General features: G+C 43.2%; 110 protein-coding genes, 5 tRNA genes, 1 rRNA gene, 7 pseudogenes and 1 other annotated feature (1 of these 124 running past the window's edge). Of the genes and pseudogenes, 33 read left to right on the top strand and 90 right to left on the bottom strand.

Features of this window, described 5'->3' with window-relative positions:
• The 7 genes from niaP to AAGG74_RS19905 form a co-directional block, all read right to left on the bottom strand.
• Positions 1-255: the 5' end (the start) of a niacin permease NiaP gene (niaP, locus tag AAGG74_RS19935; RefSeq protein ID WP_429676926.1), read on the bottom strand. It extends 948 nt beyond the left edge of the window; the window shows 255 of its 1,203 coding nt (coding positions 1-255); it begins with the start codon at positions 253-255; the stop codon falls past the left edge of the window.
• A 114-nt stretch (positions 256-369) separates the two neighbouring features.
• Positions 370-1,461: a toxic anion resistance protein gene (locus tag AAGG74_RS19930; protein ID WP_162103063.1), complete on the bottom strand. Its 1,092-nt coding sequence runs from the start codon at positions 1,459-1,461 to the stop codon at positions 370-372.
• Positions 1,462-1,475: 14 nt separating this feature from the next.
• Positions 1,476-3,089 (bottom strand): YceG family protein, encoded by a 1,614-nt coding sequence (locus tag AAGG74_RS19925; RefSeq protein ID WP_429676925.1) that lies wholly within the window; start codon positions 3,087-3,089, stop codon positions 1,476-1,478.
• Between the two features lie 81 nt (positions 3,090-3,170).
• A complete protein-coding gene (locus tag AAGG74_RS19920; RefSeq protein ID WP_162103065.1) occupies positions 3,171-3,944 on the bottom strand; it encodes a TerC family protein in 774 nt (257 codons plus the stop codon).
• A 51-nt stretch (positions 3,945-3,995) separates the two neighbouring features.
• Positions 3,996-4,574, bottom strand: a complete 579-nt coding sequence (locus AAGG74_RS19915; RefSeq protein WP_162103066.1) for a TerD family protein — start codon at positions 4,572-4,574, stop codon at positions 3,996-3,998.
• A 33-nt stretch (positions 4,575-4,607) separates the two neighbouring features.
• Complete coding sequence (locus AAGG74_RS19910; protein ID WP_162103067.1) at positions 4,608-5,189, bottom strand: TerD family protein; 582 nt, start codon at positions 5,187-5,189, stop codon at positions 4,608-4,610.
• Positions 5,190-5,210: 21 nt separating this feature from the next.
• The gene (locus AAGG74_RS19905; protein ID WP_162103068.1) at positions 5,211-5,810 is read right to left on the bottom strand and encodes a TerD family protein; all 600 of its coding nucleotides are present in this window, start codon (positions 5,808-5,810) and stop codon (positions 5,211-5,213) included.
• 282 nt (positions 5,811-6,092) lie between these two features.
• Here AAGG74_RS19905 and AAGG74_RS19900 point away from each other — a divergent pair, with 282 nt between their 5' ends.
• Positions 6,093-7,088: an LLM class flavin-dependent oxidoreductase gene (locus tag AAGG74_RS19900; protein WP_162103069.1), complete on the top strand. Its 996-nt coding sequence runs from the start codon at positions 6,093-6,095 to the stop codon at positions 7,086-7,088.
• A gap of 37 nt (positions 7,089-7,125) precedes the next feature.
• Here the strand turns inward: AAGG74_RS19900 and znuB are convergent, their stop codons facing one another.
• The 6 genes from znuB to AAGG74_RS19870 form a co-directional block, all read right to left on the bottom strand.
• Positions 7,126-7,968, bottom strand: a complete 843-nt coding sequence (gene znuB / locus AAGG74_RS19895) for a zinc ABC transporter permease ZnuB (RefSeq protein WP_162103070.1) — start codon at positions 7,966-7,968, stop codon at positions 7,126-7,128.
• Positions 7,926-8,621 (bottom strand): zinc ABC transporter ATP-binding protein ZnuC, encoded by a 696-nt coding sequence (gene znuC / locus AAGG74_RS19890; protein WP_162103071.1) that lies wholly within the window; start codon positions 8,619-8,621, stop codon positions 7,926-7,928. Before znuC ends, znuB begins: the two co-directional genes overlap by 43 nt.
• Positions 8,622-8,675: 54 nt before the next feature.
• The gene (locus AAGG74_RS19885) at positions 8,676-9,638 is read right to left on the bottom strand and encodes a metal ABC transporter substrate-binding protein (RefSeq protein WP_225493920.1); all 963 of its coding nucleotides are present in this window, start codon (positions 9,636-9,638) and stop codon (positions 8,676-8,678) included.
• Between the two features lie 181 nt (positions 9,639-9,819).
• Positions 9,820-11,511: a glycoside hydrolase family 13 protein gene (locus AAGG74_RS19880; RefSeq protein WP_162103073.1), complete on the bottom strand. Its 1,692-nt coding sequence runs from the start codon at positions 11,509-11,511 to the stop codon at positions 9,820-9,822.
• A gap of 24 nt (positions 11,512-11,535) precedes the next feature.
• Positions 11,536-12,312, bottom strand: a complete 777-nt coding sequence (locus AAGG74_RS19875; RefSeq protein WP_162103074.1) for an SDR family oxidoreductase — start codon at positions 12,310-12,312, stop codon at positions 11,536-11,538.
• 199 nt (positions 12,313-12,511) lie between these two features.
• A complete protein-coding gene (locus AAGG74_RS19870; RefSeq protein ID WP_162103075.1) occupies positions 12,512-13,633 on the bottom strand; it encodes a Rap family tetratricopeptide repeat protein in 1,122 nt (373 codons plus the stop codon).
• 121 nt (positions 13,634-13,754) lie between these two features.
• On the opposite strand from AAGG74_RS19870, the gene cwlK reads away from it, so the two are divergent.
• The gene (gene cwlK / locus AAGG74_RS19865; protein WP_162103076.1) at positions 13,755-14,258 is read left to right on the top strand and encodes a peptidoglycan L-alanyl-D-glutamate endopeptidase CwlK; all 504 of its coding nucleotides are present in this window, start codon (positions 13,755-13,757) and stop codon (positions 14,256-14,258) included.
• A gap of 6 nt (positions 14,259-14,264) precedes the next feature.
• On the opposite strand, the gene AAGG74_RS19860 is transcribed toward cwlK, so the two are convergent.
• Both AAGG74_RS19860 and AAGG74_RS19855 read right to left on the bottom strand, forming a co-directional pair.
• Positions 14,265-15,626, bottom strand: a complete 1,362-nt coding sequence (locus AAGG74_RS19860) for a YcdB/YcdC domain-containing protein (protein ID WP_429676924.1) — start codon at positions 15,624-15,626, stop codon at positions 14,265-14,267.
• 181 nt (positions 15,627-15,807) lie between these two features.
• Positions 15,808-17,223 (bottom strand): YcdB/YcdC domain-containing protein, encoded by a 1,416-nt coding sequence (locus AAGG74_RS19855; protein ID WP_429677137.1) that lies wholly within the window; start codon positions 17,221-17,223, stop codon positions 15,808-15,810.
• A gap of 205 nt (positions 17,224-17,428) precedes the next feature.
• Here AAGG74_RS19855 and AAGG74_RS19850 point away from each other — a divergent pair.
• Both AAGG74_RS19850 and AAGG74_RS19845 read left to right on the top strand, forming a co-directional pair.
• Positions 17,429-17,506, top strand: a pseudogene (locus tag AAGG74_RS19850) (hypothetical protein); the annotation flags it as partial.
• A 35-nt stretch (positions 17,507-17,541) separates the two neighbouring features.
• Positions 17,542-18,606 (top strand): DUF5105 domain-containing protein, encoded by a 1,065-nt coding sequence (locus tag AAGG74_RS19845; RefSeq protein WP_162103078.1) that lies wholly within the window; start codon positions 17,542-17,544, stop codon positions 18,604-18,606.
• A 39-nt stretch (positions 18,607-18,645) separates the two neighbouring features.
• On the opposite strand, the gene AAGG74_RS19840 is transcribed toward AAGG74_RS19845, so the two are convergent.
• The 4 genes from AAGG74_RS19840 to AAGG74_RS19825 all read right to left on the bottom strand — a co-directional run bounded on the left by AAGG74_RS19840 (position 18,646) and on the right by AAGG74_RS19825 (position 22,092).
• Positions 18,646-18,807, bottom strand: coding sequence for a hypothetical protein (locus AAGG74_RS19840; protein ID WP_429676923.1), 162 nt, complete (start codon positions 18,805-18,807; stop codon positions 18,646-18,648).
• A gap of 44 nt (positions 18,808-18,851) precedes the next feature.
• Positions 18,852-19,928 (bottom strand): helix-turn-helix domain-containing protein, encoded by a 1,077-nt coding sequence (locus AAGG74_RS19835; RefSeq protein ID WP_429676922.1) that lies wholly within the window; start codon positions 19,926-19,928, stop codon positions 18,852-18,854.
• 247 nt (positions 19,929-20,175) lie between these two features.
• Positions 20,176-20,814 carry a lipase EstA gene (estA, locus tag AAGG74_RS19830; RefSeq protein ID WP_429676921.1) on the bottom strand — a complete coding sequence of 213 codons (639 nt, stop codon included), beginning with the start codon at positions 20,812-20,814 and terminating at the stop codon, positions 20,176-20,178.
• Positions 20,815-20,958: 144 nt separating this feature from the next.
• Positions 20,959-22,092, bottom strand: a complete 1,134-nt coding sequence (locus tag AAGG74_RS19825; protein WP_429676920.1) for a type II asparaginase — start codon at positions 22,090-22,092, stop codon at positions 20,959-20,961.
• A 212-nt stretch (positions 22,093-22,304) separates the two neighbouring features.
• On the opposite strand from AAGG74_RS19825, the gene lmrA reads away from it, so the two are divergent.
• Positions 22,305-22,871, top strand: a complete 567-nt coding sequence (lmrA, locus tag AAGG74_RS19820; protein WP_162103082.1) for a transcriptional regulator LmrA — start codon at positions 22,305-22,307, stop codon at positions 22,869-22,871.
• A 49-nt stretch (positions 22,872-22,920) separates the two neighbouring features.
• Positions 22,921-24,357 carry a lincomycin efflux MFS transporter Lmr(B) gene (gene lmr(B) / locus AAGG74_RS19815; protein ID WP_162103083.1) on the top strand — a complete coding sequence of 479 codons (1,437 nt, stop codon included), beginning with the start codon at positions 22,921-22,923 and terminating at the stop codon, positions 24,355-24,357.
• A 43-nt stretch (positions 24,358-24,400) separates the two neighbouring features.
• Here the strand turns inward: lmr(B) and AAGG74_RS19810 are convergent, their stop codons facing one another.
• The gene (locus AAGG74_RS19810) at positions 24,401-25,510 is read right to left on the bottom strand and encodes an aminotransferase class V-fold PLP-dependent enzyme (protein ID WP_429676919.1); all 1,110 of its coding nucleotides are present in this window, start codon (positions 25,508-25,510) and stop codon (positions 24,401-24,403) included.
• Positions 25,511-25,588: 78 nt separating this feature from the next.
• On the opposite strand from AAGG74_RS19810, the gene pcp reads away from it, so the two are divergent.
• Complete coding sequence (gene pcp, locus AAGG74_RS19805; RefSeq protein WP_429676918.1) at positions 25,589-26,236, top strand: pyroglutamyl-peptidase I; 648 nt, start codon at positions 25,589-25,591, stop codon at positions 26,234-26,236.
• Here pcp and tatC read toward each other — a convergent pair.
• The 6 genes from tatC to cwlJ all read right to left on the bottom strand — a co-directional run bounded on the left by tatC (position 26,233) and on the right by cwlJ (position 30,535).
• Complete coding sequence (gene tatC, locus AAGG74_RS19800) at positions 26,233-26,958, bottom strand: twin-arginine translocase subunit TatC (protein WP_429676917.1); 726 nt, start codon at positions 26,956-26,958, stop codon at positions 26,233-26,235. The two genes, pcp and tatC, sit on opposite strands and share 4 nt — an antisense overlap.
• A 58-nt stretch (positions 26,959-27,016) precedes the next feature.
• On the bottom strand, positions 27,017-27,229 hold the full coding sequence (gene tatAD / locus AAGG74_RS19795) for a sec-independent protein translocase protein TatAD (RefSeq protein WP_003223835.1): 213 nt from the start codon (positions 27,227-27,229) through the stop codon (positions 27,017-27,019).
• Between the two features lie 12 nt (positions 27,230-27,241).
• Positions 27,242-28,993 (bottom strand): alkaline phosphatase PhoD, encoded by a 1,752-nt coding sequence (gene phoD, locus AAGG74_RS19790; RefSeq protein ID WP_162103087.1) that lies wholly within the window; start codon positions 28,991-28,993, stop codon positions 27,242-27,244.
• Positions 28,994-29,011: 18 nt separating this feature from the next.
• Complete coding sequence (locus AAGG74_RS19785) at positions 29,012-29,179, bottom strand: hypothetical protein (RefSeq protein ID WP_162103088.1); 168 nt, start codon at positions 29,177-29,179, stop codon at positions 29,012-29,014.
• An 88-nt stretch (positions 29,180-29,267) separates the two neighbouring features.
• The gene (locus tag AAGG74_RS19780) at positions 29,268-29,999 is read right to left on the bottom strand and encodes a vWA domain-containing protein (RefSeq protein ID WP_429676916.1); all 732 of its coding nucleotides are present in this window, start codon (positions 29,997-29,999) and stop codon (positions 29,268-29,270) included.
• Between the two features lie 107 nt (positions 30,000-30,106).
• Positions 30,107-30,535 (bottom strand): cell wall hydrolase CwlJ, encoded by a 429-nt coding sequence (cwlJ, locus tag AAGG74_RS19775; RefSeq protein WP_162103090.1) that lies wholly within the window; start codon positions 30,533-30,535, stop codon positions 30,107-30,109.
• 434 nt (positions 30,536-30,969) lie between these two features.
• On the opposite strand from cwlJ, the gene AAGG74_RS19770 reads away from it, so the two are divergent.
• Together AAGG74_RS19770 and AAGG74_RS19765 are read left to right on the top strand one after the other, a co-directional pair.
• A complete protein-coding gene (locus AAGG74_RS19770; RefSeq protein WP_162103091.1) occupies positions 30,970-31,356 on the top strand; it encodes a YndM family protein in 387 nt (128 codons plus the stop codon).
• Positions 31,316-31,437: pseudogene (locus AAGG74_RS19765) on the top strand (hypothetical protein); the annotation flags it as partial. The gene AAGG74_RS19770 and the pseudogene AAGG74_RS19765, both read left to right, overlap by 41 nt.
• On the opposite strand, the gene AAGG74_RS19760 reads toward AAGG74_RS19765, so the two are convergent.
• The 9 genes from AAGG74_RS19760 to glnK all read right to left on the bottom strand — a co-directional run bounded on the left by AAGG74_RS19760 (position 31,401) and on the right by glnK (position 39,806).
• Complete coding sequence (locus tag AAGG74_RS19760; protein ID WP_429677136.1) at positions 31,401-32,087, bottom strand: ABC transporter permease; 687 nt, start codon at positions 32,085-32,087, stop codon at positions 31,401-31,403. The pseudogene AAGG74_RS19765 and the gene AAGG74_RS19760 overlap by 37 nt on opposite strands.
• Before the next feature lie 18 nt (positions 32,088-32,105).
• Entirely contained in the window at positions 32,106-33,026 is a 921-nt protein-coding gene (locus AAGG74_RS19755) for an ABC transporter ATP-binding protein (RefSeq protein WP_429676915.1), read from the bottom strand.
• A 94-nt stretch (positions 33,027-33,120) separates the two neighbouring features.
• Complete coding sequence (locus AAGG74_RS19750) at positions 33,121-34,056, bottom strand: HAMP domain-containing histidine kinase (protein ID WP_429676914.1); 936 nt, start codon at positions 34,054-34,056, stop codon at positions 33,121-33,123.
• 1 nt (position 34,057) lies between these two features.
• A complete protein-coding gene (locus AAGG74_RS19745) occupies positions 34,058-34,738 on the bottom strand; it encodes a response regulator transcription factor (protein ID WP_429677135.1) in 681 nt (226 codons plus the stop codon).
• Between the two features lie 94 nt (positions 34,739-34,832).
• Complete coding sequence (locus tag AAGG74_RS19740) at positions 34,833-35,771, bottom strand: DMT family transporter (RefSeq protein WP_429676913.1); 939 nt, start codon at positions 35,769-35,771, stop codon at positions 34,833-34,835.
• 19 nt (positions 35,772-35,790) lie between these two features.
• A complete protein-coding gene (locus AAGG74_RS19735; RefSeq protein ID WP_162103095.1) occupies positions 35,791-35,952 on the bottom strand; it encodes a tryptophan RNA-binding attenuation protein in 162 nt (53 codons plus the stop codon).
• A gap of 93 nt (positions 35,953-36,045) precedes the next feature.
• Positions 36,046-36,294 (bottom strand) — a binding site (T-box leader).
• 56 nt (positions 36,295-36,350) lie between these two features.
• Positions 36,351-37,265 carry a macrolide 2'-phosphotransferase MphK gene (gene mphK, locus AAGG74_RS19730; protein WP_429676912.1) on the bottom strand — a complete coding sequence of 305 codons (915 nt, stop codon included), beginning with the start codon at positions 37,263-37,265 and terminating at the stop codon, positions 36,351-36,353.
• Between the two features lie 353 nt (positions 37,266-37,618).
• Positions 37,619-38,563, bottom strand: coding sequence for a glutamine utilization two-component system response regulator GlnL (gene glnL, locus AAGG74_RS19725; protein ID WP_429676911.1), 945 nt, complete (start codon positions 38,561-38,563; stop codon positions 37,619-37,621).
• Positions 38,564-38,573: 10 nt separating this feature from the next.
• On the bottom strand, positions 38,574-39,806 hold the full coding sequence (gene glnK, locus AAGG74_RS19720) for a two-component system sensor histidine kinase GlnK (RefSeq protein ID WP_429677134.1): 1,233 nt from the start codon (positions 39,804-39,806) through the stop codon (positions 38,574-38,576).
• 300 nt (positions 39,807-40,106) lie between these two features.
• Here glnK and AAGG74_RS19715 point away from each other — a divergent pair, with 300 nt between their 5' ends.
• The 4 genes from AAGG74_RS19715 to AAGG74_RS19700 all read left to right on the top strand — a co-directional run bounded on the left by AAGG74_RS19715 (position 40,107) and on the right by AAGG74_RS19700 (position 45,157).
• Positions 40,107-41,090: a glutaminase gene (locus AAGG74_RS19715; RefSeq protein WP_429676910.1), complete on the top strand. Its 984-nt coding sequence runs from the start codon at positions 40,107-40,109 to the stop codon at positions 41,088-41,090.
• Positions 41,091-41,112: 22 nt separating this feature from the next.
• A complete protein-coding gene (locus AAGG74_RS19710; RefSeq protein ID WP_429676909.1) occupies positions 41,113-42,549 on the top strand; it encodes an alanine/glycine:cation symporter family protein in 1,437 nt (478 codons plus the stop codon).
• Between the two features lie 127 nt (positions 42,550-42,676).
• Entirely contained in the window at positions 42,677-43,624 is a 948-nt protein-coding gene (gene mmuM / locus AAGG74_RS19705; protein WP_429676908.1) for a homocysteine S-methyltransferase, read from the top strand.
• 120 nt (positions 43,625-43,744) lie between these two features.
• Complete coding sequence (locus AAGG74_RS19700) at positions 43,745-45,157, top strand: amino acid permease (protein WP_429676907.1); 1,413 nt, start codon at positions 43,745-43,747, stop codon at positions 45,155-45,157.
• Positions 45,158-45,192: 35 nt separating this feature from the next.
• Here the strand turns inward: AAGG74_RS19700 and AAGG74_RS19695 are convergent, their stop codons facing one another.
• Both AAGG74_RS19695 and AAGG74_RS19690 read right to left on the bottom strand, forming a co-directional pair.
• Entirely contained in the window at positions 45,193-46,263 is a 1,071-nt protein-coding gene (locus AAGG74_RS19695; protein ID WP_429676906.1) for a branched-chain amino acid aminotransferase, read from the bottom strand.
• A gap of 211 nt (positions 46,264-46,474) precedes the next feature.
• Positions 46,475-46,750: a DUF1648 domain-containing protein gene (locus tag AAGG74_RS19690; protein ID WP_162103099.1), complete on the bottom strand. Its 276-nt coding sequence runs from the start codon at positions 46,748-46,750 to the stop codon at positions 46,475-46,477.
• A 141-nt stretch (positions 46,751-46,891) separates the two neighbouring features.
• On the opposite strand from AAGG74_RS19690, the gene gltP reads away from it, so the two are divergent.
• A complete protein-coding gene (gltP, locus tag AAGG74_RS19685) occupies positions 46,892-48,136 on the top strand; it encodes a glutamate-aspartate/proton symporter GltP (RefSeq protein WP_225493935.1) in 1,245 nt (414 codons plus the stop codon).
• A gap of 35 nt (positions 48,137-48,171) precedes the next feature.
• Here gltP and trhO read toward each other — a convergent pair whose 3' ends face one another.
• The 9 genes and pseudogenes from trhO to purT form a co-directional block, all read right to left on the bottom strand.
• Positions 48,172-49,140, bottom strand: coding sequence for an oxygen-dependent tRNA uridine(34) hydroxylase TrhO (gene trhO, locus AAGG74_RS19680; RefSeq protein WP_162103101.1), 969 nt, complete (start codon positions 49,138-49,140; stop codon positions 48,172-48,174).
• A gap of 351 nt (positions 49,141-49,491) precedes the next feature.
• The gene (locus AAGG74_RS19675) at positions 49,492-49,767 is read right to left on the bottom strand and encodes a hypothetical protein (protein WP_429676905.1); all 276 of its coding nucleotides are present in this window, start codon (positions 49,765-49,767) and stop codon (positions 49,492-49,494) included.
• A gap of 36 nt (positions 49,768-49,803) precedes the next feature.
• Positions 49,804-50,610, bottom strand: a complete 807-nt coding sequence (locus tag AAGG74_RS19670) for a phosphatidylserine decarboxylase (RefSeq protein WP_429676904.1) — start codon at positions 50,608-50,610, stop codon at positions 49,804-49,806.
• Positions 50,603-51,091 (bottom strand): DedA family protein, encoded by a 489-nt coding sequence (locus tag AAGG74_RS19665; protein ID WP_162103104.1) that lies wholly within the window; start codon positions 51,089-51,091, stop codon positions 50,603-50,605. Before AAGG74_RS19665 ends, AAGG74_RS19670 begins: the two co-directional genes overlap by 8 nt.
• Positions 51,082-51,615 carry a CDP-diacylglycerol--serine O-phosphatidyltransferase gene (gene pssA / locus AAGG74_RS19660; protein ID WP_162103105.1) on the bottom strand — a complete coding sequence of 178 codons (534 nt, stop codon included), beginning with the start codon at positions 51,613-51,615 and terminating at the stop codon, positions 51,082-51,084. Before pssA ends, AAGG74_RS19665 begins: the two co-directional genes overlap by 10 nt.
• A 199-nt stretch (positions 51,616-51,814) precedes the next feature.
• Positions 51,815-52,699 (bottom strand): enantioselective carboxylesterase CesB, encoded by an 885-nt coding sequence (gene cesB / locus AAGG74_RS19655; protein WP_162103106.1) that lies wholly within the window; start codon positions 52,697-52,699, stop codon positions 51,815-51,817.
• 173 nt (positions 52,700-52,872) lie between these two features.
• Positions 52,873-53,271, bottom strand: a complete 399-nt coding sequence (locus AAGG74_RS19650) for a DUF2606 family protein (RefSeq protein WP_162103107.1) — start codon at positions 53,269-53,271, stop codon at positions 52,873-52,875.
• Positions 53,234-53,447 (bottom strand): annotated as a pseudogene (locus AAGG74_RS19645) (serine protease); the annotation flags it as partial. The gene AAGG74_RS19650 and the pseudogene AAGG74_RS19645, both read right to left, overlap by 38 nt.
• A gap of 113 nt (positions 53,448-53,560) precedes the next feature.
• The gene (purT, locus tag AAGG74_RS19640) at positions 53,561-54,715 is read right to left on the bottom strand and encodes a phosphoribosylglycinamide formyltransferase 2 (protein ID WP_429676903.1); all 1,155 of its coding nucleotides are present in this window, start codon (positions 54,713-54,715) and stop codon (positions 53,561-53,563) included.
• A 243-nt stretch (positions 54,716-54,958) separates the two neighbouring features.
• On the opposite strand from purT, the gene AAGG74_RS19635 reads away from it, so the two are divergent.
• The 3 genes from AAGG74_RS19635 (at position 54,959) to AAGG74_RS19625 (ending at position 59,029) form a co-directional block, all read left to right on the top strand.
• Positions 54,959-55,984 carry an ADP-ribosylglycohydrolase family protein gene (locus tag AAGG74_RS19635; protein ID WP_429676902.1) on the top strand — a complete coding sequence of 342 codons (1,026 nt, stop codon included), beginning with the start codon at positions 54,959-54,961 and terminating at the stop codon, positions 55,982-55,984.
• Between the two features lie 374 nt (positions 55,985-56,358).
• Positions 56,359-58,539: a glycoside hydrolase domain-containing protein gene (locus AAGG74_RS19630; protein WP_429676901.1), complete on the top strand. Its 2,181-nt coding sequence runs from the start codon at positions 56,359-56,361 to the stop codon at positions 58,537-58,539.
• Positions 58,540-58,600: 61 nt separating this feature from the next.
• Positions 58,601-59,029 (top strand): hypothetical protein, encoded by a 429-nt coding sequence (locus AAGG74_RS19625; RefSeq protein ID WP_429676900.1) that lies wholly within the window; start codon positions 58,601-58,603, stop codon positions 59,027-59,029.
• Between the two features lie 28 nt (positions 59,030-59,057).
• On the opposite strand, the gene AAGG74_RS19620 is transcribed toward AAGG74_RS19625, so the two are convergent.
• The 3 genes from AAGG74_RS19620 to AAGG74_RS19610 form a co-directional block, all read right to left on the bottom strand.
• Positions 59,058-60,311 (bottom strand): MFS transporter, encoded by a 1,254-nt coding sequence (locus AAGG74_RS19620; protein ID WP_429677133.1) that lies wholly within the window; start codon positions 60,309-60,311, stop codon positions 59,058-59,060.
• Complete coding sequence (locus tag AAGG74_RS19615; RefSeq protein WP_429676899.1) at positions 60,308-61,225, bottom strand: bifunctional helix-turn-helix transcriptional regulator/GNAT family N-acetyltransferase; 918 nt, start codon at positions 61,223-61,225, stop codon at positions 60,308-60,310. Before AAGG74_RS19615 ends, AAGG74_RS19620 begins: the two co-directional genes overlap by 4 nt.
• 92 nt (positions 61,226-61,317) lie before the next feature.
• Positions 61,318-61,566 (bottom strand): YbeF family protein, encoded by a 249-nt coding sequence (locus tag AAGG74_RS19610; RefSeq protein WP_429676898.1) that lies wholly within the window; start codon positions 61,564-61,566, stop codon positions 61,318-61,320.
• 272 nt (positions 61,567-61,838) lie between these two features.
• On the opposite strand from AAGG74_RS19610, the pseudogene AAGG74_RS19605 reads away from it, so the two are divergent.
• Positions 61,839-61,961 (top strand): annotated as a pseudogene (locus AAGG74_RS19605) (hypothetical protein); the annotation flags it as partial.
• Positions 61,962-61,974: 13 nt separating this feature from the next.
• Here the strand turns inward: AAGG74_RS19605 and AAGG74_RS19600 are convergent.
• On the bottom strand, positions 61,975-63,603 hold the full coding sequence (locus AAGG74_RS19600) for a Na/Pi cotransporter family protein (RefSeq protein WP_429676897.1): 1,629 nt from the start codon (positions 63,601-63,603) through the stop codon (positions 61,975-61,977).
• A 357-nt stretch (positions 63,604-63,960) separates the two neighbouring features.
• On the opposite strand from AAGG74_RS19600, the gene AAGG74_RS19595 reads away from it, so the two are divergent.
• A complete protein-coding gene (locus AAGG74_RS19595) occupies positions 63,961-64,221 on the top strand; it encodes a hypothetical protein (RefSeq protein ID WP_162103115.1) in 261 nt (86 codons plus the stop codon).
• Between the two features lie 41 nt (positions 64,222-64,262).
• Here AAGG74_RS19595 and cypC read toward each other — a convergent pair whose 3' ends face one another.
• The 17 genes from cypC to thrC all read right to left on the bottom strand — a co-directional run bounded on the left by cypC (position 64,263) and on the right by thrC (position 79,842).
• Positions 64,263-65,516, bottom strand: a complete 1,254-nt coding sequence (cypC, locus tag AAGG74_RS19590) for a CYP152 family fatty-acid peroxygenase CypC (protein WP_429676896.1) — start codon at positions 65,514-65,516, stop codon at positions 64,263-64,265.
• A 229-nt stretch (positions 65,517-65,745) separates the two neighbouring features.
• Positions 65,746-65,937 (bottom strand): DUF5370 family protein, encoded by a 192-nt coding sequence (locus tag AAGG74_RS19585; protein WP_162103117.1) that lies wholly within the window; start codon positions 65,935-65,937, stop codon positions 65,746-65,748.
• Positions 65,938-65,954: 17 nt separating this feature from the next.
• Positions 65,955-66,203: a sigma-G-dependent sporulation-specific acid-soluble spore protein CsgA gene (gene csgA / locus AAGG74_RS19580; protein ID WP_003241413.1), complete on the bottom strand. Its 249-nt coding sequence runs from the start codon at positions 66,201-66,203 to the stop codon at positions 65,955-65,957.
• 109 nt (positions 66,204-66,312) lie between these two features.
• The gene (locus AAGG74_RS19575; RefSeq protein ID WP_429676895.1) at positions 66,313-67,701 is read right to left on the bottom strand and encodes an amino acid permease; all 1,389 of its coding nucleotides are present in this window, start codon (positions 67,699-67,701) and stop codon (positions 66,313-66,315) included.
• A gap of 461 nt (positions 67,702-68,162) precedes the next feature.
• A complete protein-coding gene (locus AAGG74_RS19570; RefSeq protein WP_429676894.1) occupies positions 68,163-69,224 on the bottom strand; it encodes an ATP-grasp domain-containing protein in 1,062 nt (353 codons plus the stop codon).
• Positions 69,225-69,423: 199 nt separating this feature from the next.
• Positions 69,424-70,071, bottom strand: a complete 648-nt coding sequence (locus tag AAGG74_RS19565) for a metallophosphoesterase family protein (RefSeq protein ID WP_225493943.1) — start codon at positions 70,069-70,071, stop codon at positions 69,424-69,426.
• A gap of 15 nt (positions 70,072-70,086) precedes the next feature.
• Positions 70,087-70,344 (bottom strand): glutaredoxin domain-containing protein, encoded by a 258-nt coding sequence (locus AAGG74_RS19560; protein ID WP_202646896.1) that lies wholly within the window; start codon positions 70,342-70,344, stop codon positions 70,087-70,089.
• Complete coding sequence (locus tag AAGG74_RS19555; protein WP_225493944.1) at positions 70,337-71,491, bottom strand: pyridoxal-phosphate-dependent aminotransferase family protein; 1,155 nt, start codon at positions 71,489-71,491, stop codon at positions 70,337-70,339. The genes AAGG74_RS19560 and AAGG74_RS19555 overlap by 8 nt, the downstream gene beginning before the upstream one ends.
• Positions 71,492-71,517: 26 nt before the next feature.
• Positions 71,518-71,916 carry a YjbQ family protein gene (locus tag AAGG74_RS19550; RefSeq protein ID WP_162103123.1) on the bottom strand — a complete coding sequence of 133 codons (399 nt, stop codon included), beginning with the start codon at positions 71,914-71,916 and terminating at the stop codon, positions 71,518-71,520.
• Between the two features lie 35 nt (positions 71,917-71,951).
• Complete coding sequence (locus tag AAGG74_RS19545) at positions 71,952-73,040, bottom strand: phosphoenolpyruvate carboxykinase (ATP) (RefSeq protein WP_162103124.1); 1,089 nt, start codon at positions 73,038-73,040, stop codon at positions 71,952-71,954.
• A 1-nt stretch (position 73,041) separates the two neighbouring features.
• Positions 73,042-73,953, bottom strand: coding sequence for a phosphoenolpyruvate mutase (aepX, locus tag AAGG74_RS19540; protein WP_429676893.1), 912 nt, complete (start codon positions 73,951-73,953; stop codon positions 73,042-73,044).
• Positions 73,950-74,960 (bottom strand): beta/alpha barrel domain-containing protein, encoded by a 1,011-nt coding sequence (locus AAGG74_RS19535; protein WP_429676892.1) that lies wholly within the window; start codon positions 74,958-74,960, stop codon positions 73,950-73,952. Before AAGG74_RS19535 ends, aepX begins: the two co-directional genes overlap by 4 nt.
• The gene (locus AAGG74_RS19530; RefSeq protein ID WP_202646891.1) at positions 74,957-75,517 is read right to left on the bottom strand and encodes a thiamine pyrophosphate-dependent enzyme; all 561 of its coding nucleotides are present in this window, start codon (positions 75,515-75,517) and stop codon (positions 74,957-74,959) included. Before AAGG74_RS19530 ends, AAGG74_RS19535 begins: the two co-directional genes overlap by 4 nt.
• 11 nt (positions 75,518-75,528) lie before the next feature.
• On the bottom strand, positions 75,529-76,032 hold the full coding sequence (locus tag AAGG74_RS19525) for a thiamine pyrophosphate-binding protein (protein ID WP_162103128.1): 504 nt from the start codon (positions 76,030-76,032) through the stop codon (positions 75,529-75,531).
• A gap of 38 nt (positions 76,033-76,070) precedes the next feature.
• Positions 76,071-77,294, bottom strand: coding sequence for an MDR family MFS transporter (locus AAGG74_RS19520; protein ID WP_429676891.1), 1,224 nt, complete (start codon positions 77,292-77,294; stop codon positions 76,071-76,073).
• Positions 77,279-78,541: an ATP-grasp domain-containing protein gene (locus AAGG74_RS19515; RefSeq protein WP_429676890.1), complete on the bottom strand. Its 1,263-nt coding sequence runs from the start codon at positions 78,539-78,541 to the stop codon at positions 77,279-77,281. The genes AAGG74_RS19520 and AAGG74_RS19515 overlap by 16 nt, the downstream gene beginning before the upstream one ends.
• On the bottom strand, positions 78,541-79,842 hold the full coding sequence (thrC, locus tag AAGG74_RS19510; RefSeq protein WP_429676889.1) for a threonine synthase: 1,302 nt from the start codon (positions 79,840-79,842) through the stop codon (positions 78,541-78,543). The genes AAGG74_RS19515 and thrC overlap by 1 nt, the downstream gene beginning before the upstream one ends.
• A gap of 140 nt (positions 79,843-79,982) precedes the next feature.
• Here thrC and AAGG74_RS19505 point away from each other — a divergent pair, with 140 nt between their 5' ends.
• Positions 79,983-80,873: a LysR family transcriptional regulator gene (locus tag AAGG74_RS19505; RefSeq protein WP_225493949.1), complete on the top strand. Its 891-nt coding sequence runs from the start codon at positions 79,983-79,985 to the stop codon at positions 80,871-80,873.
• 178 nt (positions 80,874-81,051) lie between these two features.
• Here AAGG74_RS19505 and AAGG74_RS19500 read toward each other — a convergent pair whose 3' ends face one another.
• The 20 genes and pseudogenes from AAGG74_RS19500 to AAGG74_RS19405 form a co-directional block, all read right to left on the bottom strand.
• Positions 81,052-81,393, bottom strand: coding sequence for a hypothetical protein (locus AAGG74_RS19500; protein ID WP_225493950.1), 342 nt, complete (start codon positions 81,391-81,393; stop codon positions 81,052-81,054).
• A gap of 245 nt (positions 81,394-81,638) precedes the next feature.
• Positions 81,639-81,798, bottom strand: a pseudogene (locus AAGG74_RS19495) (hypothetical protein); the annotation flags it as partial.
• 76 nt (positions 81,799-81,874) lie between these two features.
• The gene (locus AAGG74_RS19490; protein ID WP_429676888.1) at positions 81,875-83,044 is read right to left on the bottom strand and encodes an MFS transporter; all 1,170 of its coding nucleotides are present in this window, start codon (positions 83,042-83,044) and stop codon (positions 81,875-81,877) included.
• A gap of 131 nt (positions 83,045-83,175) precedes the next feature.
• The gene (locus AAGG74_RS19485) at positions 83,176-83,478 is read right to left on the bottom strand and encodes an ArsR/SmtB family transcription factor (protein ID WP_162103135.1); all 303 of its coding nucleotides are present in this window, start codon (positions 83,476-83,478) and stop codon (positions 83,176-83,178) included.
• Between the two features lie 269 nt (positions 83,479-83,747).
• On the bottom strand, positions 83,748-84,110 hold the full coding sequence (locus AAGG74_RS19480) for a Na-translocating system protein MpsC family protein (RefSeq protein WP_225493952.1): 363 nt from the start codon (positions 84,108-84,110) through the stop codon (positions 83,748-83,750).
• 45 nt (positions 84,111-84,155) lie between these two features.
• Entirely contained in the window at positions 84,156-84,446 is a 291-nt protein-coding gene (locus AAGG74_RS19475) for a DUF6407 family protein (RefSeq protein WP_429676887.1), read from the bottom strand.
• Positions 84,431-84,980 (bottom strand): annotated as a pseudogene (locus tag AAGG74_RS19470) (carbonic anhydrase). Before AAGG74_RS19470 ends, AAGG74_RS19475 begins: the two are co-directional and overlap by 16 nt.
• 76 nt (positions 84,981-85,056) lie before the next feature.
• Positions 85,057-87,672 (bottom strand): DUF2309 domain-containing protein, encoded by a 2,616-nt coding sequence (locus AAGG74_RS19465; protein WP_429676886.1) that lies wholly within the window; start codon positions 87,670-87,672, stop codon positions 85,057-85,059.
• Positions 87,673-87,686: 14 nt separating this feature from the next.
• Positions 87,687-89,195: an NADH dehydrogenase subunit 5 gene (locus AAGG74_RS19460; RefSeq protein WP_429676885.1), complete on the bottom strand. Its 1,509-nt coding sequence runs from the start codon at positions 89,193-89,195 to the stop codon at positions 87,687-87,689.
• Positions 89,196-89,729: 534 nt separating this feature from the next.
• Positions 89,730-91,532, bottom strand: coding sequence for a glutamine--fructose-6-phosphate transaminase (isomerizing) (gene glmS / locus AAGG74_RS19455; RefSeq protein ID WP_162103140.1), 1,803 nt, complete (start codon positions 91,530-91,532; stop codon positions 89,730-89,732).
• Between the two features lie 418 nt (positions 91,533-91,950).
• Complete coding sequence (gene glmM / locus AAGG74_RS19450; protein WP_429676884.1) at positions 91,951-93,297, bottom strand: phosphoglucosamine mutase; 1,347 nt, start codon at positions 93,295-93,297, stop codon at positions 91,951-91,953.
• An 18-nt stretch (positions 93,298-93,315) separates the two neighbouring features.
• Complete coding sequence (gene cdaR, locus AAGG74_RS19445) at positions 93,316-94,749, bottom strand: CdaA regulatory protein CdaR (RefSeq protein WP_225493958.1); 1,434 nt, start codon at positions 94,747-94,749, stop codon at positions 93,316-93,318.
• Positions 94,742-95,563, bottom strand: coding sequence for a diadenylate cyclase CdaA (cdaA, locus tag AAGG74_RS19440; RefSeq protein ID WP_162103143.1), 822 nt, complete (start codon positions 95,561-95,563; stop codon positions 94,742-94,744). Before cdaA ends, cdaR begins: the two co-directional genes overlap by 8 nt.
• 161 nt (positions 95,564-95,724) lie before the next feature.
• Positions 95,725-96,351 carry an anti-sigma-W factor RsiW gene (rsiW, locus tag AAGG74_RS19435; protein ID WP_162103144.1) on the bottom strand — a complete coding sequence of 209 codons (627 nt, stop codon included), beginning with the start codon at positions 96,349-96,351 and terminating at the stop codon, positions 95,725-95,727.
• Positions 96,352-96,364: 13 nt separating this feature from the next.
• Positions 96,365-96,928, bottom strand: coding sequence for an RNA polymerase sigma factor SigW (gene sigW, locus AAGG74_RS19430; protein WP_162103145.1), 564 nt, complete (start codon positions 96,926-96,928; stop codon positions 96,365-96,367).
• A 227-nt stretch (positions 96,929-97,155) separates the two neighbouring features.
• Positions 97,156-97,227: transfer RNA gene (locus tag AAGG74_RS19425), tRNA-Gln, on the bottom strand.
• 4 nt (positions 97,228-97,231) lie between these two features.
• Positions 97,232-97,316, bottom strand: a tRNA-Tyr gene (locus AAGG74_RS19420).
• Positions 97,317-97,336: 20 nt separating this feature from the next.
• Positions 97,337-97,409: transfer RNA gene (locus AAGG74_RS19415), tRNA-Thr, on the bottom strand.
• A gap of 4 nt (positions 97,410-97,413) precedes the next feature.
• A tRNA-Val gene (locus AAGG74_RS19410) sits at positions 97,414-97,489 on the bottom strand.
• Between the two features lie 3 nt (positions 97,490-97,492).
• A tRNA-Glu gene (locus AAGG74_RS19405) sits at positions 97,493-97,567 on the bottom strand.
• A 180-nt stretch (positions 97,568-97,747) separates the two neighbouring features.
• Between AAGG74_RS19405 and AAGG74_RS19400 the strand changes: the two are divergent.
• The 13 genes and pseudogenes from AAGG74_RS19400 to AAGG74_RS19340 all read left to right on the top strand — a co-directional run bounded on the left by AAGG74_RS19400 (position 97,748) and on the right by AAGG74_RS19340 (position 112,160).
• Positions 97,748-98,202, top strand: a pseudogene (locus tag AAGG74_RS19400) (2-thiouracil desulfurase family protein).
• Between the two features lie 12 nt (positions 98,203-98,214).
• Positions 98,215-98,697, top strand: coding sequence for a GNAT family N-acetyltransferase (locus AAGG74_RS19395; protein ID WP_162103147.1), 483 nt, complete (start codon positions 98,215-98,217; stop codon positions 98,695-98,697).
• Between the two features lie 104 nt (positions 98,698-98,801).
• Positions 98,802-99,716, top strand: coding sequence for an N-acetylmuramic acid 6-phosphate etherase (gene murQ / locus AAGG74_RS19390; protein WP_162103148.1), 915 nt, complete (start codon positions 98,802-98,804; stop codon positions 99,714-99,716).
• Between the two features lie 16 nt (positions 99,717-99,732).
• Positions 99,733-100,584, top strand: coding sequence for a MurR/RpiR family transcriptional regulator (locus tag AAGG74_RS19385; RefSeq protein WP_162103149.1), 852 nt, complete (start codon positions 99,733-99,735; stop codon positions 100,582-100,584).
• Positions 100,585-100,609: 25 nt separating this feature from the next.
• A complete protein-coding gene (locus AAGG74_RS19380; RefSeq protein ID WP_429676883.1) occupies positions 100,610-101,974 on the top strand; it encodes a PTS transporter subunit EIIC in 1,365 nt (454 codons plus the stop codon).
• Positions 101,975-102,030: 56 nt separating this feature from the next.
• Positions 102,031-103,359, top strand: a complete 1,329-nt coding sequence (gene pbp4b, locus AAGG74_RS19375; protein WP_429676882.1) for a penicillin binding protein PBP4B — start codon at positions 102,031-102,033, stop codon at positions 103,357-103,359.
• Positions 103,360-103,386: 27 nt separating this feature from the next.
• Positions 103,387-105,315, top strand: coding sequence for a glycoside hydrolase family 3 protein (locus AAGG74_RS19370; protein WP_429676881.1), 1,929 nt, complete (start codon positions 103,387-103,389; stop codon positions 105,313-105,315).
• A 13-nt stretch (positions 105,316-105,328) separates the two neighbouring features.
• A complete protein-coding gene (locus AAGG74_RS19365; RefSeq protein ID WP_429676880.1) occupies positions 105,329-106,573 on the top strand; it encodes an exo-beta-N-acetylmuramidase NamZ family protein in 1,245 nt (414 codons plus the stop codon).
• Positions 106,574-106,751: 178 nt separating this feature from the next.
• Entirely contained in the window at positions 106,752-108,341 is a 1,590-nt protein-coding gene (gene btr / locus AAGG74_RS19360) for a bacillibactin transport transcriptional regulator Btr (RefSeq protein WP_429676879.1), read from the top strand.
• A gap of 90 nt (positions 108,342-108,431) precedes the next feature.
• Entirely contained in the window at positions 108,432-109,385 is a 954-nt protein-coding gene (gene feuA / locus AAGG74_RS19355) for an iron ABC transporter substrate-binding protein FeuA (RefSeq protein WP_429676878.1), read from the top strand.
• 18 nt (positions 109,386-109,403) lie between these two features.
• Positions 109,404-110,408: a FecCD family ABC transporter permease gene (locus tag AAGG74_RS19350; protein WP_429676877.1), complete on the top strand. Its 1,005-nt coding sequence runs from the start codon at positions 109,404-109,406 to the stop codon at positions 110,406-110,408.
• Positions 110,401-111,411, top strand: a complete 1,011-nt coding sequence (feuC, locus tag AAGG74_RS19345; protein WP_429676876.1) for an iron ABC transporter permease FeuC — start codon at positions 110,401-110,403, stop codon at positions 111,409-111,411. The genes AAGG74_RS19350 and feuC overlap by 8 nt, the downstream gene beginning before the upstream one ends.
• Positions 111,408-112,160 (top strand): alpha/beta hydrolase, encoded by a 753-nt coding sequence (locus AAGG74_RS19340; protein ID WP_429676875.1) that lies wholly within the window; start codon positions 111,408-111,410, stop codon positions 112,158-112,160. The genes feuC and AAGG74_RS19340 overlap by 4 nt, the downstream gene beginning before the upstream one ends.
• A 9-nt stretch (positions 112,161-112,169) precedes the next feature.
• Here AAGG74_RS19340 and AAGG74_RS19335 read toward each other — a convergent pair whose 3' ends face one another.
• From AAGG74_RS19335 to rrf, 3 genes are all read right to left on the bottom strand, one after another.
• Positions 112,170-113,090, bottom strand: a complete 921-nt coding sequence (locus AAGG74_RS19335; protein WP_429677132.1) for a bile acid:sodium symporter family protein — start codon at positions 113,088-113,090, stop codon at positions 112,170-112,172.
• A gap of 145 nt (positions 113,091-113,235) precedes the next feature.
• On the bottom strand, positions 113,236-114,672 hold the full coding sequence (locus tag AAGG74_RS19330; RefSeq protein ID WP_429676874.1) for a SulP family inorganic anion transporter: 1,437 nt from the start codon (positions 114,670-114,672) through the stop codon (positions 113,236-113,238).
• A gap of 485 nt (positions 114,673-115,157) precedes the next feature.
• Positions 115,158-115,273 (bottom strand): 5S ribosomal RNA (gene rrf / locus AAGG74_RS19325).
• Positions 115,274-115,343: the final 70 nt, after the last annotated feature.

Here is a 115,343-nt window from a genome sequence, read left to right as displayed (position 1 = left end):
GCATAAAAGGGTAATGATAAACACCTTTTTGCGGCCAATTCGATCAGCCATGAGACCAAACAAAAACGCACCGACAGCCATGCCGACGGAATTGACGCTCCCGATCCATTTCATTTCTTCGGGCGACAGGTTCCATTCGACATGCAGGGCGGCGATAATAAACGATAATATTCCGACATCCATTGCATCAAACAGCCATCCCAAGCCGGCGATGCCCAGCAGTTTACGCTGAGAAATAGGCTGTTGTTTTCCCATTGCCAACACCTCTGATATACAAAATGATTACCGTTTAAGTTTACATCTGTCTTTACACGATGTCATTAACAAAAACAAAAAATCCCCGCTTATGTTTCACAAGCGGGGGATTTTTTATTGCTCCAATGCTGCTTTTTTAATATTATCCTGCAGCTGAGCAATACGTCTCGCGCCGTCTTCACGGAGGCGTTTGTTTTCTTCTTCGATTTGTTTTGTTTCCTGCATGCCGCTGACGATCGTGTTCCAAGACGATTCGATCGTTTCTATATCGATGCTTGGTCTGCCAGCCATTCTGGCAATTTCAACGCTTTGGCTGGAGATGTTTTCAGCATTTCGTTTCAGCATTTCGTTTGTCCGGCGGTCAAGCTCGCTCATAGAGTCAGCCACAAGCTTTTGCCGTTTTACCGTAACAGCCTGAATAATGCCGTTTTTGAAAATCGGAATGGTGATAATGAATGCGGAATTGATTTTCCCGATCAGCTTTGTATTTCCGCGCTGAAGGAGACGGATCTGAGGTGCCGTTTGAAGAGCCACCATCCGCGCCATATCCAAATCATATACCCGTTCCTCAAGCGCCTGAATGCCGTTGCGCAGCGTATCAAGCTGCATTTGCGCCAGCTGATTGCCGCTTGCCGCTTTTTCTTCATATGAAGGAAGGATTGATTGCATCTCTTCCAGCTTCATTTGTCCGGCAACGACATACTTTTCAAGCTCCATATAGTAGTTGACATTGTTTTCGTACATTTCATCGAGCGTGTAATTCGTCTTTGTCATCTCATCTTTGTATTTCGAAATCTCAACGTTGATTTTTTCAATCTCTCCGCCTAGCGTCTGATACTTTTTAAAGATTTTTTCGATCATGCTTTCGCCGCGTTTGAAAATTTTCGCCATCAATCCCTTCGGCTCATCAAAATCATTTTTATCGAAGCGATCCATGATTTTTCCAAGCTGAGTCAGCATTGTGCCGGAGTCTGTCACACTTGTTGTTTTCATCATCCCCAAGATGCGGTCAGAGAACTTGGAAATTTCAACAGCCGGCTCCTTCCCGTATTCAAGCAGCTCCATTTGGTTTTTAACGTCAATTTGCTGCGCAAGCCGCTTTACATGCGGATCTTGGCGAAGCTGGAGACGGATATCATCAGCTTTTTGCTGGGTAATTTCTTCACTTTTATCGAGAACAATCGGATTTTGATTTTCTGTTGTCATGCTTTTTTCTCTCCTTACTTTTGGGTAATCGTTCTGAACAGCCTGCTCACAAGCGAAGGCTCTTTATAGTCCTGCTGAAACACCATGTCATCCAGCCAGTGGATATCATACTGATCCTCTTCAATAAGCTGCTCAATATCTTGATGGCCGGGAGGGTTATAAATGACGATATCAATCCCGATTTCATTCAGGAACAGCAAAGCAGCAGCATCTGAACGCGTGAGTCCGCCGTTCATTTCTGTGTGATATAAAAGAAGCTTTGGAACGGCTTGCGCATAGTCGAACATGTGAATTAATTTCAGCAGATGAGCAGGCAGGTTTGTTGTTTGTTTAAACAAGTAGATTTGAACATCCTTGACTTGTTCCTGATGCAAAGCCTTAAGCTTTGGTTGTCTGCACATTCTCGAAATTGTTTTGGCAATGGCAGTCTGAACGCCGGCCGGAAGCTGCTTGTACTGCCACACATTGCTGGCCATCAGCTTATCCGGATCAATATTCCCTTCGTGGTCAAGCGCATGGCTGTAATGAAATTGATAGTTCGATTTTATTTCTTTTGTAAACGGAAAGCTTCTGACCATTTCTGTTTCCTGATACTCAGCTAATGTATGAAGCCTGCTCCAATATTCTTTATTGTCCTTTGATACACCCATAATTTTGGCAAACACATTTGGAATCTCGATAGAATGTTGATCAGCTTTGAAATTAGGTCGAATAAAGGCACGTTCTTTCGTAATTAAGAACAGTTCATCATAGGTTGTTTTCAGCGTAACAGACATCGGTGTGTGTTCTCTGAACTGCCATGGCTTGTACAGCATAGATTCCTCGTGGTTCAGCACATGTTCAAATTCCTTTGTTGAACGGTAGGCCACTGTTGATTTCCGGTCTGGTTTTTCTTTCGGAAACGGCTGAAGCTCCGACACATCGGGAAGCTTTTCGGTAAAACTGAGCTCCTGCTTCGGATCGACAAGCGCCAGCTGATCGGTTCCTGCCGGATGGAACAGCAGAACATCGCAGCCGACGATCATTAGATAATATAAGAAATAGAGCTGGCTTTTTGTCGCATCACCATACCAAACAACCTTTGGCATCTCTCGCTCTATATCGGTATTTTCCAGCCAAGGATTCAGGTGATTCAAGGAAAACTTCGAAACATCAAGCAGCACTCTGCGAAAATCAGGATGATTCAGCCCTTGATCATGCCTGTCTGCAAATGTGTGTAAAAGCGTCATCAGCGCCGTTCTTAAATGGCGGTGCATCAAGGGATTTGAATGATTTGCAATCAGCTTTTGCCCGTCTAGAAAGGCAACAAAACGGCTGACTGACAGTCCTTTTTCCTTCTGGCTGATCAAATGAATATGCTGGAGCTTTTGAAATGTGTCCGGCTCGATCGTTTTATCAAGCGTTTCACTTAGAATGGTAATGCGTTCGTTTATAGACAGCTCATACAGCTCGTTATAGTAGTCTGTCTCATCAATAGGCGTGCCTAAAATCTGTCCCGCAAGACGAGAAAATGAGAGGCCTTGTTTTGTTTCAAAGTGGTCCCGCTCATCCAATGGCTGAAGCAGCAGGCTTTTCCAATCCCCGTCAGCCGGAGCCGCTTTATGAATGATTAGTTCTTCTTGTCTCATCATATCCTCCTTTCCGGTTTGTCTTGAACGATATTTCTGTAACAAAAAAGGAAGGACATAAACCTCCCTCCTTGTTTTGTTTTATTCTTCTTTTGACGCGGCTGTCTGTTCGCGCACTTGCTTTTGTTTGTTGATGTAGTGAATGATAAATGTAATCACAAAAGCAGCAATAATGATAATGAAGAACACAGAGTGCGGCATTTCGTAATGGAAAGCGCTCGCCGCCATTTTCAGCGCGATAATGCCGATTAATACGAATGCTGTGTTTTCCAGCTCAGGAATTTTATCAATCAGGACAAGGAATACTTTTGCCACTGTACGCATCATCAAGATACCAAGCATACCGCCAATCATAAGCACCCATACTTTTTCAGACACTGCAAATGCAGCCAAGATGCTGTCCACAGAGAAGGCGAGGTCCATCAATTCAACTGAAATGACAGTCGCCCAGAAGATCCCGAACGTGCGGGCCATCCACGAATTTTTCTTAATGCCGTCCGCTTCATCTTCTTTTTCGCCGATCCAGAAGTGCTTAATGACGATCCAAGCCAGATAAAGCGCGCCAAGCACTTTAATCCACCAAAATTTAATGAGGAGCATGCCGAGCCCGATAAAAATAAACCTAAAAATATACGCTCCAAACAACCCGTACGTTAACGCTTTTTTCCGCTGTTTTTCCGGCAGGTGTTTAACCATGACCGCAAGAACAAGCGCGTTATCAGCTGATAAAAGAGCCTCCAAAACAACAAGGGAACCGATCAGACCCCATGAAACAGGATCAGTCAAAACTTCCCCCCACATTTTCCAATCGAAAAATGAAGCATACGTAGACATGATATGATGTAAAAAGTCCAAGTTTTTTCCTCCCATTACTTTAAAACGGTGACGTCTCTATTTGTCACTCGCTTACACTTGTAAACCGTAGTTCCGGCACAATGAAGCCAGTCCGCCGGAAAAACCGCTGCCGATCGCATTGAATTTCCACTCGCCGCCGTGTCTGTAAAGCTCGCAAACGACAACAGCTGTTTCAATGGAGAAGTCTTCTCCTAAGTCAAAGCGCAGCAGCTCATTCTGCGTTTCTTCATCCACAACGCGGACAAACGCGTTGGATACTTGTCCAAAGTTTTGGCTGCGTGCTTCAGCATCATGAATGGTCACTGTGATGCCGATTTTTTCAATGTTAGCAGGGATCTTTGAAAAGTCAACGATAATCTGCTCATCATCCCCGTCACCCTCACCTGTGCGGTTGTCACCTGTATGGATGACACCGCCGCTCGGATGTTCAAGGTTATTATAAAAGACAAAATCGAGATCATTCACGCAGTTATCATTCGCATCTACTAAAAAGGCTGAAGCATCCAGATCAAAATCATGTCCGCCCGAGTACTTGTTTGTATCCCAGCCTAATCCGATTACCGCTTTTGCGAGTCCCGGATTGGTTTTCGTTAAATCAATGCGTTCTCCTTTTGATAATTGAATGGCCATATTGTCTCTCTCCTTTTGCTCTTTGTATTTGTCTTAACCGACTTGCAAGCCGTAGTCCGTTGCGATCCGGGCAAGGCCGCCTTGGTAGCCTGAGCCGATAGCGGAGAATTTCCACTCGCCGTTATGTCTGTAAAGCTCCCCTGCAATGATTGCCGTTTCAATAGAGAAATCTTCGGCAAGGTCGTAACGGATGAGTTCTTCATTTGTTTCTTCATTGACGATGCGAACGAACGCATTTGATACCTGTCCAAAGTTTTGGCTGCGCGCTTCCGCTTCATGAATAGTGATAACAAATGAGATTTTATCAATGTTAGCAGGCACAGCGCTGAGGTTGACCTTGACACTCTCGTCATCGCCTTCGCCAGCACCAGTCAAATTATCGCCTGAGTGGACGACTGAACCATTACCGCCTTCAAGCTGGTTATAGAAAATAAAATCATTTTGAGATGCGCATTTTCCAGACGCATCTAAAAGAAACACACTTGAATCAAGGTCAAAGTCGTGTCCGCCATCATACTTATTCGTATCCCAGCCTAAACCGATAACAACCTTTGAAAGACCCGGATTTGTTTTTGTTAAATCTACTTTTTGTCCTTTTGCCAATGAAATTGCCATGCTTCATCCACTCCTATTCTTTTATACGTACCGGCTGATAATATCTTCTAGTCTTGTATCATTTGTGCCTTCACCGATCGCCGCAAACTTCCACTCGCTGCCGCTGCGGTAAATTTCAGCTGTAATCAGGCTTGTTCTGCCGGCATAATTGTCTCGCAAATTGTATTTGAGCATTTCTTCTTGATTAGATTGATCGACCACACGGATAAACGCGTTTTGAATCATGCCGAAATCCTGTCTTCTTCTGACACAATCATAAATGTTCACAACAAATACAAGCTTATCAATGTGTGCAGGCACTTTTTCCAAATCTACTATGATTTGCTCGTCATCGCCATCACCGTCGCCCGTCAGGTTGTCTCCTGTATGCTTTATGCTGCCGCAGCGGCTTTTCAGGTTGCCGAAATAGATCAAATTTTTCTTATCGGTAAATTTTCCGTTTTCAAGCATCAGCACTGACGCGTCACAGTCGATATTCGGACCGCCTCCGCCAAGCAGTTTGCTGAAGAAACCTCCGCCTGAAGAAACCGGGTCCCAACCAAGACCGACCAGCAATTTTGACAGGCCGGCTTTTCCTTTTGTTAAATCAATTCGCTGACCTTTTTCTAAAGAAATTGCCACACGATTCACTCCTACTCATCAAAATATGAAGATAGTCACTTTTATTTTTAGGCTCACATGAAAAATAAGCCGTAAATTATTAATATATACGTTTATTATTATACCAAAGTTTCGTAAAAGTTTAGAATAATTGACGAAAATCCTCGAAAAAAACCTCCATATTTGCTATCTGTTATGCAAATGCTATGAAATACGTATTTTAAACAAACCATTTGACGCGGACAAGTCATTTTGCCTATTCTTGTGTCACATTCTAAAAACAGACAGAAAGGGAGCGTCCTTTTGATTCATTTAAGCATACTTGATCAGGCACCTATTTCTAAAGAAGAAAGTGCTGTGACGACTCTCCAGCATTCGGTTGAGCTTGCCCAATTAAGCGAACAGTGGGGCTATATGCGTTATTGGTTTGCCGAACATCACAGCACGAAAGGACTGGCAAGCACAGCGCCTGAAATCATGATCGCCCGGATCGCAGCACAGACAAGCACAATTCGTGTCGGATCGGGAGGCGTTCTGCTGCCCCAATACAGCCCGTTTAAAGTGGCTGAAACCTTTCGCCAGCTCGAGGCTCTGTACCCAAACCGGATTGATCTTGGCGTCGGGCGTTCTCCCGGCGGCACAACAAAGACCCGTCTTGCGTTAACGGACGGAGTGAAAAAAAGCTTGACCGAATTTAACAGACAACTTGAGGATGTCTCATATTTTCTCACAGATTCCCTTCCTTCCGAGCATCCGTATGCCGGAATCAAAGCGGCGCCCCTTATCGATACTGCACCGGAGCTATGGGTGCTCGGGCTTGGTGAAAACAGCGCAAGGCGTGCGGCGCACAAGGGCATTGGATATGTCTTTGGCCATTTCATTAATCCCGAACGGGGAGAAAGTGCGCTTCGCGTCTATCGGGAAAACTTTCAGCCATCGGCCCATTTCTTGTCTCCGGCAACGCTGTTTACGATTTTTGTCATTTGCGCAAAAACAGATGAAGAGGCAGAAGACCTAGCTTTAAGCCAGGATTTATGGCTTCTTCGCGTCGGAAAAGGCTTGGACAGCCGTGTGCCGAGCATCGAGGAGGCAAAAGCGCACCCCTACACAGCAGCTGATAAAAAACAGATAGAAGAAAACAGAAAGCGGATGGTGATCGGTTCTCCAAACACCGTCAAGCAGCAGCTATTAGCGCTCGCAGACCGCTATGAAACAAATGAAATCATGATTCTGTGCAATGTGTTTGATTTTGAAGCAAAAAAAGAATCGTATGAGCGGCTTGCCGGGATATTTCTATAAAAAAAGCAGTTTTCCATTTGGAAAACTGCTTTTTAAGCTATTGGCGCCCTTTTTTACGCAAAGCTTCCTTTTTGATAAACGTCCAAACTCCCTGAATGATAAACCCGATCAAAAGCAGAACGATTAAAAGCAGGGTAATAGACGGCCCTGGGGGCGTTCCAAGCTGATAGGACGATGTCAGACCCATAAATACACTGAATAATGAAATGAGTATGGCGGTCATAAATACCATGTTAAAGCCTTTGGCTATTCTGATGGCGAATGCCGCCGGCAATACGAGCAGGGCTGATACAAGAAGAACCCCGATGATCGGGATAATGACTGAGATCGCAAGGCCTGTGACGATACTGAATGACATTGACAGGAAGTTTGTGTTAATTCCTGATGTTTTTGCTGTTGCTTCATCAAACGTCAGCAGGTAGAGGGGTCTCTTCAGCACAATAAAATAAAGGAGAATCAGCACTGTAATGATGGCGATTATATACACCTGCTGCTGGTTCACTGTTACGAGCGATCCAAATAAGTATTGGTCGATGCTCATATTGGCGGTGCCTTTTGAAAGGCTGATTAAAAACATTGCGAAGGACAAACCAGCTGCCATTAAAATCGCAATGGACACCTCTGAATATGTCCGATATGCCCGCCGCATGTATTCAATTCCGATGGCGCCGGCCGTCACAACGACTATGCTCGCCGCTGTAATATTGGTGCTGAGGAAAAAGCCGATGGCAACACCCGACAATGAAATATGTGAAAGTGTGTCAGCCATTAAGGCCTGTCTTCTGAGAACGAGATATACTCCTAAAATCGGAGCCATGATGGCGATCATGCCGCCTGCTAGAAAAGCTCGTCGCATGAATTCCAAGTCAAACATTTCCATCCGCCTTTTTCTCCTCTCTCCAATCGAATTACTTTATCTAAAAATTGCTGTACTTCATTTTGCTCATGAGTGACCATGACAACTGTGCGGTTGTGATTTTTCACGAGATGGTGCATAAATTCGTAAAATCCTTTTCTGCTTTCATGGTCAACGGCTGTTGTCGGTTCGTCCAGCATTAAGAGATCCGGGTTGCTGGCAAGCATTCTGGCGATACAGATTTTCTGCTTCTGTCCGCCTGATAAGTCACCGATTTTCCGGTGGCGGAGGTCCCACATTTCCACCATTTTCAATGCTTTTTCTACTTCAAGATGATCTTCTTCATTTAAACGCTTAAACCATTTCCCTTTTGTGTAGCGGCCTGACTGGACAAGCTCCAGCACTGTGCTCGGAAACCCGGCATTAAATGAAGAAATTTGCTGCGGGACGTACCCTACGGTCAGGCGTTTGCCTTCTGCATTCCGTTTACTGATTGTCACTGTGCCTTCCCACGGTTTCAGCATGCCAAGCATGACCTTTATTAGCGTCGATTTAGAAGCGCCGTTTGGTCCGGTGATGCCGACAAATTCACCGCTTTCAATATCAAGTGATACCTTATCCAGCACAGGCGTGTGTGAATAGCCGAAAACGATACCTTTCAATGAGACGAGATTCATGTTAATCTTCCTTTCTCACAAAGAAATAGCGTGCGCCCTCCGGCGCACACTATCTTATGATTTAACCAATAGTGAATCTTTCAGGGCATCAAGGTTTTGCTTCATAATGTCGATATACCCTATCCCTTTATCCTGTTCTTCTTTACTTAAGCCTTCCAATGTATCGAGCACTTCTGTCTTCGCGCCGATTTCATTGGCAAGCGTTTCTGCGACCTTTGAGGATGCAATTTCTTCAAAATAAATAACGTTTACGTTGTGTTCTTTTGCATATGTTTTCAGCTTTGCCAAGTCGGCTGGGCTCGGTTCTTGTTCAGGTGAAAGCCCTGCAATCGGAACCTGCGTCAAACCGTAATCTTTTGCGAGATAGCTAAAAGCTGTGTGCTGCGTAATAAATTCTTTCTTCACTGCTTTTTTTGCGGTTGTACGATATAGTTTATCAAGATCCTGCAGTTTTGCAATATATTCTGCACTATTTTTCTCATAGTATTCTTTATGATCCGGGTCCTGTTTTACGATTTGCGCCGTAATATTTTTAACTTCCTTTTGCGCCAAAACAGGGCTGAGCCATATGTGGGGGTCCATTTCATGGCTGTGATCATGCTCCTCATGGTCCTCATGGTCTTCGTGCCCTTCTTCAGAGCCTTTCATTAAATCAATACCTTTGCTCGCATTGACGAAAACGGCATGATCTTGGCCCATGCTTTTTTCAGTTGTCGGAACCCATGTCTCCATGTATTCACTATTATAAACGAACAAATCAGCACCTTGAATGTTGGCAATGTCTTTCGGCGTTGGTTCCCAATCATGCGGTTCGACTGAAGATGGGATTAATAAATCCACATCGCCTTTGTCTTTTACAATTTGTTTCGTAAATTCATACATCGGATAAAATGTTGTGACAATGTGCAGTTTATCGCTCTTAGAATCTGTCGACCCTTTTGTTGATGAATTGCCGCATGCTGCAGCCAATAAGAAGCACGCTGCAATCACAAACAAACCGCTCCATTTTTTAAACATAGCGTATATCCCCTCTTTTTCAAAATGACTTAAATCAAAATGATAACGATTTTGTAATCCTATATCATAATAAACCGAAGTCATTACGTTTTGCAAGATTAATTTTTTATTTATTTTATTCTTCCCATCTATGGCGCGAATATAAGCACGTAAAAAACCCGGCTGAAATGCCGGGCTTAAGTCATTTGATTGTATTGTCAAGAAGATACACTCTGCTCTCGTAAGGCTGAAATACCATTTCGTCAGCAAGATCACCATTGTTGTTATAATTGCTAAGAAGCAGGGATGATTGTTCCTTACCGCATTGCTTCGGCCATCGGAAAACAGCCTGTTTGTTTGAAAAGTTATTGACCGATAATAGCTGCTGTTTTCCGTTTTCTCTCATGTATACAAACAGTTGCGGGTCATCCTCAAGCAAAAGCTCATAGCTTCCTTTGATGAGATCAGCGTACTGCTTTCTCAGGCGGATCAGCTTTTTGTAATAGGTTAAGATCGAATCAGGGTCTGTCTGTGCCTCTTCCACATTGATGGACGTAAAGTTAGGATTGATCTTCAGCCAAGGCGTGCCCTCAGTAAAACCGGCATTTTTACCGCTGCTCCACTGCATCGGCGTCCGGGCATGATCCCGGCTTTTGGCTAAGATTGATTTCATCACATCATCTGGGTCATACCCCTCTTCAAACACCCGTCTATGATACATATTGACCGTTTGTATATCTTTGTAGTCCTCAATTCGGGTAAACGGCGCGTTTGTCATCCCGATTTCTTCACCTTGATACATGTACGGCGTTCCCTTCATGAGATACAGAACAGTGGCCAGCATTTTCGCAGATGCTTTGTGATATTCCCCATCATCTCCGAACCTGGACACAATCCGAGGCTGGTCGTGGTTGCACCAATACAAGGTATTCCAGCCTTGATGTTCAAGCTTCTTTTGCCATGCTGTTAAGACCGCTTTTAAATCAGACAGCTCGAGAGGCTTTAAATCCCAGTTTTCTTTTCCCGCCTGCTGGTCAAGCTCCATATGCTGAAAGTGAAAAATCATATTCAGCTCATGCTCATCTGTACCCGTATATTTCAGGCCCTCATCCGGTGTGACATTGCCTACCTCTCCGACAGACATCACATGATACCGAGAAAATACTTCATCAGTCATTTCTTTTAAATACTCATGGATTCGTTCGCCATTTGGCTTGAAGGATTTCGGTTCTGCCTGTTGATTGATATAGTCCTCATATGAAGGAAGATATTCTTTCTTAGAAATGAGATGGAGCTGATCTATACGCAGGCCGTCCACCCCTTTATCGAGCCAAAACCTCATCATCTCAAACACTGCTTGGCGCACTTCAGGATGCTCCCAATTTAAGTCAGCTTGTTTGACGGCATTCATATGAAGAAAATATTCTCCCGTATGCTCCTCATATTCCCAGACCGGGCGTCCATAGTTAGACACCCAGTCTGTCGGAGGGCCGTTTTTTGTGCCGGGGCGCCAAAAATAATAGCTGCGGTATTTGCTGTTTTTGTCCATTTCAGCTTCTTTAAACCATGGATGCTCGACAGAGGTGTGATTTAATACAAAGTCCATGACCAGCTTTAAGCCCCGCTGATGCACCTGGTCAATCAGTTCGTGAAAATCGTCCATCGTTCCATATGAGTCCATAATTGCTTTATGGTCTGTCACATCATAGCCATAATCAACATTTGGAGAAGGATAGAGCGGGCAAACCCAAATGACATCCGCTCCGAGCTCCTTTATATAATCAAGGCGGGAAATGATCCCCCGCAGATCTCCAATCCCATCTCCATTGCTGTCCTGAAAGCTTCTCGGATAAATTTGATACACAACCGCATCCTTCCACCATTCTGTTTTCATCCCGCAATCCCCCTGTTATGCGTCCTATTCAAGCTGAGATGGATAAAGTGTCATTCCGCCGTCGATAAATAAAGTTGTGCCAGTCACGTAGTTCGCTTCCCCAGATACGAGCCAAGCTGCCGCTGCCGCCACTTCTTCCGGTTTTCCGAAGGTTTTCATCGGAATCTTTTTCAATTGTTTTTGTCTGCTCTCTTCCTCTTTCGTATCAACATTTGATTCAGTGGCAATGGTGCCGGGTGCTATTGCGTTGATGCGGATTCCTTTTTCCGCATAATTAAGCGCCAGCGTTTCTGTCATCATCTTAATGCCGCCTTTGGACGTGGAATACTGGACGTTGACAGGGCGCGGGATCTGCTGGTGAACACTCGAGATATTCAGCACATTGCCTTTGATGTTGTTTTTCATCATGTGTTTAAGCGCTGCTTTGGCTCCCATAAAGGTTCCAGTAACGTTAACATCAATGACTCTCTGCCAATCCTCAAGATCCATTTCATGCGGCATCGCCTCCGCGCCGTTAAAGCCGGAGTTGTTCACCATCACATCGAGTGTGCCGAAATGCTCTAAAGCGGCATCAACAAGCGCCTGAATTCCTTCTTCTTTTGACACATCCGCCTTAACCGCGACGGCGTTTCCTCCATTATTCTTAATGATGTCCACAGTTTCATCGGCTCCAGATGGATCGCTGTGATAGTTCACGACAATATTCATTTTCTCCTGTCCAAACCGCTCTGCAATGGCTTTTCCGATTCCTTTTGAAGAACCTGTCACAATCGCTGTTTTTCCAGTTAAATCTTTATACATAAACGATATCCTCCTCTGATTTTTCATTCTGCAGTGGAAAATACCCCATTTTCTTTGGTTAAAAACAGCACAAAAAGCAGAGAGCCTGTGTGCTCTCTGCCTAAGATAATGGGCACAATTCTGAAATGATTTTTGCTTGAGCGATTGTGCAGCCGTATTTGTTGTCAAAACTTTAATGGTTTTCAACCACTTAAAAAAACTATTGAAAGCGCTGCTCAGCAAGCCTCTTTTTAATATTCATCAGCCTGCGGTAAAAGAAAGCAGCAGACTCATACCGTTCCTGCTGATTGAAATGTTCCGCTGTATCATGCAGCAGATCCTCAGCATCGGCAAGAAGCTGGCGGGATTCCAGGAGGTCAAAGCATTCTGTAAGCATGTCCCGGTCGCCCTTTCCAAGGTACAGCTCATGAATGAGGCGGAATTTCGTTACATATATGTCATCTCCCCATTCAGTGGCGCTTTTTACCCCACGCTCGTACGTCTCTGCCGCTTGGTCGTATTTTCCCTCTTTACAGTAGATGTGGGTCAGTGAGAAAACAGCTTGAACAGCCTGCTGAAAATAGTGCTCCTCAAAAATGGCGGCGGCTGTTTTGAAATAGTGCTCCGCTTCACTGTAATCGCCAAGACTATACTTACAGTGCCCGACATTATAATAGGCAGCGGCGATCATATACGCTTCTTCCAGCTGCCTTGCATGCTCTAAAGCACTGTTCAAATGCGTAAGCGCTTTTTCATGATGATAAACATCAGTCAAATTTCCGGCGATGATAAATTCACACTGTACGCGGCGGCGGCCGTACAATTCATATTTTGTATAGATATCAAGTGCCTGGCTCGCATAATTCATTGAAAAATACGTTTGTTTGATGTGATAATATACTTCTGCAACCTTAAAAAGAAACTCAGCTTTTTCGATCTCATCCTCGACATACTCGAGTTTTTCCTCAGCATGCTTATAATGGTCAATCGCTAATATGAAATTTTTCTGCTTAAATTCGTACATCCCTCTAAAATAATAAAAGTAATATTCCAATAAGCCTGTGAGTTTTTGCTGATTGCTTTCAATTTCGTTCAGCATCTCAGAGAACGGAGGCTTGGTGTCGCTGTCTCTCACCGGCATCAGCTTATCAAGCATGATTCGATGCCGGAATTCCATCAAAGAGAAATATAAAAGCAAGTCCTGGTTTTCTTCCATGTCTTCTAAATCGTATTTAATTTCCTGCTTTAACGCTTCTGCTTGATCTGCTTCAAATGCGCGAATGAACCTGTACCAATCGTTTAGCTTTACTGCTACTTCCTCAGATGGAATCTTCGCTTTCATCGGTCTGCCTCCTTCCTCCTGCTACTATTTATGTTATATTTTATCATAAATGTTCGCTTTTAGAGAGAGTCAATCAATGAAAGCATTTACATTCAGCACATCATGAGAAAGTGAGAACGATATGAAATTATCCGCAAAAACATCTGTTATCTTATGTATTTTATTTCTGCTAGATCTATGTTTGGGCTATGTACGTCATGAATGGCATTCCCAAAACGCCCTGAAGGATATGCCTGTCCCTTCGGAGCTTCATCCGGTTGTGCAGCAAAATGCCGATGCCCTCAAGGCCGCTGCAGCGAATAAAGGTATTTCCATCGTCATTACAGAAGGATTCAGATCCTTTAAGGAACAAGACGAATTATATAAACAGGGACGCACAAAAAAAGGGAATATTGTCACCTATGCAAGAGGAGGGGAATCGTATCATAACTATGGTTTAGCTATTGATTTCGCCCTTCAAAAAAAGGATGGGAGCATCATATGGGATATGGAGTATGACGGCAATCAAAACGGGAAATCAGATTGGCTGGAGGTTGTCGAGATTGCTAAGAAACTCGGTTTTAAGTGGGGCGGAGACTGGAAACGATTCAAGGACTATCCCCACTTGGAAATGGTCCCTGACTAACCTCCCTCACAGCCTTTTCTTTTTCCTTACATGCGCATCAATATAGGCAGGATAAACCGGCTTATATACAAGTCTGTAGTGATGGTCGCTGCCTGCTGTAAAATCAGGCTGCCACTCCAGCTTCACATCAAATGAAGCCAAAAACGTTTCTTTCGCTTCTTCAGCAGAAACATCCGGCCTGTGATTGATCGCCTCCAATTGCTCAGGATCAATATCCGGTGCCATAAAAGCGTCAATCAATCCTGTTTCCGGATTGACAAGGATGCGGGCAGCGCCGAACCGCAGCGGCACTCCTTTATACCAGACAGAAAAATGATTGCGGAGCCGCCCTCTTTCATCAACTCGAATAGGGTTCGCTCTGAAAAACTCAGCCGCTCTCGGATAGAGGGCGTACAAAAATTGAAGCGCCGTCCTTTGGCATTCTTCTGTTGAGCACGGGCGGCTGATCGGCTGATCCATAAAAGAAATCGCCGCTTTTAATTTCCCGGTTTTTTTATCCGTCTTCATTTTGATTGTATTTTTATTTCTCGTCTCAAAGTAACTCCCAATGCTTAAATCCTTCCGTTCCGGCGCAGAACCTTTTCGCCACGTGCTCCCTATTTCATCTCCAAAGTCCTTTTCACCGATTTTCTGCATATCAGAGGTAAAGCCCAGCATGGCATATATGTCGATTTCTTCCATATCATGATACGACGGCAGAGGTACTGCGTCGTCTATTCTTTCATCTGCGATATGCTGATCGGGCACAATTTCATTGACGTCGGCGGGATAGCTGTATCCCGGGAGAATCGGTTCATACACAAGTCTGGGTGCCTGTTCCCCATCAACGACATCGTACATCAGCTTCAAAGACATTGTATTTAAGTAATGGGACATAACCTTCTCTTTGGCTACAAATTCCTTTGGCACTTCAGCTTTGTACTCTTCTCCGTAATATAAGAAATGGACGACCTTTCCGGTTCGTGCTATATCGATTAAAAAACCTGAATTGGGAAGGGGAAGCCCTAATTCCATTTTGGTATAGGCAAAACGGAGATGCTGTCCCCGTTCTTCCTTGCCTTGAAAGTCGAATTTCATAAATGTGCCAGGGTGGTAGGCAGCGGCAAACCGCAGAGCCGTCAGCTTCAGTTCGGCATCTGGAAGTTTTTTATCTGCCTCAGGACGTACGGTTGTTGAAAAGGTGAGTAAAGCGCCATCATGTCCGAGTTCAACGATAATGCGTTTTTCCGGATCTTTAGGGTCCTTCCAGGTGAAATATGCCTGCCCCTTCTTCTTTTTCTTTTGATCGTAATCTTCTATCTCAAGCTCATAATGAGGCGGTACATTCCCGATCTCTTGCGCCTTCTTTTTCAGCTGTTTATTAACCAATGAAGTCATCCTTTCAAAGAGTCTACGACAAAGAGAATACTGCTTATTATATAAAAAGACCTTTCTTCTTTTAAAGTGAAAAAAGGTCTTTTTCTATTATTGTCATTTGTTTCTGATATTCTTTCTATTATTTTCATCACACCCGCCCTTTACAACTGCGCCATTGGTGCGACTTACTGTTTTACCATGAACTGAAAACAGGTTCCCCTATATGGGCTTCGATAAAACGAGGAAACACCGGCTTATAGACGAGCCTGTAGCTGTATTCTTCACCATCATTGTATTCTCTCTCCCAGCCAAGCTCAACTTTAAAATGTTGCCAAAAGATAGACTTCGCTTGTTCTGCTGAAATGGCCGGCTTCGGATGAATGGCCTCCAGCTCCTCCGGGTCAATATCCGGCGCCATATAAACGGTAATATATCCTGTCTGGCGGCTGACACAGATTCTGATCTGTCCAAATCGAAGCGGAATTCCGTGACAATGCGCTTTAAATGTAAAACCAGCGATCGGGCTTTCTTCTTCATCAGGTTCGTCATATGTAATCTTAAAATATTGGTCGGCCTTCGGAAATAAAGCAAATAGAAAGCGAAGCGCCCTTTTTTCGCACTCTGCTACAGTTACTGTCAGCGGCCCTTTTTTCTCCATAAATGACATGACGCCTTCGAGTTTTCCGGTTTCTTTGTGATAAATGGTTTTCAGCACTTGATGAATCCGTCCTTTAAACCAGCTGTCCAAGCTTTTATCCTCCGGCTGATAGATAGGATCATCCGGGTTTCGCCACACGGTCCCGATTCTCCCATCTCCCAAATCTGTTTCCCGCTCTTTGACAAACCCTTTTTCGAGGCCAATCATGCTGCCAAGATCGGCCTGTTCGTGAATGCCTTCGAATAATGGGAGAGGAAAGCTTTCCCGCTCCTTGTCATCGTCCTCATCACATTCCTTTTCTTCTTGTACCAAATCCGCAGGTACAGCAATGGCCCTGCAATCAGGCTCATACACCAAATGCGGCTGATCATCCCCGCTTTTGTATACAGAATGATGAAGAACCTCAAACAAAAGCTCAAACTCTACGTCCTTCTTGATGAAGGCAAGTGCTTCTTCATGATCCGCGACCCGCTTTGGATTGATTATGCTGCTCGCTTTGCCGTAATAGTCAAAGGATATGATCTCACCGGACAAGGAAATATCAACCATAAACCCGCTCATAGGGAGAGGAAGGCCATGCTCCATTTGAACATATGAAAATCTCACTTTATCGTCGAATGTATCGTCTTGTTCTTCGCGAACAAAGGCAGAGAGTGCTTCAGGATAATGAGTCTCGACAAATTGGCGCATGATATCCTCCAACCGTTCCTCAGACAGCTTTTCTCCGTTTTCAGACTCCATATCACGGGAGAGGGATTTAAGCCGCCCGTCCGTTCCAAGATCAACAGTAATGCCGATTTGTTCATCCTCAGGATCTACCCAACAAAAATGCACTCTTTTCTGCTCATCACTATAGTCTTCAATTTCCAATTTAAAGTGCATTGGCACCCGGCCGATTTCCAATGCTTTCTGCTTCCATTTCTCTTTCTTCACCAAAACGTCCCCTTTCATCATTCTTATATCCCTCCCGACTAATCAAAAAGTAATAGTCTAAATTACACAAATTTCTGAGTTTACCAGTTTTACCAGAACATTTCTCCCCAAAAATAGGTTGATGAACCTATTTCATATAAAAGCTAATAATCTTAAAATTAATTCCGTTGTAACTTTTTATAGGTCCATTTATGAAAAAGAAGGGCGGAGCTTCCAATAAATCCGTGAGAAAAGAACTGATTTTTTTGGTTATATGAGGCTAATCCATTTAAAAAGATCTATTTCTCAAAGACAAAAGACTCTCCCTTTCCTAAACCATTTGAGGAGGAAAAATGAATGTTTCAGAAAAAAACGTATACTGTTTTCCTAATTCTTCTGCTAATGATGTTTACAGCTGCTTGTTCAGGAAGCAAAACAAGCGCGGAGAAGAATAATTCAGAAACAGAAAAAAGCTCAGATATAGCGCAAGTCAAAATTAAAGATGTCTCTTATACACTGCCGTCCAAATATGATAAATCAACTACAGACGACCAGCTTGTGTTAAAAGTCAATGTCGCTGTGAAAAACACAGGAAAAGAACCTCTGAATGTAGACAATATGAACTTTACGTTGTATCAAGGTGATACAAAAATGTCTGAAACAGCCCCTGAAGACTATAACGAAAAGCTGCGCAGCAGTACGATAAGCACTGATAAATCCGTAGAAGGAAGCTTATTCTACGTTGTGGATAAAGGCAAGAAATACGAGCTTAACTATACGCCGGAATATTACGGCGATAAAAAGGCGAAATCAATTACTTTCAATATTGATGGAAAGGACAAAAAACTCCTTGCGACAGCAGATCAGCTGCAAAACTCAGCTAAAGCACTATCCGCTTATGTCGATATCCTTCTTTTCGGTAAAGACAACGCTGATTTCGAAAAAATCACCGGTGATAACAAAAACGAAATGGTGAATAATTTCAATAAGTCAGCAAAAGATGGCTATCTCTCAGCCTCAGGCCTTTCAAGCACATATGCAGACAGCAAAGCGATTGATAATATCGTGAACGGCATTAAGGAAGGATTAAGCAAAAACTCCTCCATTCAGGCAAAAACAACCTCGATCTCTAAAGACGAAGCAATTGTTGAAGCCACCATTAAACCTGTAGATGCCTCTTCACTCTCAGACCGCATCGAGGACAGAGTGAAAGACTACTACAGCAAGAACGCTGGCGCCAGCTATGAAGATGCTGTAAAATACGCTCTTCAAGTATACCCTGAGGAATTTAAAAAACTCGGACCGGCTTCATCTGAAGAAACAGTTGAAGTGAAAATGAAGAAAAATAACATCGACCAATGGAAGCTTGATATGGACGATTACAGAGCGGCAAAATTAGTGAAAGCCTTCATCAAAGAATAACACTCCAAAAGGAAATAGCCTTGCAGGCTATTTCCTTTTTTATGCAAAAATCTCGCTGATGAAATTCGCTTCATCTTCGGTCAGTTCTATATTAAAGGTTTCCAGCTTCGTTTTACTCCATTGTTCCTTCTCAATATAAATAAAAATAGGCTGATTCACTTTCTGTATTAGATATCCTTTTTCTTTTTCCTTCTTTTTCAAAAATAAAAAACCTTGAAAAGTCCGGCTTTTCAAGGTTTTTTTCATTATGAGGATAGTGCTTGTGCAAAACGATCCGCTTCATCTTGCAGGGTGCTTTCAATTTCTTTGTATCGGCTGGAAATCGTTGATGCGCTGACACCGTATTTTTTCGCCAGCTTGGCTTGCGAAACGGAGACGCCGTTTAGAGAAATCGCATTCACATAATATTCAACTGCCGCTGCGAAAGCTTCCGGCTTTCTGATGATAGGTGATTTTTTCTCGCAAAAGGTTTTCCAGATATCAATAACAGCCGGGATCAATTCGCTAGGATACTCATCTCCGCTCATGCCTTTTTCGATAGCCGCAGCGGTTTCTTTCTCCAAGTCGTTTGCCCACTCAACACTGTATTCTTCTGCTGCTTCTGCCTTTGGCTCTTCATTATTCTCAGCTAACAGTGCGAATATAACGTTGTTGAATTCCTGCTTCATGAAGTCCTCCGGCGTTTTGCCGTTCTTCTCAGCAGCATCCGCATATTTCTTCACCTTGCTGATCAGCTCTTCTGTTCTCTTCACCGGGAAGATTGTGAACTGCATGAAGAATTCTGCTTTTTCCGCTTCATGGATTGGATATCCGAGAATTAGGCTTCCCACAGGCGGGAGGTCTTGATTATTGGCATCCATTTCTACTTCGAATTGTTTTGTCGTAATGACATCTTCAAAGTGAATGAGACCTTCTTTCAGGTCTTGCAAAAGCAATAAAGCAGGCGTTATGCTCTTCCATGATTCTACGATCTCACGCGTTTTCGGACGAGTGATCGAATCGCCTTTTTTCTGAAGGTAGTCTTCGAAGATTGTCTTTTCACCAGCAAGCGGGTGGAAGAAGATTCCCCAGACTCCTAAATTAAATACGCTAATGTCTTTCGTCTGTCTGTCCATAGCAGAAAGAAAATCATGCTGGTTGATAAAGCCAGAAATGCTTTCTCTATGTGCTGTGAAGGCATACTCCACTAAGTCTTCCTGAATTTGTTTTGCTTCTTTTGCCGCTAGTTCTGTCGGGAAGTCGACCACTTTACTTCCGCAGCATTTTTTATATTTCTTGCCGCTGCCGCATGGGCAAGGGGCATTTCGTTTCACTTTTCCCACAATAAACCCTCCGAATTCTGTTGTAACTTTTCTATTTTAACAAAAATAACTTCCGAGGGCTTGGTTTCGAGCCAAAAAAGAATTTGGCAATATGAGAAACTGGTTTATTATGCCGATTCACCTAAGGTTTTTTCATTATTTTTTGATTTAAGTCTTGTTTTCTATTATCGCTTTAAACTCTTCTTTTAGACTGGGCTGAAAGCGGAATAACCTTGAAGAATCCTCTTCTTCAAGGTTATATATCTCATTAGTTTGTATTTTTGCCCCCGCCGTTCAGTCCTTCTTTAACCAAGCTTTTGACTTGGCTGCTGTACAGAAGGCTGATATGACCAACACCATGGATTTGAACATTTTTTGCCCCTCTCAAGTTAGACATATAGTTCATTACAATCATGTCTGCTGAACTGTAAATAGACGTGTATAAAATCTTTTGATTCGGATCTGTTCCCGGCAGCGCTCTGTTTGACACCAAACGGTTCGCTCCGCCAAGCGTTACAACGTTTTCAATTTTATTTCCGCCATCCAGTTTTTTTATGTAATAAAGTGTGTTCGCGCCCCCCATGCTGTGAGCGACAATATCCACTTTTTTCGCACCAGTCTCATCCAAGACCTTTTGCACGAAACGTGATAATACAGGGCCATTGTTTGAATTTGTGCCTGTCTTGTCCCAAAAATCTACCGCATAAAGCTCGTCCCGCGACCAGCCCTGCGATACGAGATATCTCTTAATTTCCACAAAATTAAATGAAGCTCCTCCCATACCGTGAACCATCACGACTGGATTATGTTCAGCGGCTTTTGCTGACGGTTGCAAGGCAAACAGCGATGTAACAGACAGCGTCAAAATTGTTACAAGTGCAATGAACTTACTTTTTACAAATGTCATAGTTTCCTCCTTTTTTTGTAACAAATTCTTCAATTATATTACATTTCCAAATTCATTAAGTAAATGGTATTTTTACCTTACTTCAGAGAGACTTTCGGTCCTAAAAATACCGAAAAAAAAGAAGGCCTATTCGCCTTCTTTTCTTTAATATTCATTGAAATAAGTTTGGATCTTTTGCGGATCATCTGTTTTTGTGAGCGCCAGCATCAGTAATATTCGTGCTTTTTGCGGGTTTAAAGAGTTCGATGCCAGAAGGTCTTTTTTCGCATACTCTTGGTTTGGTGTTACGACTCCATTTCCCGTACGGGATGAACGCACAACAGTGACACCTTTTTTGACGGCGCTGACTGCTCCTTTTTCGGATGTATCAGATAAAGATCCGTTTCCTGTACCAGCGTAGACAATCCCTTTTGCTCCGGCTTCCACAGCAGCGTCAAACAGATAGCTTCCTTCATTTTGGTATCCATAGACAATGTCTACTTGGGGCAGCTGATCAAGATCAGAAACGGAGAAATCCGTGTCCTTCGTATGCTTGCGGGTCATTACATTATTAAAATAAATTTCATCAGCAATCGTTCCGATGTAACCCATTTCCTCTGCTTTAAATGTATCCGTTGTGGTTGTGTTTGTTTTTGAGACATAACGTGCTGAAGCAATTCGGTCGTTAAGAACGACGAGTGCCCCTTTTCCTTTAGCCTCAGGTGTGCCTGCTACTTTAACCGCATTGTACAGGTTAGAAGGCCCGTCAGCGCTGATGGCTGTGGAAGGTCTCATCGAACCGACAACAACAACCGGTTTATCGCTTTTCACAGTGAGGTTCAAAAAGTAAGCTGTTTCTTCCAATGTATCAGTTCCGTGGGTCACGACGACCCCGTCTACATCATCTGAAGCGAGCAATTTGTTGATGCGTTTCGCCAGCTTCAGCAAGATTTTATTATCAATATTTGTGCTCCCTACGTTGACAACCTGCTCGCCGGTGACGTTCGCAATGTCCTTCATTTCCGGAACGGCCTCAATCAGTGATTCAATGCCGACGACACCTGCTTTATATTCAGTGGTTGAAGTTTTTGATTTATTAGCGCCGGCAATCGTGCCTCCTGTCGCTAAAATTTTAATGTTTGGCAAGTCCTTTTTTCCAGAGGCGGAAGCCGAAGAAACTTTTTGTGTTTGCGGTTTTTCTTTCGGAGATTCTTTTGTTTCAGGAGATTGTGCGCATCCAGTAAAAGCAAATAATAGTGCGATAAAAAGAGTGAATATGAGACATCGTTGTTTTTTCATTTATTTCTCTCCTAACATCCTTATAATGTTTAATTATTAAATATTTTGTTTATTCTGTCAAAATATATATTAATTTTTCTTTAAGTTTTTTTGTAATACTCTTCTTTTTTTGTCTTTTTATTCACTGAATTTCTCTTGACAATAAATAAGTAAATCAAGATAATAGACCAGTCACTATATTTTTGATTGCAATTCAGTAAGGTGGGAATGTTATGAGTTATGGAGATTCCCGTGAGAAAATCCTGTCCGCAGCTACCCGGCTTTTTCAGCTGCAGGGATATTACGGCACGGGGCTGAACCAGATTATAAAGGAAAGCGGCGCGCCTAAAGGCTCTCTTTACTACCATTTTCCCGGCGGTAAAGAACAGCTGGCGATCGAAGCAGTGAGTGAGATGAAGGAATATATCCGCCAGCAAATCGCGGACTGCATGGAAGCCTACACCGATCCAGCGGAAGGCATTCAAGCCTTTTTGAAGGAGCTCTCCTGCCAGTTTTCTTGTCCAGAAGACATTGAAGGCTTGCCAGTCGGCTTGCTCGCGGCTGAGACGTCCTTGAAAAGCGAACCGTTGCGTGAAGCATGCCATGAAGCCTACAAAGAGTGGGCCTCTGTTTACGAGGAAAAGCTTGTGCAGACAGGCTGCAGTGAGAGCCATGCTAAGGAAGCCAGCACTGTGATTAATGCCGTGATTGAGGGCGGTATCCTTTTATCTTTGACGGCAAAAAACAGCACACCGCTCCTGCATATCTCCAGCTGCATTCCTGACCTGCTGAAAAGATAAAAATAAGACGCGTATATTACATTCAGTTGATTGAGAGGGGAAATGATTTTTGGAAACAGCAGCTACTAAAGCATCTCAGCAATACAGAGTGATGCCGATTATGATTTCCTTGCTGTTGGCCGGTTTTATCGGCATGTTTAGTGAAACAGCGCTGAACATCGCCTTAACCGACCTGATGAAGGAATTGAACATAACAGCAGCAACCGTTCAATGGTTAACAACGGGCTACCTGCTTGTACTCGGTATCCTCGTTCCTGTATCAGGACTGCTATTGCAGTGGTTCACAACAAGACAGCTTTTTACTGTGTCACTTATTTTTTCGATTTTAGGCACCTTGATTGCGGCGCTTGCGCCAAGCTTCCCATTTTTATTGGCGGCGAGAATCGTTCAGGCACTCGGAACAGGTCTTTTACTCCCGCTGATGTTTAACACGATTTTGGTGATTTTTCCGCCTCATAAACGGGGCGCGGCAATGGGAACAATCGGGCTTGTCATCATGTTTGCGCCCGCTATCGGCCCGACATTCTCCGGATTGGTTCTGGAGCATCTCAACTGGCACTGGATTTTTTGGATTTCTCTTCCGTTCCTTGTGCTGGCGCTTGTTTTCGGTATGGCATACATGCAAAATGTATCAGACATTACAAAACCGAAAATTGATGTATTATCTATTATTCTGTCGACGATTGGCTTCGGCGGCATTGTATTCGGATTCAGCAACGCGGGTGAAGGCTCCGGCGGATGGTCAGGCCCGACTGTAATCATCTCACTGATTGTCGGTGTTGTCGGCCTTATCCTATTTTCAATCCGCCAGCTGACGATGAAGCAGCCAATGATGAACCTCCGTGCGTTCAGGTACCCGATGTTTATTTTGGGTGTGATTATGGTATTCATTTGTATGATGGTCATCCTGTCATCTATGCTGCTTCTGCCAATGTATCTGCAAGGCGGCTTAGTCCTGACGGCATTTGCTTCTGGCCTTATTCTCTTGCCAGGCGGTATTTTAAACGGATTAATGTCCCCTGTTACCGGTCGACTCTTCGATAAATACGGCCCAAAATGGCTTGTCATTCCGGGATTTTTGATTGTCACTGTTGTCCTTTGGCTCTTCTCAAACGTCACGACTGCTTCAACGGCTGTGCTGATTATCATCCTGCACACCTGCTTGATGATCGGGATCTCTATGATTATGATGCCTGCGCAGACAAACGGTTTAAACCAGCTGCCGCGAGAGTTTTACCCAGACGGCACCGCTATCATGAACACGCTGCAGCAAATGGCTGGCGCTATCGGTACAGCGGTTGCGGTCAGCATTATGGCTGCAGGCCAGCATGATTATATGAAAACAGCCAAAAATCCCGCCGACCCGTCAGTCATCCCGCAGGCTTTAACAGCGGGCGTTCAGCACGCGTTTGTGTTTGCAATGATTGTCGCGCTCATCGGTTTAATTGCCGCTTTCTTCTTGAAGCGGGTGAAAGTTGATCATTAATATGAAAAAGCCCCTAACCTTGTGTTTAGGGGCTTTTGTATGTTTACGTCCGGATCGCAGCCGCTGCGATTTCCTCAATCGCATAACGCAAATCCTCCTTCGTATTATAAAAGTGAGGAGCCAATCGGATGATATTGTCCCGCGGCGCGCAAATCACTTTTTTCTTTCTCAGCAATTCCGCCGTTTCCGATGCCCGCTCATCACGGATCGCAACCATGCCCGGCTGCTCACCCACAGGTGCTGCTAATCGTAGGCCTTTTTCAGCAGCAAATTGACTTGCTTCGGCACAAATCGTCTTCACATGATCCCGTATACGAGATACCCCAATATGATTCAGCAATGATAAAGCCGCTGCCGCTGCATATACGCTAATAAAAGCAGGCGTGCCTGTTTGAAAACGCCTCGCGCCTTCGGCATATGCCGCGTGCATCCCATTTTCCCTGCCGAACCAAGCAGATGTTTTCGGCTTCAGTTCGTCTGCCAGCTCCTTTCTCACATAAAGAAACGCCGTTCCCGGTATGCCAAGCAAATATTTCCGCGTACCTGCCGCCAGCATATCTACACCCCAAGCCTTTACGTCAATTGGAATATGCCCCGCTGATTGATAGGCATCAACAAATAAAAAAGAACCCTTTCTCCGAGAAATCTCAGCGATCGTTTTTATATCTTGAACAAAACCATCCCGATAATGAACGTGCGGAACACACGTCAGCGCTGTTTCTTCCGTAATATGTGTGTCATACTGCTCGAACGGCAGCGCGCCATCTATTGATGGAATGACGGATACAGCATAATCAGATTGTGACTGCCAAATATGAGACACCGCCGGAAAATCCATCTCCGTATACACCGCATGCTTCTTTCTACATACAGATAAAGACGATGCGATGGAAACCAGCGCATCAGAAACTGACGGCACAATCGCAATCTCATCCGATTCAGCCCCTATCAGCTTTGCAAATTCGTTTCTCGCACTCTCTGTTTCTTTAATCGCTTCGTTCCAGTTTGACCCCCTATGCAGCAGGCTGTCATGGTAGTCTTTCACCGCCCGTGATACAGGCTCTGCCAACGCGCTCTGAGAACAGCTGGCAAGCATCGTATGCGTCTGCAAGGTTGGAAACAGCTGGCGATACCGCTGCGGCAAATGCTCCATTGTGATTCACTCCTTTTCATTATTTTGATGAAAAATCCAAAAATAAACAATAGAATAATAGGAAAAGGAGATGAGAAGATGAGAAAAAAAGTGCTGATCACAGGCTTTGACCCTTTTGAGAAAGAAACCATCAATCCATCGTGGGAAGCGGCGAAACGGCTGAATGGCTTGGAAACAGATGAAGCAATCATCACAGCAGAACAAATTCCGACCGTTTTCAGGACCGCTCTGGACACGCTGCGGCAAGCCATTCAAAAGCATCAGCCGGATATCGTGATTTGTGTCGGCCAAGCCGGCGGGCGGATGCAAATCACTCCTGAACGGGTGGCCATCAACCTTGCAGACGCTCGCATCCCCGATAACGAAGGACATCGGCCGATTGATGAAGAGATTTCTCCACGAGGACCCGCCGCTTACTGGACAGGACTGCCCGTGAAAAGAATGGCCGCGATCATGCAGGAAAACGGCATACCAGCCGCTGTCTCTTATACAGCGGGCACATTTGTATGCAACTATTTGTTCTACGGCTTAATGGATCATATTCGCCAGACGTCTCCTCACATTCGCGGCGGGTTTATTCATATTCCTTACATTCCGGAGCAAACCATTGATAAAGCAGCGCCGAGCCTCAGCTTAGACACGATTGTCCAGGCATTGAGGATCGCCGCTGTGACGGCCGCACAATATGATAAAGATGTGAAGTCACCGGGCGGTACGCTACACTAAGCGGCCGCCGTTTCGCTTGTCATTCTTTTTTTATAGACAAATGCCGATAGGGCGACACTTACTTCAAACAGGACAACCAGCGGGATCATGACTAGAAAATCGGAAATGAAATCAGGCGGTGTCATTAATACAGACACGACGACCAGCAAAAAATAGGACAGCTTTCTCGATTTGGCCAGTCTGTAGGGATTCAAAATGCCCAGCCTTGTTAAAAACATCACCACTAGAGGCATTTCAAACAGAAAGCCGAACGGAAGGCTCAAATTGACCATAAACCTGAAATAGCGGTCAGCTGTAAACATTGTTTCGAAATGGCCGGAAGACAAATGAGTCAAAAAGCTGAGCACGATCGGAAACAAAACAAAGTATCCGAAGGAAATACCCGCTAAAAACAATGCAAATAAACCGGGTATGTACATGAGCGTCACCTTGCGCTCCGTTTTCGTCAGCGCCGGCGTAACGAAACGCCATAGCTGGTACGCGGCAACAGGGATGGAAGCCGCAATGGCACAAATACCGGAAAGCATCATATACACCCAGAGGATTTCACTCGGCCCAAGCACAGCCAGCTTTCCGTCCAAGTCTCTGATCAGCCAGTCATAAATGTCCTGCACAAATAAAAAAGCCGTGATGAGAAATAGAAAAAATACTGCGAGCGTTACGATAATCCGGCGGCGAAGCTCTTCAAGATGCCCGATCAGATGGGTTTCTTTTTTATCCATTCAAAAAAGCCCTCCTTTCATTAAAAAGAGGCAGACTCGGTGTCTGCCTCATCAGAACTCAGCCCGCGTTTTTGTCCTGCTTTACCGCTGTCAGCTCAGCTGATTTTTCTTCTTTTTCATCACCAGACACAAGTGATTTTGTGGCGCTTTTAAATTCCAGCAGTGTCCGTCCGGCGGCACGCCCGATTTCCGGAAGTTTTGAAGGGCCAAAAATAATAAGGGCGATGACGAAAATCAGAATTAAGCCCGGTATTCCAATGTTTGAAAACATATTTTCCACTCCTTAATTTGTAATTTTCGCCCGTTTCTTCATCATTTGTTTTTCGTGAGCTTTGTTGTGCGCAAAGAAACGATCCTCTTCGACCTCATCGGATTGCTTTACCCCTCCTTGGATTGTTGTTGATGACACCTTTCTCAACCCGGTTTGTTCTTTCTGGTAAATAAATGAAGCTCGTGTTGAAATAGCCGCTCCCGGTTCTGTCACATATGGCACGACTCGATAATCAGCTTTCCACTGATGAGGCGTCACTGTGCAGCGGACATATCCGCGATAGTCATTAAAGAACTTGATATGCGGGTTTTCCTTTAAAATTTTGTCTGTGTCCGCCCGTTTATCCGCGCCGTTTCCTCCAGAGGTGATCGAGGTTCCGACAAATTCCACCCCAAAAATGTTTGAGCTTGTCTTCTCAAAGTCAACGTGAAGATTAGATGCCCAGTTTGCGTGTACATCTCCTGTCAACACGACAACGTTATTCAGATTTTTACTTTTAATAAAATTGATGACCCGCTCACGCTGAGCCGGGTAGCCATCCCACGAATCCATACTGTATATCGGGCTTGCACTTGTCCCAAAATTCCACTTTGCAAAGAAAATCTGCTGCGGCAGCACATTCCAGTGGGCTGTTGAACTGCTTAAATTGTTGAAGAGCCACTGCTCCTGTTCTTTTCCTAACAGGGTTCGTTTCGGGTCGCGCGATTCATCAGAAGGCGGCTTATTGCCGTCGTTATTGGCTTGGTCATCCCTGTACTGGCGAGTATCAAGCACATTGAAGGACGCCAAGTTCCCGTACGTAAAGTGCCTGTATAGCTGCATATCCGGACCATTCGGCAGAGAGGAGATTCGGAGCGGCATATGCTCATAGTACGCCTGATACGCAGCCGCGCGGCGAAGCACAAACGATTCAGCCGACTGTCCTTTTTCCGGTATTTTATCGGCATAGTTGTTTTCAACTTCATGGTCATCCCATGTCACAACCCAGGGGAATGCCGCATGGGCAGCTTTTAAATTGGCGTCAGAACGGTATTGGGCATGGCGGTTCCGATAGTCTTGCAGCGTATAGATTTCCGCACTGCTATGGGTGCGGACATTTCCTGTTTTTGATACATATTCATTTGGGCCGTATTCATATATGTAATCACCGAGATGAAAGACAAGATCAAGCTTTTCCTTCGCCATATGCTTGTAGGCCGTATAAAATCCATGCTCATATTGCTGGCAGGAAGCAAACGCAAAGGTCATTTGCGGCACATTGGCGCCAGGGGCAGGCAGCGTTTTTGTTTTTCCGACAGGGCTTAGTTCATGTCCGGTTTTAAAACGGTAATAGTACACTTTGTTCGGCTCAAGCCCGTCCGCTTCCACGTGAACAGAGTGAGCGAGATTCGGTTTGGCCATTTCAGTGCCTTTTCTCACAATCTTGCGGAAATGCTCATCCTTTGCGACCTCCCATTTGACAGGCATCGCCTGATTCGGCATTCCCCCGCCGTTCAGCGGATCTGGAGCCAAACGCGTCCACAGCACAACACTGTCAGAAAGCGGATCTCCAGACGCAACCCCTAATGTAAACGGATAGCTCGAGAACTTTGGCGCGGCATTTACTTCAAATGCACCAACTGACTGAGCAATGGCCAATCCAAGGGAAAGTCCTGCTATCTTCCCCGCTCCTTGAATAAATTTGCGGCGGTCAAACGTATTGTTTCGAAAGCTTTCCTCTTTCAGTTTCTGTACCCATTCATCAAAACGGCTGTCGTTTGCCATTCAAGATCCCCTCTCTTCTCATTGATCGTCTCCATTATAGAAGACCATTGTTAAAGGACTGTGAAGAAGTGTGAACCGATTGTAAGCGTTGAACATCAGAAACAGGTCTTCCCTCACAATCCGGCCGCTGAAACGTGCCGAAAGCTGGCTGAATGGCGCGTTTTCTGCATAATCTGTCGTTTGCAAGCCGACCGTTCGGACTAATTTTCTTCACATGATCTTAAAAAAACAAAAACACCGAGCCATTTCTCAAAATGACTCAGTGCCTTATCAGTTATTTCGAAAACAAGCGGCTGAAAAAGCTCTTCTTTTTCGGCTTTTCAGCAGAAGGCTTTTGTTCTCTTACAATCCCTTTTTCCTTTGCTTCTTTCAGCCAAAATGGAAATTCAGTAAGCAAAGCGTCATAAAGCTCATCATCAGAAATACTGTCAATCTCTTCGATATGCAGGAAACTCGTGTTATCAACGACACGTCCCTCTAACGTATCCAGTTTGTTGAGAAAATCAAAGTTTCCATTTCCAACGCCGACAAACTGCCAGAACACCGGTTTATCAGAGGAAGCTTCAATGATCGGTTTGATCGATTTTTTGCAGCCTCCGTCATTAATAAAAACGACGAAAGCCGGATATGGACTCGGTTCCTCTGCAACATATTTGCGCAACACATCTTTCATAACCGGCGGCTCATCATTTCTGCCGAATTTATGCAAGCGGTCATTATTTAAAATTTCACGATCAACATAGCCTAAAAAGTCTTTTTCAGACACTGGCTTTAATCGAGAAAATTCGTTATCATACACCCATATATCCAGCAGGCCGTCATCATCAAACTGATCAGCCACTGCCAAAATCCGCTCCACCACGTTTTGAACCGTCCCGTTTTTATAGAGCGTTCTCATCGAACCGGTAATATCAAGCACAAGTCCGACACGAGCCACCACCTTCGTTAATTGCTTTTTTTCCAGGACGATCTTTACACTTTTCTTTTGCAGGTCAATTGTTGCCATTCTGTCATCTCCATCAGCACTTTTTTATTTGATTATCTCACAGAAATATTTTCCGTCCCATCTCTTGGCAAAGAAAAACACCGTTCAATTTGAACGGCGTCCTGTCTCTAAAATGTGTTATATACATTTTCACACGTTTCCCCTGTCGGCTGATAAAAGCAGTGCGACTTGAATCTGGCCACAAACGGCTGATCATACCACGTAGCCGGGCAGTTTCCGGCCGGCCTGAAATACCACAAACTAAATTTTGCAGGCCAGACCCTTTCCCCGTTTATCGACCGGCGCGCCAGACTTCGCTCGCTATCGCGGGCCCTTTGATAAAAATATCCATGAGTAACCGCCTCAAACGCATGCGGCTGATAAATCATCTGCCTGATGGTGCGGAGGCCTTTAAAGTCCGAGCAATTCGCCCGCAGCCGATTCACTCCCACGTTGCCGACAAGCAGCATCCCCTGCTTGCCTTCGCCTTCCGCTTCCGCTCTGAGCAGCCTTGCCATCAAATCAACATCCGCACTCGTTGCTCTCACGACCGCCATCACGTCACCTCCCCTTGATCTCCTTTCATCATATTTCATTACTTCAAAAGTGATGACGGAGGGACAGGAGAAGTTTTTAAATTTATTCATTCGGATTTGCGACAAAGCCTAGAAACAAAGATGGCATCATTGCTTGGAACCTATATTCTCTACGTAATAGCGGCGTGCCATCTGCTTCATTTTTAGCCATCCGTCAGGCAGAAAAAATGCTCCTTAGCCGGACATATGCCAGGCAAACGACGACGCCACTTTTATTGAAAGCAGACGGCGCTTATCGAAAGAGAAATAGCTTCCGGTGTTAGATATGCCCTTTTGTTCTGCGGGCTGTCTCTGCGATTTGAATAACAGACTCTAAAAACACAATTTAGGTTTATCTTTCTGCATTTGAGGAATCATACAAATAACCAATCAAAATACAGGAGGAGGAGCTTTGGATGACACATGTGAAAGCGCTCGCGATTAAAGGTATTATGACGATTATTGTGTTGTATCTAGTGCTTGGTTTGGGCTTTGGTTTCACATTTGGTGACACGCTCTTAATCACAATTGTGTTAGGGGTTATTTCATATTTGCTGGGCGACCTCTACGTATTGCCGAGATGGAATAATATGATTGCGACTTTAGCTGATTTCGGTCTGGCCTTTCTCGTCATTTGGCTGATGGGCATGCCGCTTTCTATGGGGATGACTGGCGGTGAAGTTGCATCGGCGGCTTTATTCGGAGCAATCGCCATGGCCATCGGTGAATATTGTTTCCACTTTTATATGATGAGCAAAGAGATTGGCAAGAAGCATTACTTTGAAACAAGAACAGATTCATAGCAGAAAAAGGCCGGTGCTGGGTGCATCGGTCTTTTCTGCTTTATTTACGCATCCTGCTTGTCTGCGTTCCTGATTGCCATGCAGGAAAAAAACAAACCGAAAGCTGCCAAAGATAACGGGATATAAACAACAGATGAAATGGAGAAACCCGGGCTTGTTGAACTGATGAGCATTACAATGACTACAGACGAAATGATGGTTGCCGGTACCGAGTATTTACGCATCCCAAAATAGATGGGAACTAAACTCGTGCCAGCGGCGCCAAAAGCGAAAACCGCCATTTTTACCGTCTGCTGAGATATAATTTCAGAAGTCAGCTCTCCCGGTATGAAATGGTAGATTGAGTTCATTACAAAGAAACCGATGGCTATGAGAACATTTGATAATAAAATTGTGATAAATGTCAGCCCGCTCGCAATCATGAGCTTAGCAGCGAGCAGCTTTTTCCGGCTGATCGGGTACGTGAACATCACAAGAATGGTTCTGTTTTTATATTCTGAAATCACCAGTTTAGAAATCAGCACTGCACCAAAAACGATAAATACAGCTCTGACCAAGGTGCCGATAATAAGAAACGCTTCTTCCGTACTTTGGAACGACACCTCGCCATCTGCTTTTTCAGAATAACTAATCAGCCATAAAAACCCTATAATGATCAGGTTGGCCAGAAGGGCACCTCTGACATACCAGCCCATCTTCATTTTTTTTAATTCGATTCTGATCAAATTCATCAACGTTTTTCTCCCCCTTTAAGCACCGATGCCATTGCCGTTGATTAAGCTGATAAAATAATCCTCCAGCGACGTATACTTTTTGTTCATTGATTCAATGTCTACATCATTTAAAATCAGCGCTTTGGAAATGGCAGACTGAGAGGCCGCCTCATAAATCCGAATCGTATTCTCATTTAAGATTTTAAAGTTGGTTAATCGCAGCTCTTTCTCCAGCACAAAGCAGGCTCTTGTCTGATTTGGCGTGACAAGCTCGATGTATTCAGTGTTTTGGCCTCTGACATCCTCCATTGAAACCTCTTCAAGCAGTCTGCCGTCTCGAATAACCCCGATCGTGTCTGCAATTTGTTCGATTTCACTCAGCAAGTGGCTTGATATCAGCAGCGTCATGCCGTACTCTTTACTCAGCACTTGGAACAATTGCCTGATCTTTTTGATACCAAGAGGATCAAGACCATTCACCGGCTCATCTAAAATAAGCAAGTCCGGCTTCGTGAGGATGGCTCGCGCTATTCCTAGGCGCTGCTTCATACCGAGCGAAAATGTTTTGACGGGTTTCTTGTCAATCTGTTTTAAATTCACCATATCCAGCACTTCTTGAATAGCGTTTTTATTATGGTATCCCATGTATTCACAATGCAGGTCTAAATTTTCTGCAGCAGTTAAGTTTTCATAAAAAATCGGATATTCAATCATGCTTCCGATGTTCCCCAGCACCTCGTATGATGTATGGGTGAGCTTATTCCCTAGGATGCTGATTTCACCGCTTGTCGGTTTGACAAGGCTCGTCAACATTTTCATAATGGTTGTTTTCCCCGCACCGTTCGGGCCGAGAAAGCCGTAGATCTCGCCCTTTTTAATATGCATGCTGACATTGGAGACAACCTCTTTGCCTTGATACGTTTTGGTCAGTCCGTTTGTTTGTACGATATAAGTCAACTTTGTTTCTCCTTCCCTCTCTTTGCCTGTTGTCTATTGTAGCGGCGGGTCCTGTCATTTTTATTTCTCAAATCTTAAGAAATTCTTACGTTTGTTAATAAGTCATTCGTTTCAATGTAATCGTAAACGCAGTCCGGTCGTACGGCTTACTTTGAACGGATATAGAGCCTCCCATTTTTTCTGTAAGCCGTTTCGTGATCGTTAACCCGAGGCCGCTTCCTTGGAAGGCTTTATTTCTGGACTCTTCAAGTGTGTACAGCCTCTCAAACACACGCTGCTGGTCGGTTTCGCTGATCCCTTTTCCGCGGTCCCATACAGTAATAGAAACGGTCGTCTCGTCATACGACAGCGTCATGCCGATAAACTTGCCGGCCGCGCCGTATTGAATCGCATTGGATAATAGGTTTTGCAAGATTCTGTTCAAGGCTTCTTCATTCGCTTGTACATACACCGGGGTATCAGGGATATCGATGTCAGCTTGAAAGCCTTTTGATTGAGCAGTGTCATAATAGTGCAGGATATTTCGTTTGCATATGTCGTTTATATGTATTTTGGTGATTGGAATGTCTTTATCTTCAGATTCCAATTTTGCCAGATCAAAAAAAGAATTGATCATCTGAATGAGCTCATTTGTTTTCTGGCGCAGTTTCTCCAGTAATCTTTCTCGCTCCTTTTGCGGCATGTTCGAATCGCTTTGAATGGTTTCGATATAACCGAGAATCACCGTTAACGGCGTTTTCAGGTCGTGCGACATATTGGTCAGCATCCGCTTCATGGATTGCTCGGTTTTTGCAAACTGAGCGCTGATCTGCTTGCGATTCTCAACAAAAAGATTAATGTTAACAAGCAAGTTTTTGAGCGCTTGGTCATCTGTATGAAGTAAAATTCGCCCTGCTGAACCCTGATTGAACATGGTTCCAAGCTGATCTGCCGTGTATGTCAGGTTCCTGTCCCGCTTCTTTTTCACCATGAATTGAATCACATTCAGACACGCCAGAACGATAAAAATGGCTACCCATAACACTGTCATGCTAAAACTCTCCTAATTTATAACCGATGCCCCATAATGTTTTAATATATTGAGGTGCCGAGGGATCATCTTCAATTTTTTCTCTGAGCCGCCGCATATGTACGTTAATAATGTTTTGATCGTCAAAGTACTCGTCATTCCAGACGGAACTGTAAATTTGTTCTTTCGTAAACACTTTTTTAGGGTTTTCCGCAAATAGGCATAGAAGCTGCCATTCTGTTGACGTTAACTGAAGCGCCTTCCCATTTTTCACCACTGAAACATTGTCTCTATCTATCGTAAGCTGATGAATTTGGAATATCTTATTCTCTGCCGGTTCCTCCGCCGAATATTGCGTCGCCCGCCGTATCGCGGCTTTCACCCTGGCTGTCAGCTCAATCATCGAAAACGGTTTGGCGATATAATCATCCGCCCCAAACCCCAGTCCCAACGCCTTGTCCACGTCTCCGTCTTTTGCTGAAATCATCAATATGGGAACGTTGCTTTTTTCCCTAACGATTTTCAGAAAATCCATGCCGTTAAGCTTCGGAAGCATGATATCAAGAAGAATCAAATCGTATGAACCCTGATGAAACAACCGAACGCCCTCTTCCCCGTCGAAAGCGTGCACTATCTCAAAGCCTTCTTTTGTTAAATAATGGTCCACCATTTCACTGATGGATTGATCGTCCTCCACAAGCAATATGCGCTGCATCTTCTCACCTAACCTTTATAAAATCAAAACACACACGTGATTACACTTATTGTAATTGAAAAACGTGTGTGTTTTACAAAATTTAATCATTTTGTCCTATTTTCAGTTTTCTGTATTCCATGCCCGTTATGATAAAAAATACGGCTGCGCATCCGATAGCTTGAATAAGTTTAAGCCGTTCACCGAGAAATAAAGCTCCATAGAAAATCGTCAGGACAGGTCCTGCCATTGAAATAATGGCAGCTCGCTGTGATCCTATTCGTTTTATGCCCTCAAGCATCAGCACAAATGGAATTACAGTGGTGACGACTGCGATTAATAGAAACAATCCGTAGACAGCAAGTGGATATGCTGCTATTGGTATATTCATACCAACCGTCAATTTAATGCCAATATAAAGTATCATGGCCGCTCCGGCAGCTGTCATCCCGTATGCATTAAGACGAATGCCTCCAATTTGATGGACGAGCCGCCCGGAAAGGACAAGGTAACCAGCATAGACGGCTGAGGATAATAAAATGAATGCTGATCCAATCAAATTCGTCCGAAAGAGCTCAGTATCCCAGCCGCCAAGCGCAAAGAAAAGACCGAATATGACCGCCAGCACTGTAAAAATATTTTGAATGGAAACCATTTTTTGGCCGCGACACATGGTAAATACGATGACAAATACCGGACAGCTCATCAGCAAAATACGCTCGACCATTGCGGATACATGATTCAGCCCGATAAAATCAAGCAAGGGAGAAAGAAAAAAACAAAACATACCCGCAACACACGCCCGCCATCGATCTCCTTTTTTCATACCGTCTAGCATTGGAGGGCGGTATATCAAAAAAATCAGCCAAAACAGCGGAACAGCAAACAGCTGTCTGTATAACAACACCGCGTCTGGATCAGCACCCATTTCAAATGCCCATTTAATCCAAATAGACTTTGACGCAAAACAAACCGTTCCGATCAGCAAAAAAATTGTACCTAATGCGGCCTCACGAACCTTACTCTTCTCTTCTGTTCTCATCTCAGCTCGCTTTTCTCCTTTACTTATTCAAATGCTTTTGTATAAAATCCAGAAGTGTATTTCCCTGAGCAGTCAAAATGACGCCCTTCCCGCCGCAAGCCCGGCATGGACTGCCTTCAATTTCTCCCGCTCTTTCACATCTAGGGCATTCTACCTCGAGATCATCAGTTGCTATGACCATTTGAATCCTCCTTTCTATTGATCTGTTATGCACCACCAGCCATCATCCATTGGATGTCACCTCCTTTAAGAAACACAAAAACCCCCGTCCTATGCAAAGGACGAGGGTCTCGCGGTACCACCTTTATTAACAGCTATACAGCCGTTCACTCTCAGTACAGAAAAAATCCGTTTCGATACTCCTCTCTTGGTAACGGGGAGAGAATCCCGGCATCGCCTACTATCCGTTCAGCAAAGCAATTCAGAAGCCCATTCGGCATCATAGGAGGATCGGTTCACACCTGCCACCGACTCTCTGAACCTCACAAACTGATGCGTACTTACTCTTCCTCACAATTGTTGATTCGTTCTATTATTTGTAGAGTTTATAATACTCTGATTATTTTTTGAAGTCAATTCTTACACCGATTTTACTCCAAGTGCTTCCAGCGCCATATTCATGTGCTCCTCCTGCTGTGTCTGCTGAGCGAGCATAGCAATTTCCAGCGGATACGCCGCCTGCATCTCTGAGATGTGTTCCTGCATTTTTACCCATATCCGGCCGCCTGCTTGATCATAGTATTCAAGTAAACGGGCAGTTTCTTTTTCTCCGAAAATGGTTTGATAAAGAACAAAATCCTTGGCTGGGTCGGCAACCTTCGCTTCTGTCCAATCCAGAAGACCTGTGACACGTTCGTTTTGATTGATCAGAATATGCGGCGGGTGGAGATCGCCGTGTATCAGTGCAGAGAAATCAGGCCAGTATGCATCATCATTTATCCACGTTTGCCATCTTTCCCAAAGCTGACTAGATACGCCAAGCTTATTCTTCACATCAGCCATAGATTCTGCTGTCATTTGTCTGAAATCTTCTGGCATGATCACTTCGATTCCGGATTGTCCGGCAGATGTTTGATCCGCGCCATGTAATTCAGCCAGTATACCGGCAAGTGATTGGACAAAATCGTCTGACGGCGGCTGATGATTCATATTCCACACATATTGTTTCTGTTCCAGATCAATCCCAGCCGCCGGCGTTCCTTTTAACATAGGGTAAGCGATCAATTCCGGTGTATGAATTCTCCAATCCGGCACATCAGCCGTAAGATTTGCGCGGAGAAAGGCAAGCGTTCTGCCTTCTGAAGCCGCTCTTTCCACAACATCGCTTCGCCGCGGTTTTCGCAGCACCCATGGCATACAATCATCGTCCTCAGCGAACACAACTTGAAAATCCATTCCAGTCTCATTCAATTGCGCGGTTTCGGGGCGGACCGCCAAACCTTGACTGCGTGCAAGCCCGACAATCTCAGTAATAAGCTGTTTCTTGTTTGTCATTTCCCTTCCCCTTTCTCATGTTCCGCCTGTCGTAGAGAAGGGATGTTTTGAAGGCACAAAAAGGGAGCACTTTTTTGACGATATTAGGCCTTATACATAAGCAGATCCATCCCGCTTCTCCGCATTTAGGCGAGAGTCGTTCACTATTGAATTCGTGATAATCAGCATCTCATGAATGTCATGCGGCAGCCCCTCCGTTCTTTGTACACCAACCATCCCTTTTGATTATATTGCAATTCGAAATCCTAAAAAAGTAAATATTTTCATTTTGTGATCTTTCATAAAAACACTGTGAATCGCTGACCCCAAATTCCGGCACAGTAAAAAACAGCCGGGGCCGCCGGCTGTTTTGGTTATATCCTTCTTTCTTTCATCGTCTCGCACAAAAGTTTCGCTTCCAAAAAGAACACGTGAATGAATTTTTTCATATTCACTTTGGCTGGGGCAAGAGGTTTTGCATCCTTTGATTGAAGTTCTTTCATTTTCTGGCTGACAACCGGAAAGTCAAAGTATTTCGATGCATAGGTTTCAAATTTTGGATTCGAAAAATCAGTTGTGCCCAGTGAAGCAAAATGGTGCAGCGAATGGATAATCGCTCGACGGATGCGCTGCTCCGAGGCTTTCATTTCGCGGTTGACTTCCGTTTCAGATGCCCCTGCCCCCAGCTTTCGTTCCGCTACTTGGGTGAAAATCTGTTTGAGCGAAGGGATGTGTTTTTCATACGGCTCAGATTGCTCATGTTCTAATAAATACTGCAGCACAGCCATGAGATCATGTGCGCCGCCTTCTCCCATCATGCCCAGCTCGGACAACAAAAATGTTCCCGCTTCTTTTAAGCCGCTGTCACTTTTCTGCTGTGGACGCGCTTTCGGTTCAGTCCGGTTTCCGATCCGGCTTAGAGAGTGCTGAATAGCCCCAATCGACTGCTCAAGCTCAATCCGCTCCTTCACCTTTTGGAGAACCGTGACAATTTCAACGCGGTTAATCGGCTTATGGATAAAATATTCGATGCCGAGCGAGTATGCTTCTCCAACCATTTCCTTCGCTTCCACTTGAGAGATCATCACGATTTTGCCGGAGTATGTATTCTGGAGCTGGTGAATCGTCTCAATGCCGTCTCTTTCGGGCATTAACAAATCGATTAATAAAATATCAATCTGCTTGAATTGCAGCATATGCCCTTCTACTTGTCTCCCGTCTTCCGCTTCACCAGCCGCTTCCCCGAGATCCTCATCCTCAATGATCTGCCTTAAAATCGACCGTACTGCGCGGTCATCATCAGCGATAAAAAAACGCATAGCTTTCGGTTCACCCTTTCTGAATCAACTGCTGGACAGGCAGCCTAATGGCAAACACTACTCCCCGCTGCTGATTATGAAATGTAATGTCTCCATCTAGTTCAGTCACCATTTCCTTCACATAGGAAAGTCCGATTCCCGTAGAAGGGGTGCCAAATTCGTCATATTTTGAAGTAAAACCCGGGTCAAACACAATGTCACCAATTTTCTCAGAAATGCCGGGACCATTGTCTTCCACTTGGAATTCTACCACACGCTCATTTGGCCGAAGGAGTCTCAGGCTGATCATTCCCCCTTCTCCCATGGCTTCTACCGCATTTGCCGTTAGATTATTAATGATCGAAAGCACGATAAATACGTGATATTCGTCATGCTCCCCTTCGATCGAGAAGTGAAAATCAATCTGCTTCCCCAGTGCTTCAGCGTACTTTTCATTCATTCGAATCACAAGCCGGAGCAAATCAGAAGCCCTCATATAATCTCTCAAGCTCTCATTTGAAATCAGTTTTGAAAGCCCTGCGAATATTCGCTGATTGTCCTTTTTCACTTCATGAATCTCTCCGGCCAGCCTCAAAATCCTTCCGCTGAGCTGATCATCCCTGCCCTTTACTTTCCGATAGAGCTGATACGAATCGTTTGTCACTTTCTCTGTCGTTTTCAATGTCTTTTTTAAATGCACCGTCTCTTCATACAGATTGGAAACGATCATCAGCATATGCTCATGCTGCTGCCTTGTCTGTTTTTCTCTCGACTGCGTTTCATACAGCTTCAGCACAGTATAGAAACTCATCACGATAAATGTGTGAGAAATCGCAATTACCGCGATATCGGTGATTTTCTCAGGCGTCACAACCGTATGGAAAATGAGAAACTGCACAGCCAGCTCGACACAATCCGACACAATTTCAATCATAAATCCGATAAAACCGAGCATAACCGGGCGTTCGTGGAAACGATTAGCCTTTAATACGGAAAACAGACAGGCATAAGACATATAAAAGAAAAACCCAGACGCTTGGTCATACAGAATCGGAGTCAGTCCATCGTTTCCCCCGCCCCATAATTCCAGAAGGACACGAAAGACGAAAACCGCCGCTCCAGTCAGAAACCCCGGCAGCACAGCGGGCACATGCCGCAGCAGCGATAAGAAGAAGAAAAAAACCGGTGCGCCAAAGCTGATCCGGAATTCTTCATTAAGGGGATAAAATTTCAATTCACCGGCCAGCGGTACCGTAATCAGCATAAGAGCCAGTATATATCCTTCTTTTTCAAAAAAGCGTTCCAGTTTTATGATGATCACATCCTCGCTTTTATTTTGGGGAAACGGCAGAAAACCTGCAAATTTCTTTTGACCCAGTACATGAGGTTTTTATAAATCTAACGGCTTATTTTTAAAATATTTTTGTCGTATTTTGTATGATTCTGTAGTCGCCATTGTACAGTAAATATACCTTCCGCTTTTATGAAAGCGTTTAATGCCCCTTTAATCTTCGTTTTGGTACATCTCAACCCTTAAAGAAGAAAAACAGCAAGGAGGAATTCGATGAAAGAACTCATCTTAGAGCGCCAAGAAGAAAAAGACCCAACGTCACAGCTGCATGATTGGGTGGAGCACTATCGCCCCTTTGCCGCCAATGGACAAAGTGCAAATTACATCCCCGCTTTAGGAAAAGTCAATGACTCACAGCTCGGCATTTGTATCTTGGAGCACGATGGAACAATGATACACGCCGGTGACTGGAACGTCCCTTTTACCCTGCAAAGCATTTCAAAAGTGATCAGCTTTATCGCCGCCTGCATGAGCCGGGGCATTCCTTATGTGCTCGATCGCGTAGATGTAGAGCCGACAGGCGATGCCTTTAATTCTATCATTCGGCTCGAAATCAACAAGCCGGGAAAGCCATTTAACCCTATGATCAACGCGGGTGCCCTCACCATCGCCTCGCTTCTTCCGGGTGAGTCGGCACACGATAAGCTCGAGTTTCTTTACTCGGTAATGGAAACTTTAATCGGAAAACGGCCGAGAATTCATGAGGAAGTGTTCCGGTCTGAATGGGAAACCGCCCACCGCAACAGGGCGCTAGCCTACTATTTAAAAGAAACAAACTTTTTAGAAGCGAATGTAGAAGAAACGCTTGAGGTGTACTTGAAGCAATGCGCCATGGAGGGTACGACAGAAGACATCGCATTGATCGGCCTGATCCTTGCCAATGACGGGTATCATCCGATTCGACGCGAACAGGTAATTCCAAAAGATGTGGCCAAATTGGCTAAGGCGTTAATGCTGACGTGCGGTATGTACAACGCTTCAGGCAAATATGCTGCGTTTGTCGGCGTACCTGCCAAAAGCGGCGTCTCCGGCGGCATCATGGCTCTCGTTCCTCCAAGCGCCAGAAGAGATCAGCCTTTTCAATCCGGATGCGGCATCGGCATTTACGGACCTGCCATTGATGAATACGGCAACAGCCTCACTGGCGGTATGCTGCTAAAGCATATGGCACAGGAGTGGGAGCTCAGCATTTTTTAAACTATAAAAAAGAGGTGATTGTATGCAGAAAATCCTGGAACATATCGTCGGTATCGCAAATGATCTTTTGTGGTCAAAGCTGCTAATTGTATTGCTCCTTTCACTGGGAATCTATTTTACGTTCAGGCTTAAGTTTTTGCAGGTTCGCATGCTGAAAGAAATGGTGAAAGTGTTAAGAGAAGGTGCTGCAGCCCGGTCGAAAAACAGCATTTCTCCGTTTCAAGCCTTTTGCATCAGCATGGCAGCCCGTGTCGGCACGGGAAATATTACGGGTATTGCCATCGCTATTGCGCTCGGCGGACCCGGTGCGATCTTCTGGATGTGGCTTATCGCCATTATCGGATCAGCATCAAGCTTTGTGGAAAGCACATTGGCTCAAATTTATAAAGTAAAAGATGCAAACGGCTTCCGCGGCGGGCCGGCGTATTACATGGAAAAAGGGCTGAACAAAAGATGGATGGGCGCACTGTTCGCTGTGTTAATCACCCTATCGTTCGGTATCGTCTTTAACTCGGTTCAATCAAATACAGTCAGCCTCGCCTTTGAAAACGCGTTCGGCACAAACCGCCTGACATTGGGACTCATTTTTATTGCTGTATTCGGCACGATTATTTTCGGCGGTGTAAAACGCATTGCGAAGCTGGCTGAATCCATTGTCGTCGTATTGGCTGTCGTGTATATTGGAGTCGCGTTTTTCGTGATTTTCACCAACATTACGAAGCTGCCAGACGTGCTTGCGCTTATCGTAAAAAACGCATTTGGCTTTAACCAGGCCGCTGGCGGCGTTTTGGGAGCGGCATTAATGCAGGGCGTCAGACGGGGAATTTTTTCAAATGAAGCGGGAATGGGAAGCGCACCAAATGCCGCTGCCACCGCAACGACAAGCCACCCTGTCAAACAGGGGCTGATTCAGGCGTTTGGTGTGCTGACGGATACACTTGTTATTTGTACGAGCACCGCTTTTATCATCCTGTTTTCGGATGCCTATCATACGCCGGGACTAAGCGGGATCGCCTTGACACAAGCCTCTCTAAGCTCCCATGTCGGATCATGGGCATCAGGCTTTCTCGCCATTCTGATTTTGTTATTCGGTTTCTGCGCTTTAATCGGGAACTATTACTATGGCGAAACCAATATTGGCTTTTTAAACAAAAGCAAAAAACTGATATTCGTTTACCGTATCGGCGTGCTGGCAATGATTGTGTTTGGCTGTGTTGCTAAAGTCCAGCTCGTCTGGGATCTGGCTGATTTGTTCATGGGCTTGATGGTCGTCGTGAACTTAATTGCGATTTTCTTATTATCAAAAGTCGTGTTTACGGCGCTGAAAGACTATACACGCCAGAAAAAAGCGGGCAAAGATCCGGTCTTTTATAAAGATGTGCTCCAAAACCACAATGGCATTGAGTGCTGGCCGCTTTCTGATACAGAGGTTGACAGCCCCAACAAACAAATATCGTAAAAAAAAGGGTGTTCAGACATACGGCTGAACACCCTTCCCTTTTTCGTTCATTGACAAATATGTAAGTGTCCATTACGATTTTCATATCTTTTTCAAAAAAATCTGAAAGAAGGTATCGGTACATTCTATGAATCCTATCCAACACATACTAGACACATATCCGCTTATTGTACTAGACGGCGCCATGGCGACCGAGCTTGAACGCAAGGGCTGTGATTTGAATGACAGTCTTTGGTCGGCAAAAATCCTGATGGAAGAGCCGAGCCTGATTAAACAAGTTCATACTGATTATTTCGTGGCAGGCGCCGACTGCGCGATCACCGCCAGCTATCAGTCTACATTTAAAGGCTTTGCCGCACGCGGGCTGAGCGAAGCGGAAGCACGCCGGCTCATTGGGATGTCCGTCACCATCGCTGCAGAAGCACGTGATGAATTTTGGGCGCATGAAGAAAACCGTTTGAATCGGCCAAAACCAATCATCGCGGCATCTGTAGGCCCTTATGGCGCTTATCTTGCTGATGGCTCTGAGTATCGCGGCAGCTACGGAATCTCTGAGGATGAACTGATTGAATTTCATCGCCCTCGGATCAAAGCGCTGATCGAAGCGGGAGCTGATGTATTGGCATGTGAAACGATTCCTTATTTGACCGAGGCAAAAGCGATTGTGCGGCTGCTGAAGGAGTTTCCGGAAACGTATGCGTGGATCAGCTTTAGTGCAAAAGACGGCCTGCATATCAGTGACGGCACGCCTGTCGCTGACTGTGCGTCATCGCTTGATGAGCATCGCCAAATTGCAGCGCTCGGCATCAACTGCACGCCGCTTCAGCATATCCCTTCCTTGATCGAGGAGTTGCAAAGGCACACATCAAAACCGATTATCGTCTATCCGAATTCAGGCGAGCAGTATGATCCGGAGACAAAAACGTGGAACGGAGCTGCCTGCGCAGAACCTTACGGAGAAACCGCCCGAACTTGGCATGAAAAAGGAGCGAAGCTGATCGGCGGCTGCTGCCGGACAAAACCTGAAGATATTACAGAAATTGCATCTTGGGCACGCTCTTTAAAAACAACTTGACTTATCGGAATTGTTTGTATATTCTATCTAAAAGCCGGTTCGCCGGAGTCTCGTGTCACTCGCTGACATGAGATTTTTTATTAAGAAGAAAATAAATCACTGATAGAAAGTTGGAAAAAGATGAAGCCCGCTCACAACAAAAATGAGACAAACTTTCAAAGAAAGATGAAAAGCCGGCATCTCTTCATGCTTTCCTTAGGAGGTGTCATCGGAACCGGGCTGTTTTTAAGCTCTGGCTATACCATTCAGCAGGCAGGCCCGGCGGGAACAATACTCGCTTACTTAGTCGGCGCTGGCATCGTCTATTTGGTCATGCTGTGCCTCGGTGAACTGGCAGTGGCCATGCCTGTGACGGGCGCCTTTCACACCTATACAGCTCAATACATAGGGCCAGGCACCGGGTTTACAATCGCATGGCTGTACTGGCTGACATGGACCGTCGCATTAGGGTCAGAATTCACTGCGGCAGGCCTGTTAATGCAGCGCTGGTTTCCCCATACGTCCGTTTGGATGTGGAGCGCCGTCTTCGCGTTGCTCATTTTCTTGCTGAACGCCTTTTCGGTCAAGTTTTTCGCTGAATCAGAATTTTGGTTTTCCAGCATCAAAGTATTAGCCATAATATTGTTTATTCTTTTAGGCGGCTCTGCCATGTTCGGCATCATCCCGATTCAAGGCGGAGAAGACGCTCCGATACTGTCCAACTTCACAGCGGAAGGCGGGCTCTTTCCAAATGGATTTGTCCCGATTTTGATGACGATGCTGTCCGTCAATTTTGCGTTTTCAGGAACTGAACTGATCGGAATCGCCGCAGGAGAAAGCGTTGATCCAGATAAGACGATCCCGAAGGCGATAAAAACAACAGTCTGGCGCCTCTCACTCTTTTTTGTCGGAACAATTTTTGTGCTGTCAGGGATGATTCCAATTCAAGATGCAGGCGTCATCAAAAGCCCGTTTGTCGCAGTCTTTGACAGAGTCGGTGTCCCGTACGCAGCTGATATCATGAACTTTGTTATCCTTACAGCCATCCTGTCTGCGGCAAATTCCGGACTCTACGCTTCATCCCGGATGCTGTGGTCATTATCAAAAGAAAAAACTCTTCACCCGGCATTTGCAAAGCTGACGTCAAAAGGAACCCCGTTTAACGCGCTGATATTCAGTATGATCGGCGGCATTCTGTCATTATTGTCCAGCGTGTTTGCGCCAGACACAGTGTACGTTGTGCTCGTGTCCATTTCCGGTTTTGCAGTCGTTGTCGTGTGGATGGGAATCGCCGCTTCTCAATTCATGTTCAGAAAACGTTATATTGAAGCAGGAAATAAGATCGCCGACTTGAAATACCGCACCCCGCTGTATCCATTCGTGCCGATTGCCGCGTTCCTGTTATGCCTGGCTTCAGTTATCGGCATCGCCTTTGATCCGAATCAAAGAATCGCCCTGTATTGCGGTATTCCGTTTATGGCCGGCTGCTATGTTGTGTATTACGCAAAAAAACGTAAAATCCAGCCGGCTGCTGATATGACGCATGTAAAATAAAAAGAACCTGCCTCCGCGCAGGTTCTTTTTCATCTTTAAACTTCCACTGTCCAGTTAAAGGGTGCTTTCACTTTTCCAAGCTGAATATCTGTTAGTGCTTCATATAGTTTTTTCGAGATGTCTCCGATTTGTCCTTCGCCTACAAACACTGTTTTTCCATGAATATTGAGTTCTCCGACAGGCGTAACAACCGCTGCCGTACCAGTGCCAAAGACCTCAGTCAATTCACCGCGTGCAGCAGCCGCGTAAATCTCATCAATTGATATTCTCTCCTCACGAACCGGAATGCCCCAGCTGCGAATCAGTTCAATAGCAGACGCGCGTGTAATTCCGCTTAAAATACTCCCGCTTAAAGCCGGAGTGACAGCTTCTCCGTTGATGACAAAAAAGATGTTCATGCTCCCTACTTCTTCTACGTATTTCTTTTCAATAGCGTCCAGCCACAGCACTTGATCAAAGCCCAAATCATTCGCTTTTTGCTGCGCCTGAAGACTGGCGGCATAATTTCCGGACGTTTTTGCATTTCCGACTCCGCCATTTACAGCCCGCACGTACTCATCTTCGACATAGATGCTGACCGGCTTCAGCTGATCGTCGCCATAATAGGAGCCGACAGGCGAAAGCACGATCATAAATGTGTAGCTTTTGGATGCCTTTACCCCGAGACTCGGTTCTGTGGCAATGACAAACGGACGAATATACAGGGACGTTCCCTTTTCCTTAGGAACCCAATCTTTCTCCAGCTCAACTAATTGCGTCAATGCCTCAAGCACCAATTCTTCGTCTAAAGGAGGCATGCTCATACGCTCACACGACCTGTTCAGCCGTTTGATATTTTGATCCGGCCGGAACAAGAGCACTCTGCCATCTTCTGTTCTGTATGCTTTTAATCCTTCAAAGACAGCCTGGCCGTAATGAAAAACAGATGAAGACGGATCAAGCGTAAGCGGAGCGTATGGCGCAATTCTTGGATGATGCCAGCCTATTCCTTCTTCATAATCCATCACAAACATATAATCTGTGAAAAATTTCCCGAATTCCAAAGATAACGGATCGGGTTTTTCCTTATGAAATGCGGTTTTTTCTCGTTCAATAAGCTTATTCAATCTAATCAGCACACCTTTCAGTCTTAGTTGTTTAAATATTCTGTCTTTTTAAAGCTGCAAAAAATATAAAGCCTATCTCTTTTGATTATACGCCGCTTCCGCTGATAAATTTCAGAATATTCTTTATGATCTTCAGCTATTATACACTACATTCATTGTCAGATGAAGCTGTAATTTAAGAAAACAGCCAGTTTTATTCTGGCTGTCTGATTTATACCGCTAAACAAAGGATGACAATGTGGCAAATCAGCAATATATACACCGCTATCCCAAATTGCCAATTGATCTTCCGCGCCCATGCAAACATCGCCATCAAAACAGGCAGCATCACGATTCCCGCCAGCTTGTTAACCGTCCGATCCGGACTGTTCGTTACATCGTAATGAATCGGTATCTCCGCCGGAAGAAAAGGATAAAACGCAATTGATAGAATAAAAGCCGCAATCACAGCCCCCCACAGCGCTTTTCCATTCATCAATAGAAACATAGAACCACCATTCCTTTCGGAACTTTTTAACCAACATAATGAAAGCGCTATCAAAATAAAATATTTTAAAAAAGGTGTTTGTCTTTGATTCACGAATGATATGAATATGCCTGTATTCTATCATTCTAAAGGGGGATTCATTTGAAAAAATTAATTGCGTTTCACATTTTAATCGCTTTAGCGGCCGGCGCAGTAATCGGACACTTTTTTCCTGATTTCGGAATGGCGCTGAGACCTGTCGGGGATGGATTTATCCGTTTGATAAAAATGATTGTCGTGCCGATTGTGTTTTCTACTATTGTCATCGGTGCCGCAGGAAGCGGTAGTATGAAAAAAATGGGCGCCCTCGGCATCAAGACGATTATTTGGTTTGAAGTCATCACCACACTTGTATTGGCACTTGGACTTTTATTAGCGAATGTCTTGAAGCCTGGTGCCGGGCTTAATCTCTCCCATCTGGCGAAAAAAGATATCAATGAACTGTCCGGTTACACAGAAAAAGTTGTTGATTTCAAACAAATGGTTCTTGATATTATTCCTACAAACATTATTGATGTAATGGCCAGAAACGATCTGCTTGCCGTTATTTTCTTTGCCATTTTGTTCGGCGTCGCCGCTGCAGGCATTGGCAAAGCATCTGAACCAGTGATGAATTTCTTTGAATCTGCCGCGCAAATTATGTTCAAACTCACGCAAATCGTCATGGTGACTGCCCCCATCGGCGTATTAGCCTTGATGGCTGCCTCTGTTGGCCAATATGGCATTGAGCTCCTTTTTCCTATGTTTAAATTGGTTGGCACAGTATTCCTTGGTCTATTCCTGATCCTCTTTGTCCTCTTTCCGCTTGTCGGTCTCATCTTTCATATTAAGTATTTCGAAGTATTAAAAATGATATGGGATCTGTTTTTGATCGCTTTTTCCACCACCAGCACAGAAACCATTCTCCCTCAGCTGATGGACAGAATGGAGAAATACGGCTGTCCGAAACGAGTGGTATCATTCGTCGTTCCCTCCGGCTTGTCATTGAACTGTGACGGCTCCAGCTTATATTTATCGGTTTCCTGTATTTTTTTGGCGCAGGCCTTTCATGTAGAGATGCCGTTGTCCCAGCAGCTGCTCATGATGCTTGTGCTTGTCATGACCAGTAAAGGCATCGCAGCAGTTCCGTCAGGGTCGCTTGTTGTCCTTCTGGCGACTGCCAATGCTGTAGGGCTTCCCGCTGAAGGTGTTGCCATTATAGCAGGCGTTGACCGCGTCATGGACATGGCAAGAACAGGCGTAAACGTGCCGGGGCATGCGATGGCCTGCATCGTGGTGTCAAAATGGGAAAAAGCCTTCCGACAAAAAGAATGGGCCTCCGTAAACGGACAAACCGAAAGCTTATAAAAAAAGAACACCTCATTCCCGAGGTGTTCTTTCCATTATTCAGCAGCAGCGTGATCTGCATTTTCAATCGCTGCCAATCTTGCGTTTACTTCTTCCTCTGTCATATTGTGCTCTTTGACATACATGTTTCTTGGGTTCGTGCGGCATTCGTGGCTGCAGCTGCGCATATATTTATACTCATTTTCCGGTGTGCATATCATTTTTTTGTTGCATGATGGATTAGCGCAGTTCACATAACGCTCACACGGCTCACCTGTAAAGTAGTCTTTTCCGACAATCACATGCTCAACACGGTTGACCGGCACACTGATTCTTTCATCGAATACGTAGCACTGGCCGTCCCAAAGCTTGCCTTGCACCTCCGGATCTTTTCCGTATGTCACGATCCCGCCGTCAAGCTGCGATACATCTTCAAAGCCTTGCTTCACCAGCCAGCCCGAGAATTTTTCACAGCGTACGCCGCCCGTGCAGTACGTTAAAATCTGTTTGCCTTCAAGCATGTCTTTGTTTTCTTCAATCCATTCAGGCAATTCACGGAAGGCTTCAATGTCAGGACGGACAGCTCCTCTGAAATGGCCAAGATCATACTCGTAATCGTTACGCGCGTCGATCACAACCGTGTTTGGATCCTGCATTTTTTCATAAAATTCCGCAGGCTTCAAGTGCTGTCCTGTTGTTTCATTCGGATCCACATCATCTTCAAGACGAAGCGTTACGAGCTCCTTTTTATGGCGCACGAAGATTTTTTTAAAGGCATGATCTTCTTCTTCATCAATTTTAAATACCATGTCCGCAAAACGCGGGTCAGCTTTCATTGCTTGCATATATTGTTCAGTCTGCTCAACCGTACCTGATACCGTACCGTTAATTCCTTCAGAAGAAACAAGGATACGGCCCAGCAAACCAAGCTCCTTACAAAAAGCCAAATGCTGCTCTCTAAACGCCTCTGGATCTTCAATCGGAACATATTTATAGTAAAGTAATACTCTGTATTGTTTTTCCATGATTTAAACACCCTGTTCACTTATAGTTAGTTGTTATGCACACTATACTATATCATACAGGAAAATCCCACAAAGATGAACAGATCCGCCCAGACTGATAAAAATACCCAAACTCTTACAAACCTAAACAGCGCAAGGATTCATCAATCAATAAGCGTATTTTCCATTAAATCACCAATGATTGTAGTTATCTGAAATCTATTCATCATTCTTCTTCAAAATAAATTTACCGGCTCATCCAAACGTTCTCCCGCCATTTCAAGGTTTGTTGAAGGAACACCTGACCCAGTTCAGATAATTGGACAAAAAATGATATCATAGCGCCTTTTTCAGGGACTGAAAGAAGCTTTATCAAGATCCGCTCATCACCTGCTGAAAGTAAAACCGATACGTATTTCGTAAAAATGTCTCAACCGGAAGCTGCACGTTTGCTTGGTATTTGCTGATGATAAACGGGAACCGCTCGATTCCTTTCTCTCGCAAATCACTCGCCCGCTCTTCATCTAGCGCCTTCTCCTGCAGAACAGCTTCAACAATCGGCCAACACGCTTCCCTCAGCTGTCTCAGGACGGCTTCATTTCCAGTGTTCTGATAATCTATGATCCAGCTGACGATTTGTTTCTCCATCATTCTCACCTTTCTTCAAAAAAAGAGGCGCTGCGTTTATGCATGCTCCTCTTTATCTTCATAACCTATCAGTTCTCCGACTCGGACTTCCTGGCCTTCTATTAAATTAGGGGACGGATGGAACGCGTCCTTTTCAAATATCAAAATGACGGTTGAACCAAATGAAAAGTAACCCAGCTCCTCGCCGATCTTCAATTCATCCCGTGTATTTGTCTGCACGATTGAATTAATATTCATCGCACCGACAGGGATCATCAGGGCATGCCGTGTGCCGCTATTCAGCTCGTATACAAACCGGTAATTCTTCGACAGCACGTCTTTTCCGTATGTTAACCCTAGTTGATTTACTGGATATGAGCGATTCCCAAGTTCAGCCACCTTTTGGTACTTGCAGCTGATCGGGGCATGGAAACGATGATAATGACGCGGGCTTAAATACAGGACAACGAAGTATCCCCCGTTGTAGTGATGGTCAGCGCTTTTACAGCCGGTCAGCTCAGCGAATGAGTAATCTTTTCCTTTTACCGTAAAAGTTTGATTATTGTTGATTGTTCCTACAGTCTGAACCACTCCATCAACAGGGCTGACCACCGCACCCGCCTCTTTTGAAACAGGGCGCCGTTCCATATTAATATTCCGAATGAACAGTTCGGACAATGAACCGTAATCAGCGGCCGAACCGTCAACATCACCCCAGTTGATTTGAAAATGCTTCGAGAAAAGCGGAATAACAGGCTTGCTGATTTTTGACTCACAAAACCCTTTAATCATATAGGATGACAGACGATGATTCGTCAGCTCTATCAATGATCGATACAGAATTCTTACAGCCGTATTAAACATGAATAATCCCTATAACCCTTCCAATTGTAATAAAAATAAAGCACCATAAAAAGGCGCCGATTGCCGCAAACGTAATATACGTTTTCAGGTTCATTTTGCCGATACCCGAAAAGTAGCACGTCACATGTCTGACGCCGGGAATGAAATAACCTAAAATAAGAGAATATGGACCGTATTTATTCATCCATTTTTCAACTTTCACCATTCTCTTTTCTTTTAAGCCGACCCACTTGCCGTACTTGTCGATGAACGGGCGCCCGGCTTTTCTGCCGATCATGTAGCTGATCAGCATACCTAACAAAGCTCCGGCAAAGCTGATCAAGATCGCAAGCTCATAATTCAGCGCATCAGTATGCGTGAAGTAACCAACAACGGTCATCATTACTTCATCCGGAATCGGCAGTCCAACAATTCCTAGCACCAGCATCAAAAAAATAGCGAGATAACCGTAATCCGCTATGAGCTGCTGAACTAATTCCATCTCTCGGACTCCAGATTTTCTGCCGTATGTTTTTTAAAATGGGGGAATTTTATTTTACTCACCATTAAATAGGAAAGTCCGCAAGTGCCGATTGCCAGCAGGATCGGGTTATAGACAAAGCTGAGAATAACAAGACACATACCCGCAAATGGAATCGGCATTCCGATAAAGGTCGGAAGCTTGCTTTGCTCCGTATTAAATTTAGAGAGTCGAAGCATTCCGCAAATGCTGTATGTCAATGCGCATAAAATTCCGATAAACGGAAGGGCGTATAATGAGACACTGTATGCAAGCATAGAGGGAGCCACACCAAACGTCACAAGATCGGCAAATGAATCAAGTTCTCTTCCCATATCAGAAACGGCATTCAGTTTACGTGCTGCCAGCCCGTCAAAAAAATCGAGAAACATGCCGGTGAAAATAAAAAGCACTGCTGAATGAATGTTGTGATATAACAAAGAATGAATCGCCAGCAGTCCACAAGTAAAGTTTCCTATCGTAATCATACAGGGGATATAATTCACAGTGTAACCAAACCTCCAATTGTAAAACCATCTATATCATTCGACGATATGGATCGAATAGCGTTACAGGGAAAAATTTTCTTCTCTTAAGCATAATAACATAGAATGCCCTCAAAAAAGCAGCACTCAAATTCTATTATTATACAACATTTGTTACCTGTTGAACAATGAATGTCATTCTTTTCATGTTTTTACTATTTTATTCCCCGCCCAAAAAAGACAAGATCCGTTGATTAATGTACTTTGGCTGCTCAAGAGATAATAGATGCCCGGCGTTCATTACGGTTTCAGCTTGAATTTCCGGCACTAATACTGCAGCCCGTTCTAAAGCCATTTGCTGATGGTACATGACCTCGTGTTCACCGAACATTAGCAGCATCGGGACCTCAATCGATTTTAACTCCCGATCTGTAAACACGTATGGGAAACCGTTTTCTGTCGGCTTCAGGCTTCTTTGTTCATCCTGCCATTCCACACCCGCCACAATTTGTCTTTGCAGCACAGGATGCAAATCATAACGGCTGTCTGTGATCCACTCGATATACGCCTCTGCTCCTCTTGCCCCCGTAAGTCTTGCAGCATATTTATAGACATCTGGATGAAATGAAATAAACGCCTCAGCAGGACTCATAACAACTGCCCGCTCTACTCTTTCAGGCGCATGGAGCAAAAAATTCACAATATGAGATCCGCCAAGTGAAAGACCTGCCAGATGCGCCGTCTCAATTCCAAGAGAGTCTAAGACGTCTTTCAGCCATTCTGCGCAATCTGCTCTCGCAGCCAGAGCAGCTGATGGTATACTTTTATTTTTGTCTCCTATTATATCGACTGCATATGTACGATATTGACTGCTCCACTCCGCGATATTCGGATACCACATCGCAGAGCTGAAGAGGCCGCCGTGAAGCAAAACGAGCGAAGGTGCGTCCTTTGGCCCACTTGCAATAATATGTGTTTTTCCAAAACGAGTAGAAACATAGAATGCTTCCGACTCAATCGGCCACAAAGAAAGGCTTTGATCATATGCCTTGTAAAAGCGAAGGCCCCTATCTGCCGTGGCAATCTGCATTGAATCTTGTATCATCTTCTTCTTTTTCCTCCGGGTTTGATTGATATAAAATAAAGGAATATGATCCTTTTGTCTCGTAAGAAAAAATACCTAAACCTTATTATCTCACATTATAAATTTCCAGTATATAGTTTGGCTTTCTGCAATACATAAAAAAAGACGGCTTCCTTTGAAATCAAGGAAACCGCCTATTCTGTGAAAATGAATGGTATGACTTTGTCTTTCTTATCCTCTGTTAATGAAATGTGATGGGTTGCTGACTTTTCAGCCTTTGTCAATGCAACAGAGTAGTCGCCTTTTCTGCCTGTATCCCATTTGATGTCTCCGTTTTTGCCTGTTTTTCCAAGGATTTCGCCAATCTCTGTACTCGGCTGCTGATCTGAGGCGGGCGCTTTGACAATCGTCACTTGAACCCCTTCGACCGGCAGCCCCTCGGCATCCTCCATATGAAGTGTGACAGGAATAGCTGGTTCTTTCTGAGAAGAATGAGACTGAGAACTGCATCCGCATAAAAACAAAATGGACATCAAAATCGCTAGTCTGCTGTATTTATTCATTTGCCCAATATTGAATATTGTTGAATCCATCATTCATCACCCTTGTTCCCAAGTTATATGATGATCCCCCGTTCGTATAAATCACAATAGCTGTATGACCTGTATCACTGTCATTCCGATAACCTAGCGAGCTGCTTTGGCAGCTGTACGGTATCGGTTGTATAGGTCAGCTTATACGTTTCAGCAGAGCAAATCGGCATTAAGTCAATCACCCCTATACACGGAAGAACATTTTACATCACAAAGCTTTCAATACATGTGATAAAACTTTGATCGGGAATCAAAACAGACCTTGCTCAAGACAAGGCCTGCTCAAACTCTATTTGATAGATAGCTGATCCAATGCTTTTTTCGCGTTCTCTCTCGCTGTTTCGACTGTATCGGCAGCAGAAAGCGCAACCGCCATACGGCGTCCGGCTTTCGTTATCGGCTTCCCAAAGACACGCACTTGGGTCTTCGGCACTGCCAGTGCGTGTTCAAGTCCTTCAACAGTGTAATCCGCTGATTCTTCCGGTGCTTTGAGGGGCCGGCTGGCGCCAGGAGAAAGCTGTGTGATTTCTGTAATCGGAAAACCGAGAATTGCCCGGACATGCAGCGCAAATTCTGACAAGTTTTGCGTCACCAGTGTGACAAGGCCGGTATCATGCGGACGAGGAGATACCTCACTGAAATACACTTTATCTTTGGCAAGGAACAGCTCAACACCAAACAGTCCGTACCCGCCAAGCTCATCCGTAATGGCTTTTGCCATATGCTTTGCTTCTTCCGTTTGCTGTTCTGTCATATGATGCGGCTGCCATGATTCGATATAGTCTCCATCCTTTTGCACATGACCGATCGGCTCGCAAAATGCCGTGCCGTTGACCGCACGTACTGTTAAGAGGGTAATTTCTGATTCGAATGGGATAAACTCCTCAACGATCACACGCCCGTTTTTCACCCGACCGCCTTCCATTGCCGTCTCCCAGCAGCTCTCTACATCTGCTTCAGAGCGGCACACGCTTTGGCCTTTACCAGATGAACTCATTAAAGGTTTAATGACACACGGGTACCCAATCTGAGCGACCGCTTGCACAAATTCGTCATATGTATTCGCAAATTCATAGCCTGCCGTCGCTAGTCCCAGCGTTTCCGCCGCAAGCCGCCTGATGCCTTCCCGATCCATCGTCAGCTTCGCCGCACGCGCATTCGGGATGACGTGAAATCCTTCCTCTTCAAGCTTCAGCAATTCATCCGTCGCGATGGCCTCAACCTCAGGCACAATCAAATCCGGCTTTTCTTTTTCAATGATGGTTCTGATCTGCTCGCGGTCCAGCATATCTACGACATAGCTATGATGCGCGACCTGCATTGCCGGAGCATGCCCGTAACTGTCAACCGCCACCGTCTGTACCCCAAGACGCTGCGCTTCAATCACTACTTCTTTTCCTAACTCACCTGAACCTAACAATAAAACCTTCTTTGATTGATACATCTTTGCCCCTCCTATCTATTTCCCAACCATTATAACTGAAATATTTGAAAAATAAATTTTTATTAAAAAAGATAAAATATATTTTCAGGAAGACTTTCCAAAACAGCGTACGCCGCCTTTGGACTCTTTACAAGTCGTTGACTCCATAAATGAAGCATATAAAATATTCCTGAAACAAAAAACACGTATGAAGAACGGACAACAGAAAATTTAAGAACCTTTACTAATAAGCGGGTGAAAAAAATGAGAAGCAGAAGAATGATAGATAGATGGGAAGATGACAATAAGAGCTTCCTTAAACTGAATATAAAAAATAAAGTACTTCCAACAATATACGGTGCCATTGTTGGAGATATGTTAGGCGTTCCAGTTGAATTTAAAACAAGAGGAGAATTTCATATACAGGATATAGTTGGATACGGCACATATAATCAACCTCCCGGAACCTGGTCTAACGATACATCGCTGACTTTATGTCTGGTTGAGAATGTAGTTGAAGAAGGAAGCACCAACAATTTGATGCAGAAATTTAAACAGTATCAAGACGAAGGCTATTGGACGCCGTATGGTGAAATGTTTGACATTGGAAGGACGACTGCCGAAGCGATTACCCGATTTAGGAAAGGTGTTTTGCCAGAAGAATGCGGCGGTCAGTCAGAGTTTGATAACGGAAATGGAGCATTAATGAGAATTTCACCATTAGTGTTTATTTTGCATAAAGAATTTGATTTTGTAAAAAAAGCGGAGATGATCAAGAAATACACTGAAATAACCCATGCCCATCCGCGTGCTATAGTTGGTTCCATTATTTATGTTGAGCTATTACTAAGGCTATACTATAACAATTCAATTGATACATCTTTAAGAGAAGTGAAAGAGCTTTTCGATGAGAATTTTGCAAAGGAACATATATACCATAAAGAGCTAACCCATTATGAAAGAATTTTTGACAAACGTTTTTTGAATACACCAAGAGAAGAAATTCAATCAGACGGATATGCCGTTTATACTTTAGAAGCTGCAATATGGTGTTTTGGCACTACAACTTCATTTACCGAAGCAGTACTTACTGCAGTAAACCTAGGAGAAGATACTGATACGGTAGCATCAATAACAGGATCGATAGCAGGAATGTATTATAAGATGGACGGAATTCCAGAGGATTGGTTAGCTAAAATAGCCCGTAAGCAAGATGTTGATCAATTAATAGAAAATTTCTATGAGCATTGTGCAGAGAAAGCTATTATTGAGGAATATGGAAAGCTTTAAATTTTAGTTAAAAAACCTATGTGGAAAAGAAAGCAGACCAACGGCGGTCTGCTTTCACTATTTTAAACATCAACCATATGAGAAACCCCAATACATCATCCTACACTCAACCCAAGACCACCACATCGACATGAGGCATTGCGAATACTGTACCTCGTCCTCACCTTAATATTGAAGCCTATCGCTTTAAAGGTATTATGCAAAAATGTGTTTTTTCTCGAACTTTGTTATCACAATTGCCGCCTCCATCGGATCGTGCATGAAAACACGGATAACTTTTTTAGGAGGTACGTTTATGCTTCGGCATCCATTTTTTATTTTGTCATACGTTTGCCACCTATAAATGAACGCGATCTAATAAAGGAGGAATCGAAATGGTTGATGAAATGGTCTTAGACACACAGCAATGGCTGAACGAAACGTATAGCGGCAAACATGGGTATAACCCAATTGAAGAGAATGGAAAAACTGGGTGGAATACGATCTACGGTTTGACTCGGGCGCTTCAAATTGAACTGGGTATCTCAGAACCAGCTGATAACTTCGGGCCGACAACACAGCGCTTATTTAAGCCTCTTAAAAAACAAGATCCACATTCAAAACCTAGCAACATGAATTATATTTTACAAGGGGCTTTATGGTGCAAAGGCTTTAATCCCGGCGGTTTTACAGGCGTCTTTTACGAACAAACAGAAACGGCAGTGAAGGAATTTCAGAAAGCGGCCGGACTGAAAACACAGGATGGAATAGTCACCGCGTTGATTATGAAAGCCTTATTGGACATGAGCGCTTTTAAGCTGGTGTCTGGGGGCGATTCAAGAATTCGCCAGATCCAACAAAACTTAAACCGGGACTACAATGACTATATCGGATTGATGCCTTGTGACGGACTGTATGCCCGTGATACAAACAAAGCCCTTATTTATGCCCTGCAAAAAGAGGAAGGTATGAGCACAAGTGTTGCCAATGGATTTTTCGGAAACGGAACAACAAGCTTATGCCCTACTTTAACGCCCGGCGATTCAAGAACAGGCTTTGTTTTGATTGTTCAGTACGCGCTTTATTGTAACGGGAAACCATTCGATCCTGGTGAGTTTGACGGCAAATATGGTGTAGGTGTTGTTTCAGCCGTGAAAGCATTTCAAGAGTTCATGTGTCTGCCTCAAACAGGTTATGCAGACATGCCGACTATCAAAGCCTTATTATCAAGTTCAGGAGACACAACACGTACTGCTTCTGCCTGTGACACTGCAACAATTATAACAGCAGAAAAAGCTCAGACACTGCGGAATAACGGTTACAAAACAGTTGGAAGATATTTGACCGGAAATGTGCGGACAAGCAATGGCCTGACTTCGAAGGCTCTGACATCTGAAGAACTTTCAGTTATTATTGACGCGGGATTAAAGGTTTTTCCAATTTATCAAGACGGCGGTTATGAATCTTCTTATTTTGTCAAAGACCAAGGTACAAGAGATGCATACAACGCTGCTTCTGCGGCTCGAAGATTAGGTTTTCCATCAGGCACGATCATTTATTTTGCCGTCGACTTTGATGCCTACGATTATGAAGTAACCGATAAAATCATCCCTTATTTCCAAGAGATTAAGTCAGCTTTTGCAAAAATGCAGACATTTTCAACCGCACCTAAATATGAAATTGGAGTTTACGGACCAAGAAACATCTGTATCCGTACATCAGAGGCAGGCCTGACAAAATATAGTTTTGTAGCAAATATGTCAACTGGATTTAGCGGCAATCTTGGCTATCCGATGCCAAATAACTGGGCCTTTGATCAATTTTATGAAGGATCAATCGGAAGCGGTTCTGGAAGCATCGGGATTGATAAAGACGGATTTTCAGGAAGAGACTCGGGCGTAAGCCATGTAAATCCGCCGTCTAATCCGAAATATGATGCAAGACTGCGTACACTGACAGATATCTTATCTACCATTCCAGCTTTAGAAAATCTAACAAGTCTGGCAAACGCGATGTTCGAATTTGATACGTCAGAAACCATTTTTACATCACCGGAACTGGATATTATTCTATCTACTTCACTTTTGGCAACCATACCAAGTGAAGGATCACCAAATACGATTACCATTACAAACGGTAAACCAGGTGCTTATATCACGGGCTTATTAGGCGATACACAAACGTCTCTCACTGCGTCACAAATTGACTCTTACCAAAACCTACTAAACAGTCTTAGCTTATCAGTACGCAATGGATATTTGGAGGTTTATGTAAATCCAACTTTTGAATCTTTAAACATTCAAATTAAAATTTATACCCCTGATATTCCAGTAGGTGACAGTGCAACAACTGGACTTACGACTACGATTACGTTTAAAATAAAACAGAAGCACTTTACTTTACCAGAAACTGAGGAAGTATATTCACCAGATTGGGATACTATTGTTAACAATATGGTTATGGCAGGTACAGGTATCTTGATTGTTGCTGGTATCGGTGCTTTAGTATTAACGGTAGGTCCTGAGGTGGGAGCTGCTACTGTACTATTCCGTACATTTTTAGCATTTTTTAAATAATATTTATCTCCATGAGTCCTTTAAGGATTCGTGGAGTTCTTCTTAAAAAGGGGGAAACTGTATGAAAAGTAATATACATAAGTATCAGGAGATCACTAAAAAGATAGAAACTGACTTGTACCCTATCAGTCAAAACGACAATGATTTACTTAAATACCTAATGAAACAAGACTCTTTGACACTCAACCAAATGAAAGTTTGTTTCATTGAACCGCAGCTCACATTCAAACACACCGTCAAAATCGTTTGTTTCGTGACATTCGTAACTTTATATATTTATTTTTTCAGCACTCGTTTTAATGAGTTAATTGAAGTAACTGTACAAATGTTTTTTGCCTTGATCGGTCTTATCTGGGTATTTGGTGTTTTCCCATTCTCAAGAAAAGTTCAAATTTCTGATCGCTTCAACCAAAAATCCGAAAACGCCCGTATTGTCGGAATGATTGATTTCGTATTAGAACAAAAATACAAAAAAAGCATCTCTGAATAATTCCCCAGAGATGCTCTTCAGCCCTCTCTCACACCTTCTCCGCCATAGCCGAACTGTCACGAGCATCCGCCGCAGGCTCCCTCAATATCACATTCATCACACTCGCCAGCACGAGCATCCCGATCGACAAATAAAAAGCCAATGTATATTCACCTGTAACAGTATAGATGACGCCTGGCACATACGCGCCGAGTGCCGAGCCGATTTGATGGGCAAGCGACAGCCAGCCGATCATGAGACCGATCGAGTAGTTTTGAAAGTACTGAGTGGCGAGCATTTGAGTCGGCGCTACGGTAGCGAAGTCCACTAGTCCAAACAGAATTGCAAAACCTAGAAGCAAGTAGGGTTCGTGGCTGTAAATCAGAATCACAATCGAAAGCGCGCGTATCGCATATAAAAAGCACAGGATTTTCCGGCTGCTCCACCGGTCCGCTACAAATCCGGACAGTAAGATGCCAGCGATATTAAAGCCGGCCAGCAGACTGACAGCGGCGCTGGTGACTGTCGTTGAAAAGCCGTGATCATGGGAAAACGGAATCAAATGGGTATCCATCAGCCCCACGGTCGTAAATCCGCAGATCAAAAATGGCAACATTAAAAACCAGAATGGCTTCATGCGAAACATCCCCATTACTGAAAGAGCTGTTGTTTTGGGTGCTGTTTCTTTTTCTGATTCAGTCAGCCCGCCGATCGGCTCTTCATTTTTTTCTGAAGGATTGTTTCTCAGCATCAGCAGTGCAGCAGGAAAGACAATCACCATTAACAGCAGTCCCAACACCACCACCGTCAGCTTCCAGCTAAACCAATGGATCAACATGAGTGAGCCGGGAACGAGAAGCATTTGCCCCGCACCAAAGCCTGCTTCCATGATCCCAAAGGCTAGTCCTCGCTTTTTGCTGAACCAATTGACGACCAGCACACTTGCAGCCACATTCGACGCGCCGCCCACTCCAAGCGAGACACCCAATCCGTAAAGCAGAAACAGCTGCCAAGGCGAAGTGACAAAGCATGTTAAGAAAATGCTGATCCCTGTCAGCAGGGCACTCCATGACAAAACAGCCCGGGCACCCCATTTGTCCACAAGCCGCCCAATCACAGGCTGAGATATGCCATAGACAATAAAACTTATTGTAGAAATCAGTGAAATGGTGCCTCTATCCATTGAAAATTGCCGTTCCCACGGCTCCACAAACGCTCCAAAGGACAGCCGCACCCCCTGAACAGCCAACAAGATCAAAAAAGTGACGGAGACAATGATCCAAGCATAGTGCAATCGTTTCATGACAGCTCCAAATCCCATCGTTCTTCTGTCAGCCGCTGTCCCCATAATGGTGCTTCTTGTTTCACTTCACTTACCCTGAACCCTAATTTTTTATAGAGCGGACGGGCCTCAGCCATGGTGCTTACCGTCCAAAGAAAAATACGATCAAACTTCATGTCCCGGCAGTATGCAACAAGATGCTCAAGCAATTGCGTGCCAAGCCCCCTGCCTCGAAAAGCGGCATCAACCAGGAACCATCTGAGCTGCACTGTCTTTTCATCATGCTTGACCAGCCCGACAGAGCCGGCAAATTTCCCGCCGCTTTCCGCAATCCATATTTTTTCAATGTCGGCATCAAATGTCTCATGAAGATAAGCTAGAAACGTGTCGTCCCACCCATGGGTCTCAGCATAAAATTGTTGCTGTTTTTCGATGAGAAGCTGAAGATCATCCGATATAAAATAATCTCTAATTGATATCTCTGACGTTTTGGAAGAAAGAGACTGTGAAAGGATTGCCTCAATCTCCGCCATCGCTTCTGCAAGTTTGTGCTGGTCTTTTTGATTGATTTCCCCTAACATCAGTTCCACTTGTTCGTTCGCTTTTTCCTCCAGCTTTTTATAAATCGTTTTCCCCGTTTCCGTAACATAAATATAATGATGGCGGGCATCATCTTTGCTCTTCTGTTTATAGATCAAATCTTCTTTTTCAAACTGCTTCAACATCCTGCTGACATATCCCCGATCAAGCCCTAGCTTCTCCTGAAGGACTTTTGCCGTACAATTCGGCGTATGATAAATTTCAAATAAAATCCGTGTTTCTGTTAAGGAAAACGGACTGTCATAAATGTGCTCATCAAGGAAGCCAAGAACATTCGTATAAAATCGATTGAACTTTCTGAATCTTAAACCAACAGTTGATTCAAAGGTTTTCAAACCCATCCCCACTTTCTTATATCATTGATTAAGGCAATTATAACCAAATATAGTTGCCAAAGTCAACGATATGTTAAGAAAGCGGGGCCTCTTTATTTTCCAGATGCTTTCCTCTTCCTGATTACCATCAACGTGATGCAAGATAAAGCCAGTGACATCAGACTATAGACAGCAACCCACCCTAAAAATGATTTGTTAAAAATAGTAAAGGTGAGCACTAACGAAATGATCAAACTAAGCATTGGCATTAGATATAGGTTTTTACATATACAAGTACCTGTAATTGACAACACCATAATCCCTAACGGCAAAATAACGAATGCAATATCTAATTCATCCACCCGCAACAGCCTCCCTCCAAATTTTATGTTGTTTGCAAAAAAACATAACTGCAACATAGAAAAGGAGTACATTTAACTTCCATTTTAAAATTGCCCGTTCACATTCACTCCTGATCATGACGGTTTAAAAAAGCGTTAACATACCAGATTAGATGCAGAAAGGCACCCCCTCCTTTTTGATCAAAGGTTGATTTCCAGCTCTTTTTTCAGAAAGAGGGAAACTGCTCCACACTTTCAGCACACATAGAAATTTGTTTCAGGTCCTCACATAGCTGACTGCTGATAATGTCCGGTTGATCCGCAGCCATGGTCGTCTGCTTGACTGGGGAGTGACAGGAATCTTCACAAATTACCCCAATATCTTTCAGCACGTAAAAAACTGCAAAAAAAACTGAGAACTTAAGATTCTCAGCTTTTTTCCCCAATCACTGCTTCTGCTATATTGACCGCATGATCGCCAATTCTCTCCAAGTTGCTGATCATATCGACAAAGACGATTCCCGCTTGTCCAGTACACAGTCCTTCATTCAAACGGATAATATGTTTTTTACGAAACTTCCGCTCCATTTTGTCAATTTCATCTTCTTTTTCAATGACTTGTTCAGCGATCTTCACATTCTTATGATGCAATGAGTCCAAGGACGCCTTCACAGTAGAAATCGTCAAATCCATCATTTCCATTAAATCCGCCATGGCAGGTTCAGTGACAACCACACGATGCGCTTGCTGGTACTCAATCAGTTCAATCACATTTTCAAAGTGGTCACCGATTCTTTCAATGTCTCTGACTGTGTCCATCAGCATATGGTGCTCCTCAGACTCATGCTCAGAAAGAGATTGTGACGAAAGCTCGATCAAATAATCGGTAATTTTCCGGTCAAGATTGTTAACCGCATCCTCTATCTGATAAGCATTTGCCGCATACTTTGGCTGTTTGGTCACTAAAAACTGCTTTGTCACTTCCAGACCCTGCACCGCAAAATTCCCCATTTGCAGCACTTCTTCTTTTGCTTGTCCGAGAGCAATAGATGGAGATTGCTCGATAAAAATTGGATCAAGATGCGACTTGTATTCGATCATTGTATCCTTGCCTGGAATCAGTTTTGTTACGATCAAAGCCAATATCCCGACAAAAGGAAGCTGGATGATCGTATTGGTCGTATTAAAGATGCCATGTGCAAATGCAATCGTCATTTTCGGATCAAGCCCAATCGATGCCTGAAGCGACATGACTAGTGCTGTGAAAGGCTTAAGCAAAATCAGAAAAATCACTGTCCCGATAAGATTAAACAGCACATGAGTGGCCGCAGCACGTCTCGCTGCAACAGATGCACCTAAAGACGCAAGAATAGCGGTAATCGTCGTTCCGATATTGTCACCGAATAACACTGGAAGCGCACCGTTAATATCAATCAAACCATCTGAAAATAAACCTTGCAGGATACCAATCGTGGCACTGGAGCTCTGCACGAGAACCGTAAACAAAGTCCCTATGACCACACCTAAAACCGGACTTGAGCTCATGCTAACTGTTAAATCATGAAAGGCTTCAAGTGAACGGAGCGGCTTCATCCCGCCGCTCATTAACTCCAATCCATAAAACAGAGCTCCGAATCCAAACACAATTTGGCCCGCATTTTGTACAACTTTATGTTTAAAGAAAAACAGTAAAAATCCGCCAATAGCAATTATCGGCAACGCATAAGCCCCTATGTCGATTCCAATAATAAACGCAGTAACCGTTGTTCCAATATTGGCTCCCATAATGACGCCAATGGCCTGACGGAGCGTCATAAAGCCTGCACTGACAAGCCCAACGGTGATAACCGTGGTTCCAGAACTGCTCTGAATTAAAACCGTTACAATGATCCCCGCCAATACGCCCATCAGCGGATTGCTTGTAAAACGGTCTAAAATATTTCTTAATCTATCTCCAGCCGATTTCTGAAGTCCGTCTCCCATGAACTTAATCCCAATCAGGAAAATTCCGAGACCCCCGAGAAATTCGAACAGTAATGTTTGTAAATCAATCGCCAACATGTTCACCTCTGTTTAGACATTATTCAGCAAACTCTCTTCGATTATGTTTCAAGTTCAGATGATTGTAAATGAAACAGCCGTTTAATTTACAATAACTTAACAATCAGTCTCATGACTCTATTAAATGTTTACAATTGTGTAACATTCCAACGGTGAACATGGCAATCGGCTAAACCTTACGCAAAAGCACCGGATTTCCACACTACAGTTATTCTTTCCCACAGGTCTTTCAGTATACTCAACCGCAAAGAATATCAGACACGAACTCCCTAAGAAAATCGGTAAAGGTTTAGCCATAACCAAAACGGGAATGATACAGGAAACACTATTCTTAAAATAGAAAGGAGTATCACCATGAAACAAAAGCTGCTACTTTCAGGTCTCGCTGTTTCAACCGTCGGCATCACTTCTTATCTATTAAAAGACCCGTCAAATCGCCAAAAGGCTAGAGAATTCATTCACAGCATAAAAATGAAAATGACAAAACAGCCGGATATGGAAACGTTCCCAGTAGATAAAGCAGGGCACCCGCATCCTCAAGATATTGAGGACAATAAAATGGTATCCGAAGGCTCTATGTATCCCGTCCAATATTATGATGAAAAAAAGAAGTAAACAAAAAGCTCTCTTCAATATAAAGAAGAGAGCTTTCATATTTACTTTTTCCGTCTGATTCCGCTCATCACAAAACCGCTTTCAGGCAATGACGGCATTCTTGCGAGACTATAATGCAGCGATTGATCTGGAACATTGTAATCAATATGATTGACAAGAAAATCCAAGCTTGCTTTCATAACTTCAATCGTAATGCCTTCCCCCGGACAGCGATGTCCTTTTTCAGCATGCCCTCCGCCTTGAGGAATCAAAGCAAACGGATTTTCTTCCCATTTTTCAAACCGCTCCGGCCTGAATTCATCAGGATTGTCCCAGAGGCGAGGATCATGATTCGTCCCATATACATCAAGCAGGACCGAGGTGCCCTTCTTAAACTCACAGTGATTCCATTCAAAATCCTTTTTGACAATCGCCCCTAAAAACGGGCCGAACGGGTAATATCTCCGGACCTCCTGCACAAATATTTCTCTTTCCCGGCTGCTTCCTGAACGCAGCCGTTCCTTATACTTTGGATGCTTATGAAGCGCTAAAGCTGAAAAGACAAGAAAATAAGAAATGGCAACAATCGGCCGCAGTACATTGATCAATTCAATGGCTGCCATCCGAGAATCCAGCTGGTCTCCATCTTCTTGTGTGTGAAACGCCATTTCATGCAGCGCTGTTCCGTCAGAGATTTTCAGCAGACCAGCGCGAACATCTTCAATCATTCTTTCAATCCACTCTTCCGCGCGCGGCCTCGCTCTTCTTCCCTTCCAATACCGCGGGCCAACAGCACCGAACGCGTCGACCATATCAATGAAATCATCCGCTCTCTCTTTGACTTCCGTTTCCTTCAGCGGAACACCAGCCCAATAGCACGCCACCCGGCATAGAATTTCCTTTGCTTCCTCAAACAATACAACCTGTTCTGCCTTCTCCCATCTCGTGACTGCCGCTTTCCATTCCTCTGTGATCAGCTCAGCCAAACGCTTTTGATGCGGAGGCGTCATTAATGACAGAAAAAGCAGCTTTCGATGGAGATGTGCGTCGCCATCCATCGTCTGAATCGCATTCACGCCAAACAGCGTTTTCTGCAACCGCTTCGGCAAAGCATTCTGCCGCTGAAACCGCTCCGTATCGTAAAATAGCTTCGCCGCCTCTGCGCCTGTCATGCAAATGAAGGTTTTTCCCAATAAACGCGCCTGAAACAGATCAGATTGATACCGTTCTGTTCTGTTTTTAACAAACATATATCCTTCCTGCATCAGCGTCAGGCTATTGTCGAGACTTTTATCATGTGGAATCCGCTCATTCATCCGCTAAGCCGCCTTCCTTTTTACCGTCTTTTTTCAAGTTATTTGATATGTATAAACCCTATATCAGTATTTGTTTACGAAACCCGATTCAAATGCTTTTCAGCAGTCCATCTTTATCGAGCGGAATACGAGATTAGGGTGAACCTGTTCGGCATTCCGGCACAAAAAACAAAAATACCACATAGACGGCCTGATCATATATCCTAATGAGAAGCCCTGCAGCAGGGCTCTAAATCTCATGCTCAAAACAATAATGATTCACAAGCTCTTCAATCAAATCATGATTTGGATATGCCCCATTAAACTCAAATTCAATTTCTTCCACAAATTCCCCTTGATGGTACACATGGATGGCTCCGTTTTGACGGATCACACTAAACTCCGGCTGAAATGTAAATCCGCTTCGCTCAATTGCTCCCATTTCTTACCCCGCCTTTCTCAAAGCAGTAATTCATACACCTCGTTTAATTCCTTGGCCCGTTTTTGATCCTGTTCATTTTGCGCATACTTTATTTCTTTTTCTAATACATGATTCAAAAAAGACATTTCATTATCATCCAGGTCTTTTACAAATTCCTCTTCATTCACATACCGCTTCGCCAGCATCTTCTTGCAAATCCGCTGACAGACTTCATTTTCAAGATGGTTTGAAAGTGATTCACGCAAATACCCCAGTGTAACATCCATTTTATGAACACCATTCCTTCCGCTGTCTTCACCCTATAGCTTGCTGAAATAGGGAAAATCCATACGTGAAAAATAAAAAAGAGACATCCGTAAATGTCTCTTTTTATGGTTATTCAGCTGCTTGTTCGCTTTTTGTCAAATTCGCCTGCGTTCGTTTGCCAATCCTAAATGCATAATAACTAATGACAACAAGCGCTAAGAAAATCACGCCTACAACTAAAGAAATGCGAGTGTCATCGTTAAACCACATGCCGACCAGAACCATCAGCAAGAAAGCAATCGTCAAATAGTTTGTAAATGGCGCAAACGGCATTTTGAACGGATGTTTATCTATTGAAGCACCCTTCGCTTTTCTGAATCCGATATGGCTGATCAAAATGATAAACCAAGGAATCATGCCAGGCAGCACGCTTGCGCTGTATACATATACAAAAATCTTCGGCGGCGCGATATAGTTCAGCACAACACCGACAGCCAAACCGATCAGCACCGCAATTGTGCCATACAACGGCACACCATTGCGTGATATCTTCTTAAAAAATTTCGGGGCTTGTCCATTGACGCCTAATGTGTAAAGCATGCGGCCCGCGCTGAAAATACCGCTGTTACAGCCGGACATTGCCGCGGTAATGACGACAAAGTTAATAATGCCGGCTGCTGCCGTAATTCCGATTTTCGAGAACGTTGACACGAACGGGCTTCCGAGTGAACTAAGCTCATCCCAAGGATACACTGTCACGATCACAAAGATAGCGCCAATATAGAAAATCAAAATGCGCCAAATAATATTTTGAATCGCACTTCTAAGCGTGTTTTGCGGATCTTTCGCTTCTCCCGCCGTAATCCCGATCAGCTCAACCCCTTGATAGGCCGCAATGACAAGAGACAGCGCAAAGAAGAAACCTGAAAAACCGCCTGCAAAGAATCCTCCGTGAGACCACAGGTTCGACAATCCGATCGCGTCTCCGCCGTTGCCAAATCCGAAGAAAATAATGCCGAGTCCCGCAATGATCATTAAGATAATCGTCACAATTTTAATCATCGCAAACCAAAACTCAAACTCGCCAAATGATTTAACAGAAATTAAGTTCGCCGCACCAAGAATCACCATTGCCACAATACCAGGTATCCAAGCAGGTAAATCAGGAAACCAGTATTTCATATACGAACCGACAGCGATAATCTCTGACATGCCGACGATAATCCATTGGAACCAGTTGCTCCATGCTGTTATATAACCTGCCAGCGGATGAATATATTGATGGCCGAATGTCGCAAAAGAACCTGTGCTCGGTTCGACATACAGCATTTCACCCATCGCACGCATAATAAAAAAGATAAAAATTCCGCATATTGCATAAGCCAGAAGGACAGACGGGCCAGTCCATGAAATCGTGCTGGCAGAACCCATAAACAAGCCAACACCGATCGTGCCGCCCAAGGCGATCATCTGAATGTGACGCGCCCCCAGGCCCCTCTTCAATTCTTTATTTGCCATTCCTCTTCCCCCTCTTACAAAATACTCGAAAATGAAAAAGCAGCAGGCCTGCTTGCCTCCGCATCTTCCTCACCAATCAGTTATAACAATCAGAAAATTCAAACTCAAAATTGTTATATAATCTCCTAAATTACTTATTTCATCATAATAAATTTCTCTGGAAAATACAATTGTTTTTTTCAGAGAAACACCTATATTCGTAGTTTCGAATTGTGAACTTTATTTACATTCTTTTATATAGATATAATGTAATTGTGTATATTTCGTCGTTTCTCATAAAAAAAATAAGCTGTTCATCAAGAACAGCTTGCCTACTTAATAATGTACACCCGTTTGACGCTGTCAAAAACCACTCAGTATCTCCGGTGCCATAATTCCATGAATGGAGCTGTAACTTCGCGATAGCTGCTTGACCGTTTTGCTATATACAGCAGAGTTTATACTTAAACAACAGAATGAATTTATTGATTCATCATATGATCCTCTGTTACGTGAAGATAATATGTTTGTTTGACTAAAGCTAATAGATGCTGGACTTCATTCTCATTTTCTAAACAAAAATAAAGTCTGGCCAGATCAAAACTTGAACTTTGCTTTTCATCAACAACATCACCTTCTTGGTATAACAATTCAACCTCCATTATGCCATCGAGCTTTTCCCAGTCCTCAACGGGAGTAAATTCTTTTATTTTTCCGTTTCGGCAAGGCAGGCTAAAGTACCCGACAGTCCCCTCTATTGGATTGACTATGAGATTTGGATCTTTACCTATGGAAGCGTTAAGAGAACTTTCCCATAAAGAAATATTGAATTTTTTTTCTATCATGCGGCTGATCCCTCCGCCCCCAATACGCATTGCAATCTCACCGACGATCAATTCACCTGAAGGAGTTCTGTATATTTCAAGATGCCCGGGACCGTCTGTGATACGAAATGCTTGAGCAACAGACTTCTGAAGTTCTAATATGTCAGCATAAAGCGGATCATCTTGACTTAAAATGAATGATCCTTGAATTTTAGCCATTCCTTTTAGCAAAGGCACTGTATATTTTGATATTGATACAAAAAGAAGCTCTCCGTCAGCGTATAAAGTATCGCAATGAAACTCTTCCATTTCTATACATTTTTCAGCAATCATAAGAGAGTTATTCTTCTTTAGTTCACCTAAACCGCCCGATGTTGAATACAGGCTTTCATACTGATGTAAGGAATCGATTATAAAAGTATTTAGGGCACCCGAACCAAGAGCCGGCTTTACAATTATAGGCCAGCCTAATTTCTCGCCTGCTGCAGGGATGTCTTCTACCTGACTTAAGCACAAAAAATCTGCAACAGGAATCCCTTCCGTTTTAAGTTTTGTCTTCATCGCCAATTTGTTCGTCATATAAAGAGATGTTTCAAATCCAGGACCGGCTATTCCAAAATAAGAGCGAAGAAACCCACCTGGTAATATACTTTTTTCGGTTGTGGTAACAATATGATCAATCGGTCCGGCTTTTAATATTTCAAGCATCAAACTCTTCATAACCGTTACATCTGTTATATCCTCAACGATGTATACATGATCCGCCCAATGTGAATAAAGAGGGGCATAACACGATCTCGTAATGACAGATATATTGATCGTATCATCATTTGTTTCCTTATCTTTTTGAAAAAACTGAATGGGCTCTGGTTTATCGGAATTAATGAGTAGAATACGAAGCATCAGAATAAACTCCTTTTCAATACAATATATTGTAAGTAATCTGATTTTCCAATGTATCCAAAAGCATCCAACTAGGGTGATCATATTTCATATCACCTATATTGATCAAATAACGAGATGCAGTGTCTAATGTGATAGGCTTACCGTTTATAATGTGTTTTCGTTCGTAATAAGGATGATTCTCTTTCTCCTGAACTTCAAACAGTACATTTTGATGGTTATGCCCATAAAAAATCCACGGTCTGCTCCAATATTGAATATGGCTGGGCCTCCAATAGTCTTCTTCCTCCATCCAGTCAAATGTATGACCGTGCGTTAATCTGACTATTGGAGTTAAATAAATGTCTAAAGGCATGTGAGTCAAAAAGTTATAAAAGTCTATCGGAATTTCTTTCTCAGGGATCAGACTTAATATCCTCTCCTCTTGATTGCCTTTTATCACTCGTATACCTTTTAACAAATCAATTAACTCCCAATCCAAATCTAACACTTGTTCTATGGACTGAAATTGAAAATCTTTCAAATCCTTTTTAGGAACCTTAACTTCAAAAACATCTCCTAAACAAATGATCTCATCTATAGAAGAAAAGGTTTGGATATGCTCCAAAACCTTTTCAAGATTATTACGTTTCCCATGTATATCTGTTATGAAGGCATAGCGCAAGAAGCAGAATCCCCCTTAACGATTTTGGCCAAACTTTTTTTCTATATAATCCAAGACATGCTGGTTGTATTCCAGTTTGCCTGGAATGACCACATTATCTTCTTCATCAATTAAAGCGGGTATATAAGGAACGCCTGTTTTTTCTATTAATTCTGTCCGCAAAGTCCGGTCCTTCGGAAGGTTTACATTGATATACGTTACATTCAGCTCAGTTAACTTCTCTCTTACCGGTTTGCAATAAGGACATGGCTCCCTCTGATATAATTTAAGCATTTTGTATGACCTCCGCTCCTAATGCATCACTCAAAGCCGTCATGCTGGTCCCAGGCTGAACCTGATAACCCATTTCTGTTAACACCAACTCTATTATCCCGAATATGCCGAACAAATCGATTTCATCAACAGCTCCAATATGCCCAATCCTGATCATTTTTCCTTTAAATTCACCTTGGCCGCCTGTTATCGTAAGCCCATATTCTTTATTTAGTTTTTGTAATAATAGAGTTGCGTCAATTCCCGATGGAGCCAACGCTGCTGTCACTGTATGACTTCTCACATGAGGAGATTGTACAAAAAGGTGAAAACCTAATGCTTCCAATCCTTTTTGCGTTGCTCTGGCGATACGGGCATGCCTCCTCGTCGCATTCGAAAGGCCTTCTGCTTTCAATAAATCTAGTGACTTTTTCAATGCTAATAATAAAGATACACCCGGACTTGAAGGCGCCATAGGATAAAACTTTTTAAATCTTTTAAATGAAAAATAGTAAGTGGAAGGCTGAACATCATCAATCAACTTCCAAGCTTTCGGCGAAATAGCAACAAAAGCGAGACCCGGCGGCATCATAAATCCTTTATGAGAGGCTGCTAATACGATGTCTAATCCCCAATCATCCATAGATAGCTCATGAGAAATGAGCCCGCTTATGGCATCAACAATTACCAGCACATCTGTATCTCTGAACAATGCCCCGATGGCTTTTACATCATTAACTGCTCCTGTTGAGGTTTCACTATAAACAGCGAGCACTCCCTTTATATTCGGATGCTGCTTATACGCTCTTTCAACTTCTTCAATATTTACAGAAGTTCCCCAAGGAGCGTTTACAGTGACCACCTCTAACCCGAAGACTGTACAGATATCTGTAAAACGCTCTCCAAAGTAACCATTAGAAACGACTAAGACTTTATCTCCCCTGTTAAAGGAGTTTGATACAGCTGCCTCCATCGCCCCCGTACCTGAAGATAACAAAATATAAATATCTTGTTTTGTCAAAAAAAGTTCTGGGAGTTCGCGATTAATTTCATTGATAATATCTTCCATTTGCCGAGATCTGTGATGAATCATTTCCTGTGCTCCCGCCAATAAAATGTCCTGCGGAACTTGCGTAGGTCCCGGCGTAGCCATCCGTAACTTCCTCATCTCAAACAACTCCCCTCTTATATTCATTACCGATCTACATAGATTTTTCGTTCTGCTTCCCTTAAATCAAAATCAAATAATACGATCCTATGGCTTTCCGAACAAGCCAGCTTATGATTTTTGTATGGAACCATCACACTTGTCCCCATCATTGAAGACCATACATGTGAAAAACCATTCGGGTCACCGGTCGTGTTAAAGTGCTCGTATTTTTTATTTTTTGAAGCAATTGATTCTAAACATTGAAGCAAGTCTTGTGTGGTGCCTGGTTCATAACGCATGACAGTGAGACCTACTGTACTGCCGGTTACACAAACCTTTGCTACCCCTGAAGGTGGCTCTAATTGAGATAATGCATCTGTTACTTGTTTTGTAATATCATAACTTTGATTAAAGCCTTTTGATTGAATCGTGATTTCAACCACTTTATTTTCTCCTTTATTTTCTATTTTCCGAAAAATTACAGGGCGTATCTCTCGCTGAATTCTGAACCTTCCAAAACACCTGACCCGCTTACTTCAAAAGCAGAAAGCTTTCCCGCAATCTCAAGACACTGATTTATTTTTCTCTCCAGTTCATTTTGGTGTACAGGGCGAATAAAATGGTTCCACATGGTGTTTCCTTCCGTAAAAATCCTTTCTATATGCGGTACGATTAATTCTTCATGATTGCTTACCCGCTTAATTTCGCAATCTGTTGAAGGGAATAAATCAGGATAAATCATAGACTCAACCAAAAATGATTCTCCTCGTTCTGCAAAAGGAATAACCTTCTTAAAAAAAACCGGGTCAATGGCCATTTTATGTTCAGTTGACCACAGATTTTCTTTTACAGATTCAATTTGATGAGAGAGACCGAAGTATTCGACAAACTCCGGATATTTAGAAAGTGTGCCGAGTCCCAAATGAGGATAATCCGGCCACCCTGCGGCCCGTAACTTTCCGTCTTCGATCCAAAGAAACGTCTTATCACCGCTTATGAGCTTGTATCCATGTTTACTCACTAATTCGAGCAATAAAGTTGATTTGCCTTTCCCTTTTGAACCTATGATGAGGGTTGCCTTGTCATCTTTTAACGCGCTGGTTGCATGGACAACCGCCACCCCATGGTTCTCTTCATTTTTCAATACTAAATCTCTAATAAACTCAATCAAAACCAGCTCATCCTGCTCTGCATGCTGTAACTGTGTAGAAATAATGATTTTCTTGTTTTCTCTGTCAAATGAGAGAATCGTATCTGTTTTTGTACATTTCACATATTCAATTCCTTCAACAGTTACTCGTTTACAAGGAATGGTAAAATACTCAGTCGCACTTTTTCTGATATAAATATCCTCACCGTTCTGAAAGTCTATCGCTTGAACTTCTTCTTTATGAGGAGTGATGTACACATCAGCTAAACGATCTTCTTCATGCCTTCCCCTGTTAATAAAAAAGTGTGTACTGAAAAAATCAAAAACATGGTCTAATGATAATGACGGTTCAATAAAGAAATTGATTTTCGAATGTAAATAGGCTAGTGAAACAATATGATATTGATCAGACATCATTCTAAAATGACTCCTCTCGTATTTTATTTGGTCGTACTGATGGCAGAGCGCCGGAGTTATACATATCTTCCTGTTTTCTCATGTCATACATGCCTTGAAGTTCAAAAACAGTTTTCATAGGCACAATGTGTTCTTCTACACCAACAGTATTTCCATCAAGAAGAATCTGAGAAAATGTCTCCTGCATGGCCTTAATAGAGCTTCTAAGACCGTGGTTGGCATAAATGACCATGTCGATGCCTAATGGTTTCATTTCGTCCACAGTTATATGCGGGTATGTCGTAGGTACAATCACAATAGGTACTGCTCCAGTAAACTGTTTGACGAATTCTTTAATTTCGTTTGGCTGGTTTTCTTTTGAATGGATCAGAATAGCATCAGCTCCTGCTGCCTCATAAGCATAGGCTCTTTTTAATGCCTCCTCTAATCCTTGGCCCGCAATTAAAGCTTCTACCCTAGCAATAACAACAAAATCGGGATTTTTTTGAACATCTTTTGCCGCTCTGATTTTATTTGAGAATTCATCAATAGAAGCTAATTTCTGCGATCCCTTTACGAAACTATTTAACTTAGGGAACAGCTTGTCCTCTATGCAAATACCCGCAATTCCGTTCCTCTCATATTCTTTCACCATACGTATCACATTGTTCACACTTCCATAACCAGAATCGCAATCACAAATGATTGGAATCGATGTAGATTCATTCATCCCGATCGCAGCTTGCAGATTTTCTGTCATCGTCAAAATATTAGCATCAGGAACAGCATATGATGCCGAAATTTCTAATCCGCTGGCCCATATTGCGTCAAATCCGGCTTGTTCAGCAAGTTTAGCGCTTAAACCGTTATGCGCCCCCATGACTCTCACAACTTGATCGGAATATAGCAACTCACGTAATTTTTTAGCTTTCATTTTGCACTCTCCTGTCTAAAATTTTGATTGATAACTGATTCAACCGAAGACATGTCAACTTTTTTAGGTAAGCTTTTTCCGAGTAAGGCTGATACTTCTAAGGGGTTAAGATTGACTTCTTGGCATTTTTGAATGACTAAATCATAGAAATAGTAGTGGATATTGCTGATTCCGCTTATAATCTCTGGAGTGGAAATTCTCATTGGTGAAGATAAAATGGAAGATAGTACATAGTCAGCTGCAGTTAAAATGGGATCTAGTTTGTATGGGATATCGAACTTGTCCCAATGATGTAACGCACTTACAAATTGTTCTGTTGGAAGGTTTCCCGCACCTCGAGCCATTCCGCATAATGATGTATCTATAAAGGCTGCCCCCGTATCCATTGCTGCAAGAGCATTTGCAAAGGCTAATCCAAGATTGTTATGTCCGTGAAAACCAACTGGACAATCAGCCTGATCACATGCAGCAGCTACCCTGTTTCTAACACCATCCGGCGTTAAATTCCCGAAAGAATCAGCCATATAAAACACATCCGCACCAAAAGCATGCGCTTTTTTCGCTAGCTCAGCCACGTCTTTCTCTTCAATGTAACTGGCTGCCATTACATTAAAACTAACGTGAAAGCCTTGATTTTTCAGATATTCAATATACGGTAAAGCATCTTCGGCATTATGAGGATACGAAGCAACACGAATCCATGGAATCTGCTGCGGGTTCAGATTATCCAATAGATGGAGCTCACAGACTGATGGGACAACCATCGCCGCTAATTGTGAATGGCTCGTCTTCGGCAGATCGTCTAAAAGCTCAGGTGTACAGTTTGCTAAACTCCCGACAGACTTTTCTTTATTGCTCCCCGAACCCCCTACATAACCGATTTCTATGATATTCACATGGGCTTTATCCAAGTTTCTGATAATTTGACCGATGTCTTCAGCAGAGAAAAACCAGTTATTGAAATTACCGCCGTCCCGAAGTGTACAATCTATTACTTGCATATTCATACTGACACCTCATTTTCTAAAGTGATTTCATGTGTAAAACGCTGAACGATTTCTTGCGGTGTCCAATGCACTCTTTTACCGATTTTTTCACTTCGTGGTTCAACTTTAATATGGATGAGTGCCGGACCTTCGTTAGGCAAATCAAAGCTTTCCTGTACGGAATTGATTTCAACGGCATACTTATACCCCACCTGTAAAGCGATATCTGTTACATTCATTAGCGGAACCGTCTTTTGCCCGCCCGTACTTTCATGCATGCCGTTATCCAAAACAACATGTATGAAATTTTTAGGCTTTTGATGCCCGATCATCGTAATAATCCCCATATTCATTAAAAACGAGCCATCTCCATCCAGCACAACAAGAGGAACATCAGGATACACGGCAGACAATCCTAATCCGACAGGAGCAGCCATCCCCATAGAGCCAACCATATAAAAATTCTTGGCTCTGTCATCTATGTTGTACAAATCACGGCTTATATGACCGCATGTACTAACCAAATATGCTGACGGAAACTGTTCTAAAACAAGCTGAATTGCGTCATGTTTATTCAAACTGACTCCTCCTATATTTCATCTTTAATTAATATCGCAACAGGGCGGTTTGTCTTCTCGATTAAAAAAAGCGCCTCTACTATCGTGTCTTCAGCATTTTCATAATCCAGCTCTTTGTAAGGGATGTCCACTGAATGGAGTAAATCAGTGAGTTTTTCACCGATTATGTCATGTTCAACAGCATCATTACCGTATGCCCCTCTCCAGCTAATGAGCAATAAAATAGGAATGTCATATATGAAGTTAAAGGACGTAAGTACATTTAAGCAGTACCCTAAGCCTGAATTTTGCATAAGCATCACGCATTTTTTCCCGCCTAGATACATACCGGATGCAACACCTAAAGCTGAATCTTCTCTAATGGAAGGGATAAACGTAATATTCTGTTTTTCTGCAGTTTCATTTGATTCCAGCAGCCTGAAAAAACCTTTTAACAACGAACATGGCACTCCGGTAAAATGGGTATAGTTGTTTTCTGTAAGTGTACTCAGCATTCTTTCTGCAGTTGAGTTCAAATCCAATTCTCCCCTTACATGAATGAAATAAGTAATGATTATTTATTCATAATCTCAGCTTCATAAAATTGAATGAATCTATGCTTTCTGTTTCCGATACGATATGCTGTTAAGGCAAAACAGATCGACAAAGCTGCAACTAAAAAAATTGTTCTTCCGCCAAAAAGGCTGAGGATCATGCCTCCAAGCCACGGGCCTATAAACTCGCCTATATTATAAAAATTCTGCGCTCCATAATAAGCTCCCCTCATACTGTCAGGGGCCAACTCATCCATTAAAACATTCATTGATGGAAAACATAGGATTTCGCCCATCGTTAATATAAACATAGAAATACAGAAAGTAAGCCAACCGGTTGAGAAAGCAAAACCAATATTCCCGATGATACAACACCCGGTTCCAACAGAAATTGTTGTCATTGATTTATATCTCTCAAAAAGCCGTGTTAATGGCAGCTGCAATATAATGACAGTTACAGCATTAATGGTTATTAAAATTGAGAAAATCTTCACGCCGTTTACGAAATCAAGATTGAGGTACTGAAGCAAGGTACTCTCCATCTGAGAATAACTAAATAACAAGAATATCCCGCCTGCTATATAATAACGAAGAGCAACATCCTTTTTTAGCGTCTTTACAATAAACGACAAATGAAATTCTTTTTTTGAATTTCTTTTATGTTTCAAAAGCAATTTATTCATCATAATAAATAATAAAAGAGCATAACAAAGGTATACCGCGCCAGTAATCGTGAAAGGAGTTCCGCTGCTCACAAGTCCCAGGTATGTTCCTAATAGCGGGCCTAAAGCACCACCAACATTAATAGCCAAATACCGTAAAGAAAAAATACTGAGTCTCTTCTTGTTATCCGCTAATTCAACCATTAAAGCTTTCGAAACCGGCTCGAAAAAGGAATGACACAGACCGCTTAAAATATTCAACACACTGAACCATAAAATGGTATGAACAATGCCAAAAAGAAAGAAAACAATACTCCAAATAAAAATGGAACATAACATAACACTTTTTCTGCCGATTCTGTCAGAGAGGGTGCCGCCAATGATTCCGCCTATCGTAGTTGCAAAATATCCCAAGCCAATAACCAAGCCAATGACACCGAAACCCTCTCCTGTTTCTTGATGGAGATAAATAGCCAAAAACGGCGTTGTCATTGATTTTGCTGCTTTTGTGACAAGAGTTCCCACAAGCAGAAACTTAATGACCGGATGTAATCCGAAAAACTCTCTTATTTGAGAGACCACGTTGATTGGCCTTCCCAAATCATATGTTCACTGCACCATGAGGCAACTTGATGAATTCTATTAATCAGTACATCTTCCGAATCCCCTTTGATTAAGTAACTTGATACCACATCTACACTAGAAGAAGCACCTTGAAAAATCTCCCCTTCTTTAGCAGATATCTTTTGCTTTGTTACCCAATTCTCAAAAGGAATTGAAGGAACTTTGACCAGCCGCCCATGTTTAGGAGGAATCAAAATCCATCCGCTTAACTGTTTCGGCCCTCTTTTAAGCTGTGAATCATTTGGAATATCATAGGACAAGCCGCATTGTTTTTTCACGCAAACCTCATTCAAGTCAAAACCAAATCCTTGCTGTGTAGCCTCACGTATTAACCCACCTCCAGTCCGGCTGGCAATTTCGCAAAACACTAGCTTATCATCCGGAGTATGAAACACTTCCGCGTGAAAAGTAGTTGTTTTTGGAGATGGCAGCGCCTTTAGCGCTTTTTCAACAATGTCCGTTAGTCTGGAGGTCAATGGATTGTCAGCACCAAGCTGATAACTGGCTAAAAATTGTTCCTCTTGGAAAGCCAAACATCCGTTTATATACCGAGAGGGCCAATTTAATGTCATATGTCCATCTATCAACATCCCATCAATATGGTACATATCACCTTCAACAAACGTTTCCACTTCCATATTTTCACTGAGTCCTTTAGATAGATATTTCATCAAGTCTGATTCATTTTTCAGCACCTTTGTACCGACAGATCCCGATCCGTCTATTGGCTTGACGACTACAGGAAAACCAAACTGCTGTACAAAAAGGTACAGGTCAACCGAAGATTCAATTTTCCGATAAGGAGGAACAGGAACCCCTGCTTCTTCCAAACGCTGCTTCATTAACACTTTGTTCCGAAATAATAATGCACTCTCATAAGACTGTCCTTCCACTCCTAAATGAGTCCGGAGTTTACCTGCTCTTAAAAGATCATACTCAGACATTGCAATGATCGTATGAAATCTATATGTTTCATGTAACTCCAGCGCTCTGATTTCAATACATCCATTAATGGGGTACTCATCAAATGACTCGATCTGATCATAGTTTTTACATTCGTTCAATCGTTCAGTTGACGTTAGCATGACAATAGGTTCTTCTAAATCCTTCAGCCATAAATCATATGGAGATTTAGAATATGAGGTTTTATTCAGTATTAAAGTGCTAATCGCTTTTCCTCCTCTCTTGTACTGTCTTTGGTTCATCAATGACTCTTTAATAAACCATTTACATCACGAATCGACTCCGTCGCTGATTTCACCTTTTCAAATTGCAACTCGACAGATTTAATATTGTTTTTAAACTTGCCGTTCAACTCTTTGCCAAAGTGATAATCGTGAAGAGCCCCAGTATCTTTTAAGATATTGCCCGTTAAAATACACAAAACTGATTCATCTTTGTCTATTATCTGCTGTGACCTCAATTGGCGGAGTCCTGCTGCAGTCGAAGCAGAGGCAGGCTCGCAGCCCACTCCTGTTCTGTCGATTATTGCTTTGGCATCAAGAATATCCTCGTCTGTAACAGAAACAGTGATTCCATTTGTATCTTCCAACACCTTTTTTGCTTTTTTCCAGCTAGGAGGATTTCCTATATTCAATGCAGAAGCTCTAGTATACGGAAATGGTTCTGGATCAAGGGTTTCTTTCTTTTCACTAATCATTTGATGAAATGGACTGGCGCCCTCTGCTTGTATGATGGCTACCCGAGGTATCTTGTCTATGAAGTGCAGAGCATATAAATCACGGAGCCCTTTCCCTAAAGCCGTCGCATTGCTAAGAGCACCCCCAGGAACAATAATCCAATCAGGCAATTGCCAGTCTAGATATTGAGCGATCTCATAAATAATGCTCTTTTGGCCTTCAATTCTGAAAGGATTAATAGAATTGCATATATAAAAACCAAAATCACTGCTATACTTTTCCAAAAACTTGATCCCGTCATCATAAGTTCCCGGAATACTGAATACATTTCCGCCGTAAGCAGCTGTCTGTAATACTTTGTTAATTGAAATTTCTTTATTCGGCACAAAAACGTAGGAGGAAGCATTTGCAAGAGAAGCATACATTCCCAATGATGAAGAAGTATTTCCAGTAGAAGTACAAGCGTATTTTTCATAACCTAAATGTTTGCCATGTGAAACAGCAACAGTCATGCCGTTATCCTTAAACGAGCCGCTGGGATTTTCACTTTGCGCCTTTACATATACATGTCTAACCCCTGTATATGCCGATAGCATCTCAGAGCGGTATAACCCTGTGTTCCCCTCATATTTTGTAACGATGCTCTCAACAGGCAAGTCTGGATAGATAAGTTCTTTATATCTCCAAACTCCGCTTGCAAAAACAGACATGCGTTCAGATAGACGTTCATGAAATACATGCTTTAAAAAATCGGTATCGTAATGAGAAAAATCATGAACAATATCTAGCAGTCCACCACAAGAACATTGATACTTAAAATCATCAGGAGACATTTCTTGGCCACAGTCAATACAAATTAGTTTCATATTTTACTAGACATCAAACTGTCCTCTCACCACCTATAAAGTATTTATATGTGGATTTATAATAATATAGACAAATGGAAATTTCTAATATATATATTTTTTGTAATCATAATTATTTTTTATGAATGGAGAGATGAACGGTGAATCTTCATGCATTGAGGCTGTTCTACACTGTAGCTGAGGAAGGAAATGTCACAGGCGCCGCAAAAAAACTAAATATAAGTCAGCCGGCTGTAACAGCTCAGATTAAAAAACTAGAAAAAGAAATAGGACTAACTTTGTTTCACCCTAGAGGAAGAGGAGTCTTTTTAACGCAAACAGGGCTCCAGCTTGCTAAACAAGCAAAAAGATTATTTTCGCTCCAACATGAGATTGAATCCTATCTGGAACATATAAAAGAAGGCTCTGTAGGAACACTGCATATCGTGACAACTAGTTTGCCAGCTAATTTTTTACTCCCCAAGTGGATCAGCCGATTTAAAAGAGAATACCCTGATGTCGATGTAGAAGTTACCACACTCAACTCAACAGAAGCCATAAATCAACTAGTAAATTATAAAGCTGACATCGGTATTATTGGCGGAAACAGGACATTTAATAAACACATTAGCAGTTCATTATTATTGGAGGATGAAATGTTATTTATTTCTAATAACAAACATAAATATGCAGAACAAACCATCTCGCTAGCGGAAATGGTAAAAGAACCGTTTGTTTTTCGTGAGGAAGGGAGTTTCTCTAGGGAGTTATTGTTCTCTTTATGCAACCTTTTCAATGTGAATAAGCCATGTACCGGATTACAAATGAACGGACTAAATGAAACCATTAACACTGTCATAGAGGGATACGGCGTAACATTTGTTTCTTTTCTTGAAGTCAATAGTTATTTATCAAGAGGAGATGTGAAAAGAATTAATGTGGAACATGTAGAAGTTACTAACCCTATTTCGCTATGCTGGAGAAATGATGATGTCATCTCGACAACAGCATTTAATTTTATTGAATTGATAAGAGAAGATAAAATGGAATAATCTTATTTCTTTATCATAAAGAACGCATGTTATTTTTATGACCATAAGACCCCTTTGGTCTGTTAACCAAAGAGGTCTTATTTACAATTTCAACTCATTTTATTGAATCTAAAAATAAACGCTTCATCTGGATTAGTAAACTATCTTATATATCCAAAAACATTATTCTATTGGAAAGTCACCGCAAAGCCTTTTTTTCTTCCTCCTGCTCAATAAACAGATAATGCTCAGGTCTGCCTAAAACAGAAAACAGCACCAAAAGCAACTTCCATCCCCTGAGCGGACTTCCGCATCTAAACTTCAATGCTTCTCCTTCTGCTAAAGTAAACCTCAATGTTTGGCTTGTACACCAAGCAATTTTCACTTGAATAATATGTTCACCAGGCTGCAAATCAATTCGCAGCCTCCCTCCATCTTTAATATTTCCCATTTCAGCTCCATCAATTTCCACAGAATAGCCTCTCAATTTATTGATGTACTGCGATGTCCTGCTAATTTCAATGTACGTCTCTTGATTCACAATGACACTTCCTTAAAGTCATAATCTAACAGGAAAAAAGCGGTAGGCCGACTCGCTCATACCGTTATTTCTCATTCCTAGTATATTATAACTATAATGAAATGGGTACATGATAACTGAAGATACAAAAGTAATAGTTGAAGATGATAAAATTTGAGATCCTTATCAAGAGAGCAGAAGCCTTGAGTGAGTACACGGCTTATCAAACACAACAGTCGCATGCAGTACAGCATAGCGCGATCAGAAGCAAGCACTGGAGTTACTTCCGGCAGTACGCATCTGTCATCCGCATCGTTTTGCTCTTTCAGAAAGATGATGTCTTTGACATTCCCGCGAATACTGGGTTACGTGCTGTGTTGCCATTGCGAACACTTAAGTACTTTTTCCGATCAAGACAATCGTGCCTGATTGAGCATAATAAAAAACACCCGCTTGGATTACGAGCGGATGTTAGATTTGTTGAAATGAAAGCATCGCATTACTAATTTACATTTTCAGGAATCTGTTTCGGTTGTGCATTAAAAATCATCAATGATGCAATAATGGCAATCATCACTCCTATCGCGCCAACCCAGGTAATCGAAGCCAATGATACGTTTTCTACAAAAACTCCCCCTATTCCTGCACCGGCTGCCATGGCGAGTTGCATCATGGACTGATTCATGCTGAGCAAAACACCTGACATTTCCGGTTCTATTGTAGCCAGATGAAATTGCTGTGTCGGACCGCTGGACCATGCGGCAAACGACCATAATATGAGAATCAACAACACTCCGATATAGGAATGGGTGACAAGTGACAGCAGAATCAATGTAATAATGTGCAATGTCATCCCGCCAACAAGTGTGAAGGGCACTCCCCATCTGTCTGTGCTATATCCCCCAAACTTCGATCCAACCAAACTCGCAATACCGAATATAAGCAAGACACCGCTAAGCAGTTTGCCGCTTATTCCTGAAATGTTCAAGAGATACGGTGACAGATAGGTATAAGCAACAGAATATCCCCCGAGCCAGAAGAAAGTGATTGATAATCCCATCGCCACTTTCCGTTTTTTGAAAAGAGCAAGCTGCTGAAGCAAGGGTACAGGCTTATCCCCTTCAGTATGCGGAAGAGTCAAAAATATAACGATCATTGCGATCAATCCCAACAAAGCAATTGCACCAAATACAGACTTCCAGCCGAATGCTGTTGCTATCATTCTTCCAAGCGGAACACCAATGATTAAAGAAGCGGTAAATCCCATCACAACAGTAGCGATGGCACTGCCTTGTTTCCCTTCCGATGCAATCTTAGCGGCAATTGTTAGTGCGGTGACAACCACCACACCTGCTCCCACCGCCATCATGATCCGCGCTGCAATAAACCATCCATAACCAGGCAGGACAAGGGCCAAGATGTTGCCGAATACAAACAAACCGAGGGCATACATCATCAATTTGCGTCTATCCACTCTTGCTGTCAAAGCCATAAGTATGGGTGTGGAAAGAGCGTATACAAGTGAAAAGATCGTAATAAGCTGACCCGCGGCAGCCAAGGTGATCCCGAGTATATGAGCGATCTGATCCAAAATTCCGGAAATGATGTACTCTGAGGTTCCAACTAAAAAGCTGACAATGGCTAAAATATAAATTTTCCAAGTGTTAGCCATAAAAATATTCACTCCTTTATCATTAATAAAACAACATATCACGAAATATCGATTCGTTAATTCAAAAAATAAATAAATCGCAATATGTCGATATGTATAGTATAAAAATAAACATCTTTTGATGTTTATTTTTATATCTCTGTTTTAAGAAAGTCAGCAAGTTTCCCAATGGCTTCTTCATCTCTTTTGTAATACGTGTACTTTCCGATTCGTTCGGCCTTAATCAGACCTGCCCTTAAAAGGATGGTAAGATATTGAGAAGCCGTCGATTGGGTCATTTTCAATTTGTCGGTTATTTGACTGACACATACCCCGATTGAGTTCATATCAATCCCTTCATGGGGTGCAAAATGACGATCAGGCTCCTTCAGCCATTGTAAAATTTTCAACCTTGATTCATTTGATAAGGCCTTGAATACTTCAATTGGTTCCATACGAATCATTATATCGTTATATCACGATATGTCAAATCACTTTTTTGGTGAATAGCTTTTTTAAACTTATTTCTGACTCATTCTGTGAAATGAAATTAAAGACAGCGTATCAAACGCCAAAAAACTTCTGCTTCCGCTAAAGCTTTAGAAATTGGCTTATGTTATTGTACGTTTTTGGGAACCCGGCTGCGGTTTTGTTACTCTTGGCGTCCGCTTTGATGGCACAACTTCTGAGTTGACTATATTTAATCAGCTTTCAACCTCTTTCATCAAAGAGTCTTCTCCAAATCATTACACAATTTAAATACCATCACTCGTTCACCCGTCAGAGAGCTTAAATCAGTATGAAAACTTGTCACTTCTTCTCCGGTTATCGTCAGGATAATATCCTTAAGTTCTTCTATCCCTGATTCCACTAACTCCGAACGAGTTTGTTTGATAGATAACATCCCCTCTTTTGATCCGCAAACTGCGTATTCAGCCGGTGTTAAAATTCCTTGTAAATTCACAATGATCATATCTCGCAGTATGTCGGTTTTAACAGATACAGACCCGCGACCAAGATAATCCTTTTCCCATTGAGTAATGGTCTTGCTGATCTCTGATTCAATAAAACCTTTCGACTTCCTCATATATAAAACATCTCCTGAGCATATTCTATTTATTATATCGTCTCATTAATATTCTCTTATCACATGTCCTTCATATACACCTTCAATATCCAAATCAGTTTTACCGTTTCTTAAGACCACTATCATTTTAGATAACATATTTTCTTCTATCATAGAGTGTATATGCAAAAACCGAACGCTTCCAAAATGATTTTTCTCAACTTCTTCATAAGACGTGAAATGATAAAAATCAATCGCTTTTCTCATTACTGTTTTTAAGCATTCCTTATTTTCACGATCAAACGGACTCATTTCCTCTATTGTTCTCGTGATAAAATCAGTTAAATTAGTTCCCATACATTCTCCTTGGATGACAAGCAATAATCAGGTAAGGCTTGACGCAGTTTTAATAGCGGGAACCTCCGCAATTGAGGATTCTCCATCTTTATGATCAACGATTAAACCCTTAACTTTAACATTTGACGGCACTAGTGGATGTTTCCGAATGATATCAACACTTTTTTCAATACAGTCATTGTTGTTTTCATTTAACCAATCATCGACCGTACCGCCTAAAAATTCAGGCTTGCAATGTTGGAAAAGATAATCCAATGTTTGTATTTTGTCTTTCATTGTTTTAAGTTGAGTTAGTTTATTACCTCTAGAAGTCCTCTTATCTTTTGTTCCTACAACAAAAACTTCCTCGACGTTTTCCTGATAAATGGCAATGATAACAGACCTCATGATTTCTCCATAAGGGTGTGAGATACGGGCACCATAACTTTGTATCGTCAGCATATTTTCCGCTGGAGTGTCAGTCACTTCTTGCAATATAGGCTCCAAGCCGTTTTCAATGTCCGTCAAAAATAATACTTTTTTATTTACAATCATACAGCACACCTCTTCTTTCTGTTTATCATTTTTATATGGAGTAGCGAAGCTATCTGATAAATGTTTATATGAATCGTTACCAGCTTTCCCAACTTCCTTCTGGATCAATACTAGCCAGTCGAACCCAACCATTTTTCACTTTTTGCAGAAATACTGGGTCATGATTTAATAACCGTTCTACGTATTCTCTCGGCGCTTGAATAACAATCAATAAACGAAGAGGAGAATGATAAGCCTCGTGATCTGATTTCATGACGGATTGCCAAGGCAGTCCTGTTAACAAGTCACTTGTGTTCCCCTGCATCACGCCGAGACCTGCAGTAACAGTTTGAGTCGCTTTATTTCCGCTGCCGTAATAATGGGGTGCTACCGTCGAGGCGTAATATTGTAAATTAATCCATTGGGCCACAGTTCCAGGTCCTGCAATAATATTTGCCAATAGATCACCGTTTTCATCCTGCTTCCAATCATAATTATGAAGAAAGGCTCTTCCTTCCAAATCACAATCCTGAGTTAGTTCACGTTGGCCGATTATAAAAGATGCATTACGAGCAAGTCCCCATTCAGGACGTATCTCACTCCAATCTTCCGCAAATCGGTGTGCCTCAGCCTTCGGGTTTTTAAGTTTCGATTGGAAATTCGGCAATTGGGCCAGACGTTCCGCGTTTACATGATGTCTCACTTTCGGCATAACAGCTTCAATTTGTTGAAACGCTTCTTGTGCAGCTTCAGAAAGCTCTGGTACATAAAGCCAATGTAATTCATCTACCGTTGTATAATGTTCAGCCGCTGCAAACACCGTATCCTCAGGGATTGCAATTCCTTCAGTGAAAAGAGCTTCTCTTACTTCTGAAAGATTACATAAAGCAGCTAAAACTCTTGCATTGAATCCGCCGGCCGCTCCGCCGCAAGCACCACAGTCAAGAGCTGCCGCATAAGGATTATTCGTACTTTGGCTTCCATGCCCGCATATCACGACTAATGGTGCGAAATGATCTGTTATCCCCATCATTTTTAAAGCTTGGCGGGCATAGTTCACTTTTTCTTCTTCAGTAAAACCCACAGGTATTTCTGCCTCTGTATCATCATAATGAAGCGAGAGTTTTGTATCAGGTTTGCGCAACCAAGTCTCACGGAGATGACGAATGAAACGGCCCGCTTTTCTTGGCACAAAGCTGCGTGCTGCCATTTGCAGACTAAGCCAAGGCCCGCTTAGCTCAGGCAGAAGTAAGCTCGAAAGTACATTCTGTTTCATCGTTTTAAATGTATAGCTTATGGAATAAACCGTTTGCTTGCGTTGGTTGTATTTTTCGAGCATGTTCTCATCTGCAAACTCTTTTATTTTATGTTGCGGTTTTTGAATAATCGGCAAGGAGGCATGACTGTGTTTACTGCCAAGTTCACAGGTTGCAATCGGCAACCCGAAAAAACCGGCCATACCAATCGTTTCAAACGGCCCTTCTTTTTCTAGATGACGACGAAAAGGTTCTGATCGTACATCAATGCAGAATGCTAATTGAGCTAATGCAGACTTTTTATCGTTGTTTCTTCGTTGTTTCGAAATAATCTTCTGGCTTAATCGATCTGTGTATGTTTGTTCCCAAGCTTCCAGCCAAAGTTTTCTGCGGAGTTTTTCATCAAAACGATAGGCAAATGTTACATATTCGTTTCGTTCACTGGCCGGCATCTGCGACCATTCCTCTAATGTAAGGCCTCCCCAATGAATCCAAGCTGCTAAAAGGGGCGTAATCGAAAGCTTTTTCTCAGACCGCTCATTTTTCAAAGGCAAATACGGCTTTATAAGAGCACACTCCATGGATATTCGAACCGCTAAATATTCTGTTAGGAGTGAACGTTCATGGTTCGATTGCTGGGAGCGCCAAAGCATCATCCCTGCCCATCCAGGCAAGGAAAGCAAATGACCTTCAAGATAAGTCTGGATTTCTGATGCTGGGATTTCCAATGCGGATAATGATTCTTGTAAAGCCATATGTGCCTCTTGCGGCCAACCTTTTAATCTTTTACGCTCCTGTTTAAGAAGTGCTGGATCGTATTGAATAAGATGCTGCCAGGCACGATAGAATCCTTCCTCACGATTAGGCATTGTCCAACCGGCTTGAGAATCATCAAGATATAATTTACTCCACTTAATAACATGCTGATCAAGTATGTTGACTAACCTTTCACCATCTTGATTCTTTATATAAGAACTGATCGGCTGCATAAAAACATTCTCGACATGATCCAATCCGCTGCATTCATTCACCAATTTCTCCAGCTCATGTGATGATAAGAGATTGGACGGCAATGGATCTAACTTTAAACCAGCACGGCAAAATCGCTCTGCTGCATCCCGCGGGATGGTAAAGGAATGTGAATCAAGCCAGCTCTGCAGTCCCAGTTCCACAAACTCTTCATCAATCTCACTTTTATTCCTTGCTGAACGAATCATAGACGCACTAGGGTATATATCAACATCACGAGTGTTTTTCAACCAGCTCATCACCTGATCAAAAGGTTGGTTTTCAAGCCCCATCCATGGATTGCGGGCAGCAAATGCAGAAATAGGCCAAAGCGGCGCAATCACTCGGCTGGCAGACTGAATGAAAACGTTAAGGTCACTTTCTTGAATCTCAGTATCTGTATTTTTCTTTTTTATATTTTCTTTCGTTAATACGGATGTCATGCCCATCTCAGATTAGCTCCTTATGATAAATATTGTTTAAGGTAGTCTGGGTGACTCTCTACTGTCTTTGGTTTTGCTTCTCCTAACCGCACTAACCAAAGATAGAGTACCGCAGAGAAAACAGAAGAACGTTGACGAGCAACCCATGCACCTAAAGCACCGCCAAATAGCAATAGACATACGACAATGATGACAGCTGACATTGGAGGTTGAACACTTTGTAAAACGGTTGTATGCAGCCAATGATAGAAAAGGTTATGAATGATAAAATATACGAGGGCTGTTGCTCCTAAAAATGTTAAGCCAACAATTCGGCCCATTTTCCCCTTTCCAAAAGCTACGAGCTGAGTCCAAGAAACAGACAATGACCATCCTAAGATCAGCGCGCTAATGAGTTGATACCCCTCTCCAGGAGCAGCGAGCCAAAAAGCAACCCCTATCACTAAGGCTAACGTACGACCAGCCATGATCCATAAATAGGTTGATCTCTCATTAGTGCTCACCGATCCTTCATGACGCTGTACTGCTGAACCAGCCTGTAAAAACAACGTAGCTTTGAATAAACCATGTAAAATAAGATGAATAATGGCTGCTACATAGGCTCCTAATGCACACTGAATGAGCATAAACCCCATTTGCGCAATCGTAGAGCCGACTAACTGGCGTTTATAGTCAACCTGAACTAAACTAATACCAGTTCCAATCAATACGGAAATACCAGCAAGCAGAAGTAAAATAAATGATGCTATACCTCCATGAAATAGAGGTGAAAATCGAGTTAGTATTATTCCGCCGGCATTTACTAAACCTGCGTGCATAATCGCAGAAACAGGAGTTGGAGCAACAATAGACTCAATTAACCATCGTTGGAAAGGCCATTGAGCTGCAGGAATGATCACTGCTAATACAATTAGTAAATGAATTCCTGTTCTCTCCCAAATCCCCAAATGACCTAAACCTTCATTTGTTAAAATTAAGAATAACCGCCATTGACCTGTGACTTGAAAAAGCCAAATCATCGCGAAAAACAAAGAAAACCAACTTAACAAAAATAACCGGCCAGAAATCTTGGCCGCTTCACTAGCCACATGCCAAGCACTGTTTAACCTGATAAGTAAGGTTAAACCGATAAGAGTTGCTCCCCAGAACATAACCATCAAGCGGAGATCGCCACTTAACCATGTCATTGAAGCAGCACCTGTAGTAAAAGTAAAAAGCGCAAAATATTTTCGATAAGAACGATCTCCCAGTAAGTAACGTACAGAAAAACGCTGAATGACGAAACCAATTGCAAGAACAAAGAAAGTCATTAGACAAGCTAAGGAATCTAAGTGCCAAGGACCAATATCTCCATTCACACTACTATCAGCAAGAAGCAGGAAGGAAAACAAAAGCGGTAAAGCCAAGATACCAATATGAATGCGGACATAACTCAAGGGCACTCGCGGATGTAAAAACAATAGGCCGCTTAACCCAGAAACAATAAGCATAATAAAAAATAATGATGACAAATGAAGCGAAAACAACATTTAAATTCTCCCCTAGGTGAAATTTCCCTGATATTTAATATTTAGTAACGTATTTTTTCAATAAAAAAAGCCGACAACTTCAAAACACAATGATAATCTTAATCATTGAGTCTCGAAAATTGTCGGCTTCACTTCAACTAACTTCAACAAAGTTTTTTGAAGAGCTACCTTAATATTGGTCATTTTACTTTATACAATATGTTAAGTTCCGTCTAAAGGAACAAAATCGTCGTTCATTTAGTACCTTGCATATAAAATATATCGACTTATGTAATTAGGGTCCTTTTTCATGCTTTCAAGATTTAAAATAAAATATTAAAAGAATGCTAAAGGCCTAATTATTTAATAAACATCTGCGCCGATTATTAAGTTAAGTATAAGATATGCTAAATTTTAAACATTGTCAACTATAACTCATATGCTAATTCAGCGTGATTCAAATTTGGCGTTGGAATACGGACAATTTGTTCACTTATAAACGATAGATGGACAAAAAACCCCTTTGGCTAAAGTAACCAAAGGGGTTAAAACACTTTATTCCACAGTAACACTCTTCGCAAGGTTACGCGGTTTATCAACATCACAGCCGCGATGCAGTGCAGCATAGTAAGCAATCAGCTGCAATGGAACAACAGATACCAACGGAGCAAGCGCTGGGTTTACTTCCGGCAGTACGAATCTGTCATCCGCATCGTCTAGGCCTTTCAGTGAGATGATGCATGTGTTTGCACCGCGAGCGGCAACTTCTTTAACGTTTCCGCGGATGCTTAGGTTTACGTGCTCTTGTGTTGCCAAGGCGAATACTGGTGTACCTTGTTCGATCAAGGCAATTGTGCCGTGTTTCAGTTCTCCTCCGGCAAAGCCTTCAGCCTGAATGTAAGAAATCTCTTTCAGTTTCAGGGCGCCTTCGACACATACGAAGTAGTCAAGGCCGCGTCCGATGAAGAAAGCGTTTCTGGATACAGTCAGGTATTCACGGGCGATCATTTCCATTTCGTCTTTTTGGTCGCAAAGAGCTTCCATTGCATTTGCAGCAATACCGAGTTCTTTGACGAGATCAAATCCGATATCGATGCCGCTTTTTTCAGCAGCCACAGATGCAAGAACCGCTAGAACTGCGATTTGTGCAGTATATGCTTTCGTTGATGCAACAGCGATTTCAGGGCCTGCGTGAAGAAGCAATGTGTAATCAGCTTCACGAGAAAGCGTTGATCCCGGTACGTTTGTGATTGTCAGCGCTTTGTGTCCGAGCGCTTTGACTTGAACAAGAACTGCGCGGCTGTCTGCTGTTTCTCCGCTTTGTGATAAGAAAATAAAGAGCGGTTTCTTAGACAGAAGCGGCATATTGTAAGAGAATTCACTCGCTACATGCACTTCAACCGGCACGTTTGCCCACATTTCAATATATTGTTTACCGACAAGTCCTGCATGGTAGCTTGTTCCGCAGCCAATGATATAGATACGGTCTGCTTCCGCTACAGCGGAAGCGATATCGCCGGGCACAGACAGTTTGCCGTTTTCATCTTGATACGTTTGGATGATTTTGCGCATAACAACAGGCTGCTCATCCGTTTCTTTCAACATGTAGTGAGGGTACGTACCTTTTTCAATATCACTTGCATCCAGCTCAGCGATATAAGAAGCACGCGTAATGACGTCACCATCAAGGTTTTTGATGACAACTTGATCATCAGTGACGATAACCATTTCTTTATCCATCAGCTCTACGTACTCGTTGGTTACTTGAAGCATTGCCATCGCATCAGATGCTACAACGTTGAATGTATCTCCAAGACCGACTAATAGAGGGCTTTTGTTTTTCGCTACAAAAATCGTTTCTCTGTTGTCGTTGTCGAATAAAGCAATCGCATAAGAACCTTTTAACAGTGTAAGTGTTTTGCGGAACGCTTCTTCTGTCTCAAGACCTCCATTGACCAATTGCTCGATTACTTGAACAACTACTTCTGTATCGGTGTCACTTTTGAGCTCTACATCTTGTAAATACTCTTGTTTCAGCTGAACATAGTTCTCGATCACGCCGTTATGAACAAGTGTAAAGCGGCCCAGTGCGCTTTGATGCGGATGGGCGTTCAGATAGCTTGGTTCGCCGTGTGTTGCCCAACGAGTATGGCCAATTCCAGCTTTCGCTTCTACATTGGCATCCACAACTTCACGAAGATCCGCAATGCGTCCTTTTTCTTTGAACACATGGACTCCCTGATCGTTGGCAACTGCGATACCGGCAGAGTCATATCCGCGGTATTCAAGCTTTTCTAACCCTTTCAACAAAATTTCCTTCGCATCAAGCTGACCGATATAACCTACGATTCCACACATATTTTCTTCCTCCTAAGATTGTAAAAGGAGACGAAGAAAGTCAAAATTCAAGGGGACTTTCAACCGTCCCCTCCTACATGTTTTTGGAAGATCATGTGATTTCTCTTTGTTCAAGGAGTCACCCCCTTGGTTTGAAGAAATCCTTACGGCTGTGATCTGTACACTCAGCCGGGAGGCATCCGCCGAAAATTCGATAACCTCCGTCCTCGTCAACTAAGCCTTTTTTCGGGCGCTTAGTTCGGGCGCTATTATTATAGGTGAAACAATCATCCCGTCTTTTAAAACAAGCACAAGACAAGCTTGATTTTACAGCATGTGACATAAACGGTCAATTGTTTTTTTAAACAACCTTGCCGTATGTCTCACAATTATCATATGTAAATCTCGCTTGTCTTGTTCGCTCTAAAAATAGACTTCGTTACTCTAATCCCATTTCTGACCGGACGACTTCAACAATGCGATTGACATACTCATCGCACAATTCTTTCGTCTTGGCTTCAGCCATTACGCGAACGAGCGGCTCAGTGCCTGAAGGACGTACCAATATCCGGCCGTCACCGTTCATTTCTTTTTCAACTTCAGAAATAACAGCTTTTACTTTTTCGTTTTCTTCGACTTTATATTTATCAGTCACTCTCACATTAACCAATAGCTGGGGGAACTTCTGCATCTCAGCCGCAAGCTCTGACAGCGGCTTGCCGGTCGCTTTCAAAGTATTCATCAGCATAATAGCAGACAGCAATCCGTCGCCTGTCGTGTTGTAATCAAGGAAAATAAGATGCCCTGACTGCTCACCGCCGACATTGTAGCTGTCTTTTTTCATCGCTTCTACGACGTAACGGTCACCGACAGCCGTCTGCACGCTTTTGATGCCTTCTTTTTCAAGGGCCTTATAGAAGCCGAGGTTGCTCATTACCGTTGAAACCACTGTATCATCCTTTAAACGGCCCTCTGATTTCAGGTATTTTGAGCATATGTACATGATTTGGTCGCCGTCAACGATATTTCCCTTTTCATCGACAGCGATTAGGCGGTCGCCGTCACCATCGAATGCAAGGCCGAGATCGGCATTTTTCTCTTTGACAAACGCGCTGAGTGCTTCAGGATGAGTTGATCCGACGCCATCATTAATGTTTAACCCGTTCGGAGAAGTCCCCATCGTTGAAACATCTGCATCTAAATCAGCAAACAGGTGTGTCGCCAACGATGACGTTGCACCATGCGCACAGTCTAGTGCCACATGAATGCCTGTGAAATCTTCATCCGCTGTCTGTTTTAAAAATTGCAGATATTTTTGTCCGCCTTCAAAATAATCGTTTACAAGCCCAAGATCGGCCCCTACCGGTCTTGGCAGCTTATCCTCCGATTCATCCATCAGGCGTTCAATTTCATCTTCCTGTTCGTCAGAAAGCTTAAATCCGTCTCCCCCGAAAAACTTGATGCCGTTATCCTGCACTGGGTTGTGAGAAGCAGAAATCATGACGCCTGCCTCAGCATCCATCGCTTTCGTTAAATAAGATACACCAGGTGTAGAAATGACACCTAAACGCATGACTTCTGCGCCAATAGATAAAAGTCCGGCGACAAGGGCTCCCTCCAGCATATGGCCGGAAATACGTGTATCGCGGCCTATCAGCACTTTTGGACGTTGTTTGTCTTTTGTCAAAACATATCCGCCGAAACGTCCGACTTTAAAGGCCAGCTCAGGTGTAAGCTCACTATTAGCGACACCTCTTACACCGTCTGTTCCAAAATACTTGCCCATTTTATAATCGCTCCTTTTTTATTCTGATGATGATTGTGAATCTGCAGCAGATTCATCCTCACCCTGTTTTTGATCTTCGTCTTGTTTTTGATCATTGCTGTTTTTATCATTGTTCGTTGTGTCTTTTTGCTTGTTGTTATCTTGGTCATTCGTTTGCTTATCTGTGTCATCCTGTTTCCCTGATGTATTGCCACTATCATTAGTATCGCTTTTTTTAGACGTCAGCTTAATTCTGGCGTTCTTTTGAGCCAAGGACCAGGTTACATTTTGAGGTCCATTCACTTCAAGCTTTACGCTATGCTCCCCGTCATTTAAATCTGAAACATTCACATACAAATCAATATCTGATTTCTTGAGTTTATTTATATTTGCGGGAGAGCCTTTAGCCGTCACGTCTAACGCTTGCGATGCAGGATCTAAAAATTCAATGTTTTGCGAGCTGCTCAATCCTACAGTCTTGATCGTCACATTCTCAAACTTCTGATCCGCTTCACTATCTACTTCTATATGCAAAGTTACCTTTGACGGCGAGATTTTTTTAACGCCGTCAGGAAGCGGAATATCCGCCTCGATATCGGAATCCTTGTTGATTTTGCTTAAATCTAAGCTGACACCGTCAATAAATTCAAGAGAATCCAACACATCCTGCGAGCCGTAAACCGTTACCTCACTGGGGTTGGATTCAATATTCGCTATGCTGACACCGTCAGGTAGGCTTCCCGTCCGTTCAACTTTAAAGGGCAGTTTTTTACTCGGGCTTGTCACTGGAACGGTAATCTTGATGACAGAGGGCTCCACATCGACAGGAAGCGCATTTCCATCTTTATCATAGACAGTCACTTTCGCTTCCTTTTCGATCGTTTCATCTGCATTTTCCAAGTTCACTGAGGCTTTCACAAGAGAAATACGATCAATTACATTTTTAGATCCTATAATCTGCACATGTTTCGGACTGACAATCGGCTGCTCTGGAGAATAGCCTTTTTTCATCTTGCTTTTATTGTAGTACTCCACTTCTACAGGAAAACTTTTCATCGTCCGTTCCTGAATGGTCACTGTCGTAACAGAAGGATTAATTGAGATTGTCAGCCCATCCGACACGTTTTTAGCCTTAAGCTCGACTTTATGTGTGCCGGTTTTTAAATTTTCCATATCAGCATATATTTCGAAATTTTTGGTCTGCCTAGCCTTTTTCACGGCGCTTGTCGAGCCTTTTATCGTAACATTAACCGTTTGCGGAACACCTGTTACAACGTAATTTTCATCATCATAATACGCTTTAACCGGAATATCAGTCAGTGTTGCTTCATCAGTCGTTGATGTCGGAAAGAAAGATTCACCCGGTTTTTTCGGGGTTGGTGCCTGATTGCTATTAACCGCCACATAAAGCAAGAGCGCGAAAAGCAGCGCAATAATTTTCACAGCCCAGCGGTTGTTTAAGAATTTATCCATTTTTCTTACCCCTCCAATACCAGCGGTTAGAAGAAGTGTCTTTGGTGTTTTTCTTAAACTCGGCTTCAAGCATTTCTTTCAACGCTTCTTCCGTCAGTTCTCTGTGAAGATCGCCATTCCTCGCCACACTGACGCCGCCGGTCTCTTCAGACACAATAATTGTCATACTGTCTGTTACTTCACTGATCCCGACAGCTGCTCTGTGCCGCGTGCCCAGTTCTTTTGAAATGAACGGGCTTTCAGAAAGCGGCAAATAACACGCAGCGGCGGCGATCTCATTATCCTTCATGATCACCGCACCATCATGAAGCGGGGTGTTTGGGATAAAAATATTGATCAAAAGCTCTGAACTGACTTTGGCATTCAAAGGGATGCCAGTCTCAATATAATCTCCCATTCCGGTATCCCGTTCTATGGTCAGCAGGGCACCTATACGTCGTTTCGCCATATAATTGATTGATTTCGTGATGGCTTCAATCGTTTTCTGCTGCGCTTCCTCTACAGGTGTGCCGCTCCTTGAAAAGAAGCGCCCGCGGCCAAGCTGTTCAAGCGCTCTTCTCAGCTCAGGCTGAAAAATAATTATAATTGCTAAAAATCCCCATGTTATCGCTTGGTCCATCAGCCATTGAAGCGTACTGAGGCCCAAATATTGGCTGGCCATACGGACAAGCACGATCACGACAATTCCTTTTAACAGCTGAACCGCTTTCGTGCCGCGTATCACCATAATCAATTTATATATCACATACCAAACAAGGAGAATATCAACGGCATTGCCGAGGTACTGCAAAAAAGGGATATCCTCAAAAGCCATTTCCTCGTCCTCCAAGAATTCAGTCATTTCGTATTTTGTGTTTAACGTGTTACGCATATGTACTTTACATAGCGAGCCCATTATACCACATTTCGATTTGGCAAGTGAAATGTGCCACCCCTCTCTGCCCATAAAAAAAAAGAGCAAAGCGGCTGTTCGCTTTACTCTTTTTCATCCGAGTGTAATACCTTGACGACACTTTTACCCGCAGACTTCATCTTGTACCATGTCCAGTCGAATAATTGATTGATTTCTTCAATCTGACCGGTGACTTGTCCAGCAGAGGCCATATACTTTTCGCCGTTTACAACGGTTACATCCCCGTCTATTTTGCCTTTAATGATCAGCTTTCCGTTTTTAACAGTCACATCGCCTTTGACCGTCTCACCTTCCGGCACAGTCACGATGTGGTTTTGCACCACAAGATTCGGCTGCTTAGATACGCTGAAGTTTTGGTCATTATGCCAGCTGTTAAAAAAACCTCCGCCCATCAAAATGATGAATACCGCAGCAGCTGCGATAACAGGATGGGTTCTGAACCATCTTTTCACAGAGGCTCTTTTCTTCTCCTTCGGCAATTTCGCCATGACATTAGCGGTAAAATCCGCGGGGGCTTCAACATGCGATGTGCTCCGGACGAGCGCGATCGATTTTTCCATCTCGTAAAAATGCTTTCGGCATTTCTCGCATGTCTCCAGATGTTCATTTAATATCTGTTCATCTTTTGGAAGGATATCTCCATCAAGATGCATATGCATAAGCTGCACAATTTGTTCAGGACAGCTCATTTCATCACCCCACTTAAAGATCTCTTAATTGTTTTCTAAGAGCCTCTCTGCCCCTATGGATACGTGTTTTCACAGTTCCCACAGGAATGTTCAAGATCTCGCCGATTTCAATTAATGAGAGTTCGTCGATATACTTTAATACGATGACTGTTCTGTATTTGTCAGGAAGCTTTAAAATTTTCTGCTGAATCGTGTTCGAGAGTTCCAGGGACACTACTTCATCTTCTGGCAAAACTCCATCTGCGGCAATTTGCGAATACATGGTCAGACCTTCTGTACCAGCCACCTTTGCATCGAGGTAATAATCCGGCTTCTTTTTGCGAATACGGTCAATTGTTAAATTGGTCGCGATTCGATAAAGCCAAGTTGAAAATTTCCGGTTAATATCAAAACTGTCGATATTAACGTACGCTCTGATAAAAGCCTCTTGTGCAATGTCTTCCGCCTCATGCACATTGCCAAGCATACGGTAGCAAAGCTGATAAATTTTATCCTTGTAAATATCTACGATGTCCGCAAATGCATCTTGGTCGCCTTTTTTGACTTGTTTAATTCTTTTTTTAATCATTATTTCCATATTTATCTAACCTCTGCCTTCACCGGTCTGTATGTATACGAGCTTCGTTTCAAAAGGTTTCAATTTTTTATAAAATAAGTTTAACAAATTTTTGGCAGGGTGTAGATGGTAATTCGTGAATAAACTACCTTAACATATTTTTAAAATTATTATACAGACTGAACAGTTAGAAGTTGAAATTATTTTAAAATAGAAAAAAGACACCTTTTGGTCAAAGGTGTCTGTGACTGGGCTAGCTGGATTCGAACCAACGCATGACGGAGTCAAAGTCCGTTGCCTTACCGCTTGGCTATAGCCCAATAATGGTGGAGGGGGGCAGATTCGAACTGCCGAACCCTGAGGGAGCGGATTTACAGTCCGCCGCGTTTAGCCACTTCGCTACCCCTCCATATTCATGTGAGAAAACAGTGCCGGCAAGAGGACTTGAACCCCCAACCTACTGATTACAAGTCAGTTGCTCTACCAATTGAGCTACACCGGCAAGATGGTGGAGGATGACGGGCTCGAACCGCCGACCCTCTGCTTGTAAGGCAGATGCTCTCCCAGCTGAGCTAATCCTCCAAATGGTGACCCGTACGGGATTCGAACCCGTGTTACCGCCGTGAAAGGGCGGTGTCTTAACCGCTTGACCAACGGGCCGTTTGTGTTCTCGTCGAGCTGACAAAAGTTATTATATACAGGTTAATGCATGTTTGTAAAGAGAAAAATTAATTTTTTTATTTTCAAACTTTTTAACTCCTTTTTTAACTGAAAAAGCCTTCCGCCATTCCTCATTTATTTTATGATAGAGACAAGCAAAGCATGAGAGGGGAAACCACTATGATTCTAGTCAGTTCTTGCCTTGGGGGCATTGAATGCAGATATAACGGCTCACATGCAGCATCAGAGAAAATCAGAAAACTTGTCGATCAAAAGAAAGCAGTCATGGCATGTCCTGAGCTCCTCGGCGGCTTCTCAACTCCCCGTGAACCTGCTGAAATCATCGGAGGCACCGGTGAGGATGTTCTTAATGGGACCGCAAAAATCGTGACAGCTTCCGGTGAAGATGTAACCAAATTATATATGGAAGGCGCATCTAAAACATTAGCTTACGCAAAAGAAATCAATGCCTCTGCCATCATATTAAAAGAAAACAGCCCATCATGCGGAAGCGGTTTTATCTATAATGGCACATTTACCGGAAAAAAACCCCCGGCAGCGGAGTAACTGCCGCTCTGTTAAAACAAGCAGGCTACCGCGTTATTTCCGAAAATCAGCTAGACGATATATTGTAAGGAGGTCTCCACATGACTCTAGACATTTCTTTATCCTTCTATAAGCCCGAACACTTATCAGAGCTTGAATCATTCAAGCTAAATAATGATGACAAACGCTTTACCTCTCTCCCCAAAGAGGTGCTGACTCAGGCCCTGAGCATACGGGACCGGTATCCGGTTGTCATCTTAAACGACAATCTGCCAATCGGTTTTTTCATTTTACATACATCAAAAGAAACGCTTGAGCCCTATTCTAACAATCCATTTGCCTTACTGCTAAGTTCTCTTTCTTTAAATGCTGTTCATCAAGGAAAAGGCTATGCGAAAAAAGCAATGCTTCTGCTTCCCTCTTTTGTGAGCGGTTATTTTCCATGGTGCGATGAAATGATTCTGGCCGTCAACCATCTGAACACTCGCGCAAAGCACCTTTATATGAAATGCGGGTTCATTGATAAAGGCAGGAGAAGAATCGGACCGCTTGGAGAACAGCTAGTTCTTCATTATTTCTTATAGACGTATTGAAATAAAATTTCAATACTATAAAAACATAGTTGAAATATCACAACAGAAATGAATATACTAAATATTGAATATACGATGAAGCAGGGGGCATCCTCATGTCAAAACCATTAGACCTTCACCGTCTTACAACGGAATCCCGCAATAGCCAAACAACCGACATTCACAAGGCAAACACTCTCGGTATCCTCAAAATGATCAACAACGAAGATTTGAAAGTCGCTGCTGCCGTACAGCAGGTTCTCCCCGACATTCAAACAGCTGTAGACTGCGCGTACGACTCGTTTCAAAATGGAGGCCGGCTCATCTACATAGGCGCCGGTACAAGCGGAAGACTCGGTGTCATGGATGCCGTCGAATGTCCTCCCACCTATAGCGTAAGCCGAGACCAGGTCATCGGAATCATGGCTGGCGGCCCCAAAGCATTTTTGCAGGCGACCGAAGGAATTGAAGATAGTGAAGAAGCAGGAGCTGAGGATTTAAAAAACATACACCTCACTTCTAACGACACTGTCCTCGCCGTCGCGGCAAGCGGCCGCACACCATATGCGGCAGGCGCCCTAACATATGCCCGCAAAGCCGGAGCACACACCATCGCCCTTACCAGTAATAAAAATTCCGCCATCAGCAAGAATGCCGATCACAGCATTGAGGTTGTCGTTGGACCTGAAGCTATTACAGGATCAACACGTATGAAAGCGGCAACCGCTCATAAAATGATTCTAAACATGATATCTACCGCTGTAATGGTCAAAATCGGCAAGGTTTACGAAAACTTGATGGTAGACGTCAACGTCAGTAATAACAAACTAAAAGAACGTGCCATCAGTATCATCCAAAGCCTCACCAATGCCCCATACGACACAGCCAAGCATACTCTGGAACAAGCCAATTATCACGTCAAAACGGCAATCGTCATGCTCAAAACAAACACAGATCAGGAACAAGCAAAGACATTGCTCGATGAAGCGAACGGTTTCATAGACAAAGCAATCGAAAATGACCATCCATGATAAGGAGAGAGCAGGAATGGCAACAGGCGGTTTAACGATCATCCAATCAATGAAGCACAAGCTCCCTCCATCCGAACGCAGAATTGCGGATTATATCCTAACTCATCCCCACAAAGCAATAGAAACCACTGTCAGCGAGATCAGCACATTAGCCAATTCAAGTGACGCTGCCGTTATCAGGCTCTGCAAATCACTCGGACTAAAAGGATTTCAAGATTTAAAAATGAGAGTAGCAGGCGACCTGGCAAAGCCTGCTGTACAAGGCTACCGGGACATTGCGCCTTACGAACCGCTGTCCTCCATTTCTGAAAAAACAGCCGGCAACGCCATTCAAGCCATACAGGATACTTCAGACCTGATGGACTACAAAGTGCTTGAACGAGCGGTTTCCCTGCTTCTCAAAGCCCCTACCGTGCATTTTATCGGTGTCGGAGCCTCCGGCATTGTCGCCAAGGACGCCCAGCAAAAGTGGCTTCGCATTCATAAACAATCAACCGCGTTCACAGACACTCATCTTGTGGCGTCATTAATCGCAAATGCAGATAAGGATGACATCGTATTCGCCATTTCATTTTCGGGTGAGACGCAGGAAATCATAGAATTGCTCACAATGGCTAAGGAAAAAGGCATCACAACGATCAGCCTCACACAATTCAGCCAGACATCCATCTCCGCACTGGCTGATGTCCCGTTGTACACAGCACATTCCAACGAAGCCTTGCTTCGAAGCGCAGCCACTTCCTCCCGCCTCGCCCAGCTTTTTATGATTGATGTTTTGTTTTTAGGCATGGCGGCTGAGCAGTATGAAGAAACAACCGGTTATATCGATAAAACGAGAGCAGCCATACAATCTATGAGAAAAAAATAGGACGTCTTGAAGAGGAGGGATTTTGATGAGCAAAGAAAACAACTACCATCATCTCGCAAAGAAAATCCTCGCGTTATGCGGAGGAAAACCAAACATTTCCTCGTATACGCATTGCATGACACGCCTTCGTATTACGCCTTACGATGAAAGCAAAGTTGATGTTCAGGCTTTAAGAGAGATGGACGGCGTATTTGGGGTCGTGGAAGCGGAAACCCTTCAAATCATCCTTGGCACCGGGATCGTCAATCATGTCACAGCCGCTTTCTCAAAGCTTATGTCAGCAGAAGGAACCGATATCAAAGAAGCGGCTGAAAAAAAGAAAGCCGATATAAATAGAAAAAATGCCACTCCGTTTAAACGTTTCTTACGTAAAATCGCCAGCATCTTTATCCCTCTCATTCCCGCCCTCGTCGCTTCCGGTTTAATCACCGGGATTACAAAAGCAATCATTCAAGCCGGATGGCTCTCTGCAGAATCACAAATCGCTATTATCCTGACAGTCATCGGATCAGGATTGTTCACATATCTCGGCATCCTCGTCGGTATTAACGCTTCAAAAGAATTCGGCGGGACACCCGCTCTTGGGGCTCTGGCAGGAATCTTGATTATAAATCCGGAGATCGCAAAGATCAGTTTATTCGGAGAACAGCTTCTCCCGGGCAGGGGAGGCCTGATCGGAGTTCTTTTCGCAGCCATATTCATTGCATACACCGAACAACACATCCGCCGTTTTATTCCACAATCACTCGATATCATCGTCACTCCAACCATTTCTCTGTTAATCACCGGAATTGTAACGTATGTCATATTTATGCCTTTAGGCGGTTTCATTTCTGATGCCATTACATCAGGCCTTCTGTCCATTCTCGACCTCGGCGGTATCGCTGCGGGCTTTATTCTGGGCGCAACCTTCCTCCCTCTTGTCGTAACCGGTCTGCATCAAGGATTGACGCCTGTACACATGGAGCTGATCAATTCAATCAGCAATGATCCTCTGCTCCCTATTTTGGCTATGGGAGGTGCCGGGCAGGTAGGCGCCGCCTTTGCCATTTTCGTGAAAACGAAAAAAACAACCTTGAGAAAAGCAATCGGCGGCGGGCTTCCGTCGGGGCTGCTCGGCATTGGAGAACCCCTTATTTTCGGAGTGACGCTGCCACTTGGCCGTCCGTTTGTAACGGCATGCTTAGGAGCTGGAATCGGCGGCGCCTTTCAAGCTTATTTTCAGGTTGCTACCATCGCCATCGGGGTCTCCGGGCTGCCGCTTTCCTTTCTCGTCATGTCCTCACAGATCATCCTATATCTCATCGGACTCTTTATTTCCTATGCGGCCGGCTTTTTATTGACCTATGCATTTGGATATAAAGAAGAAATGGCTTCGCAGTTCGACTAATTGGTTTCTATTCTAGGGATAGTAAGCAAGATAGAAACACAGAAAGGAGCAAGCCATTGAAAACAAAAACACTGTCCTTACTCAGTGCCATTTTAACCCTATCTATACTGGCGCCGCCAAACGAAACCTTCGCGCAAACAGCAGACAACCAATTCAAGCCGAAAAACATAAATACAGAAACCGGACGATTCTCGCTGAAGAAACTACGGAAGGTTGATCAGATGATAGAACGGGATGTTGCGGCAGGATTTCCAGGCGCCGTTCTCGTCGTCGTGAAGGATGGCCGCATCATAAAAAAGGAAGCATACGGCTACAGTAAAAAATACGAAGAAACAGAGCTGCTGCGCCGTCCAGTCAAAATGAAAACCCGCGCGATGTTTGACTTGGCCTCAAACACAAAAATGTACGCAACGAATTTTGCATTGCAGCGCTTAGTCAGCCAAGGAAAACTCGATGTTTATGAAAAGGTATCTGCTTATTTACCTGATTTCAAGGATCTGCCAGGAGACCTTGTGAAAGGAAAAGACAAGATTCGTGTCATTGATGTCCTCCAGCACAAATCAGGGCTCCCCTCGAGCTTTTACTTTTACACGCCCGAAAAGGCAGGCAGGTACTATTCACAGGAGCGGGACAAAACGATCGAATATTTGACGAAAATCCCGCTCGAATATCAAACAGGGACAAAACACGTATACAGTGACATCGGATATATGCTTCTCGGCTGCATTGTCGAAAGCCTCACCGGTATACCGCTTGATGTCTACGCGGAGCAAGAGCTTTACAAGCCGCTGAAGCTGAAACATACCTTGTACAATCCGTTGAAAAAAAGCTTTAAACCAAAACAGTTCGCAGCTACTGAACGTATGGGCAATACACGGGACGGCACTATTTATTTCCCTAACATCCGTACACACACGCTGCAAGGAGAAGTGCATGACGAAAAAGCGTTTTACTCAATGAATGGCGTGTCCGGCCATGCCGGATTGTTCTCAAATGCTGATGATATGGCTATTCTGCTGCAACTCATGCTAAACAAAGGCTCCTACCGAAACGTGTCTTTATTTGATCAAAAAACTGCCGACCTATTTACAGCGTCTTCAGCAACAGATCCAACATTCGCTCTAGGCTGGCGGAGAAACGGGAGTAAAAGCGTGGAATGGATGTTTGGCCCTTATGCCAGTAAAAAAGCTTTTGGGCATACCGGTTGGACAGGAACAGTTACCATTATTGATCCCACTTATCATTTAGGCATAGCATTGTTAACAAATAAAAAGCATTCACCAGTTGCTGATCCAGAAAAAAAACCAAATGTGTTTGAGGGTGATCAGTTTCCAACAGGCAGTTACGGGAGCGTCATTGCCGCGATCTATGAAGCGTTGGAATGAATGATTCGACGATAGGAGGAAGTGTTTATGAAACCTTTTTTTCCGCTTATCCTTGCAGCCGTTCTTTTTCTTTCATGTTTTCTTGGCGCCAGTCAGACAAAAGTCGCCGCATCCAGCCGTTCAGCCGGTGCCAAGCAGATTGTCAACCACATGACATTAGATGAAAAACTCGGCCAAATGCTGATGCCAGATTTCAGAAATTGGAAAAAGGTGAGCGAATCGTCTCCTCAGGCCTTTACAGAAATGAATGAGGAAGTCGCCAGCCTCATCAGGAAATACCAATTTGGCGGCGTTATTCTTTTTGCAGAAAATGTAAAAACAACAAATCAAACTGTACAGCTGACAGACGCTTACCAAAAAACGAGCCCCAAAATCCCGCTCATGCTGAGTATTGATCAGGAAGGCGGCATCGTAACGAGATTAGGGGAGGGCACTCATTTCCCAGGGAATATGGCGCTCGGTGCAACCAGAAACAGAATCAATGCCTATCAGACTGGCAGCATCATTGGAAAAGAGCTTTCTGTCTTAGGCATTAATACAGATTTCAGCCCTGTCGTGGACATTAATAATAATCCTGATAATCCAGTGATCGGCGTACGGTCATTCAGCTCAAATCGGGAACTGACAGCACGACTCGGTTTATATACGATGAAAGGGATACAGCGGCAGGATATCGCTTCTGCCCTCAAACATTTCCCGGGACATGGAGACACGGACGTTGACAGCCATTACGGGCTGCCTCTCGTTTCCCATAATCAAGAACGGCTCCGTGAGATCGAGCTCTATCCTTTTCAAAGAGCAATTGATGCAGGTGCTGATATGGTGATGACAGCGCATGTTCAATTTCCTGCCTTTGACGACACCACTTACAAAAGCAAACTCGATGGATCGGACATTTTAGTCCCGGCGACACTCTCGAAAAAAGTGATGACAGGTCTTCTTCGTCAGGAAATGGGCTTTTCCGGTGTCATAGTTACTGATGCTCTCAATATGAAAGCAATCGCAGATCATTTCGGCCAGGAAGAGGCTGTCGTCATGGCTGTAAAAGCTGGCGTTGATATGGCGTTGATGCCTGCCTCAGTTGCTTCTTTGAAGGAAGAACAGAAATTCGCACGTGTCATACAAGCTTTGAAAAAAGCCGTGAAAACCGGGGACATTCCTGAACATCAAATCAACAAATCAGCTGAAAGGATCATTTCCCTGAAAATAAAACGCGGTATATATCCAGATCGAAACGACGACAGCATAAAAGAAAAAATAGCCAAAGCCCAGAAAATTGTAGGAAGCAAGCGTCACCTGAAAGCGGAAAAAAAAATAGCGGAAAAAGCAGTAACCGTATTAAAAAATGAACAGCGCACCTTGCCGTTTAATCCTAAAAAAGACAGCAGAATCTTAATTGCCGCGCCTTACGAAGAACAAACTGCTTCGATTGAACAAACCATTCGTGATCTTATCAAGCGAAAGAAAATCAAACCCGTTTCCCTCAGCAAAGTCAATTTTGCCAACCAAGTATTTAATACCGAGCATGAAAAACTGGTAAAAGAGGCTGACTATACCATTACCGGCTCCTATATCGTGAAGAACGATCCCGTCGTCAACGACGGTGTCATCAACGACACCATATCAGATTCAAGCAAATGGGACACTGTATTCCCAAGAGCTGTGATGAAAGTTGCGCTGCAGCACAACAAACCATTTGTCTTAATGAGCCTGCGCAATCCATACGATGCCGCCAATTTTGAAGAAGCTAAAGCACTTATTGCGGTCTATGGCTTTAAAGGATACGTAAATGGCCAGTATCTGCAACCCAATATTCCGGCAGGAGTGATGGCGATATTCGGTCAGGCAAAACCTAAAGGCACACTCCCAGTTGACATTCCATCAGTCACGAAGCCGGGAGACATCCTTTATCCATATGGCTACGGATTAAATATCAAAACAGGAAAACCGCTCTAATAAGGAGGGACACATGAGAAAAACAATATTTGCTTTCCTCACAGGGTTTATGATGTTCGGAACGATAACAGCGGCCTCACCATCACCGGATGCCAGAAATCAAACGGCTAAAAAACCTAAAGTTCAAACCGGCATAGACATGCTTTTTCCAGAGTATAAAAAGCGGCTCAAAGGAAAACGAATCGGCTTAATCACCAATCCAACCGGCGTAAACGCTTCTCTGAAAAGCAGTGTCGATATCCTTTACGAGAACCATGATATCAAGCTGACAGCTTTATTCGGCCCAGAGCATGGCGTCCGCGGCGACGCTCAGGCGGGGGACGAAATCGGCTCTTACATTGATGAAAAAACTGGGGTGCCCGTATACAGCCTCTACGGAAAAACGAAGAAACCAACGCCAGAGATGCTGAAAGATGTCGATGTCCTCATATTTGATATTCAGGATGTCGGAACCCGGTACTACACGTACATTTACACAATGGCATACGCAATGGAAGCCGCGAAAGAAAATGGCATTCCATTTATGGTGCTTGATCGCCCGAACCCTCAAGGCGGGAAACATATTGAAGGACCGATTTTAGAACCTGAATATGCTTCATTCATCGGACTGTATCCCATTCCCTTAAAGCACGGAATGACCATAGGCGAATTGGCTTTACTGTTCAACAAGGAATTTGGCATCGATGCCGATCTGACCGTGGTAAAAATGAAACAATGGAAACGCAAAATGGATTTTGACGATACCAGACTGCCTTTCGTCCTCCCGTCACCAAACATGCCAACAGTGGAAAGCACATTTGTTTATCCTGCAACAGGGCTGATTGAAGGAACGAATATATCCGAAGGACGCGGAACGACGAAGCCATTTGAATTAATTGGTGCTCCCTTTATCAAAAGCACAGAGCTTGAAGATACATTAAATAGCCTCAGCCTGCCGGGAGTCACCTTCAGGGCAGCTTCCTTTACACCGACATTTTCTAAACATCAAGGAACGCTTTGCCACGGTGTTCAGCTCTATGTGACAAACAGAGAAACGTTTGAAGTGGTCAGAACAGGCCTATCACTTATTAAAGCTATACACGACCTCTATCCTGACAATTTTGAGTTTCTCTCAACAGGTTCATTCGATAAATTGGCAGGCAATGGCTGGATCAGGGCAAACATTAAAAACGGTGATTCTATCGAAAACATCATGAACAGCTATGAAAAACCACTCCAACAATTCAGTAAAACGAGAAAAAAATATCTTATCTATTAAGACATAAGCATCGTATGTTACACGTGTAACATATTCTTACTAACCAAAAGACCCTTAGAGCAAGGGTCTTTTCATAACAAAAAAACCACCCGCTTTATATAGGAAACCATTCATTTATTTGGTACAATTTTATTGAAAATGATTATCAATTGAACGTTTCTGAAAAGGTGGTCTGCTCTTGCAACCTACAATGATTTATCATCCCACTCAAATTAAATATCTAAAAAAAACAGGTGATCTCTTCACAGAACAGCAATTAGCCGATTCATTCGTACTGATTTTTAATGTAAATGGAAACGGACATATTTCAATCGGAACAAACGTCATTCCTTTGCAAAAAAAGACACTTTATGTTTGTCCGCCTCACGAAACTTTTGGTTTTACACCCGGAGCGGAAGAATGTATAGATGCCTGTCTAATCAGGCTTCAAAGCTATATGAAGGAAACTGGACAAGATATCCTAACACCGTGTACAGAAACGGAATTAGCCAAACTGAAGCTTGTGAATGTTTCACATATCGAAAACCTCGCCGTCCGGCTTCAAGAGCTTGCGGCGCTATGGAATGAATCGTCTCAGCTTTCTCAGCTCAAATGTGTGATTGAAGTACAAAGCCTGATTTATGACCTCTTCACTGTCAGTTTATCTGAACAGACGGATACTCATTCAGCAATCAAAAAGACAAAACAATATATCGAAACCCATGCCGATACAAAAATGACACTAACCCAGTTGTCGCAAATGGCAGGAATCAGTGCCAAACACTACAGCGAAAGCTTTAAAAAATGGACAGGTCAGAGCGTAACAGAATTCATCACAAAAACACGAATCACCAAAGCAAAACGGCTTATGGCAAGATCAAATTGCAAATTAAAAGAAATTGCCCATCAAACCGGCTATCAAGATGAATTTTATTTCAGCAGAATCTTTAAAAAACACACAGGCTGTTCACCTACAAGCTATATGAAAAACCGCCGGATAAAAATAGCCGCATATGGAAGGGATACAATGGGCTATCTTATTCCTCTTCATCACATACCATTTGCGGCCGCGCTGCATCCAAAATGGACATCATACTACTATCAGCAGTATTCAACCGATATACCTGTCCAGCTCAGCGCATACCGATTTAATGAAAAATGGGAAGAGAACCTGCACACGTTATCTCAGGCTCAACCAGATGTCATTTTCAGCATGGATTCTATTTCTCCAGAAGAACAAAATCGACTGAATCGTATCGCCGAAGTCATGTATCTTCCTTCAAAAGAAAGCTGGAGAAATCACTTTCTGCAAACTGCCTCATTCTTAAAGGAAGAGTTCGAAGCGGAAAAGTGGCTCACAGCTTATGACCAGCAGGCATCAGCAGCAAAAAAAGCACTTCAACACGCTCAAGGGCTGCGTTTTCTGTTTCTGAGGATGCATAAGCAAAACTTCTATCCAGCACATTATCGAAGTATCCGCGAAGTCTTCTTCGGAGATTTAGGATTTCGCTCGGCAAAAACAAAAAAAAGACCTTCTGATCAAGCGATCACATTAGAAAATATCACAAATGACCAAGCTGACTGCATCATGCTTTTTCTATATAAAGAGCCTGAGACCATTGCTTATTATCAGCAATTGCAGCAGACAGATGAGTGGCAGAACCTAAGCGCAGTGCAGAATAATCGTGTTTACCTCCTATCCTTGGATCCTTGGAATGAATACTCGGCTTGCGGTCACGAACGAATCGTTCAGCAAACTATTTCTTTACTATCCGGTAATCATCCATGATAATTGCGAAATTTGTCCATGGTGTTATATCTATTCATTCTCTATAATTCCAATTGATAATAGTTATCAATTGAACAGGGGGCTCTATAGATGAAAAAGATATCTCTAACCTTATTAATCTTGCTTCTCGCACTGACAGCGGCAGCCTGCAGCAGCAAAAACGAATCGACTGCCAGCAAGGCAAGCGGTACAGCATCTGGGAAGAAGAAAATTGAATACTTGGATAAAACATATGAAGTAACTGTACCGACAGACAAAATAGCCATTACGGGAAGCGTTGAATCGATGGAGGATGCCAAACTGCTTGACGTTCATCCGCAAGGCGCGATTTCATTCTCGGGCAAATTCCCGAATATGTTCAAAGACATCACTGATAAAGCCCAATCAACCGGAGAAAAAATGGAGCCAAACATTGAAAAGATTCTAGAAATGAAGCCAGATGTCATCCTTGCTTCCACAAAGTTCCCAGAAAAAACTCTGCAAAAAATAAGTACAGCTGGAACAACGATCCCAGTTTCTCACATCTCTTCAAACTGGAAGGAAAATATGATGCTGCTTGCCCAGCTGACTGAAAAAGAAAAGAAGGCAAAAAAAATCATTGCAGATTATGAACAGGATCTAAAAGAAACAAAAACAAAAATCAAAGAAAAAGCAAAAGAATCAAAAGCACTTGTCATCAGAATCAGACAAGGCAACATTTATATTTACCCTGAACAGGTATACTTCAACTCCACACTTTATGGTGATCTAGGTCTTAAAGCGCCAGACGAAGTAAAAGCGGCAAAAGCGCAAGAGCTGATTTCATTAGAAAAATTAAGTGAAATGAATCCAGACCATATCTTCGTCCAATTTTCTGATAATGAAAATGCAGACAAACCTGATGCCTTAAAAGATTTAGAGAAAAATCCAATCTGGAAAAGCCTGAAAGCAGTCAAAGAAGATCATGTGTACGTCAACTCAGTGGATCCTCTCGCACAAGGCGGCACAGCGTGGAGCAAAGTCCGCTTCCTGAAAGCGGCTGCTGAAAAATTGACACAAAATTAATTCAGAGTAGGTTTTTGTATGTATTCAAAACAGTGGACACGTATCATATTGATGACTTCTCCATTTGCTATTGCATTGTCGCTGATGCTTTCCATCCTGTATGGAGCAAAGCATCTAAGCGCAGATGTTGTTTTTACATCGCTTATTCATTTCGATCCGGGAAACACAGACCATCAAATCATATGGCATTCCCGGATTCCAAGGGCTGCCGGCGCTCTGCTCATAGGGGCAGCCCTTGCTGTTTCTGGAGCGCTTATGCAAGGCATTACACGCAACTATTTAGCTTCGCCCTCGATTATGGGCGTTGCAGATGGTTCCGCGTTTATTATCACGCTCTGTATGGTTCTGCTCCCGCAATCGTCTTCGTTTGAAATGATTATTTACTCATTTATCGGCTCGGCATTAGGAGCCGGGCTAGTATTCAGCCTTGCCGCCATGATGCCTAACGGGTTTACCCCCGTACAGCTTGCCATTATCGGCACCGTCACAAGCATGCTGCTCAGCAGTTTATCAGCGGTCATGTCAATTTATTTTCAAATTTCACAGGATCTCAGTTTCTGGTATAGCGCCAGACTTCATCAAATGAGTCCGGATTTTCTGAAGCTGGCCGCTCCATTTTTCCTTGTTGGCATCATGTTAGCCATGTCTCTCAGCAAAAAAGTGACCGCTATATCGTTAGGCGATGACATTTCTAAAAGTCTGGGACAAAAGAAAAAAACCATTAAACTCATGGCGATGCTTTCAGTCATCATGTTAACCGGCAGTGCCGTAGCGCTGGCCGGAAAAATCGCGTTTGTCGGATTGGTGGTTCCGCATATCACAAGATTTCTCGTCGGTTCTGATTACAGCAGACTGATTCCTTGTTCCTGCATCTTGGGCGGAATCTTTTTAACCCTGTGTGATCTCGCAAGTCGATTTATCAATTATCCATTTGAAACACCGATTGAAGTCGTGACGTCCATAATCGGCGTACCTTTCTTCCTTTATTTGATTAAACGAAAAGGAGGGGAGCAAAATGGTTAAAAAATATGCCCTATTCATCACTTTGATTCTCATCGTCAGCTATTTCAGCTTAACAAGCGGATCATTTTCTGTTCGTCCGGCTGAGCTGCTCTCCACTCTTTTTCAGATCAATCCAAATCCGCAGTATGACATTTTGCTGTTCGATTTAAGACTGCCGCGAATTGTCATGGCGGCCATTATCGGACTCGGTCTTGGCATTGCGGGCGCAGTCATCCAAGCTATCACACGTAACGGTCTTGCAGACCCGGGAATTCTCGGGATCAACGCGGGGGCGGGAGCCGGGATTGTGACGTTTATGCTTTTGTTCCAAGGCCAGAAGGAAGTGACATCCATTGTTGCGGCAATGGGAATGCCGTTTTTCGGTTTGATAGGCGGACTGGTCGCGGCGATTCTGATTTACATATTTGCGTGGCACAGAGGCCATTTAGATTCAGGGAGAATTATTCTGGTAGGAATCGCAATCAATTCAGGATTCAGTGCTTTGTCGCTGTTTTTATCATTAAAAATGGACCCGCAGGATTACCAAATGGCCATGGTATGGAAGAACGGAAGCATCTGGTCTGCCAACTGGACGTATATCACAGCCGTTCTTCCATGGATGCTGCTGTTTATCCCTATTCTTATCGCCAAATCCCGCTTGCTCGATACCATTCGTTTTGATGAAGACACAGTCAGAAGTCTCGGCATTTCATCAAATAAAGAAAAAACCATCCTGCTCGTCGCCTGTGTAGCAATCATCAGCGCCTGTGTCTCCGTAGCGGGCAGCATGGCTTTTGTCGGCTTAATTGCCCCCCACATTTCGCGGAGGCTGGCAGGTGTTGAACACCGTTTCATCCTGCCGCTGAGCGGTTTAATCGGCATGCTGCTTGTGATCAGCGCAGACTTTATCGGAAAACAGTTTTTCCAGCCCGCGGAGGTACCCGCAGGCATCATTTTAGCGATTCTCGGTGTTCCTTATTTCTTATTTCTGCTTTTTAAGCAAAAAAAGGGAGAAAATGCATGAACGGATCTCTTTCTGATCATAAGGCCGTCAACAGGAAGTTCACGCTGTACCTTCCTCCTTCCTATAGCCAAAACAGCGGGAGATTTCCTGCTGTTTACGTGCAGGATGGCAGTTCTTTGTTTCAAAACCAAATCGAATTATTAGAAAACAGATTTCAACAACGCAGGCTGCCTGAGCTCGTGCTGATCGGTATCGAACCCGACAACCGTCTTGACGAATACACCCCTTGGCCAGCAGTAGCGCTCAATGATCAGTTCCCTGACTTCGGGGGATCCGGTTATCACTATTTGTCTGATATTACAAACCGCTTTATTCCGTTTATTGAAGAAAACTGCAACGTCACTAGGAAACCGCAATCAAGAGGAATGATCGGAGCCTCATTAGGAGGCCTCATCTCAATGTTCGCCTTATTAAAGCATCCGACAGTATTCGGAAACATAGGCTCTATCTCTGGGTCATACTGGTACGAAAACACAGCGGAAACCATTCATATATCCTCGTTAAAACCTGGCACCGCCCGTATTTTTATGTCTGTCGGCAGTAAAGAAGGCCATGAAAAACAAACCATTCAGCGAAAAATGCTGCAAAATACAAAACAAGTGCATCAAAGTTTAAAAGAAAAAGGCTTCACTGAAAACCAGCTATGTCTTTCAATTGAAAAAGGGGCGGCGCACCATCATAAATACTTCAATCAACAGTTCACCACCGCGCTCGAATGGCTATACGGAAAAAACCGCTCAATCCAATGAGCGGTTTTTTCATGCTTTCTGCAATAAAGGTTTCAATTCAAAACGATTCAGCATATATCCATACAAGGCCGCCAGCATCTGCTGAAACAGCATGCCGATGACAACGGGAACGGCGACCTGAGACGGAAAGAACGTAACGGCAAGAACTGCGCCGGCACTGATATTTCTCATGCCTCCCGTAAAAATAAGAGCTACGATTTCCTCTTGGCTTCTTTTCATCATTTTTCCGATCAGCCAAGCCGCGGCATAGCCTGTTAACGCGATAAAGAAGACCGTTACAGCTATTCCAGCAAATCTCAAATCAATGGCTTTGAAGTAAGGAGCAATCGCTGAACTGTTAATCGCAATCACTGCCATCAGGCAAAGCTTTGAAAAAGGAGACAGTGCACTGCTCACAGATGCCGTTCTTTCTGGAGTTGATATCTGATTAAACAGCATACCCAAGAAAGAAGGAATCACAACCATCACAATCAGCCCTTTCATCATTCCCCACACATCCATATGAACCTGTGCGCCAGCCAGCAATGAAAGGCTGAGCGGAACGATCAAAGGTGACAGCACTGTATCAACCAAAATAATCGAAAGCGTCAATCCGACATTCCCCTTGTACATCGCTGCCCAAATCAAACTTGTAATCCCAGTAGGAATCACAACAGCTAATGTTAAACCAGTGATCGTCAAAGAATCACCATTAAAGATAAGATGACCGCTTCCCCAAGAAAATAGCGGCATGAAAATATGAAGAACAAATAGTGCAAGAATCATAGGAAGAGGATGTGACAATGCATGTCTCAAAGATTGAAAGTTTGCGCTCAAACTGCCTGCAAACGTGATAAAAGCAAAGATCCAAGGCACCGCACTTTCATACCCATTTAAAAATTGAGACAGCAGCACACCCAGCACCACACTAGTCGGCGTTAAAAGCGGCATTACCCTCCCCAATACACGGTTCAGCTTCTGAAGCATCATATGCAAGTCTCCTATTTAGAATGTCTTTTTTCTCTATTATATCAATGCTGTTCAACACCATGTCACATAAAAAAGCCCAGATCTATCCAATCTGGACTTTCATACATTACGCCATCTGTTTTATAAGAGCTTTGCTCGCATCATTCAACCCTTTTAATTCAGCTTCAATGCCTTGCTCTTTAAATTTCGCAACAATCTTACCAAGCGCAGCCGATCCTGAATCATCCCATACATGGGCCTCAGTTAAGTCAATCACGACTCGCTCAATATCCTCTTGATAAATAAACGCATTTGTAAGATCAGTCACTGACGCAAAAAAGATTTGTCCCTTTACATGATACGTTCTCAGCTTTTGATCCTCTGTGTGAGAGACAATTTTCAGCTTAGAGATTTTTGCTACAAAAAACACAGCACTTAAAAGAACACCAACGAATACACCTTTAGAGAGGTCATTCGTCACAACAACAGTAAGCACAGTTACAACCATGACAATAGAGTCTGTAAGCGGCGCTTTTTTGAGACCTTTTAAAGAAGACCAATCAAATGTGCCGACAGAAACCATCACCATAACAGCCACTAACACAGCCATCGGAATTTTTACGACGACAGTACTCAAGACGGCAATTAAAAACATTAGAAAAGCACCGGCAACAAATGCCGACAAACGTCCTCGTCCGCCTGCTTTTGTATTAATGACAGATTGTCCGATCATAGCGCAGCCCGCCATACCGCCAAAGAAACCAGTCACGATATTCGCAATCCCCTGTCCGCGGCTCTCTTTATTTTTATCACTGCCTGTATCCGTCATTTCATCAATAATCTGTGCTGTCAGTAAAGATTCCAGCAATCCGACAAACGCTAAAGCAATCGAATAAGGAAAAATAATTCGCAGTGTTTCAAAGGTAAACGGAACATCAGGGATGAAAAACTGCGGCAATGAACCAGAAATATTACCCATATCCCCGACCGTTCTTACATCCACATGGAAAGTGACCGCAATAATCGTCATCACAATAATCGCGACAAGCGGAGACGGGATCGCAGTCGTAAATCTCGGCAGTACATAAATAATAACCAACGACCCGGCAAGCATCGCATACATACTCCAAGAAGCACCTTCAAACTGAGGAAGCTGCGCAGAGAAGATCAGGATTGCCAATGCATTCACAAAACCGATCATTACAGAACGGGGAATAAATTTCATTAATCTCGCAATTTTACTGATGCCTAAGATCACCTGAATAATACCAGTCAAAATCGTAGCCGCAAATAAATACTGAAGCCCGTAATCAGCAACCAGCGACACCATCACAACAGCCATAGAGCCAGTCGCAGCTGAAATCATGCCTGGCCTGCCGCCAAAAACAGAAATAATAATGGCTATACAAAATGACGCGTAAAGGCCAACCATCGGATCAACACCAGCTATTATAGAAAAGCCAATCGCTTCAGGTATTAATGCCAACGCAACTAAAACGCCAGCAAGAATGTCTTTTCGGATATTCCCGAACCATTGCTGTTTTAATGTAAAACTATTATTCAAATATAACGACTCCTTTTTAAAAAATAAATCCGCATCCTATCTGTGTACTGGTAGCTTTCTTTACCTTACGGGAAAAAATAAAAAGAAAAACGAACGGGGAAAAGAGGAAACGTTGAGTATATTATATTGAGGCAAGGAGTTATTATACAAAAAATATTATATTGAATTTTCATCAAATGCACAAGATGAAATGCTGAAGAAAAAATGACTTAAAGTAGGTTTGAGCCATTTTACTGCTTTATATCATTTCTAATGAGAGACTAAAATCGTTTTAAACAGTAGAAATATCTTTTTTCTCATTTGAAGATGGATCTATGCCTATCAATTCGTGGATCGCAGCCTCATAGTTATCAAGGGGATGTCTTCTCCGTAATCAACCCAAAAGCTGAGCCATGTCCATCGCACATGATACGCCGCCTCCACAAATGAAATTGCAAACCAGAATACAAAAAAGGCAGCTCAGATGAGCTGCCTTTTTTTAAATTGCTTGGCGGCGTCCTACTCTCACAGGGGGAAACCCCCGACTACCATCGGCGCTGAAGAACTTAACTTCCGTGTTCGGCATGGGAACGGGTGTGACCTCTTCGCTATCGCCACCAAACAAATGCCTTCAGGATGAAGGTACTGGGCGTTTCTCACAGGATGTGAGAGCCCTTAGCGGAGTTTCCTTG

Origin of the sequence: Bacillus mexicanus (genome assembly GCF_050445615.1) — a bacterium.
GTDB lineage: Bacteria > Bacillota > Bacilli > Bacillales > Bacillaceae > Bacillus > Bacillus mexicanus.
Note: the sequence above shows the minus strand (reverse complement) of the source record. Positions and strands in the feature narration are given on the sequence as shown.

Excerpts from the sequence above, each read along its gene's own strand:
- AAGG74_RS19930 (WP_162103063.1), bottom strand. The coding sequence starts at position 1,461 with ATGACAACAGAAAATCAAAATCCGATTGTTCTCGATAAAAGTGAAGAA.
- AAGG74_RS19925 (WP_429676925.1), bottom strand. The coding sequence starts at position 3,089 with ATGAGACAAGAAGAACTAATCATTCATAAAGCGGCTCCGGCTGACGGG.
- AAGG74_RS19915 (WP_162103066.1), bottom strand. The coding sequence starts at position 4,574 with ATGGCCATTCAATTATCAAAAGGAGAACGCATTGATTTAACGAAAACC.
- AAGG74_RS19910 (WP_162103067.1), bottom strand. The coding sequence starts at position 5,189 with ATGGCAATTTCATTGGCAAAAGGACAAAAAGTAGATTTAACAAAAACA.
- znuB (WP_162103070.1), bottom strand. The coding sequence starts at position 7,968 with ATGGAAATGTTTGACTTGGAATTCATGCGACGAGCTTTTCTAGCAGGC.
- znuC (WP_162103071.1), bottom strand. The coding sequence starts at position 8,621 with ATGAATCTCGTCTCATTGAAAGGTATCGTTTTCGGCTATTCACACACG.
- AAGG74_RS19885 (WP_225493920.1), bottom strand. The coding sequence starts at position 9,638 with ATGTTTAAAAAATGGAGCGGTTTGTTTGTGATTGCAGCGTGCTTCTTA.
- AAGG74_RS19880 (WP_162103073.1), bottom strand. The coding sequence starts at position 11,511 with ATGAAAACAGAATGGTGGAAGGATGCGGTTGTGTATCAAATTTATCCG.
- AAGG74_RS19875 (WP_162103074.1), bottom strand. The coding sequence starts at position 12,312 with ATGTATAAAGATTTAACTGGAAAAACAGCGATTGTGACAGGTTCTTCA.
- AAGG74_RS19870 (WP_162103075.1), bottom strand. The coding sequence starts at position 13,633 with ATGAAAGCGAAGATTCCATCTGAGGAAGTAGCAGTAAAGCTAAACGAT.
- cwlK (WP_162103076.1), top strand. The coding sequence starts at position 13,755 with ATGAAATTATCCGCAAAAACATCTGTTATCTTATGTATTTTATTTCTG.
- AAGG74_RS19855 (WP_429677137.1), bottom strand. The coding sequence starts at position 17,223 with ATGAAAGGGGACGTTTTGGTGAAGAAAGAGAAATGGAAGCAGAAAGCA.
- AAGG74_RS19845 (WP_162103078.1), top strand. The coding sequence starts at position 17,542 with ATGTTTCAGAAAAAAACGTATACTGTTTTCCTAATTCTTCTGCTAATG.
- estA (WP_429676921.1), bottom strand. The coding sequence starts at position 20,814 with ATGACATTTGTAAAAAGTAAGTTCATTGCACTTGTAACAATTTTGACG.
- AAGG74_RS19825 (WP_429676920.1), bottom strand. The coding sequence starts at position 22,092 with ATGAAAAAACAACGATGTCTCATATTCACTCTTTTTATCGCACTATTA.
- lmrA (WP_162103082.1), top strand. The coding sequence starts at position 22,305 with ATGAGTTATGGAGATTCCCGTGAGAAAATCCTGTCCGCAGCTACCCGG.
- AAGG74_RS19810 (WP_429676919.1), bottom strand. The coding sequence starts at position 25,510 with ATGGAGCATTTGCCGCAGCGGTATCGCCAGCTGTTTCCAACCTTGCAG.
- pcp (WP_429676918.1), top strand. The coding sequence starts at position 25,589 with ATGAGAAAAAAAGTGCTGATCACAGGCTTTGACCCTTTTGAGAAAGAA.
- tatC (WP_429676917.1), bottom strand. The coding sequence starts at position 26,958 with ATGGATAAAAAAGAAACCCATCTGATCGGGCATCTTGAAGAGCTTCGC.
- tatAD (WP_003223835.1), bottom strand. The coding sequence starts at position 27,229 with ATGTTTTCAAACATTGGAATACCGGGCTTAATTCTGATTTTCGTCATC.
- phoD (WP_162103087.1), bottom strand. The coding sequence starts at position 28,993 with ATGGCAAACGACAGCCGTTTTGATGAATGGGTACAGAAACTGAAAGAG.
- AAGG74_RS19780 (WP_429676916.1), bottom strand. The coding sequence starts at position 29,999 with ATGGCAACAATTGACCTGCAAAAGAAAAGTGTAAAGATCGTCCTGGAA.
- cwlJ (WP_162103090.1), bottom strand. The coding sequence starts at position 30,535 with ATGGCGGTCGTGAGAGCAACGAGTGCGGATGTTGATTTGATGGCAAGG.
- AAGG74_RS19770 (WP_162103091.1), top strand. The coding sequence starts at position 30,970 with ATGACACATGTGAAAGCGCTCGCGATTAAAGGTATTATGACGATTATT.
- AAGG74_RS19760 (WP_429677136.1), bottom strand. The coding sequence starts at position 32,087 with ATGAATTTGATCAGAATCGAATTAAAAAAAATGAAGATGGGCTGGTAT.
- AAGG74_RS19750 (WP_429676914.1), bottom strand. The coding sequence starts at position 34,056 with ATGACAGTGTTATGGGTAGCCATTTTTATCGTTCTGGCGTGTCTGAAT.
- AAGG74_RS19740 (WP_429676913.1), bottom strand. The coding sequence starts at position 35,771 with ATGAGAACAGAAGAGAAGAGTAAGGTTCGTGAGGCCGCATTAGGTACA.
- AAGG74_RS19735 (WP_162103095.1), bottom strand. The coding sequence starts at position 35,952 with ATGGTCATAGCAACTGATGATCTCGAGGTAGAATGCCCTAGATGTGAA.
- mphK (WP_429676912.1), bottom strand. The coding sequence starts at position 37,265 with ATGACAAACAAGAAACAGCTTATTACTGAGATTGTCGGGCTTGCACGC.
- glnL (WP_429676911.1), bottom strand. The coding sequence starts at position 38,563 with ATGCGTTTTTTTATCGCTGATGATGACCGCGCAGTACGGTCGATTTTA.
- glnK (WP_429677134.1), bottom strand. The coding sequence starts at position 39,806 with ATGCTGATTACGGTACCGCTGGCCGGTGAATTGAAATTTTATCCCCTT.
- AAGG74_RS19715 (WP_429676910.1), top strand. The coding sequence starts at position 40,107 with ATGAAAGAACTCATCTTAGAGCGCCAAGAAGAAAAAGACCCAACGTCA.
- AAGG74_RS19710 (WP_429676909.1), top strand. The coding sequence starts at position 41,113 with ATGCAGAAAATCCTGGAACATATCGTCGGTATCGCAAATGATCTTTTG.
- mmuM (WP_429676908.1), top strand. The coding sequence starts at position 42,677 with ATGAATCCTATCCAACACATACTAGACACATATCCGCTTATTGTACTA.
- AAGG74_RS19700 (WP_429676907.1), top strand. The coding sequence starts at position 43,745 with ATGAAGCCCGCTCACAACAAAAATGAGACAAACTTTCAAAGAAAGATG.
- AAGG74_RS19690 (WP_162103099.1), bottom strand. The coding sequence starts at position 46,750 with ATGTTTCTATTGATGAATGGAAAAGCGCTGTGGGGGGCTGTGATTGCG.
- trhO (WP_162103101.1), bottom strand. The coding sequence starts at position 49,140 with ATGGAAAAACAATACAGAGTATTACTTTACTATAAATATGTTCCGATT.
- AAGG74_RS19675 (WP_429676905.1), bottom strand. The coding sequence starts at position 49,767 with ATGGAGAAACAAATCGTCAGCTGGATCATAGATTATCAGAACACTGGA.
- AAGG74_RS19670 (WP_429676904.1), bottom strand. The coding sequence starts at position 50,610 with ATGTTTAATACGGCTGTAAGAATTCTGTATCGATCATTGATAGAGCTG.
- AAGG74_RS19665 (WP_162103104.1), bottom strand. The coding sequence starts at position 51,091 with ATGGAATTAGTTCAGCAGCTCATAGCGGATTACGGTTATCTCGCTATT.
- cesB (WP_162103106.1), bottom strand. The coding sequence starts at position 52,699 with ATGATACAAGATTCAATGCAGATTGCCACGGCAGATAGGGGCCTTCGC.
- AAGG74_RS19650 (WP_162103107.1), bottom strand. The coding sequence starts at position 53,271 with ATGGATTCAACAATATTCAATATTGGGCAAATGAATAAATACAGCAGA.
- purT (WP_429676903.1), bottom strand. The coding sequence starts at position 54,715 with ATGTATCAATCAAAGAAGGTTTTATTGTTAGGTTCAGGTGAGTTAGGA.
- AAGG74_RS19635 (WP_429676902.1), top strand. The coding sequence starts at position 54,959 with ATGAGAAGCAGAAGAATGATAGATAGATGGGAAGATGACAATAAGAGC.
- AAGG74_RS19630 (WP_429676901.1), top strand. The coding sequence starts at position 56,359 with ATGGTTGATGAAATGGTCTTAGACACACAGCAATGGCTGAACGAAACG.
- AAGG74_RS19625 (WP_429676900.1), top strand. The coding sequence starts at position 58,601 with ATGAAAAGTAATATACATAAGTATCAGGAGATCACTAAAAAGATAGAA.
- AAGG74_RS19620 (WP_429677133.1), bottom strand. The coding sequence starts at position 60,311 with ATGAAACGATTGCACTATGCTTGGATCATTGTCTCCGTCACTTTTTTG.
- AAGG74_RS19595 (WP_162103115.1), top strand. The coding sequence starts at position 63,961 with ATGAAACAAAAGCTGCTACTTTCAGGTCTCGCTGTTTCAACCGTCGGC.
- cypC (WP_429676896.1), bottom strand. The coding sequence starts at position 65,516 with ATGAATGAGCGGATTCCACATGATAAAAGTCTCGACAATAGCCTGACG.
- AAGG74_RS19585 (WP_162103117.1), bottom strand. The coding sequence starts at position 65,937 with ATGGGAGCAATTGAGCGAAGCGGATTTACATTTCAGCCGGAGTTTAGT.
- csgA (WP_003241413.1), bottom strand. The coding sequence starts at position 66,203 with ATGGATGTTACACTGGGGTATTTGCGTGAATCACTTTCAAACCATCTT.
- AAGG74_RS19575 (WP_429676895.1), bottom strand. The coding sequence starts at position 67,701 with ATGGCAAATAAAGAATTGAAGAGGGGCCTGGGGGCGCGTCACATTCAG.
- AAGG74_RS19570 (WP_429676894.1), bottom strand. The coding sequence starts at position 69,224 with ATGAAGAGTTTGATGCTTGAAATATTAAAAGCCGGACCGATTGATCAT.
- AAGG74_RS19560 (WP_202646896.1), bottom strand. The coding sequence starts at position 70,344 with ATGCTTAAATTATATCAGAGGGAGCCATGTCCTTATTGCAAACCGGTA.
- AAGG74_RS19555 (WP_225493944.1), bottom strand. The coding sequence starts at position 71,491 with ATGAGGAAGTTACGGATGGCTACGCCGGGACCTACGCAAGTTCCGCAG.
- AAGG74_RS19545 (WP_162103124.1), bottom strand. The coding sequence starts at position 73,040 with ATGATGTCTGATCAATATCATATTGTTTCACTAGCCTATTTACATTCG.
- aepX (WP_429676893.1), bottom strand. The coding sequence starts at position 73,953 with ATGAAAGCTAAAAAATTACGTGAGTTGCTATATTCCGATCAAGTTGTG.
- AAGG74_RS19535 (WP_429676892.1), bottom strand. The coding sequence starts at position 74,960 with ATGAATATGCAAGTAATAGATTGTACACTTCGGGACGGCGGTAATTTC.
- AAGG74_RS19515 (WP_429676890.1), bottom strand. The coding sequence starts at position 78,541 with ATGAACCAAAGACAGTACAAGAGAGGAGGAAAAGCGATTAGCACTTTA.
- thrC (WP_429676889.1), bottom strand. The coding sequence starts at position 79,842 with ATGAAACTAATTTGTATTGACTGTGGCCAAGAAATGTCTCCTGATGAT.
- AAGG74_RS19490 (WP_429676888.1), bottom strand. The coding sequence starts at position 83,044 with ATGGCTAACACTTGGAAAATTTATATTTTAGCCATTGTCAGCTTTTTA.
- AAGG74_RS19485 (WP_162103135.1), bottom strand. The coding sequence starts at position 83,478 with ATGGAACCAATTGAAGTATTCAAGGCCTTATCAAATGAATCAAGGTTG.
- AAGG74_RS19480 (WP_225493952.1), bottom strand. The coding sequence starts at position 84,110 with ATGAGGAAGTCGAAAGGTTTTATTGAATCAGAGATCAGCAAGACCATT.
- AAGG74_RS19475 (WP_429676887.1), bottom strand. The coding sequence starts at position 84,446 with ATGGGAACTAATTTAACTGATTTTATCACGAGAACAATAGAGGAAATG.
- AAGG74_RS19465 (WP_429676886.1), bottom strand. The coding sequence starts at position 87,672 with ATGGGCATGACATCCGTATTAACGAAAGAAAATATAAAAAAGAAAAAT.
- AAGG74_RS19460 (WP_429676885.1), bottom strand. The coding sequence starts at position 89,195 with ATGTTGTTTTCGCTTCATTTGTCATCATTATTTTTTATTATGCTTATT.
- glmS (WP_162103140.1), bottom strand. The coding sequence starts at position 91,532 with ATGTGTGGAATCGTAGGTTATATCGGTCAGCTTGATGCGAAGGAAATT.
- glmM (WP_429676884.1), bottom strand. The coding sequence starts at position 93,297 with ATGGGCAAGTATTTTGGAACAGACGGTGTAAGAGGTGTCGCTAATAGT.
- cdaR (WP_225493958.1), bottom strand. The coding sequence starts at position 94,749 with ATGGATAAATTCTTAAACAACCGCTGGGCTGTGAAAATTATTGCGCTG.
- cdaA (WP_162103143.1), bottom strand. The coding sequence starts at position 95,563 with ATGGCTTTTGAGGATATCCCTTTTTTGCAGTACCTCGGCAATGCCGTT.
- rsiW (WP_162103144.1), bottom strand. The coding sequence starts at position 96,351 with ATGAGCTGTCCTGAACAAATTGTGCAGCTTATGCATATGCATCTTGAT.
- sigW (WP_162103145.1), bottom strand. The coding sequence starts at position 96,928 with ATGGAAATAATGATTAAAAAAAGAATTAAACAAGTCAAAAAAGGCGAC.
- AAGG74_RS19395 (WP_162103147.1), top strand. The coding sequence starts at position 98,215 with ATGACTCTAGACATTTCTTTATCCTTCTATAAGCCCGAACACTTATCA.
- murQ (WP_162103148.1), top strand. The coding sequence starts at position 98,802 with ATGTCAAAACCATTAGACCTTCACCGTCTTACAACGGAATCCCGCAAT.
- AAGG74_RS19385 (WP_162103149.1), top strand. The coding sequence starts at position 99,733 with ATGGCAACAGGCGGTTTAACGATCATCCAATCAATGAAGCACAAGCTC.
- AAGG74_RS19380 (WP_429676883.1), top strand. The coding sequence starts at position 100,610 with ATGAGCAAAGAAAACAACTACCATCATCTCGCAAAGAAAATCCTCGCG.
- AAGG74_RS19370 (WP_429676881.1), top strand. The coding sequence starts at position 103,387 with ATGAAACCTTTTTTTCCGCTTATCCTTGCAGCCGTTCTTTTTCTTTCA.
- AAGG74_RS19365 (WP_429676880.1), top strand. The coding sequence starts at position 105,329 with ATGAGAAAAACAATATTTGCTTTCCTCACAGGGTTTATGATGTTCGGA.
- feuA (WP_429676878.1), top strand. The coding sequence starts at position 108,432 with ATGAAAAAGATATCTCTAACCTTATTAATCTTGCTTCTCGCACTGACA.
- AAGG74_RS19350 (WP_429676877.1), top strand. The coding sequence starts at position 109,404 with ATGTATTCAAAACAGTGGACACGTATCATATTGATGACTTCTCCATTT.
- feuC (WP_429676876.1), top strand. The coding sequence starts at position 110,401 with ATGGTTAAAAAATATGCCCTATTCATCACTTTGATTCTCATCGTCAGC.
- AAGG74_RS19340 (WP_429676875.1), top strand. The coding sequence starts at position 111,408 with ATGAACGGATCTCTTTCTGATCATAAGGCCGTCAACAGGAAGTTCACG.
- AAGG74_RS19335 (WP_429677132.1), bottom strand. The coding sequence starts at position 113,090 with ATGCCGCTTTTAACGCCGACTAGTGTGGTGCTGGGTGTGCTGCTGTCT.